At 31.7% G+C, this 115,343-nt stretch carries 95 protein-coding genes, 3 tRNA genes and 1 other RNA gene (2 of these 99 only partly in view); 75 read left to right on the forward strand and 24 right to left on the reverse strand.

The genetic code is table 11. The features are described from left to right. The 31 genes from hutH to NAB20_RS06910 all read left to right on the forward strand — a co-directional run. On the forward strand, positions 1–1,314 hold the 3' portion of the coding sequence (gene hutH, locus NAB20_RS06760; RefSeq protein WP_375605740.1) for a histidine ammonia-lyase. Its footprint begins 204 nt before the window's first position; 1,314 of the gene's 1,518 nt are visible here — the last part of the coding sequence; the start codon falls outside the window, past its left edge; the stop codon is at positions 1,312–1,314. Between the two features lie 113 nt (positions 1,315–1,427). Beyond that, positions 1,428–2,159, forward strand: a complete 732-nt coding sequence (gene fabG / locus NAB20_RS06765; RefSeq protein ID WP_375605741.1) for a 3-oxoacyl-ACP reductase FabG — start codon at positions 1,428–1,430, stop codon at positions 2,157–2,159. A 17-nt stretch (positions 2,160–2,176) separates the two neighbouring features. Continuing rightward, complete coding sequence (locus NAB20_RS06770; protein ID WP_375605742.1) at positions 2,177–3,400, forward strand: beta-ketoacyl-[acyl-carrier-protein] synthase family protein; 1,224 nt, start codon at positions 2,177–2,179, stop codon at positions 3,398–3,400. 1 nt (position 3,401) lies between these two features. After that, on the forward strand, positions 3,402–3,650 hold the full coding sequence (locus NAB20_RS06775) for an acyl carrier protein (RefSeq protein WP_088390026.1): 249 nt from the start codon (positions 3,402–3,404) through the stop codon (positions 3,648–3,650). 6 nt (positions 3,651–3,656) lie between these two features. Then, positions 3,657–4,535 (forward strand): lipid A biosynthesis acyltransferase, encoded by an 879-nt coding sequence (locus tag NAB20_RS06780; RefSeq protein ID WP_127823612.1) that lies wholly within the window; start codon positions 3,657–3,659, stop codon positions 4,533–4,535. 13 nt (positions 4,536–4,548) lie between these two features. Further along, positions 4,549–5,448 (forward strand): dialkylrecorsinol condensing enzyme DarA, encoded by a 900-nt coding sequence (locus NAB20_RS06785; protein ID WP_375605743.1) that lies wholly within the window; start codon positions 4,549–4,551, stop codon positions 5,446–5,448. A gap of 4 nt (positions 5,449–5,452) precedes the next feature. Next, positions 5,453–6,586 carry a beta-ketoacyl-ACP synthase III gene (locus NAB20_RS06790; protein WP_375605744.1) on the forward strand — a complete coding sequence of 378 codons (1,134 nt, stop codon included), beginning with the start codon at positions 5,453–5,455 and terminating at the stop codon, positions 6,584–6,586. Further along, positions 6,586–7,032, forward strand: coding sequence for a hypothetical protein (locus tag NAB20_RS06795; protein ID WP_375605745.1), 447 nt, complete (start codon positions 6,586–6,588; stop codon positions 7,030–7,032). Before NAB20_RS06790 ends, NAB20_RS06795 begins: the two co-directional genes overlap by 1 nt. Further along, positions 7,025–7,486 (forward strand): ABC transporter permease, encoded by a 462-nt coding sequence (locus NAB20_RS06800; RefSeq protein WP_375605746.1) that lies wholly within the window; start codon positions 7,025–7,027, stop codon positions 7,484–7,486. Before NAB20_RS06795 ends, NAB20_RS06800 begins: the two co-directional genes overlap by 8 nt. A 3-nt stretch (positions 7,487–7,489) precedes the next feature. Beyond that, positions 7,490–7,894 (forward strand): hypothetical protein, encoded by a 405-nt coding sequence (locus NAB20_RS06805; RefSeq protein ID WP_105195259.1) that lies wholly within the window; start codon positions 7,490–7,492, stop codon positions 7,892–7,894. Continuing rightward, positions 7,894–8,889 carry a BtrH N-terminal domain-containing protein gene (locus NAB20_RS06810; protein ID WP_375605747.1) on the forward strand — a complete coding sequence of 332 codons (996 nt, stop codon included), beginning with the start codon at positions 7,894–7,896 and terminating at the stop codon, positions 8,887–8,889. The genes NAB20_RS06805 and NAB20_RS06810 overlap by 1 nt, the downstream gene beginning before the upstream one ends. Before the next feature lie 3 nt (positions 8,890–8,892). Then, positions 8,893–9,648, forward strand: coding sequence for an ABC transporter ATP-binding protein (locus tag NAB20_RS06815; protein WP_105195257.1), 756 nt, complete (start codon positions 8,893–8,895; stop codon positions 9,646–9,648). A 7-nt stretch (positions 9,649–9,655) separates the two neighbouring features. After that, complete coding sequence (locus tag NAB20_RS06820) at positions 9,656–10,921, forward strand: ABC transporter permease (RefSeq protein ID WP_375605748.1); 1,266 nt, start codon at positions 9,656–9,658, stop codon at positions 10,919–10,921. Continuing rightward, complete coding sequence (locus NAB20_RS06825) at positions 10,896–11,345, forward strand: thioesterase family protein (protein WP_105195255.1); 450 nt, start codon at positions 10,896–10,898, stop codon at positions 11,343–11,345. The genes NAB20_RS06820 and NAB20_RS06825 overlap by 26 nt, the downstream gene beginning before the upstream one ends. A 1-nt stretch (position 11,346) precedes the next feature. Continuing rightward, positions 11,347–12,462 (forward strand): beta-ketoacyl synthase N-terminal-like domain-containing protein, encoded by a 1,116-nt coding sequence (locus NAB20_RS06830; RefSeq protein WP_375605749.1) that lies wholly within the window; start codon positions 11,347–11,349, stop codon positions 12,460–12,462. A gap of 2 nt (positions 12,463–12,464) precedes the next feature. Beyond that, entirely contained in the window at positions 12,465–13,079 is a 615-nt protein-coding gene (locus tag NAB20_RS06835; protein ID WP_105195253.1) for a 3-oxoacyl-ACP synthase, read from the forward strand. A 3-nt stretch (positions 13,080–13,082) separates the two neighbouring features. Beyond that, complete coding sequence (locus NAB20_RS06840) at positions 13,083–13,340, forward strand: phosphopantetheine-binding protein (RefSeq protein WP_088390013.1); 258 nt, start codon at positions 13,083–13,085, stop codon at positions 13,338–13,340. Positions 13,341–13,452: 112 nt separating this feature from the next. Continuing rightward, on the forward strand, positions 13,453–14,646 hold the full coding sequence (locus NAB20_RS06845) for a beta-ketoacyl-[acyl-carrier-protein] synthase family protein (RefSeq protein ID WP_375605750.1): 1,194 nt from the start codon (positions 13,453–13,455) through the stop codon (positions 14,644–14,646). A gap of 8 nt (positions 14,647–14,654) precedes the next feature. Continuing rightward, the gene (locus tag NAB20_RS06850; RefSeq protein ID WP_375605751.1) at positions 14,655–15,716 is read left to right on the forward strand and encodes a beta-ketoacyl synthase N-terminal-like domain-containing protein; all 1,062 of its coding nucleotides are present in this window, start codon (positions 14,655–14,657) and stop codon (positions 15,714–15,716) included. 41 nt (positions 15,717–15,757) lie between these two features. After that, entirely contained in the window at positions 15,758–16,453 is a 696-nt protein-coding gene (locus tag NAB20_RS06855; protein ID WP_375605752.1) for a polysaccharide deacetylase family protein, read from the forward strand. Positions 16,454–16,467: 14 nt separating this feature from the next. Next, positions 16,468–17,091: an outer membrane lipoprotein carrier protein LolA gene (locus NAB20_RS06860; RefSeq protein WP_105195250.1), complete on the forward strand. Its 624-nt coding sequence runs from the start codon at positions 16,468–16,470 to the stop codon at positions 17,089–17,091. Continuing rightward, positions 17,081–17,689 (forward strand): hypothetical protein, encoded by a 609-nt coding sequence (locus tag NAB20_RS06865; protein WP_146105886.1) that lies wholly within the window; start codon positions 17,081–17,083, stop codon positions 17,687–17,689. Before NAB20_RS06860 ends, NAB20_RS06865 begins: the two co-directional genes overlap by 11 nt. Positions 17,690–17,694: 5 nt before the next feature. Further along, positions 17,695–18,363 (forward strand): outer membrane beta-barrel protein, encoded by a 669-nt coding sequence (locus NAB20_RS06870; RefSeq protein ID WP_088390056.1) that lies wholly within the window; start codon positions 17,695–17,697, stop codon positions 18,361–18,363. 3 nt (positions 18,364–18,366) lie between these two features. After that, positions 18,367–18,738 (forward strand): 3-hydroxyacyl-ACP dehydratase, encoded by a 372-nt coding sequence (locus NAB20_RS06875; protein WP_088390008.1) that lies wholly within the window; start codon positions 18,367–18,369, stop codon positions 18,736–18,738. 76 nt (positions 18,739–18,814) lie between these two features. Further along, the gene (locus NAB20_RS06880) at positions 18,815–19,297 is read left to right on the forward strand and encodes a hypothetical protein (RefSeq protein WP_088390007.1); all 483 of its coding nucleotides are present in this window, start codon (positions 18,815–18,817) and stop codon (positions 19,295–19,297) included. Position 19,298: 1 nt separating this feature from the next. Then, complete coding sequence (locus tag NAB20_RS06885; RefSeq protein ID WP_088390006.1) at positions 19,299–20,480, forward strand: DUF2062 domain-containing protein; 1,182 nt, start codon at positions 19,299–19,301, stop codon at positions 20,478–20,480. A 4-nt stretch (positions 20,481–20,484) separates the two neighbouring features. After that, the gene (locus NAB20_RS06890; protein ID WP_088390005.1) at positions 20,485–24,153 is read left to right on the forward strand and encodes a 1-acyl-sn-glycerol-3-phosphate acyltransferase; all 3,669 of its coding nucleotides are present in this window, start codon (positions 20,485–20,487) and stop codon (positions 24,151–24,153) included. Then, positions 24,154–25,677 (forward strand): NAD(P)/FAD-dependent oxidoreductase, encoded by a 1,524-nt coding sequence (locus NAB20_RS06895; protein WP_088390004.1) that lies wholly within the window; start codon positions 24,154–24,156, stop codon positions 25,675–25,677. After that, positions 25,670–27,319, forward strand: a complete 1,650-nt coding sequence (locus NAB20_RS06900) for a C45 family autoproteolytic acyltransferase/hydolase (RefSeq protein WP_088390003.1) — start codon at positions 25,670–25,672, stop codon at positions 27,317–27,319. Before NAB20_RS06895 ends, NAB20_RS06900 begins: the two co-directional genes overlap by 8 nt. Continuing rightward, positions 27,316–28,605 carry a phenylacetate--CoA ligase family protein gene (locus tag NAB20_RS06905; protein ID WP_088390002.1) on the forward strand — a complete coding sequence of 430 codons (1,290 nt, stop codon included), beginning with the start codon at positions 27,316–27,318 and terminating at the stop codon, positions 28,603–28,605. Before NAB20_RS06900 ends, NAB20_RS06905 begins: the two co-directional genes overlap by 4 nt. Positions 28,606–28,607: 2 nt before the next feature. Beyond that, positions 28,608–29,420 carry an SDR family NAD(P)-dependent oxidoreductase gene (locus tag NAB20_RS06910; RefSeq protein ID WP_088390001.1) on the forward strand — a complete coding sequence of 271 codons (813 nt, stop codon included), beginning with the start codon at positions 28,608–28,610 and terminating at the stop codon, positions 29,418–29,420. A gap of 330 nt (positions 29,421–29,750) precedes the next feature. On the opposite strand, the gene NAB20_RS06915 is transcribed toward NAB20_RS06910, so the two are convergent. The 4 genes from NAB20_RS06915 to NAB20_RS06930 form a co-directional block, all read right to left on the reverse strand. Further along, a complete protein-coding gene (locus NAB20_RS06915) occupies positions 29,751–30,416 on the reverse strand; it encodes a tetratricopeptide repeat protein (RefSeq protein WP_088390000.1) in 666 nt (221 codons plus the stop codon). 46 nt (positions 30,417–30,462) lie between these two features. After that, positions 30,463–31,281 (reverse strand): YecA family protein, encoded by an 819-nt coding sequence (locus NAB20_RS06920; RefSeq protein WP_088389999.1) that lies wholly within the window; start codon positions 31,279–31,281, stop codon positions 30,463–30,465. Next, positions 31,268–31,897 carry a hypothetical protein gene (locus tag NAB20_RS06925; RefSeq protein WP_088389998.1) on the reverse strand — a complete coding sequence of 210 codons (630 nt, stop codon included), beginning with the start codon at positions 31,895–31,897 and terminating at the stop codon, positions 31,268–31,270. Before NAB20_RS06925 ends, NAB20_RS06920 begins: the two co-directional genes overlap by 14 nt. 148 nt (positions 31,898–32,045) lie before the next feature. Further along, the gene (locus NAB20_RS06930; RefSeq protein WP_088389997.1) at positions 32,046–33,026 is read right to left on the reverse strand and encodes a hypothetical protein; all 981 of its coding nucleotides are present in this window, start codon (positions 33,024–33,026) and stop codon (positions 32,046–32,048) included. A 386-nt stretch (positions 33,027–33,412) separates the two neighbouring features. Here NAB20_RS06930 and NAB20_RS06935 point away from each other — a divergent pair, with 386 nt between their 5' ends. Beyond that, entirely contained in the window at positions 33,413–34,147 is a 735-nt protein-coding gene (locus NAB20_RS06935) for a hypothetical protein (RefSeq protein ID WP_375605753.1), read from the forward strand. A 1,948-nt stretch (positions 34,148–36,095) separates the two neighbouring features. On the opposite strand, the gene NAB20_RS06940 is transcribed toward NAB20_RS06935, so the two are convergent. Genes NAB20_RS06940 through NAB20_RS06955 form a run of 4 tightly spaced genes read right to left on the reverse strand, consistent with a single transcriptional unit; the run spans position 36,096 to position 39,579 of the window. Next, the gene (locus tag NAB20_RS06940; protein ID WP_375605754.1) at positions 36,096–36,584 is read right to left on the reverse strand and encodes a DUF7000 family protein; all 489 of its coding nucleotides are present in this window, start codon (positions 36,582–36,584) and stop codon (positions 36,096–36,098) included. Between the two features lie 23 nt (positions 36,585–36,607). Beyond that, complete coding sequence (locus tag NAB20_RS06945; RefSeq protein WP_375605755.1) at positions 36,608–37,504, reverse strand: hypothetical protein; 897 nt, start codon at positions 37,502–37,504, stop codon at positions 36,608–36,610. A 34-nt stretch (positions 37,505–37,538) separates the two neighbouring features. Next, positions 37,539–38,225 carry a response regulator transcription factor gene (locus NAB20_RS06950; RefSeq protein ID WP_375605756.1) on the reverse strand — a complete coding sequence of 229 codons (687 nt, stop codon included), beginning with the start codon at positions 38,223–38,225 and terminating at the stop codon, positions 37,539–37,541. A 1-nt stretch (position 38,226) separates the two neighbouring features. Then, positions 38,227–39,579, reverse strand: a complete 1,353-nt coding sequence (locus NAB20_RS06955; RefSeq protein WP_375605757.1) for a sensor histidine kinase — start codon at positions 39,577–39,579, stop codon at positions 38,227–38,229. Between the two features lie 122 nt (positions 39,580–39,701). On the opposite strand from NAB20_RS06955, the gene NAB20_RS06960 reads away from it, so the two are divergent. Next, positions 39,702–41,786, forward strand: coding sequence for a TonB-dependent receptor domain-containing protein (locus NAB20_RS06960; RefSeq protein WP_375605758.1), 2,085 nt, complete (start codon positions 39,702–39,704; stop codon positions 41,784–41,786). Positions 41,787–41,849: 63 nt separating this feature from the next. On the opposite strand, the gene groL is transcribed toward NAB20_RS06960, so the two are convergent. From groL to miaB, 9 genes are all read right to left on the reverse strand, one after another. Further along, positions 41,850–43,481 carry a chaperonin GroEL gene (gene groL / locus NAB20_RS06965; RefSeq protein WP_127823630.1) on the reverse strand — a complete coding sequence of 544 codons (1,632 nt, stop codon included), beginning with the start codon at positions 43,479–43,481 and terminating at the stop codon, positions 41,850–41,852. 175 nt (positions 43,482–43,656) lie between these two features. Continuing rightward, positions 43,657–43,983, reverse strand: coding sequence for a four helix bundle protein (locus NAB20_RS06970; protein ID WP_240668987.1), 327 nt, complete (start codon positions 43,981–43,983; stop codon positions 43,657–43,659). A 60-nt stretch (positions 43,984–44,043) separates the two neighbouring features. Then, positions 44,044–44,319: a co-chaperone GroES gene (groES, locus tag NAB20_RS06975; protein ID WP_088392486.1), complete on the reverse strand. Its 276-nt coding sequence runs from the start codon at positions 44,317–44,319 to the stop codon at positions 44,044–44,046. A 140-nt stretch (positions 44,320–44,459) separates the two neighbouring features. Further along, positions 44,460–44,822 carry a preprotein translocase subunit SecG gene (secG, locus tag NAB20_RS06980; RefSeq protein ID WP_105196146.1) on the reverse strand — a complete coding sequence of 121 codons (363 nt, stop codon included), beginning with the start codon at positions 44,820–44,822 and terminating at the stop codon, positions 44,460–44,462. Positions 44,823–44,825: 3 nt separating this feature from the next. Beyond that, the gene (locus tag NAB20_RS06985; protein ID WP_088392490.1) at positions 44,826–46,061 is read right to left on the reverse strand and encodes a tetratricopeptide repeat protein; all 1,236 of its coding nucleotides are present in this window, start codon (positions 46,059–46,061) and stop codon (positions 44,826–44,828) included. Positions 46,062–46,064: 3 nt separating this feature from the next. Then, a complete protein-coding gene (lptE, locus tag NAB20_RS06990) occupies positions 46,065–46,568 on the reverse strand; it encodes an LPS assembly lipoprotein LptE (RefSeq protein WP_105196147.1) in 504 nt (167 codons plus the stop codon). Between the two features lie 239 nt (positions 46,569–46,807). Then, complete coding sequence (locus NAB20_RS06995; RefSeq protein ID WP_105196148.1) at positions 46,808–48,067, reverse strand: sigma-54-dependent Fis family transcriptional regulator; 1,260 nt, start codon at positions 48,065–48,067, stop codon at positions 46,808–46,810. A gap of 28 nt (positions 48,068–48,095) precedes the next feature. Then, the gene (locus NAB20_RS07000) at positions 48,096–48,467 is read right to left on the reverse strand and encodes a GxxExxY protein (RefSeq protein WP_375605759.1); all 372 of its coding nucleotides are present in this window, start codon (positions 48,465–48,467) and stop codon (positions 48,096–48,098) included. A 42-nt stretch (positions 48,468–48,509) separates the two neighbouring features. Then, positions 48,510–49,958, reverse strand: coding sequence for a tRNA (N6-isopentenyl adenosine(37)-C2)-methylthiotransferase MiaB (miaB, locus tag NAB20_RS07005; protein ID WP_105196150.1), 1,449 nt, complete (start codon positions 49,956–49,958; stop codon positions 48,510–48,512). A 249-nt stretch (positions 49,959–50,207) separates the two neighbouring features. Here miaB and topA point away from each other — a divergent pair, with 249 nt between their 5' ends. The 12 genes from topA to NAB20_RS07065 all read left to right on the forward strand — a co-directional run bounded on the left by topA (position 50,208) and on the right by NAB20_RS07065 (position 69,803). Next, positions 50,208–52,712, forward strand: a complete 2,505-nt coding sequence (gene topA, locus NAB20_RS07010) for a type I DNA topoisomerase (protein ID WP_375605760.1) — start codon at positions 50,208–50,210, stop codon at positions 52,710–52,712. Beyond that, on the forward strand, positions 52,712–53,857 hold the full coding sequence (locus NAB20_RS07015) for a formimidoylglutamase (RefSeq protein WP_105196152.1): 1,146 nt from the start codon (positions 52,712–52,714) through the stop codon (positions 53,855–53,857). The genes topA and NAB20_RS07015 overlap by 1 nt, the downstream gene beginning before the upstream one ends. A 105-nt stretch (positions 53,858–53,962) precedes the next feature. Continuing rightward, positions 53,963–55,339 carry a gliding motility lipoprotein GldK gene (gldK, locus tag NAB20_RS07020; RefSeq protein WP_105196153.1) on the forward strand — a complete coding sequence of 459 codons (1,377 nt, stop codon included), beginning with the start codon at positions 53,963–53,965 and terminating at the stop codon, positions 55,337–55,339. 76 nt (positions 55,340–55,415) lie between these two features. Further along, positions 55,416–56,051 carry a gliding motility protein GldL gene (gene gldL, locus NAB20_RS07025; RefSeq protein WP_088392506.1) on the forward strand — a complete coding sequence of 212 codons (636 nt, stop codon included), beginning with the start codon at positions 55,416–55,418 and terminating at the stop codon, positions 56,049–56,051. Positions 56,052–56,101: 50 nt separating this feature from the next. Then, the gene (gene gldM / locus NAB20_RS07030; protein WP_105196154.1) at positions 56,102–57,631 is read left to right on the forward strand and encodes a gliding motility protein GldM; all 1,530 of its coding nucleotides are present in this window, start codon (positions 56,102–56,104) and stop codon (positions 57,629–57,631) included. A gap of 48 nt (positions 57,632–57,679) precedes the next feature. Continuing rightward, complete coding sequence (gene gldN / locus NAB20_RS07035; RefSeq protein ID WP_105196155.1) at positions 57,680–58,675, forward strand: gliding motility protein GldN; 996 nt, start codon at positions 57,680–57,682, stop codon at positions 58,673–58,675. 500 nt (positions 58,676–59,175) lie between these two features. After that, positions 59,176–60,231, forward strand: coding sequence for an NAD(P)/FAD-dependent oxidoreductase (locus tag NAB20_RS07040; protein WP_375605761.1), 1,056 nt, complete (start codon positions 59,176–59,178; stop codon positions 60,229–60,231). Positions 60,232–60,255: 24 nt separating this feature from the next. Beyond that, entirely contained in the window at positions 60,256–61,740 is a 1,485-nt protein-coding gene (gene pelF, locus NAB20_RS07045; RefSeq protein ID WP_240668969.1) for a GT4 family glycosyltransferase PelF, read from the forward strand. Further along, positions 61,737–63,329, forward strand: a complete 1,593-nt coding sequence (locus NAB20_RS07050; protein WP_127823632.1) for a hypothetical protein — start codon at positions 61,737–61,739, stop codon at positions 63,327–63,329. Before pelF ends, NAB20_RS07050 begins: the two co-directional genes overlap by 4 nt. Continuing rightward, positions 63,316–64,098 (forward strand): endo alpha-1,4 polygalactosaminidase, encoded by a 783-nt coding sequence (locus tag NAB20_RS07055; protein WP_181142862.1) that lies wholly within the window; start codon positions 63,316–63,318, stop codon positions 64,096–64,098. Before NAB20_RS07050 ends, NAB20_RS07055 begins: the two co-directional genes overlap by 14 nt. Before the next feature lies 1 nt (position 64,099). Continuing rightward, a complete protein-coding gene (locus NAB20_RS07060; protein ID WP_375605762.1) occupies positions 64,100–66,043 on the forward strand; it encodes a hypothetical protein in 1,944 nt (647 codons plus the stop codon). Next, on the forward strand, positions 65,991–69,803 hold the full coding sequence (locus NAB20_RS07065) for a DUF2194 domain-containing protein (protein ID WP_375605763.1): 3,813 nt from the start codon (positions 65,991–65,993) through the stop codon (positions 69,801–69,803). The genes NAB20_RS07060 and NAB20_RS07065 overlap by 53 nt, the downstream gene beginning before the upstream one ends. A gap of 89 nt (positions 69,804–69,892) precedes the next feature. On the opposite strand, the gene NAB20_RS07070 is transcribed toward NAB20_RS07065, so the two are convergent. Further along, on the reverse strand, positions 69,893–70,285 hold the full coding sequence (locus NAB20_RS07070; RefSeq protein WP_088393377.1) for a DUF983 domain-containing protein: 393 nt from the start codon (positions 70,283–70,285) through the stop codon (positions 69,893–69,895). 66 nt (positions 70,286–70,351) lie between these two features. Here NAB20_RS07070 and NAB20_RS07075 point away from each other — a divergent pair, with 66 nt between their 5' ends. After that, positions 70,352–72,262, forward strand: coding sequence for an ABC-F family ATP-binding cassette domain-containing protein (locus NAB20_RS07075; RefSeq protein ID WP_105196161.1), 1,911 nt, complete (start codon positions 70,352–70,354; stop codon positions 72,260–72,262). A gap of 63 nt (positions 72,263–72,325) precedes the next feature. Here NAB20_RS07075 and NAB20_RS07080 read toward each other — a convergent pair whose 3' ends face one another. From NAB20_RS07080 to NAB20_RS07090, 3 genes are all read right to left on the reverse strand, one after another. Then, positions 72,326–73,471 (reverse strand): 8-amino-7-oxononanoate synthase, encoded by a 1,146-nt coding sequence (locus tag NAB20_RS07080; protein ID WP_235819768.1) that lies wholly within the window; start codon positions 73,469–73,471, stop codon positions 72,326–72,328. Positions 73,472–73,888: 417 nt separating this feature from the next. After that, the gene (locus NAB20_RS07085) at positions 73,889–75,262 is read right to left on the reverse strand and encodes a right-handed parallel beta-helix repeat-containing protein (protein WP_127823637.1); all 1,374 of its coding nucleotides are present in this window, start codon (positions 75,260–75,262) and stop codon (positions 73,889–73,891) included. 1,315 nt (positions 75,263–76,577) lie between these two features. Next, entirely contained in the window at positions 76,578–77,048 is a 471-nt protein-coding gene (locus NAB20_RS07090) for an Lrp/AsnC family transcriptional regulator (protein WP_088393187.1), read from the reverse strand. Positions 77,049–77,221: 173 nt separating this feature from the next. Between NAB20_RS07090 and NAB20_RS07095 the strand changes: the two genes are divergently transcribed. From NAB20_RS07095 to NAB20_RS07130, 8 genes are all read left to right on the forward strand, one after another. Continuing rightward, positions 77,222–78,070, forward strand: a complete 849-nt coding sequence (locus NAB20_RS07095; protein WP_235819761.1) for a DUF1338 domain-containing protein — start codon at positions 77,222–77,224, stop codon at positions 78,068–78,070. A gap of 89 nt (positions 78,071–78,159) precedes the next feature. Continuing rightward, a complete protein-coding gene (locus tag NAB20_RS07100; RefSeq protein ID WP_375605764.1) occupies positions 78,160–79,524 on the forward strand; it encodes a hypothetical protein in 1,365 nt (454 codons plus the stop codon). A 46-nt stretch (positions 79,525–79,570) separates the two neighbouring features. Beyond that, positions 79,571–81,463, forward strand: coding sequence for a phosphoglycerate dehydrogenase (gene serA / locus NAB20_RS07105; RefSeq protein ID WP_127823639.1), 1,893 nt, complete (start codon positions 79,571–79,573; stop codon positions 81,461–81,463). A gap of 98 nt (positions 81,464–81,561) precedes the next feature. Continuing rightward, positions 81,562–84,480 (forward strand): FAD-binding and (Fe-S)-binding domain-containing protein, encoded by a 2,919-nt coding sequence (locus NAB20_RS07110; RefSeq protein ID WP_105196166.1) that lies wholly within the window; start codon positions 81,562–81,564, stop codon positions 84,478–84,480. 245 nt (positions 84,481–84,725) lie between these two features. Beyond that, the gene (locus NAB20_RS07115; protein ID WP_088393177.1) at positions 84,726–85,844 is read left to right on the forward strand and encodes a histidine decarboxylase; all 1,119 of its coding nucleotides are present in this window, start codon (positions 84,726–84,728) and stop codon (positions 85,842–85,844) included. Between the two features lie 88 nt (positions 85,845–85,932). Beyond that, positions 85,933–86,005 (forward strand) — tRNA-Met (locus NAB20_RS07120). A 38-nt stretch (positions 86,006–86,043) separates the two neighbouring features. Then, positions 86,044–86,116 (forward strand) — tRNA-Met (locus NAB20_RS07125). 39 nt (positions 86,117–86,155) lie between these two features. Beyond that, positions 86,156–86,228: transfer RNA gene (locus NAB20_RS07130), tRNA-Met, on the forward strand. A gap of 354 nt (positions 86,229–86,582) precedes the next feature. Here NAB20_RS07130 and NAB20_RS07135 read toward each other — a convergent pair. Continuing rightward, positions 86,583–86,981: a hypothetical protein gene (locus tag NAB20_RS07135; RefSeq protein WP_105196167.1), complete on the reverse strand. Its 399-nt coding sequence runs from the start codon at positions 86,979–86,981 to the stop codon at positions 86,583–86,585. Between the two features lie 834 nt (positions 86,982–87,815). Here NAB20_RS07135 and NAB20_RS07140 point away from each other — a divergent pair. Next, positions 87,816–88,262, forward strand: a complete 447-nt coding sequence (locus NAB20_RS07140; protein ID WP_375605765.1) for a KTSC domain-containing protein — start codon at positions 87,816–87,818, stop codon at positions 88,260–88,262. Between the two features lie 192 nt (positions 88,263–88,454). Here the strand turns inward: NAB20_RS07140 and NAB20_RS07145 are convergent, their stop codons facing one another. Beyond that, positions 88,455–89,660 (reverse strand): NAD(P)-dependent oxidoreductase, encoded by a 1,206-nt coding sequence (locus NAB20_RS07145; RefSeq protein WP_127823655.1) that lies wholly within the window; start codon positions 89,658–89,660, stop codon positions 88,455–88,457. 337 nt (positions 89,661–89,997) lie between these two features. Here NAB20_RS07145 and NAB20_RS07150 point away from each other — a divergent pair, with 337 nt between their 5' ends. Beyond that, entirely contained in the window at positions 89,998–91,083 is a 1,086-nt protein-coding gene (locus NAB20_RS07150) for a beta-lactamase family protein (protein ID WP_240668970.1), read from the forward strand. 57 nt (positions 91,084–91,140) lie between these two features. After that, positions 91,141–91,538: a transfer-messenger RNA gene (gene ssrA / locus NAB20_RS07155) on the forward strand. A gap of 198 nt (positions 91,539–91,736) precedes the next feature. Here ssrA and NAB20_RS07160 read toward each other — a convergent pair. Continuing rightward, a complete protein-coding gene (locus NAB20_RS07160; RefSeq protein ID WP_240668973.1) occupies positions 91,737–92,009 on the reverse strand; it encodes a hypothetical protein in 273 nt (90 codons plus the stop codon). 265 nt (positions 92,010–92,274) lie between these two features. Between NAB20_RS07160 and NAB20_RS07165 the strand changes: the two genes are divergently transcribed. The 18 genes from NAB20_RS07165 to NAB20_RS07250 all read left to right on the forward strand — a co-directional run. Then, the gene (locus tag NAB20_RS07165) at positions 92,275–94,296 is read left to right on the forward strand and encodes a fibronectin type III domain-containing protein (RefSeq protein WP_375605766.1); all 2,022 of its coding nucleotides are present in this window, start codon (positions 92,275–92,277) and stop codon (positions 94,294–94,296) included. 25 nt (positions 94,297–94,321) lie between these two features. Continuing rightward, positions 94,322–94,756, forward strand: a complete 435-nt coding sequence (locus NAB20_RS07170) for a lipocalin family protein (RefSeq protein ID WP_181142863.1) — start codon at positions 94,322–94,324, stop codon at positions 94,754–94,756. Positions 94,757–95,073: 317 nt separating this feature from the next. Then, positions 95,074–98,406 (forward strand): T9SS type A sorting domain-containing protein, encoded by a 3,333-nt coding sequence (locus NAB20_RS07175; protein WP_375605767.1) that lies wholly within the window; start codon positions 95,074–95,076, stop codon positions 98,404–98,406. An 18-nt stretch (positions 98,407–98,424) separates the two neighbouring features. Further along, a complete protein-coding gene (locus tag NAB20_RS07180; RefSeq protein WP_127823677.1) occupies positions 98,425–98,892 on the forward strand; it encodes a hypothetical protein in 468 nt (155 codons plus the stop codon). Between the two features lie 315 nt (positions 98,893–99,207). Beyond that, positions 99,208–100,281, forward strand: coding sequence for a hypothetical protein (locus NAB20_RS07185; protein ID WP_127823678.1), 1,074 nt, complete (start codon positions 99,208–99,210; stop codon positions 100,279–100,281). 29 nt (positions 100,282–100,310) lie between these two features. Continuing rightward, a complete protein-coding gene (locus NAB20_RS07190) occupies positions 100,311–101,660 on the forward strand; it encodes a PKD domain-containing protein (RefSeq protein ID WP_375605768.1) in 1,350 nt (449 codons plus the stop codon). Positions 101,661–101,783: 123 nt separating this feature from the next. After that, positions 101,784–103,352 (forward strand): hypothetical protein, encoded by a 1,569-nt coding sequence (locus NAB20_RS07195; protein ID WP_375604851.1) that lies wholly within the window; start codon positions 101,784–101,786, stop codon positions 103,350–103,352. A 78-nt stretch (positions 103,353–103,430) separates the two neighbouring features. Further along, positions 103,431–106,415 carry a fibronectin type III domain-containing protein gene (locus NAB20_RS07200; RefSeq protein ID WP_375604852.1) on the forward strand — a complete coding sequence of 995 codons (2,985 nt, stop codon included), beginning with the start codon at positions 103,431–103,433 and terminating at the stop codon, positions 106,413–106,415. Next, positions 106,393–106,884, forward strand: a complete 492-nt coding sequence (locus NAB20_RS07205; RefSeq protein WP_375604853.1) for a hypothetical protein — start codon at positions 106,393–106,395, stop codon at positions 106,882–106,884. The genes NAB20_RS07200 and NAB20_RS07205 overlap by 23 nt, the downstream gene beginning before the upstream one ends. 49 nt (positions 106,885–106,933) lie before the next feature. Next, positions 106,934–107,632: a hypothetical protein gene (locus tag NAB20_RS07210; RefSeq protein WP_375604854.1), complete on the forward strand. Its 699-nt coding sequence runs from the start codon at positions 106,934–106,936 to the stop codon at positions 107,630–107,632. A gap of 1 nt (position 107,633) precedes the next feature. Next, positions 107,634–108,209, forward strand: a complete 576-nt coding sequence (locus NAB20_RS07215; protein WP_375604855.1) for a hypothetical protein — start codon at positions 107,634–107,636, stop codon at positions 108,207–108,209. After that, a complete protein-coding gene (locus NAB20_RS07220; RefSeq protein ID WP_375604856.1) occupies positions 108,202–112,134 on the forward strand; it encodes a DNA/RNA non-specific endonuclease in 3,933 nt (1,310 codons plus the stop codon). Before NAB20_RS07215 ends, NAB20_RS07220 begins: the two co-directional genes overlap by 8 nt. Position 112,135: 1 nt before the next feature. Continuing rightward, positions 112,136–112,861 (forward strand): hypothetical protein, encoded by a 726-nt coding sequence (locus NAB20_RS07225; RefSeq protein ID WP_375604857.1) that lies wholly within the window; start codon positions 112,136–112,138, stop codon positions 112,859–112,861. Between the two features lie 57 nt (positions 112,862–112,918). Beyond that, positions 112,919–113,044, forward strand: a complete 126-nt coding sequence (locus NAB20_RS07230) for a hypothetical protein (protein WP_375604858.1) — start codon at positions 112,919–112,921, stop codon at positions 113,042–113,044. Positions 113,045–113,136: 92 nt separating this feature from the next. Next, positions 113,137–114,360, forward strand: a complete 1,224-nt coding sequence (locus NAB20_RS07235) for a hypothetical protein (RefSeq protein ID WP_375604859.1) — start codon at positions 113,137–113,139, stop codon at positions 114,358–114,360. Between the two features lie 4 nt (positions 114,361–114,364). After that, the gene (locus tag NAB20_RS07240; protein WP_375604860.1) at positions 114,365–114,751 is read left to right on the forward strand and encodes a hypothetical protein; all 387 of its coding nucleotides are present in this window, start codon (positions 114,365–114,367) and stop codon (positions 114,749–114,751) included. Between the two features lie 66 nt (positions 114,752–114,817). Then, positions 114,818–114,982: a hypothetical protein gene (locus NAB20_RS07245; protein ID WP_181142866.1), complete on the forward strand. Its 165-nt coding sequence runs from the start codon at positions 114,818–114,820 to the stop codon at positions 114,980–114,982. A 198-nt stretch (positions 114,983–115,180) separates the two neighbouring features. Further along, a protein-coding gene (locus tag NAB20_RS07250) for a hypothetical protein (protein WP_375604861.1) crosses the window boundary here: on the forward strand, positions 115,181–115,343 show its 5' end (the start). The gene runs 4,433 nt beyond the window's last position; 163 of the gene's 4,596 nt are visible here — the first part of the coding sequence; its start codon is at positions 115,181–115,183; its stop codon lies off the right edge, out of view.

Consider the following 115,343-nt stretch of genomic DNA (forward strand, 5'->3'; position numbering starts at 1 on the left):
CGTTTACAATTACAATATAACTTAATTAGAAGTCACGCTTCAGGTACGGGTAAGCCTTTAAGTCCTGTAAATGTAAAGTCTGCTATTTTGGCTAGATTGAATACGCTTTCTCTAGGGAATTCAGGGGTGCATCCCTCTGTAATTGCCTTGATGAAAGAATTTATTAATAAGGATATTACACCTCTAATTTTTGAACACGGTGGAGTAGGAGCAAGCGGTGATTTAGTACAATTAGCTCATTTAGCACTTACATTGATTGGTGAAGGTGAAGTTTTTTATAAAGGAGAAAGAAGAGCGACTAAAGAGGTTTTAGAAATAGAAGGCTTGCAGCCTATTAAAGTTGAGTTACGTGAAGGCTTGGCATTGATGAACGGAACTTCTGTGATGACAGGAATCGGTATCGTTAATGTGTATAATGCACAAAAAGCGTTGGATTGGTCGGTAAGAATATCAAGTGCGATTAATGAAATCGTTCAAGCGTATGACGACCATCTATCAGCCGAATTGAATAATACAAAGCACCACTTCGGACAACAAGAAATCGCTAAAATGATGCGCGAGCATTTAAGTGATAGTACCTTAGTACGTAAACGTGATGAGCATTTGTATAGCGGTGAAAATACTGAGGAAGTTTTCAAAGAAAAAGTTCAAGAGTATTATTCATTGCGTTGCGTGCCTCAAATTTTAGGTCCCGTTTTAGATACCATCAACAACACAGCGAAAGTGTTAGAAGATGAAATAAATTCAGCAAACGATAATCCGATTATCGATGTGAAAAACAAACATGTATATCACGGAGGTAATTTCCATGGCGATTATATTTCATTGGAAATGGATAAGTTGAAAATTGTGGTTGCTAAAATGACTATGTTGGCAGAAAGACAATTGAATTATTTGTTGAATTCAAAAATTAACGAATTGTTGCCACCATTTGTTAATCTTGGTACTTTGGGTTTCAACTTTGGAATGCAAGGGGTTCAGTTTACAGCGGTTTCAACTACTGCTGAATCTCAAACGTTATCAAACCCTATGTATGTACATAGTATTCCCAATAATAACGATAACCAAGACATCGTTTCTATGGGAACAAATGCAGCTGTTATGACTGGAAAAGTGATTGAAAATGCTTTTGAGGTTTTAGCAATCGAAATGATTACTATTGTTCAAGCAATAGATGCTTTAGGATATGCAGGGCAGATTTCTACTGAAACACGTAAGTTTTATGATGAGGTACGTGCTATAGTGCCTACTTTTAAAGATGATATGGTAATGTATCCTTATGTGCAGCAAGTGAAAGATTATTTAATGCAATAAAAGGAAGACTCGCATAAAATTAACGATTGGATAAAGTCATTTTTCTAAAATAATAAAAAGTTAATATATTTAACTAAAACCATATAATAAGGATATTTTTTAAATAAAAAGGCATGAAGTGTGCATTAATTACGGGAGGATCAAGAGGCATTGGAAGTGCGATTTGTAAAAAATTAGCATCAGAAAAGAACTATCATATTTTAATTAATTATCAAGGCAACCAAGAAGCAGCTTTAGCAACTTTACAAGAAGTAGAAGCCTTAGGAGCTACAGGCGAAATTATAAAATTCAATGTAGGGAACCACGCTGAAGTTACTTCGGTGTTAACACAATGGCAAGAGGCTAATCCGAATGCAATTGTTGAAGTAATCGTAAATAATGCGGGTATTACTCGTGATGGATTGTTTATGTGGATGACTCCAGAGGATTGGAGCAATGTGATTAATACCAGTTTAAATGGTTTTTATAATGTAACTAATTTCTTTATTCAAAAAATGTTGCGAAACAAATATGGACGTATCGTTAATATGGTTTCTGTATCTGGGGTAAAAGGAACACCTGGGCAAACAAATTATTCAGCAGCTAAAGGAGCTGTAGTTGCTGCTACTAAAGCATTAGCACAAGAAGTAGCGAAACGAAATATTACGGTAAATGCCGTAGCGCCTGGTTTTATTCGTACCGATATGACAGGTGATTTAGATGAAAAAGAATTGGTAAAAATGATTCCTGCGAATCGTTTTGGTGAGGCTGAGGAAGTCGCAGCATTGGTAAGCTTTTTAACTTCTAAAAATGCTGGGTATATCACGGGTGAAGTGGTAAATATAAATGGTGGAATTTATTCATAAAAAGTACTTGTAAAAAGATGGAAAGAAGAGTAGTGATTACTGGTATGGGGATTTATTCTTGTTTAGGAACTTCTTTGGAAGAGGTTAAGGAATCTTTATATCAAGGTAAATCGGGAATTGTTTTTGATGAGGAAAGAAAAGAATTTGGTTTCCAATCTGCATTAACAGGTATGGTGCCTAATCCAGAATTGAAAGCACTTCTAAACAGACGTCAGCGCATTAGTATTGGGCAAGAAACGGAGTACGCGTATATGGCTACTATCGAAGCTTTGAAACAAGCTAAAATTGATGATGCTTTTTTTGATGACAATGAAGTAGGTATTCTTTATGGTAACGATAGTGTTTCTAAAGCCGTAATTGAAGCCACTGATATTGTTCGTGATAAAAAAGATACAGCCTTGATTGGTTCAGGAGCTATTTTTAAGTCGATGAATTCAACAGTAACCATGAATCTTTCTACCATTTTCAGGTTAAGAGGGGTGAATATGACAATTAGTGCTGCTTGCGCTAGCGGTTCGCACTCAGTGGGTCTAGGTTTTCATTTGATAAAAAGTGGGTTACAAGACATTATTATATGTGGTGGGGCTCAAGAAATAAATAAATACGGGATGGCTAGCTTTGACGGATTAGGTGTTTTCTCGCCTAGAGAAAATGACCCAACTAAAGCGTCTCGACCTTTTGATAAAAATCGCGATGGACTTGTGCCTAGCGGAGGTGGAGCAACCTTAATTTTGGAAAGTTATGAGTCAGCTGTAAAACGTGGCGCTCCTATTATTGCAGAAGTAATAGGTTACGGCTTTTCATCTAATGGAGGACATATTTCAACGCCTAATGTAGATGGACCTTCAACAGCCATGCGCAGAGCATTAGAACAAGCTGGAGTTTCACCTGACGAAATTACTTACATTAATGCACATGCTACTTCTACACCTCTAGGTGATGCAAATGAAGCAAAAGCTATTTATGAAGTGTTTGGAAGTAAGCCTTATGTGAGTTCTACAAAATCGATGACAGGGCACGAATGCTGGATGGCAGGGGCAAGTGAATTAATATATTCAACCCTAATGATGCAAAATGATTTTATCGCACCGAATATTAATTTTGATGAACCAGATGAGGATTCCGCTAAGTTAAATATCGTCAAAGAAACAGTTAATCAAAAATTTGACCTATATTTGTCAAATTCTTTTGGGTTTGGTGGAACAAATTCTGCCGTAATAGTTAAGAAATTTAAAGAGTAAAATGGAAGCAGCAGTTATTTTAGAAAAAATTAATGAAATTCTTGTAGATGAATTTGAAGTAGATGGGGATGCCATTACAGCCGATGCTAATCTAAAAGAAACTTTAGGATTAGATAGTTTAGATTATGTAGATTTAGTAGTTTCGATTGAATCAAGTTTTGGTGTGAAATTAGTGGAAGCTGATTTTGCAGGCATCGTAACTTTCCAAGATTTTTACAATTTAATTGAAACAAAAATAGCACAAAAATAAAGTACAATGAGTCAATGGGATGGTAAATCCAAAGGCACTCTATTAGGATACAAAATTTTTGTTTTTTGTATTAAAAAGCTAGGAATCAGAATGGCATACAGCGTTCTCGTTTTCGTAGCTTTTTATTATTTTCTAACACAGTTTAAGACTAATAGAGCCATATTTTATTATTTGCACCAGCGTCAAAAGCAAAACCGACTAAAAGCATTTTTTAATATCTATGTTAGTTATTTCGTTTTTGGGCAAACGCTCATTGATAAAACAGCCATTTCAGCTGGATTAAGAAATAAGTTTACCTACGAGTTTGACGGTATCGAAAATCTTAAAAAATTATTAGCAGAAAAAAAAGGTGGTGTATTAATTAGTGCCCACGTGGGTAATTTTGAAATCGCTGAGCATTTTTTTGGTGAAATTGATTTCGATTGTCAAATCAACTTGGTCACGACCGATTTGGAACATTCTGTAATCAAACAATATTTGGAAACAGTAACCAAAAAACCATCTATTAAGTTTATTATCGTTCGCGAAGATTTATCTCATATTTTTGAAATTAATCAAGCTTTGTTTAATAACGAATTGATTTGTTTTACAGGTGACCGCTATTTTGAAGGGAATAAATGTTTTGAAGAAGCATTATTAGGTGAAAAAGCACTTTTCCCTGCAGGTCCTTTTTTAATTGCCTCACGTTTACAAGCCCCCGTTGTTTTTGTATATGTGATGAAAGAAGCCAATTTACATTATCATTTGTATGCGCGCGTGGCGGATGTGAAACGTAGAGATGAAAAAGGGTTATTAAAAGCCTATACGCAAAGTGTAGAAAGTATTTTAGAAAAATACCCTTTGCAATGGTTTAATTATTTCGATTTCTGGAAAAAACTGCAGTAGTTAAAAAAAACAAATGAAAAAAGTTTTAGTAGTACAATTTAGTCAATCCGGTCAGTTAACTCAAATTACCCAAAATATAGCTGCACCACTTGTAGGTGAAAGTGATATTGAGGTAAGTTATTATACTATTTCTATTGACAAGAGTTTCCCTTTTCCATGGGATAAAGCTGCATTTTTTGATGCTTTTCCAGAGTCTTTTTTGCAAATTCCTTCCGAATTAAAAGACCCTCAAAACGAAGTGCTACATCAAAAATATGATTTGATAATTTTAGGTTATCAAGTTTGGTATTTGAGTCCTTCCATTCCAATGAATTCTTTTTTGAAGAGTGCCATAGCAAAACAACTTTTTAAAGATACCGAAGTGGTTACCGTAATCGGTGCTAGAAATATGTGGGCATTAGCACAAGAAAAAGTGAAAAAGCAATTACAGGAATTGGGAGCAAAACTTACAGGGAATATTGTACTCGTAGATCGAAATATCAACCACATTAGTGTAATTACAATTGTTCAGTGGATGTTCACAGGGAAGAAAGAAAAATATTTGGGTATTTTTCCAAAACCAGGTGTATCAGAATCAGAAATAAAGGAAGCTACAAAATTTGGAAAGGTGATTATAAATTATCTAAAAGATAAAAGTATACCGCTCCAGAAAGAATTGATAGCACATAATGCTGTAGGAGTACGTCCATTTTTAATCGAAATGGATACAAAAGCAAATAAAATGTTTAAGATTTGGGCTAATCTTATCATCAAGAAAACGAAATCAAGACCTTTTTGGTTAAAGGTGTTTAACTATTATCTGTTTGTTGCAATTTGGTGTATTTCACCTTTGGTGTATTTAATATATCTTTTAAAACGCCCATTTATCAATAATAAAATTAAAAAACTAAAAGCCTATTATCAAGGAGTATAAATATATGTTTGACGTTTACATTACTCGTTCTGGAAAATTTTTACCAAATAGTTCCATTGCCAATGAGGAGATGGAATCTTATTTGGGATTAATTGACAATAAAACCTCTAAAGCAAGACGCATTATTTTGCGTAATAACGGCATTACTTCACGTTATTATGCAATTGATAATAAAGGTGTGCCAACACATTCCAATGCGGACCTAACTAAAAAAGCGATCGAATCGTTGTTTGATGCGGATTTTGATGCGCAAAATATCGAATTGTTGTCTTGTGGTACTTCTACCCCTGACCATTTATTACCATCGCATGCAGCAATGGTACATGGATTGTTACAAAACAAACCTGTTGAATTGAATTCTTCATCAGGTGTATGTAATGCTGGCATGATTGCAATGAAGTTTGCCTATATGTCTGTAAAATCAGGAAATACAGCTAATGCAATTGCAACAGGCTCTGAACGTGTATCAACTTGGATGTTAGCTGACCGTTTTGAGAATGAAGTTGTAAACTTAAAATCTTTAGAAGAGCAACCTATCATTGCTTTCAAAAAAGATTTCTTACGTTGGATGTTGTCTGATGGAGCAGGTGCATTTCTTTTAGAAAATCAACCAAGAGGCGATCGTTCGTTGAAGGTAGAGTGGATGGAATCCTATTCGTATGCTCATGAATTGGAGGCTTGTATGTATGCTGGTGGCGATAAAAGAGAAGATGGCTCGATTAAGCCTTGGAGTGATTATCCTGCCAATGAATGGTTGAAACAGTCCGTTTTTTCAATCAAACAAGATGTGAAATTATTAGACGCGCAAATCTTGATTAAAGGTGCTGAGAGTATGAAAAATGCTCTTGATAAAAATAAAGTAAGTGCTACAGAAATTGATTATTTCTTGCCACATGTATCTTCTCACTATTTTGTGAAAGGTCTGGCTGCAGAATTAGAAAAAGTAGGTGTAGGGGTACCAATGGAAAATTGGTTTATGAATTTGAGTAAAGTTGGAAATGTAGGTTCAGCATCCATCTATTTAATGTTAGAAGAATTAATGAATTCAGACCGTTTGAAAAAAGGTGACAAAATATTATTGTCGGTGCCTGAAAGTGGTAGGTTTTCATATTCATATGCTTATTTAACAGTTTGCTAATGACACAACAAGTATTTCCAATAGTAGATAAAGCTTTCGTGGAACAATTAATTCCACAAAAGTTCCCTTTTGTCATGGTCGATACATTAGTGTCGTTTGAAGAAGGAAGCGTAGTAGCAGGATTAACTGTGGTTGCTGAAAATATTTTTACTTCAGAAGGTATATTTCAAGAATCAGGCTTGATTGAACACATGGCACAATCCGTTGCTATTTATACCGGATACCAATACTATTTGAAAAATGAACCAGCTCCTACAGGATACATAGGTTCTATTAATGGTATTCAAATCAATAGATTGCCTAAACTAGGTGAATTTATTACAACGCAAGTTGCTATTTTGCAGGAATTTATGGGCGTGACGCTGGTTGAAATGACCGCTACTATTGAAGGAGAAATTATTGCTACAGGAAAAATGAAAACGGTAATTGCTGGAGCAAATGAATAATACAGAAGAACTTATTGAAATTCAAAATTTTTTGCCTCATCGAGCACCTATGCTTATGGTGGACTATATTTTGAATTTATCCGAAACGACTGTTAAAACGATCTTTGAGATAAAAGTAGACAATATTTTTGTTGCGGATGGTTTTTTTGCAGAAGCAGGTATGGTTGAAAATGCAGCGCAAACCTGTTCATCTATTGTAGGGCAAACTTTTTTTGTAGACGAAAATCAGCAAATTAAAGAAGATGTTAAAGTAATCGGTTTCATTAGTGGAATTAAAAAAGTGTCACTTTTTGGATTGCCTAAAGTGGGTGAAACTATAATTACAGAATCCGTATTGAAATCACGTTTTGATAGCGATAATTATTGTATTTGTACTATGGAGTGCAAAACATTTATAGCGGATAAATTAGTGTTAGAAGCAGAATTGAATTTGTTTATTCAAGAAACGAATTAAAAAATGAAAAAAGAAGAAGTGCCTCAAGACCAAAGTAATCTTTCCAAAAATAATATGAAAGAGCTTTGTTATGCAGTTGATAAAGATGGTCAATATACTACCGCTTTAAGCAGTGGTTGGGAACCTAAAACGATTGCATTGGAGCATTCTATGCAAGATATAAAAGAGCGTGTGCAATGGGCTAATGAACAAGTTAAAAATGGTTTAGTAAGCCCTATTGTATATTTTATGGAAGTTCACAAAATGGATTGGGTAACCTTAGCAGGTTATGTTTCTATGTGGACTTGGCGTGTAAAGCGGCATGGAAAACCAAACGTTTTTAAAAAACTGACGGAAAAACAATTACAGCGTTATGCCGATGCATTTGAAATAACGATAGATGAATTGAAAAATTTTAGAGGGATATAATGGAGATTAATTTTACACACCATCAGTCTGCACATTGTGAAAACGGTGTAGCATCAAACTTATTAAAGTTTAACGGAATCAATTTAAGTGAACCTATGGTTTTCGGTATTGGTTCAGGTTTGTTTTTCTTCTATTTTCCTTTATTGAAGGTGAATCACGCGCCCGCTATCAGCTACCGCCCAATGCCTGGAAGTATTTTCAATAAAGCAGCAAAACGTTTAGGAATTACAGTAAAGAGACAACGTTTTGCATCTGCTGAAAAAGCACAACTAGCTTTAGATGCTAATTTAAAAAATAATATGCCTACAGGACTTCAGGTTGGTGTTTATAATCTTACTTATTTCCCTGATGAATACCGTTTTCATTTCAACGCCCATAATCTTGTGGTATATGGAAAAGAAAATGGAACTTATTTAATCAGTGACCCTGTAATGCAAACCGTAACAACTTTGACCGAAAAGGAATTAGAAAAAGTACGTTTTGCTAAAGGAGCTTTAGCTCCAAAAGGGCACATGTATTTTCCAGTGAATATTCCTAGTCAATTGCAATTAGAAAAAGCAATTGTAAAAGGCATAAAGAATACCTGTAAAGATATGTTAGCGCCGCTACCTTTAATTGGTGTTGCGGGAATGAGACGTTTAGCGAAACATATTCGCATTTGGCCATCAAAACGTGGCGTAAAAGTAGCGAACCATTATTTAGCTCAAATGGTGCGTATGCAAGAAGAGATAGGAACGGGTGGTGGTGGTTTCCGTTTTATATATGCGGCTTTCTTGCAAGAAGCTTCTGTGATATTAAAAAATGAGTCATTGTTAGAATTGTCTAAAGAAATGACTGAAATTGGAGACCGCTGGAGAGACTTTGCTGTTATGGCGGCTCGTGTGTACAAAAACAGAAGTAACCAAAATGATGTGTATAATACTTTGGCTACAGAGCTAGAACAGTTAGCACAATTGGAAGAGCATTTTTTCAAAAAACTAAAAAAAGCAGTGTAATTCATGGATAATCATATTATACATATTACCAAGCTTTATAAGCAATATAAAGGAGCTGATTTCTTTTCAGTAAACGATTTGAATTTAGCTATAGCCCAAAATGATATCTTCGGATTGTTAGGTCCTAATGGAGCTGGAAAAACTACTTTAATTTCTATGCTTTGTGGTTTAGTCAAACCTACCTCAGGGACTTTTAGTATCGATGGTTTAACCTATGCTACAGATGCTAATTTAATTAAGCAACGTATAGGAGTAGTACCTCAAGAGTATGCTTTATATCCTACCTTGACAGCTCGTGAAAATCTGTTGTATTTTGGTAGTATGTTAGGTTTGAAAGGGAAAGAATTACGCACCAAAGTAGATGAATTATTAGATTATTTAGGTTTGTTAAAGTTTGCTCATAAACCTGTTGAAACTTTTTCAGGAGGAATGAAACGTAGAGTGAACCTGATTGCAGGAATTTTGCATAATCCTAAAGTCTTGTTTTTAGATGAACCCACTGTAGGTGTTGATGTACAATCAAAAAATGTAATAATTGACTTTTTGAAAGAGTTAAATGCACAAGGGACTACTATAGTTTATACCTCGCATCATTTAACAGAAGCACAGGATTTTTGCAACAAAATAGCTATTATTGATAGAGGTACTATTTTTGCCGAAGGAACTCCTACAGAATTGATTCAAAACACGCCGAATGCACATAATTTGGAAGATGTTTTTATTGCTTTAACTGGAAAAGAATTAAGAGACAATGCATAAACTTTGGATGTCCATATATAAAGAAGTATTATTGCTTAAACGTGATTTTGGTGGTTTAGTCATTCTATTTGTAATGCCTTTGGTACTAATCATCACGATAACTTTAATTCAAGATGGCGCATTTAAATCCGTATCCGATGCAAAAATTCCTGTTTTATTAGTAGACCAAGACAATGGGGATATTTCTAAAACTATTATTGAAAATCTGAATAAAAGCGGTTCTTTAGAAGTAATTACGACTTCTAATGGTAAAAAATTAACTGAAAATGTTGCTAAAGATTTAGTTTTTTCGGGTAAATACCAATTAGCCATAGTAGTTCCAGAAAAATTAAGTACCGATTTACAAGCCAAAGTAAATCAGAATGTTGAAAAAATCATGAGTAGCTTTGGTGTAGCAGCAGAAGAAAGTACACCTTCAGCCCAAACTATTGCTTCAAAGGAAATCAAATTATATTTTGACCCAGCATCTCAATTAAGTTTTAAAAATGGTATCAAAAACGCTATCGATAAAATGGTAGCTACCATTGAAAATAAAACCATTTACACTTCTTTTCAAGAGCAAATGGGAGAAACAGATGGAGAACTTTTTGAACAAAAAAGTTTTATAAATTATAAAGAAATTGTTCCAAAAATTGATAATAAAGAATTAATACCAAATTCGGTACAGCATAATGTACCCGCGTGGACTTTGTTTGCCATCTTTTTTATCGTTGTGCCTTTGTCTATTAATATTGTGAAAGAAAAGAGCCAAGGAACATTTATCCGTTTAATAACAAATCCTGTTTCTTACAGTACCGTTATCTTAGGGAAAACCATTACTTACTTATTAATATGTATTATCCAGTTTTGGTTAATGATGTTAGTAGGATTGTATGTCTTTCCTTATTTAGGATTACCTCAATTAGATATAAGCGGACGATTCCTTTTAATGAATTTAGTGGCTATAGGAGCAGGACTAGCAGCTATTGGTTTTGGAATTCTTCTAGGAACAGTGGCTACAACACAAGAACAATCTGCCCCTTTTGGAGCAACTTCGGTGGTTATATTGGCTGCTGTGGGTGGTGTTTGGGTTCCTGTTTTTGCTATGCCCAAAATCATGCAGTATATAGCACATATTTCACCAATGAATTGGGGATTAAATGCCTTTTACGATGTTTTATTACGTAATGCGGGTATTGTCACAATTTTGCCCAACTTGATTTTATTGGTGCTATTTTTTGTTTTAACTATCACGATTGCAATTACCTATGATAAAAAGAAAAGAGCTGTGTAAAGAAATACCAGAATTAATGGTAGCGCACGATATTCGTGTTCGATTTAATGAAACGGACCCTTTGGGTATCGTATGGCATGGCTATTATATTACCTATTTTGAAGATGGTAGAGAAGCCTTTGGACGTCAACATGGGATTTCATATCTCGATGTTCAAGCTAATGGGTATACAACACCAATAGTAAAATCGTCTTGTGAGCATAAATTGTCTTTACGTTATGGCGATGTAGCTAGAATTGAAACTACTTTTGTAGATACTCCCGCTGCTAAAATGATTTTTAGATACAAAATATTTGATAATGATAATCAAGTAGTCTGTACGGGTGAAACTGTACAAGTTTTTTTAGATAGCAATGGGGATTTATCGTTAAGTCTTCCACCTTTTTTTGAGGCATGGAAACGTAAATGTGGATTAATTGAATAAGATGAAACGCTGTTATATTACAAAATCCAATTGTATTACACCACTTGGCAATTCAGTAAGTCAAAACTGGAATGCGATTCAAGAAGGTGCATCAGGTATTGCAAAACATAGTCGTATGGGAATGTTAGAAGATTTTTATGCTTCTATTATACCTAATGATATGATTTTATCTAATGCCGAGGGTTGGTCAAAAATGGAAAAATTATTGGTTCAAGTTTTAGAGCCAATTATTGATACCTCAAAAATTAATGAACGTACGGCATTTATTTTTTCAACTACCAAAGGCGATATTATTCAATTAGAAAATAAATCAGCAACTATAGAGCAAGCACAATTAGCAACGTTGGCAAAAAAAGTAGCGCATCATTTTGGATTTACTGCTGAGCCTATTGTGGTATCAAATGCTTGTGTTTCTGGAATTTTAGCAGTTTCGGTTGCAAAACGTTTAATTCAAGGTGATTTGTATGATAATGCTTATGTAATTGCTGGCGATGAAGTAACAGAATTCGTGCTTTCTGGATTTAATTCTTTTCAAGCTATGAGCGATGCACCTTGTAAACCTTATGATGCTAATCGAACAGGGGTTACTTTAGGTGAAGCCGTTGCAGCTGTTTATGTAACTTCTTTTGAAGAGGAAATTAAATCAAATGATTTTGAAATATTGGGTGAAGGTGCTGTAAATGATGCCAATCATATTTCAGGTCCTTCAAGAACAGGAGAAGGTTTGTACAGAAGTATTCAATCGGCTCTGAAAGAGGCAGGAGTAGAGGCAAATCATATCGATACCATTTCAGCACATGGAACGGCTACGCCTTATAATGATGAAATGGAAGCTATAGCTTTTAATCGTTTGGGATTGCAGGATAAACCAGTAAACAGTATGAAAGGATATTACGGTCATACATTAGGGGCTTCGGGTTTATTAGAAACGGTGATGGTTTTAGAAAGTGCCAGACAAAACCAATTGATAGTATCTAAAGGTTATGAAACATGTGGCGTTAGTCAACCCATTCGAGTGGTTACACATGCCGATAAAGTAGAAATTAATACACTATTAAAAACAGCTTCTGGTTTTGGTGGATGTAATACGGCAGTAGTTTTTAAAAAAATACAGTAATTTTGGAAGCAAAATACAACATACAAAAAGTTTGCACCCTCAGTAATGAAGGTTTGTATATGGATGGTCAAAAAGTAATGGCGTGCGAAGAGGAATCATTTGCTGATTTTTCAAAACGTATTTACAAACAGTTTGAAGTAAGTTATCCTAAATTTTTCAAAATGGATAATTTGAGTAAACTTGCTTTTTTAGCCTCTGAGATGGTGTTGAAAGATGCCGTAAAAAACGAGGAAGAAAATAATATAGCGGTTATATTTGCCAACCAATCAGCAAGTTTGGATACCGATGTAAAACATCAAGATTCAATTGCGGATAAAGAAAATTATTTTCCAAGCCCTGCCGTTTTTGTGTATACCTTGGCAAATATCTGTATTGGTGAAGTAAGTATTAAGCATAAATTAAACTCAGAAAACGCATTCTTTGTGTTCGATGCGTATAATGCACCTTTTATGCACACATATACAGAACAATTACTCAAAACCGATAAAGCTGATAAAGTTTTATGTGGCTGGGTCGAGTTGTTTCAAGATAACTACAAAGCAGTAGTGTATTTAGTAGATAAACAAAAAATAGGTGTAGCACACCATATTGAGAATATAAATCAAATTTTTAATTAAGTTATGGAAGCATTAAAACAAGAACTAAAAGCGAAGATTATCGAAGTATTAAATTTGGAAGATGTAACTGTAGAAGATATCCAAGATACTGATGCTCTTTTTGGAGATGGTTTAGGATTGGATTCAATCGACGCTTTAGAATTAATTGTTTTATTAGATAAAGAATACGGTATCAAATTAACAGATCCTAAAGAAGGTAAAACGATCTTCGCTTCAGTTGAAACAATGGCTGACTTTATTGCTAAAAATAGAACAAAATAAAAGGCAATTCTAAAAAAATGAACCAATAAAAAAAGGCTGTTTTTAAACTGGTTTTTGAAACAGCCTTTTTTAAGTGCTACCACAAGGAATACTAATATAAACTTTCATCTAGATGAAAATTGCTATAACAGGTATGGGGATTATTTCTGCGATAGGTAAAACTGTAGCAGAAAATTATGAGTCATTAATTAATAAACAAATGGGAGTTTCCGAAATTGAAAATTTTGAGACGACTCATAAAGATGTTATTAAAGTAGGGGAAATTAAAATGAGTAACCAAGAATTGGTTAACTTGTTAGGTTTACCTGAATCTAATAACTTTTCACGTACCGCTTTATTAGGTGCTTATGCAGCTCAAAAAGCTGTAGAAGATGCTCAAATTAAAGATATAAACGCGTATCGCACAGGTTTGATTTCGGCTACTAGTGTTGGAGGAATGGATATGACGGAACGTTATTATTATGAATATTTCGAAAATCCAGAAATTCAAAAATATATTAGGGCGCATGATGCAGGTGATTCATCACACAAGATTGCCGACTATATTGGATTAAAAGGGTTTGTGTCAACGGTGAGTACAGCCTGTTCTTCTGCTGCAAATGCTATAATGTTAGGTGCAAGAATGATTGCTTCTGGACAGTTGGACAGAGTGATTGTGGGCGGTACAGATGCGATGTCTAAGTTTACAATCAACGGTTTTAAAACCTTAATGATACTTTCAGACACATTTAATACGCCTTTTGATGACAATCGTAAAGGGTTGAATCTTGGGGAAGCAGCCGCTTTTATCGTGTTAGAGTCTGATAAGCTTGTAGCTCAAGAGGGAAAAAAAGTATTAGCTTATTTAAAAGGTTTTGGAAATGCGAATGATGCTTACCATCAAACGGCATCTTCTGAAAATGGAGAAGGCGCTTTCTTGGCGATGCAAAAAGCTTTTAAAATGGCGGATATAACGCCTGATGCGATTGATTATATCAATGCGCATGGAACAGCTACACCAAATAACGATTTATCGGAAGGAAGAGCGATTATTCGTGCTTTCGAAGGTTATGCGATTCCTGAGTTTAGTTCAACTAAGGGATTTACAGGACATACTTTAGCTGCAGCAGCTGCTATTGAAGCAGTCTACAGTGTTTTGGCTATGCAAAACGGAAAAGTGTTCCCGAATTTAAATTTCAAAACACCAATGCAAGAGTTTGATTTAATCCCACAGACAGAGGTTCAAGATAAAGAAATAGACTATGTATTGTCTAATTCATTTGGATTTGGAGGAAATTGTTCAACCTTGATTTTTTCAAAAAACTAAAAAACGACATGAAAGCTTGTTATATAAACGGTGTGGGTTCGGTTTCATCTCAAAAAACTTTTGAAGGTGATTTTCTTTCCGAAATAGCTATTGATGAAACTCAAAATGTGCGTTTTGCCCAACAACCTTCGTATAAAGAAATGATTCCTCCAGCCATGATTCGTCGTATGGCAAAAGGGGTTAAAATGGGAATTTTTGCTTCCAATAAAGCATTAGCGGAGGCGGAATTAACTTACCCAGAAGCTATTATTACGGGGACAGGAATGGGGTGTGTGGAAGATTCAGAAAAGTTCTTGAAAGCAATTATTGATAACCAAGAGCAATTTCTTACACCAACTTCTTTTATTCAATCGACTCACAATACAGTAGCCGGACAAATTGCATTGGGATTACAATGTAAGAGTTACAATTTTACCTATGTAAATGGAGCGGTTTCTTTTGAAACTGCCTTGTTGGACGGTAAAATGCAAGTGGAAACAGGTGAGGCATCATCGGTTTTAATTGGCGGGGTTGATGAAACTTCTGCACATACATTAGAATTGTTCAAATTAGTAGATGTAATCAAAAAAGAAAACGAGCAACCTTTTCAAGTGAAAAATGCTACTACATCGGGTGTTGTTTTTAGTGAAGGGGCCACTTTTTTTGCTTTAGATAATGTGGCTAAAGACACTACTTATGCTAAGTTGGAGGCTATAAGTATGAAAAATGTTTTGGATAAAACGGAAGTTCAAGATTTTGTAACTTCTTTTTTAGCAGAACAACAAATGGATAGTTCGGAAATTGATGCTATAATTTTAGGGTATAATGGTGATGTGAATTTTGATGGGTACTATGATGAAGTAACCTCATTATTCGCTAATACAGCACAATTGTATTACAAACATATTTCTGGTGAATATAACACAGCATCAGCATTTGGATTATGGGTGGCATCGCATGTAGTGAAAAATCAAAATGTTCCTGAAATTTTACAATGGAATGCTATCAAGCCTACTGCATTGAAAAAAGTGTTATTGTATAACCAATATCAAGGAAGAGACCATAGTTTGGTTGTATTGTCGCAATGTTAAGACATAAATACATAAGTTTAATTACGCTACTTCTTTTGCCTTTGTTTTTATATTGGCAAATGCCGTGGTGGGCTTATGTATTGCTGTTTTTGATACATACGGGTTTTACCGCTTGGGGTGCATTTGATATTAGATTGAATTATTTTTTACCTGCTTTTTCGAGTTTTAAAACCAATGAAAATGCAATTGCGTTAACTTTTGACGATGGACCAACCGAGTTTACACCTTTAGTATTGGACTTGTTAGCGAAATATGACGCTAAAGCGACTTTTTTCTGCATTGGAAAACAAATAGCTCTTTATCCAGAAATTGCTAAAAGGATTGTAGATGAAGGGCATCAAATTGCCAATCATACCTATTCACATTCTAATCAAATGGGATTTTTTAGTAAAAAACGGTTGTTGGATGAATTTGAACAGACAGATGCTTTACTTGAGAAAATAACGGGGAAAAGTAATCGTTATTTTCGTCCGCCTTTTGGAGTAACAAATCCGCATATTGCTAAAGCAGTAAAAGAAAAAAACTATAAAGTTATAGGTTGGAATATCCGATCGTTGGATACGGTTATAGAAGAAGAAAAAATATACAATAGAATTGTAGATAAAATTGATAAAGGTAGTATAGTGCTTTTGCACGACACTTCTCAAAAAACGGTAAATGTTTTGGCACGATTATTGTTATTATTGCGAAAAAATAAATACAAAACAATTACGGTAGAGGAATTTGAAAAAAAATAATTATAGAAAATATAATGATAAAAAAAAATACACTCACACTATTGGCTTGTTTGTTTTTTGTTTCCTTTTGGGCGCAAGAACAAAAAATGACAGATTCTGAAATTACAAAATTTAAGAACCTAGTAGAAAAAGAAAATAAAAATATTAAAACAATTAAAACGGACTTTGTACAATACAAACACTTGGATTTCTTATCAAAAGATATTGAAAGTTCAGGGAAAATGTATTTCAAATTGCCTAATTTGTTAAACTGGCAATACAACAAACCGTATCAATACAGTATCGTTTTTAAAAACAATAAAGTTTTTATTAACGACCAAGGGAAAAAAAGTACTGTAGATGGGAAACTTTTTGAGAAAATCAATAAGATGATTATTGGTAGCGTGAGCGGGAATATGTTTGATGATAAAGAATTTGCTATTACTTATTTTAAAACGAACGATAATTACATTGTTAAGTTGTTGTCCAAAGCCAATCAAGTGAAGAAATACATCAAACAAATTGAGTTAACGTTTCCAAAAGATGATCCAAGCGTTTCTCAAGTAAAATTAATAGAACCATCAGATGACTTTACAAAAATAGTATTTAAAAGTAAACAAATAAATGCAAAGTTTAACGACGAGGTTTTTGATAACTAGTATATTAGGCGTATTTTTGCAAGGTTGTAAAATATATGAACCTTTAGAAAATTCAGTATTAGAGCATAAAGAACAAATAATTCTAAATCCATACTTTGCAAATCCTGAATTAGATTATATATACAAAGCTCAGATAGAAGCGTATGGAAATACTTTAAGTGGTTTATTCATAATAAAGAAAATAAACCAAAATTCCCACAGAGTAGTGATGACTACTGATTTTGGAAATAAATTATTAGATTTTACTATCGGAGAACAAGAAGTAAAAACAAACTATGTAATAGAGGATTTAAACAAAAAAATCATATTAAAAATATTAGCAAACGATCTTAAATTATTAGTTCAAGAAAAGTATCTAGCAAAAACAGAAAGGGAAAAAGATGAAATACGAGTGTTAGAAACAAAACAAAATGCAATACATAACTATTTTTACTTTAAAAAGGACAGTAATCAACTAATAAAAATAGTTCAATCCACAAAAAGAAAAGCAAGATTGGCAATAATTTTTGATACAAAAAACGCTGATTTTTCGGATCAAATTTTTTTAGAACATTATAACTTTAATATAAAAATAAATTTAAAACAAATAATAAAATGAAGAATGTGAAAAGAGTATTTGTATCATTAGCTTTATTTATTGCAGGGGTAAGCGGAGTTCAAGCCCAAGTAACTTTTAATCCTATAGTTCGTGGAGGATTAAATGTTTCGCGTTTTACAAATGGCGATACAGGTTATCAATATTCGTATGGTTACGATGCAAATACAGGACGATTTATTAAAAGTGAAAGTGATAATCTTTTTTCAACAAAAGCTAATTTTTATTTAGGTTTTGGAGTGGCGTTAAAGTTTAATAAACTTTATACATTACAACCAGAGCTTAATTATTCAGCTCAAGGAGCTAGTGCGAAAATAGTTTATAATTCAAGAACTAACACAATGGAGTATGGAGACCTGAATGTTTCTTACTTTGGAGCACAAGTTATAAATAAGTTTAATTTTAGAAAATTTAACCTACATGTAGGATCAGGATTAGACTTTATTACTAGTAAAAATTTTAAAGTTGAAAATGATGTAGATTTAACCCTTTCTATGGGAGCGGGTTATGATATTACTAAAAACTTTGGTGTAGAAGCTAGATTCAAAGTAGGGGTGGTACCTGTTGTTCAAACAACACATTACTCATATACTACAACTTCAAGTTATTCAAGAACAGAAAATCACTCAAATGCACTTTTCTCTTTTGGGGCATATTATAAATTTGATATAAAATAATCAATGCTTTTAAACGATTTTTATAACGTTAACGAGCTAGATCAGTTAGCAGAAAATAAATATCTGGCAAAAGTAATTTTAAATCCAGCTCATCAAATCTTTAAGGGGCATTTTCCAGGAAATCCTGTGACCCCAGGAGTTTGTATGATCCAAATTATTAAGGAAATTACTCAGGAAATTTTAGGCGTATCTTTACAAATGACAGCGTCAAGTAATGTTAAGTTTATGGCAATAATTAATCCTGAAACTAATCCCGAATTAACGCTAGAGTTAGATTTGTCAGGTAATATAGCATCGGATGTTAAAGTTAAAAATACGACCAAATTTGGTGATACGGTTGCTTTAAAATTAACCAACACCTATCGTAAAGCTTAAAAAATAATTTCAAACGACTTAATTTTAGTTTGTATTTTTGCAAACTAAATTAATTCGTTTTTTTAAATTATACATTATGAAAACTTTTTTAGCACTTTGTTTATGTAGCGTATTGCTTTCTTTTCAGCATTTTTCAGATTTACGTAACCAATATGAATATGCCTCCAAATCAAAAAATAATACTGAAAAGTTTTATGAATTAACGCAAAAAACAACTGGAGATAGCCCTCTTTTAATCGCTTATAAAGGAGCCGCTACTTTATTAAAATCACGTTTTGCTACCAATAAAGAAGAAAGGAAAGAACAATTCATGTTAGGAGTAAAGGCAGTAGAACAAGCAATAACTAAAGAAGGAAACAATGTCGAAATCCGTTTAATTAGACTCAGTATTCAAGAACATACACCTAAATTTTTAAAATATAAAGAGAATATTGAAGAAGATAAGAAAATAATAGTACAGAATTTTAACAAACAAAATACAGCTTTAAAAGAGTATATACAGCGTTATATAACCCAATCTAAAGTATTTACAGACACTGAAAAGTCTAAACTAAATTAAAATGGTTACTAATTTATCTTGGTCTGAACGTATTAATAATGTAAAATGCTGTGTTGTTATTCCAACCTATAATAATCACAAAACCTTAAAACGTATATTAGATGGTGTTTTGGCTATTACTTCAAAAGTAATTGTAGTTAATGATGGTGCTACAGATACCACGCCTGAAATTTTAGCAACTTATGCTGATAAAACGATACAAGTACATTTGCCCGTAAATAAAGGGAAAGGAAATGCCTTACAAGTAGGTTTTAAGAAAGCTTTGGAATTAGGATTTGACCACGCTATCACTATTGATTCTGATGGGCAACATTTTCCAGAAGATATGAAAGTTTTTGTAAAGGCTTTAGAAGAATCGGATGAAGATGTTTTGTTAATTGGTAGCCGAAATATGGAGCATGATTCGGTGCCTAAAAAAAGTAGTTTTGGTAATCGTTTTTCTAGTTTTTGGTTTTGGTTTGAAACAGGTATTAAGTTGAATGATACACAATCCGGCTATCGTTTATATCCTTTGCATGCGATTCCTAAAAAGTTTTTTACCAATAAATTTGAATTCGAAATCGAAATCATTGTACGTACAGCATGGAATGGCGTAGCGGTCAAAAATATCCCTATTCAAGTGCTTTATGACCCAGCTGAAAGGGTGTCACATTTTAGACCATTTAAAGATTTTACCCGCATCAGTATTTTAAATACCGTTCTGGTAATATTACTTTTCTTATACATTAAGCCTCGAAATTTCTTTAGAAACTTTAAAAAAAAAAATTTTAAAACATTTCTAAGAGAAGATTTGTTTGCTACTCAGGATTCAGCTTTAACCAAATCGCAATCGATTGCATTAGGTGTTTTTTGTGGAATTGCCCCTTTTTGGGGTTTCCAAACCGCAATCGTTATTACCACAGCCGTTTTATTGCGATTGAATAAGCCACTTGCCTTTGCGTTTTCCAATGTGAGTATTCCGCCTATGATTCCTTTAGTAGTCTATGGTTCACTAAAAGTGGGCAGTTTATTTGTAGAAAAAGAAGCCCCTTTTACCTTAGCGGATACTTTCGATTTTTCTCAAATTAAAGAACATCTTTTTCAATATCTTGTGGGGAGTTTTATCCTTGCAATCAGTATGGCAATTATTTTCGGGGTTGGAAGTTATTTAGTACTTTCGCATCGGGAAAATAATAGGGTGTAAATAAATGTATTTTTTTTTTATTAAAATTCATGAATTCGTTCAGAGGAATCGGATTCTGGCTTTCTTGTTGCCAATAGTATTGTTGGTTATATTAACATTCTTTGCCTGTCAAATCAAATTTGAAGAAGATATTACACGGGTTTTACCAAAAAATGATAAAGCCGATGTTACTTCAAAAATTATCAAACAATTAAAATTTGCAGATAAAATTACGGTTATCATTGAACGTACCCCTAAAGGCACAGAAGATGATTTGACGGAAACAGCAAGCGTATTTATGGATAGCCTGCAAGCCGTGCAACCTTATGTGAAAGGAGTTCAGGGAGCTGTTGCCCAAGAAAATATAAAAGGGATTTTTGATTTTGTGTATCAAAATTTACCCTTGTTTCTAGATGAAAAAGACTATCAAGCTATTGGACAAAAAATCCAAACGGATAGTATCAAAAATAGAGTTGAAGGAAACTATAAATCGCTCATAAGTCCTTCGGGTATGATTACACGTGATTTTATTATCAACGACCCATTAGGAATCAGCTTTATTGGATTAAAAAAAATGCAACAACTCTCTATTGGTGATGAGTTTATCATGAAAGACGGTTATTTGTTAACGAGCGACCGTTCTAAGTTATTGTTGTTCATTAATCCGAAGTACGGCGGTAGTGAAACCGAAAAAAACACCCAATTTGTAGCGCAACTTAAAGCTATTCAATCAGCTATTAATACAGGTTTTAAAAATAAAACAACCTTGTCTTATTTTGGTTCGCCTGTTATTGCTGTAGCCAATGCCAATCAAATCAAATCGGATATTATTACGACGGTTTTATTATCTATGGGGACTTTAATGTTCATTCTAATATTCTTTTTTAGAAAAGTTACCATTCCCATCATTATTTTTATTCCTACCGTTTTTGGAGTCCTATTTGCAGTGGCAAGTTTGTACTTTATTCGCGAAACTATTTCGGCTATTTCATTGAGTGTTGGTGCCGTTTTACTGGGTGTAACCATAGATTATGCTTTGCATATCATGACACATTATCGACATAATGCCGATGTAAAGCAATTGTATAAAGATACAGCCAAGCCACTCATCATGAGTAGTTCAACTACGGCGGTTGCTTTTCTTTGTCTGTTGTTTGTAAAGTCTGATGCACTTAAAGATTTAGGGATATTTGCCTCCATCAGCGTGATGGTTTCTGCCTTGTTTTCATTGATAATTATTCCTCATTTATACAAACCTAAAAAGGATGGTTTAGCACATGCAGGTATTTTGGATAAACTTTCTAAAATCCCTTTTGAGCGTAATAAATTCTTGGTTATTGGCACTTTCGTAGTGTTGATTATAAGTTGTTTTACATTTAATAAAGTCACTTTTAATAACAACTTAGGCGATTTAAATTTCATTCCATCGGATGTTAAAGAGGCTGAGGCCAAGTTAGAAGCTTCAACCAGTTTAACTTCAAAAGCCATTTATGTTGTGGCGTATGGTAATTCTGAAAAAGAAGCTGTTGAAGCTAATGCTAAATTAAATGCTTTTTTAATCCAACAAAAGCAAGCTAAGAAAATCAATAATTATAGTTCTCTTGCCGGTTTATTACCTTCTGAGGCGGAACAAAATCAAAAAATAGCACAATGGAAATCATTTTGGACAGCAGGAAAATGTCAAAATGTGCAAAACCAGCTTGTTCAACAAGGAAAAGCTTTCGGATTTAAACCAGAAACACATCAAGCATTTTATGATTTGATTCGTTCAGATATACAACCTTTACAATTACAGAATTTAAAACAAGCCATTCCCGATTTGTCTGATGAGTACGTGTCAAATACGAAGAATTGGTATACAATCGCCAGTATTGTTAAGTTGGATGAAAATCGGAAAGTTGATTTTGTAAAAGCGATAGATAGTTTTGCAAATGTGGTGGCTATTGACCGTCAGCAGTTGAATGAAACATTTTTAGGTAAGCTAAGAGATGATTTTCAAAACCTAGTCAATTATTCGTTCATAGCTGTTATCCTAATCCTTTTTGTGTTTTTCAAACGTATCGAATTGGTATTGGCCAGTTTGTTACCTATCACAGCAACAGGTTTAGTTACGGCGGGATTAATGGCACTTTTCGGCATTCAATTGAATATTTTTAGTACCATAGTTTGTACGCTTATTTTTGGGCATGGTGTTGATTTTACCCTATTCATGACCAGTGCACTTCAAAAAGAATATACGACAGGGAAAGATGAAATGCCAGCTTATCGTATTTCTATCATACTGGCTGCATTAACTACTATTTTAGCCATTGGTGCTTTAATTTTTGCGAAGCATCCCGCATTGGTTTCCATTTCTTCAGTGTCTTTGTTAGGCGTTATTAGTGCTTTGCTAATTACCTTTGTTTTTTATCCTATAGTTTTCAAATGGTTGTTTTTTAAACGTCAACAAAAAGGCAATATTCCAGTTCGACTTTTTACCGTAATTATATCCATTATTGCATTAACCTATTATGCTTTAGGTGGGATTGTATTTTCTATGATAGGTAGGTTTTTAATAGGAATTACACCTGGAAATAAAGAAGCAAAAACACTTTTATTTAGAAAAGGAATGGCTTATTTTTTTAGATCCGTTCTAAAAATGAATCCAATTGTTAAGAAAAAAGTAATTAATTCACACAAAATAGATTTTAGCAAACAAGCCATTGTAATAGCAAACCATGTTTCTGTATTAGATACGCTAGTATTCGGAATGTTAACGCATAAAATTGTTTATTTAGTAAACGATTGGGTGTATAATTCGCTAATTTTCGGAAGAGCCGTGAGAGCCATGGGCTATTATCCCGTATCGCAAGGTATTGAAGGAGGCGTAGACCATTTGCGTAAAAAAATGGAAGAAGGGTATTCGTTAATGATTTTTCCCGAAGGAACACGTTCTGATGACAATGTGGTAAAACGTTTTCATAAAGGCGCTTTTTTCTTAGCGGAAGAATTCAAATTAGATATTCTACCCGTATATATACATGGTAGTGCCGAAACCTCTCCTAAAGGTGATTTTATGATTCACAATGAGAGTTTGACGGTAGTAGTGGGCGATTATATTTCGTATGAAGACCGTAGTTTTGGAGCGGATTATTCCGCAAGAACTAAAAAGATAAATAAATTTTTCAGAAATGAATTTTTCAAAGTACGTCAAGAATTGGAAGATGCGAATTTCTTTCAAAGAAAAGTGGTTGATGGTTACTTATATAAAGAAGAAGAGATTTATTCCGCTGTAAAATCGGATTTTGAAAAGTATAAAAATGATTATTTTGAGTTTTTTACCTTGATAAAAGACGATGCTAAAATCTTGCATTTGGCAGATGACTATGGTCAATTGAATGCTGTGTTGACTTTGCAACATCCCAAGCGAAAAGTTCAAGCGCTATATTCAAATGAAGAAAAACGTGCGATAGCATCAACGCATTATCTTACTGCCAAACGTCATATTAAATGTTTTGTTAATGAAGAAGAAATAAAGTCTTGTGAAGTGCTCTTAGTTGCTACAGAAATTTTTGAAAATGATAAAATAGTTGCTTTCGCTAGTCAAGTGAATGAAGTGGTTTTATTTCAAGCTTCAAAATATATTTCAGTGTTAGAAAATCAAGGTTTTGTTCGTGCATATCAAAAAGCGAATCTTATAGTTTTAAAACGATAAATGGAAAGGAAGTATGATGTAGTCATAGTAGGAAGTGGACTAGGTGGATTGGTTTCTGCCATCATTCTTGCTAAAGAAGGAAAAAAAGTATGCGTATTGGAAAAAAACAACCAATACGGAGGGAATTTACAAACTTTTGTGCGTGATAAAACTATTTTTGATACGGGGATTCATTATATAGGTGGTTTGGCAGAAGGTCAAAATTTGCATAGCTATTTTAAATATATTGAAATCATTGACCAACTCAAGCTGAAATTGATGAACCCTGATGGGTACGATTTAATTACTTTTGATGACGATTCCAATGAATATCCGCATGCACAAGGCTACGCTAATTTTACGAAGCAATTACTACCTTTTTTTCCTACTCAAAAAGAAGCTCTAGAAAAATATTGCAAGCAACTGCAATATACTTGCGACTCGTTTCCATTGTATAATTTGAAAATGGGCGAAGGATACCAACAAGAGATTTTAGCTATCAATGCGCAAAATTATTTTGATCAATTAACGCAAGATGAGAAACTAAAAGCAGTATTAGCGGGTTCCAATTTCTTATATGCAGGTGTACCAGATAAAACGCCTTTTTATGTGCATGCCTTATCCGTAAACTCCTATATGCAAAGTGCTTGGCGTTGTATTAACGGAGGAAGTCAGATAACCAAACAACTGATAAAAGTTATCCGTAAATATGGAGGCGATGTTTTCAAACATAGAGAAGTTAATGGATTTACCCTTTCAGAAGGAAAATTAGCTTCTGCTTTAACAAAAAATGGAGAAGAATATTTTGGAGCTGTTTTTATCTCCAACATTGAACCCAAGACGACTTTAAAATTAATAGGCGAACAACATTTTCGTAAATCCTATTTTAAGCGTATACAAAAATTAGAAGTACAAATTGCGCCTTTTAGTATTTATGTTGTGTTTAAACCTGAGACATTTTCCTACATCAATCATAATTATTATCATTTCAAAGAGGCAAGTCGTATTTGGCAAGCTGGGGAATATACGCAAGAATCATGGCCAGAAAGTTATATGTTGTCTATGAATGTGTCATCAGCTGACCAACTATGGGCCGAAAGCTTAACAGCCATTACTTATATGCGTTTTGAAGAAGTGGCTCAGTGGGCTGATACACACAATACCGTTTCGGAAGAAGAATCTAGAGGGGAAGCTTATGAAGCTTTCAAAAAGGAGAAAATAGAAGTTTTTCTGAAAGAAATAGAGAAAAAATTCCCCAATATCCGTTCATGTATTAGGTCCATTCATGCCTCTACACCTTTATCTTATCGTGATTATATTGGGGGACATAACGGTAATTTATACGGTTATGTAAAAGATTCTAATAACCCCATGTTGACCTTTATTTCTCCAAAAACTAAAATTGAAAACTTGTTTTTAACAGGGCAAAGCATCAATATGCACGGTGTTTTAGGAGTTACCATAGGTGCAGTGGCTACTTGTTCCGAAATTGTAGATGGAGAATATTTGATTAATAAAATTAATCAAGAAATAGCAAATGGATAAAATAGGGAAGTATATAGGTGTCTTATCAATGTTGATTTTGAATGCCTGTGGGATTTCAAAATCGATTCATCATCTGCCTTTGGAAATTCCAATGCAACAACCTGTAGTGTCTAAAATTTCAGATACTTTGGTTACACATGCCAATGGCTTTTTAGTTAAAAATGATAAAAAAATATGGGAACTCCATGTGTCGGGTTCAGCCTCAGAAAGAGGAATGTTAACAGGCGCTTTGGCAGAACCTTTAGTAAAAAAACAAGAACGAATCTTTTTTTCTAAAGTAACCGAAATGGTTCCTTCTAAAACCAAACAATGGTTGTTACGAAATATATTAAAGTGGTACAATCGTAAGTTACATCTTAATGTTACTGAGGAGTTCAAAACCGAAATCTACGGTTTGTCCCTGTATACCGACACAAAATACAATTACATTGCACCGCCCTTTTTAAGAAGTTTGTATTTACACGGTGCGCATGATATCGGGCATGTTATGCAAGATTTAGCCTTAGTGGGGTGTACTTCTTTAGCCGTTTGGGGTGATAAAAGTGCCGATGGCGAATTGCTGATTGGAAGAAATTTAGATTTTTATGCAGGTGATGATTTTGCTCAAGACAAATTAATCACTTTTGTTAAGCCTGATAAAGGAATTCCGTATGCTTCCGTGGCATGGGCTGGAATGATAGGCGTTTTATCAGGAATGAATAAAGAAGGTTTGACGGTTACCATCAATGCAAGTAAATCCAAAATGCCATTGCTAGCTAAAACACCTATTTCATTATTAACCAGAGAAATTTTGCAATACGCTTCTACCATTGAGGAAGCTATAGCTATCGCTAAAAAACGCCCTGTGTTTGTATCGGAATCCATTATGATAGGGAGTGCAAAAGATAAAAAAGGGGTTATTATTGAAGTATCACCCAAGAATTTTGGCGTTTATGAAGTACCGAATACCAACCAATTGTTGTGTACGAATCATTTTCAGAGTAAACCGTATTTTTCAGACAAACGCAATCAAGCACACATTCGTGAGAGTCATTCGCAATATCGCATGGAGCGTATGCAAGAATTGTTGCAACAACAAGATAAGTTGAATCCAGAAAAAATGGCTGGAATTCTTCGAAACAAAGAAGGATTGAAAGAAGCTAAAATTGGTTACGGTAATGAAAAAGCCATCAATCAGCTATTAGCACATCATGCGGTCATTTTTAAACCAGAAAGTCGCCTGATGTGGGTTTCCTCTAATCCGTATCAACTAGGGGCTTTTGTAGCGTATGATTTGAATACCGTTTTTGATGCAAAAGAACCCAAACTTTCAGAAGTTACGACATTAAAAATGGAAGCGGACGATTTTATACAATCAGAAGCCTTTAAAAATTATGAAATTTTTAGGAAATTAGACCGCGACATGGATAACGCCTTAGGAAAAAAAGAAAACCTTTCGGTCGATTTTATAACGCAGTACAGTCAAACCAATCCGAACTTATGGAGTGTACATTTCAAATTAGGGAAGTATTGGTATACTATAAAAAAATACAAAGAAGCAGCAGAAGCTTTTCAAAAGGCAATGCAGTTAGAAATTACTACCTTGCCCGATCGTAAGGAAGTAGAAAAATATTGGCATAAAACAAAAAAGAAATTACCATGATACCCGAAATAGAAAAGGCATCCGCACATGAAATCAAAGTGTTTCAAGAGCAAAAATTACGTGAGTTACTGGTATATCTCCAAGCCCATTCGCCGTATTATCAGCGCATGTTTTTGGAGCAAAACATAAATATTGACAGCATTCAAACTTTGGAAGATTTACAACAATTGCCTGTTACTTCCAAAACCGATTTGCAACAAAATAATGACGATTTCTTTTGTGTGCCCAAACATCAAATTATTGATTATGCAACCACTTCTGGGACTTTAGGAAGTCCGGTGACTTTTGGTTTGACCGATGCCGATTTGGAACGTTTGGCTTATAACGAAGCGATTTCTTTTGCTTGTGCTGGAGTGCAGGAAGGTGATGTAGTGCAATTAATGACTACTATGGACCGTCGTTTTATGGCTGGATTGGCTTATTTTCTAGGATTACGAAAATTGAAAGCGGGTATCATCCGAGTAGGTGCTGGTATTCCGGAATTGCAATGGGATTCTATTTTAAAATACCAGCCTAAGTTTCTAATTGCGGTACCTTCTTTTTTATTAAAAATGATTGAATATGCCGAAAAACACGGTATTGATTATAAAAATTCAAGTATAAAAGGGGTGATTTGTATTGGGGAATCCTTGCGGAATCAAGACTTTTCTCCCAGTTTACTAACTCAAAAAATACAAGAACAATGGCCTATTGCCTTGTATTCTACCTATGCGTCTACCGAAATGAGCACCGCATTTACCGAATGTAATCAGCAACAAGGAGGGCATCACCATCCAGAATTGATTATTACCGAAGTTTTAGATGCCAATAATCAGCCTGTAGCTTCTGGCGAAGCGGGCGAATTAGTGATTACTACTTTGGGAGTAGAAGGAATGCCGTTGTTGCGTTTTAAAACAGGCGATGTAGTACAGTTGCATACCTCTGCGTGTGCTTGCGGACGCCAAACCTATCGTGTTGGACCTGTTGTAGGTAGAAAGGAGCACATGATAAAATACAAAGGTACTACCTTGTATCCACCCGCAATGCATGATTTGATGACTTGTTTTGAGCCTATTCAAGCCCACGTATTTGAAATTTCTACCAACGAGCTAGGAACGGATGAAATTGTGATTAAAATTGCTTCAAAAGACACCAGCGACAGATTTCTAACCGAGGTGAAAGACCATTTTAGAGCCAAACTACGTGTAGCGCCTAAGTTGGAAGTATTACCTATGGAAGTAATACAAAAAATCATTTTTCCACCCATGAGTCGTAAACCCATAACTTTTATTGATAAACGAAACTAAAATTGAAAACTATATTAATTACAGGTGCTTCTAGCGGTATTGGCGCCAGTACGGCACGTTATTTTTCTGAAAATGGCTGGCATGTTATAGCAACTATGACTTGTTTTGACCATGGCAAAGAAACAGTGCAATTACCCAATGTAAGCAGTTATCTTTTAGATGTGACCTCATCCGAAAGTATCGCTACAGCTAAAGAAGCTATTTTAAAAGACCACGCGGTTATTGATGTCATACTGAATAATGCTGGGGTTGGCTACCGTTCTTTTGTTGAGTTCTCTAAAGATGAAGAAATTGACAAAATTGTGGATATCAATTGGCTGGGATGTGTAAAAGTATGCCGTGCATTCATTCCCGTGTTCAGACAACAAGGTTTTGGACATTTTATTAATGTGACTTCTATTGCTGGATTGGTTAATTTGCCATTAGGAAGTTTTTACCATTCCACTAAAAGTGCTGTAGAAAGTTTCTCCGAATGTATGTCGTATGAGTTGATGAATTTTGGAATAGGCGTGAGCACCGTACAATTTGGGAATGCCCCCACAGCATTTCAAAAAAACGTGGTGAAAAGTGAAAACACAAGCGTTGCAATTTATGACGCCATGATGGATAAAATTTCGGGCTTATTGCTAAAAAAACAATCCAAAAACACCAACTTAATAAACGACATCGTAGAAACCTTTTTTGCTATAGCCAATAAACCCCGCGTAAAATTCACACGTTATACCGTAGGCTTTGATGCCAATGCTATGAGTACCTTACGTTCGGTATTGGGGTATCGTATTTTTAATAAAATTATAAGAAAACAGGTGTTGTAAAACAGCTGTTTTTTTTAGAAATAGATACTGTCCTAAAAAAGTGTGTTAAGCAAAAAACTGTGATTGCAGTTGTTGAGTGGTGGCTACTCTAGAGTTTGGGAAGGATTTAATTTCCCGTATTGATAGCGCTTTCCGACCTAAATAAGGGCAAGTGAAAGTTTGAATCAAATAAAAACCCCGATCGTAAGGTCGGGGTTTTTATTTTTACTACGAAAAACTTACAAAGATTAGATAAATAAGTGAGTTTTTACAGAGTTTGAGAAGAATTCCAATGGATATTTTTATTGTTGATACTTTGAATCCAACGAAACCTTAGCTGTTAGCAGTAGTTCATTCTTTTGATAATTGTTTATATTTTAACGATGTTTCTATGTCATTAATTTTGTTTGCAAATTCTGATATTTTCAATGCTAATTCTTTATTCTGATTGTCATATTCATAAGCTAACTTTAAAACACCAATTGAAAATATTTTATAATTCTTTCCTTTTTCTAATTCATTTTGCTTTGTAAAACCTTCACCATATTCAAAGGCAAGGTTTCCAATATCAGTCAAATCTAACATTGTAAGATTTCTAATTTCTTTAGATTTGTCCATTTCAAAAGCTTTGTCAATACTTACTTTTCCTAATTCTATGTTTCCTAAATTTATTTTGCACAATCCCAATTCTCTATAGTTTTGAGCTTGTTTCCCATTTACTTTATTAGATTCTTCAAACCAATAAATTGCTTCTTTATACTTTTTATCAATATATAAACTATGAGCTAAAGCACTTCTAACTGTTGAATGTGTAGAATCAATCTTTAAAGTTTCTCTAAATTTTTCAATTGATAGTCTATTTAGCTCAACAGCTTTTTCATAATTTCCGCTATTCTGTTCCTCAATTGATTTCAGATTTAATTCAACTCCTTCATTAAATTTTTCAAAAGATTCACTTTGATTGTTTTTTCCACAAGAAATGAAAATTAAAAGGAATAAAACAGATGTTAATTTCATTGTCTTTTTTTTGAATTACTGCCAGTTAGCTGCTGGCATGGCTATTTTAAGTTAGATTTGTAATTAAATCTTTAGGAAATAGAAATACATAGTGAGGATAAGTATTTCCGATAGTTTTTAGACAGCATTTTTTAAATTTTAGCCCTGAACCACACTCACATTTGTCATTTCTACCGCATTTGAAGTCGCTTTCTTTGACATAACGTTCGGATATTTCAAGATCCCAATCTTCATAAGGATCATTAACAACACTAAAGAGATATTCTAACGGATAGTAATTATAATGATCAGTTTGATTACCAGTTTCATCTTTAATGAACATCACAGAAAATTTATTTCCAGGATCTTGTACTAATGCCATGCCTAAGACTTCTACATCGGTGACAATCCTATGACAAATTTCACCATTATAAATTTCACCAACGAGATGACCACATGGCCTTCTTATTGATATTTCTTTATCACAAACGCTACATTTTTTCTTTTTTTTAAGTAGTTCTACACTTCCAAATAACTTATATGGATAGAGAATTTGTAAATTTCTTAAACCTTTTTCTATTTTATACAATCCATAACTATTAGTTTTAGTGTCGAAATGTCGTTTTAAATCATGAAATTCAATTTCAACTCTTTCAAGTTCGCACCAAGCTTTATAGTATTCTTTTTTTCTTAAATAATCAAATGCTTCTCGATACTGAAAATGTATCTGAAGAATTGATTGCGCAATCCAACATTCTTTAGCTATGTGTTGGTCATTAACTAATAATGCTTCTTCTTTTATAACTTGTATTTGTTCTTGTAATAACTTTAAATCTGTTATATTTTCAAGTTCTATTAAAAGGTCCCAAATATTATTTTCCTTCATATTCTTTTAATGCATTAAGTGCAGTTCCAACTTCATTTGCAGGACCTTCATAATCGATTTCTTTCGATGTCCCAGTACTATCGACAACAGTAACGGTGAATTTTATATGTGTGGGTTGAAGAAACTTTTTTTGTGTAATTTCACTTGGAGATTTAGAGTCAATTACCTTTTTTATTGGTGGATTATTGATGACCGTTGTTTTATTTGTTATCGTTGTTGAATTATCTACTGTAATTATCGGAGGTTTACTTTCATCTTCTTTAATAAAATTATCATAAACATATGATGAAAATACAGTTATAAAAATTGGAATGGTTACTGATAAAATAACAAACTTACCTAACCTTTTGTAATTATTGTAAAATGCGAATTCGAGGTAATCATCTTCTCCAATACAGATATCTATAGAAATCTCCGATGGTAAATTTTTCTTAAAGTAGTCTATGAGACTTTCTGTTCCTATTGGAAAGACAGGTGGCGTATTGTCACGTAAATCTTCGAAAGGTGTGAGTAAGATAGATGCTTTTGCAAGTTCTTTTTGAAGTTCTTCATCGATATATTCTCTATTCAACCAAGTTGAAAAAGTTTCAGTACTGTCGATAATAGTTAATGTCATAGTTTAGGTTTTTAAATGCTTGCAGCTAACGTTCCGAGTATTTGCGAAGAAGCGGTATAAAATACCGAAACATCATTTAAGCACGGAAGTTAATAAAAATTACTGGACTTTGGTTAAGCATTACTCCCGCTTTTTTGCAAATACTATGTTATAGGACGTTTTTCCAGTTTATTATTTTTTTAATTTCATCAATATCACTAAATAAATCAGCGTTCATATCATAAGTACTAACATCTAAATTAACCCCAATTTTTCCAGGCTGATTAACATTATAACCGTTTGAAGTTAAAGTACTATGGATTTTTTTAGCTGTCAAGTTTGGTAATGGAATTATAGAGCTCACAATGGTTTCTGAATATTCAGTCTTTAAGGAAAAGACATTGAAAATTGATTTTGCATTTTTATTAAGAACATAATATGTTCCAACATTTTCTGATTGCAATTGATTTGACAGGAATAGTTCACCACTAGGTTTGGCATCCATATCTTTTATCTGATTTCTAATGTTTTGGTAAAAATCGTCTAATAAAAAAATGTAGCCAAATTTGGAAAATGTGATTATATAACTGGTCTTTAGTAGCGCTAAATCCACTCTTTCAGGAATAATTTTATAATCTTTTGGTTTTAAATTCAATAATGGCCCAACATTTTTTGTTTTGATGCCATAAATAAATTTTTCTAAGAGGTTTGGATTGTTTTTCTTGTTTCGATGTAATACACGTAAAGTTCCATCACCATTTGAAGTGATTTCTGCGGTAATATTTTCTCCTTCAAAATCAAAATTTCTGAATTGAGTAGAACCCTTATAATAATTGTTGTCATCAATTTCTCTTATTCTATTAATAAGGTGATTGTCAATTTGATGCCCTGCAGAGGAATTGCATTTTTTGCACGTTAATGCTATTCTTTTTCCATAAAGTTTTTCAGGAGGAGCATCTTCTTCAGTAAGAAAATTTTTTGTATTAGAAGAAATTATATCTGATTCTTCGAATTGACCAAGGCAAATTGGACAAATGTATGTTCTGTCATATTTTAATTCAATATCAATTAAACCATAACTTTTTAACAAATGGAGTTGATTTGAGAATTTGTCAAATAACTTTTTCCTATTGTCTACTTTTTTACTCATAGTTATTCCAAAATGTCCTATAACTCATAAATAGGCGAACCCTATTATAAGTTTGTTTATTGTTTTCATCGAAACAATACAAAAGCGCATTTCGCTAACTAAAATTGTTTCGTATTCCAAAAATAGAAAATCTAAACGGATAATGTATCTAACCAACTGATGATTTTTTGCAAACTTTTGTCAGTTTTATATCTGGGCTACCAACGATTTATAAAGTAGTGTTTAAAGTTAAACACCTAGGTGCTAACTTAATTTACTTGCCTCGCTAAAACGAATACATCGCACACAACACTAGCTTACTTTCACCCATCATCCATCACCCAAAACTATTTTTTCCTCTTTCAAAAAAAATCACTAATTATGTAGTAATTCTTAAACAAATTATCATGACAACAACAAACAAAAACTCAACTTCCGAAACGGGACACGCTAAGAACATCGCAAATTTTGGCGCTGCCATTCAAATTCTTCAAGAAATGGGTGCACTCTATAATCCTTCTAATCCGCAATTGGGGATTGCGAACCTATTAGAAATTAAACAAGAGGTAGAAGCGACTATACTAGGACTAAATACCAAAATTCCAGCCTACAAAAACGCAGTAGCAGCACGTGAAATAGCCATGGAACCTGTAAGTAAATTAACCACTCGAATTAATAATTTTGTCAAATCTATTGCCATTTCGCAGCCCGATAAAGAAAATATCCAAACTCTAGTAAAGAAAATTCGTGGTGATGTAAAAGCTAAAAAAGTAAATCCTGAAACCGCAGAAACCAAAACCATTTCAACCCTGCAACAAAGTTTTGACAGTCGTATTGCGAACCTTTCCGTTTTAATAGAGCAGTTAAATATACATCCAGAATTTGCACCCAACGAAGAAGAACTGAAAACACAAAACCTAAAAACATTACAACAACAATTAGATGCTTTAAGTAAAAACGTAAACACTACAGCCAATGCGTTAATCACAGCACGTATGGATAGAAACAAAATCTTATATACCAATCCTGATAACGCCCTAAAAACGATAAAGGAAGTAAAAGCTTATGTCAAATCCCTAGGTGAAGCCGCACAACCTTATTATAAAGCCCTTGTGAAATTACAATTTAGAGAACAAGATTAACAATTAAGTAGACAGACATTTATCGATGACTTATGAAAAACTCTAGCAATCAAATGCTAGAGTTTTGTTTTTTTACCTAACAGGTCTAAAAGTACCTGTTAGGTTTTTTAAACACCACCCATCGTATTCCTACCCTGAGTCTACCCTTTTTTTTCGAAACCTGACAGGTCTAAAAGTACCTGTTAGGTTTTTTTAATACCACTCATTGTATTCCTATCCTGAGTCTACCCGTTCCTTTCGAAACCTGACAGGTCTAAAAGTACCTGTTAGGTTTTTTAAACACCACCCATCGTATTCCTACCCTGAGTCTACCCGTTCCTTTCGAAACCTGACAGGTCTAAAAGTACCTGTTAGGTTTTTTAAACACCACCCATCGTATTCCTACCCTGAGTCTACCCGTTCCTTTCGAAACCTGACAGGTCTAAAAGTACCTGTTAGGTTTTTTAAACACCACTCATTGTATTCCTACCCTGAGTCTACCCGTTCCTTTCGAAACCTGATAGGTCTAAAAGTACCTGTTAGTTTTTTTAAACACCACCCATCGTATTCCTATCCTGAGTCTGCCCTTTTTTTTCGAAACCTGACAGGTCTAAAAGTACCTGTTAGTTTTTTTAAACACCACCCATCGTATTCCTATCCTGAGTCTGCCCTTTTTTTTCGAAACCTGACAGGTCTAAAAGTACCTGTTAGGTTTTTATAACACCATGCATTGTATTCCCACCCTGAGTCTACCCGTTCCTTTCGAAACCTGACAGGTCTAAAAGTACCTGTTAGTTTTTTTAAACACCACTCATTGTATTCCTATCCTGAGTCTACCCGTTCCTTTCGAAACCTAACAGGTCTAAAAGTACCTGCTAGGTTTTTTATAACACCATCCATAGAATTCTTTTCCTGAGTCTACCCGTTCCTTTCGAAACCTGACAGGTCTAAAAGTACCTGCTAGGTTTTTAAAATCCTCTCCCGTGTGCTCTATATCAGATGAATATCTTACGAAATACGTATAGTACTGCCTAAGGTATACACCTAGGATTGTCCCCTTGAGGGGACTATAGGGGTGTTTAATTTAAAAATGAATTGTTTAAGTGATTGAAATTCGTGTAAACTGGTGGAATTCGTGTTGTTTTAAGTTTTTAAATAAATAATACAATTATATCTTACGAAATACGTATAGTACTGTCTGAGGTATACACCTAGGATTGTCCCCTTGAGGGGACTATAGGGGTGTTTAATTTAAAAATGAATTGTTTAAGTGATTGAAATTCGTGTAAATTGGTGGAATTCGTGTTGTTTTAAGTTTTTAAATAAATAATACAATTATATTTTAAGAAATGTTACTAATACTGCCTAAGGTATACACCTAGGATTGTCCCCTTGAGGGGACTATAGGGGTGTTGAGAGTAAATGATAATTTATTATATGAAGTTTAAAGGTATTACTAATCGGAAAACTTTATATACGCACTGTAATTTCCTATATACACACCGTAAATCTTTATATACGTACCGTAATTTCCTATATACACACCGTAAATCTTTATATACGTACAGTAATTTCATATATACACACCGTAAATCTTTATATACGTACCATAATTTTCTATATATGCACCGTAAATCTTTATATGCGTACCGTAATTTTCTATATACGCACCGTAAATCTTTATATGCGCATCGTAAATCATTATATGCACACCGTAATTTTCTATATACGCACCGTAAAAGTTTATATGTACACCGTAAATCTTTATATGCGTACCGTAATTTTCTATATACGCATCGTAAATCTTTATATGTGCACCGTAATTTCCTATATACGCATCGTAAATCTTTGTATGAAAATTGAAATTTCTTATATACTTGTTGTAAAACTCAAATCTACATAAAAAATCAGAAGTTTAGAAGTTGGAGTTTGTTATCAATCTCAATGTCAATGTTTTTTGAATCTATATCTATGTATTTGAATTTATATCCTCAATTATTTCATCAGTAATAGAGATTAATTTTTCTTCTATTTGTTTAGTTAGTTTTTCTAGGTCGTTAAAGTTTGGTTTGTCAATTAAAATCGCTTCAAGAATGGAATACTGTGGTTTTGTTATTCTGTTTTTATTCCATTTAGTTAATTTGAAGTATTCCCAATGTTTTTCTTGAATTGGAATCGTTTGTCCTAATAACCAAATTTCAAATTGCATTTTAGGATGATTCAATACAAGTCCCATTTTTAGTTTTCGTTCCTTTAAAAAGGCGTTTGTGTAATAAAAATAGGTATAGTCCATATAACCTTGAAAAATACTACCGAAAGAATAGGTGTCTCCGATGTTGTTTGATAAATAGTTTCTAAGTCCAGTGATATATTTAACAAGTCCTACATAGGCTTCTTGGATATCGCCTTTGTTTAATTGCTCTTTGTATATGTCAATGAAATAATTTAAGTCTTTCATTTTTGGTTTATATGTTTAGTTGTTTATTTTCTATCCAATATCCAGTTTATCAAATCTTGTCGCTCGACTAAATTCCAGGTATGCGGGTTTCTTGTGCCATCAGCACGATAGCCTCGGTTTTTAGTACTAATGCATTCTGAATTTTTTGAACCTAAATTTTCTAAGGCTTTGTGTGTTTGCGCTAATTGATAAGCATTTAATTCTTCATACTCTCTGCCCGAATCTTTTTTATGGTAGGCTAGTGCAGGTTCGTAATAAAAGCGTGTTTTGATATCTTTTAAATGAAAAATGTTGTTGGTCGCATGCGTGGATATAGTGTACGGTGAGGAATTCTCGTATTTAGCTATATTTTGCTCTGGTTTACCTAATTCTTCTTCAAGCAGTTGTATTATAAACTTACCTTCTTCGATTGCTTCGTTATTTATATTTCTTTTGAGGTCGATTTTAGCATTTTGATACAATCGTTCTACATCAAGAGGCGAATCGACAGCGAAAACGCCTTCTGGCTTTAAGGCATTTTTTGTAGCTATAAGATAATTGGAAAGGATAAAAGAAATATTACCGCCACTTGAAAAACCACCCATATAAATATGATTTTTATCCAATTGATTTTTGTTAAAAATTTGATTTAACATTTGCGAGTACGTTTTTTTCTCAGCTTCTGATAAATAGAGTTTTTGGTTGAAATCCATTAAAAGCGTTGAGATGCCTTCTTTATCTAAATCTTTTAAAAATTTCGCTTCGCTTTTGGTGTGTTCGATATCGCAAGGGAAGCAAGGGAACAAAATCAATGTTGCTTTTGAGTGCGGAGCTATGGTTAGTTCGTAATGCTTGGTTTTTACTACCTTCTTTTTTTTAAAGTCTGATTTGCAAGAAATAAAAGTAAAGCTTATTAATAGTAAGATTAGTTTGTAATGCATAAATTAGTGTTTTTTATTAAAGTAGTTTTTCTATTTACAAAACTTTAAATTCTAACCCGATATTCCGAATACTTTCAATTTTTATTGATGAATCGTCTTTAAAATATTTTCTAAGTCGGCTAATAAAAACATCCATACTTCTGCCTGAAAAGAAATCATCGTTTCCCCAAACAGCATTTAAAATTTGTTCTCTTTTCAGTAATTGGTTTCTATTTTCAAAAAGATATAGCAATAATGAAGCTTCCTTCTCAGTAAGTTGTTGCGTTTTATTATCTAGTTTTAATTCAAATCGATTGACTAAAAATGAATAATTTCCTATTTTGAGTATGTCTCTTTTTACTTCAGATGTTTCTTTTTTACTAGTTCTTTTGAGAATGTTTGTTAGTCTTAAAACCAATTCTTCCACTTCAAATGGTTTTACAATATAATCATCGGCACCTAATTTTAATCCTTTGATTTTGTCTTCATTTTGATTTCGAGCAGTTAAAAAAACAAAAGGTATTTCTGGATTGATAGTAATGATTTTATCGGCCAAAGTGAATCCGTCCATTTTGGGCATCATTACATCTAAGATGCAAATGTCAAAGGTTTCTTTTTTTAGTAAATCTAGTGCTTCTTGTCCATCATTGGCACAATTAACGTCAAAGGAATAGAGTTCTAAATATTGTTTTAGAACATTAGCAAAATCAAAATCGTCTTCGGCTAAAAGGATTCTCTTCATATTATGTACAAGGAATAGCGATTGTAAATGAAGCTCCTCTCCCTAATTCGCTTACAACGTTTATTGTGCCTTTATGAGCCTTTATAATTTGATCAACATAATATAAGCCTAAACCAAGACCTTTTGTGTTATGCAGGTTACCTTGTTCTACTCTGTAGAACTTTTCAAACAGCAATAATTGCTTCTCTTTTGCAATTCCAATTCCGTCATCTGTAATACTTATGTTGAAAATTCCATTTTTAAGAGAGGTTTTTAACGCTATGTTTTTGCAACCATATTTTACTGCATTTTCTAATACATTATTCAGCGCTGTAGTTAGATGAAATTTATCTAAAAACAATGTGGTTTCTTTTGTATTTATATTTGAATTAATAATGATATTCGGATAGGCAAGATGAAAATCAGAAATAATAGTTTGTACAAAAGAATTTATTTTTAAGTTCTCTTTCTGAAGCTCAATTTCTTCAAATCCTAACGAATTGGATAACACTTGATCAATGAGGTTTTGTAAACGAACATTTTGACGATTGATTGTTTGCAAAAGAGAATTCAAAATTTCTTTGTTTTCCTGTATCTCTTTTCGTTCTAACATTTTCGTGGAAACAGATAATGTAGTTAAGGGCGTTTTTAATTCGTGTGTGATATTGTTGATAAAGTCGGTTTTAACATCACTTATTTTTTTTTGTTTGATTAGAGCTTTTAGAGTAATGACAAACAATGAAATTATAATGATGATGGATACTGTTGAAATTGCCAAAATAATTGCCATTCTTTGTAAAATGATAAATTCCCAGTTTTTTACAGAAACAAATAAAGTATCTTCCGAAAGGAGTTTGTAATTAGTATTTCCATTTGTTGTAGCAACATAATTTCGAACTGGAAAAGCTTCGTCCAGTGTGTTTAAATTTCCATAAGAGATATTCTGAATAACAGGTTTTTCAGAGAAAATAGTATCTGTTTTTTGGTTAGATTTAAGAACAATAAGTTTATTTGTTATGACAGCAAATTCGACTTTGTTTTTGGGAAATTCAAGGTTGATTTTTTTCTCTAATAAAGCGGTTAATAAACTACGTTGTGGATTAGCTAAGAATTTTTCTTTAAAGTGATATTTGAAGTTTTTGTTACTGATGTAGTTTTTTAAAAGAGTTGAGTTGTGTGACTCACTGTTTTGTACTACACTTGAATCTATGTCAGTAAAGTCGTTTGTAATTTTAGAAATTTTCTCTTTGACTTCCATATGAAATTGTTCCACTTTGTATTCATAGGAAGTTTTAACCAAATAGTATTGCATTGCAATTAAGACAATTAATATTATGGATGAAAAAACAATTAAAAGGTTAATTTTTTGCTTCATAGGTCTCAAAACAGTTTCAAAAATAAACTAAATAATCTGATTTTTCGATTTTAACCTTGCATTAACGCTCCATTAACTCTCATAGAAAAATATTGAATCAATTTTGTGACAAATTTAAAACTATGAGTAAGAATTTGTTTTTTGTTATAGCATTGTTCCTATCATTTCAACCTCTTTTTAGTCAAGAAGAGACGAAAAAATTGGAAGAAATTAAAATAGTGAAAGAAAAAATAGCCATTGAAAATAAAAATGGCAATATCAAAATTGATGTTGCTAATTCTATTTTTAATGCCGTGCCTAATTCTATCGATTTATTAGCAAAGCTTCCTAAAATTCAAGTAAGTTCAAATAAAGAGTCAATTACAGTTGTTGGAAAAGGAAGTCCACTTATCTATATCGATAATCAAAGGGCAGAAATAAATGATTTGAACTCATTATCTGTAGAAGATATAAAAACAGTCGAAATTATAGAAAATCCTTCTTCAAAATATGAAGCAAATGGTAGGGTTGTAATTTTGATCGCTAGAAGAATTAGTAAAAGAGACGGTTTTAAAATTAATGTGACTGAAAATGCTTCGTTTCAAAGGAGATTTAATAATTATTTCGGAATAAATTCAGGAATTAAGAAGGGTAGGTTTGAATGCAAAATCAATTTTAATTACAATCAATTAAAAGTTTGGGAAAAAAATGGAAATGATTTTACTATTCCAGATTATGATATAAAATCAAAGTATTGGGTCACCGCAATTACAAATAGACCTCAATTTATTTATGGTGGAGGTTTTTTTTATAAGATTAATGAAGATGATTACTTTTCAATGAATGTGAGCAGAAGAAGCCAAAAAGATAATTTTGATATCGTTACAGATACGTATAATCAGCAGGGTTTGGATGTAAATTCAATTAATACTATAAATGTTAATAATGAAGATAGAAATTTTGCAAATGGGTTTTTAAACTACAATCATAAAATCAAGAGTATTAATGGTAAATTGTTTTTTGGTTGTCAGTATTCAAATTTTGCTCAAGAAATTAAAAGTTTGATTTCAAACAACTATAATCAAACTCAATTTGAGTTAACACAAAATAGAAATCAAAATGTAGCTATAGAAGTATATTCTACTCGTTTTGATTTTGAAAAAGAGTTTAAAAATAAAATGAAATTAGAATTAGGAGGATTATATCTAAAAGCAAATCCTAGAACCCTATCTAGAATAGAAAATTTGAACACTAGTTCGGTTTCAGGAACAGACTATAATTATAAAGAAGCTAATATGGCTTTTTATTCTAATTTGTCAGGGGAATATAAAAAGATCAATTATTCTTTTGGCATAAGAATGGAAAATACTAATGCTAAAGGAAAAAATGCATCAGAAAAAGATTTGTTAATTGATAAAAACTACACTAATTTTTTTCCAAAACTTGATGTTCAATTCGCTATTGATAGTACAAACACTGTTAGTTTTAATTATGCTAAAAGTATTACAAGACCTAATTTCTCTTTAGCAAGTCAATTATCAACTTATATAAATCCATATCTTGTTTGGAATAATAATATAAATATAGATCCAACAATTACGGATGCGTTAACTCTTGGTTATCAGTTCAAGGATAAAACTCTGAAAATGAGTTATAATTTTATAAAAAATCCTGTCTATTTTGCTGTTGATTATAATAAAAATCAAAATTTGCTTAGATTTCAGACCGAAAATTTTCAAAAAGAATCAGGTTTTAATCTTGAATTCACGCTCCCTTTTCAATATAGAAAATGGTCTTCAACTACAATTCTAAGTGGAATTCTCAACAAGGTTGAAGATAAACTTTCGGTGGTAAACCAATCTAAACCTTATTTGTATTTTTATACGGATCATATTTTCAAACTTCCAAGGGAAATTGAATTTTCATTGACAACTTGGGGATTGACCTCAAGAAAGGAAGGTGTTTTCGATAGAAATGGGTTGGTTACTTTCGATTTGGCTATTTCTAAAACTTTTTTCAAGCAATTTGATTGTACCTTAAGTTATAATGATATTTTCAGAAAAGTTGCTTATAATGAAAACTTTACTATTAATACTATTACCTCAAAAGGGGTTTATTATACAGATTCTAATTTACTTTCTATAGCAGTAAAATATTCTTTTGGAAAAATTAAAATAGAAGAGTTTAAAGGGAAGGAGATTGACGAAAACGTGAGAAGAATTAAATAATATGATTTTTAAACAAACAAAGCCACTCGAAAGAGCGGCTTTGTGTTTTGTCTATAAAAATGATTACATCATTCCCGGCATACCGCCACCCATTGGCATACCACCAGCAGGAGCTTCTTCTTTAATATCGATTAAAGCACACTCAGTAGTTAAAATCATTCCAGAAACCGATGCTGCGTTTTCTAACGCTACACGAGTTACTTTTTTAGGGTCAATGATACCCGCTTCTAACATATCTACATACTCGTCTGTTTTAGCGTTGTAACCAAAGTTTTCTTTACCTTCCGCAACTTTAGCTACAATTACAGAACCTTCTAAACCAGCATTCTCAACGATAGTACGTAAAGGTGCTTCGATAGCACGAGATACAATTTGGATACCTGTAGCTTCGTCAGCATTTTCAGCTTTAATAGCAGCTAAAGCAGCTTTTGCTCTTAATAAAGCAACACCACCACCAGCAACGATACCTTCTTCTACGGCAGCACGAGTGGCATGTAAAGCATCATCTACACGGTCTTTTTTCTCTTTCATTTCCACTTCAGAAGCAGCACCCACGTAAAGTACGGCAACACCACCTGCTAATTTAGCCAAACGCTCTTGTAATTTCTCACGGTCGTAGTCAGAAGTAGTCGATTCCATTTGTGCTTTAATTTGGTTCACACGATTTTTAATCATTTCGTTGTCACCAGCACCGTTTACAATCGTTGTATTGTCTTTATCGATAGACACTTTTTCAGCTGTACCTAACATTTCTAAAGTGGCGTTTTCTAACGTGTAACCACTTTCTTCAGAAATTACAGTACCTCCTGTTAAGATAGCAATATCTTCTAACATCGCTTTTCTACGGTCACCAAAACCTGGCGCTTTTACCGCAGCAATTTTTAAAGCACCACGTAATTTGTTTACTACCAATGTTGATAACGCTTCACCATCTACATCTTCAGCAATGATTAATAATGGTTTTGAAGATTGCGCTACTGGCTCAAGAATTGGTAATAATTCTTTTAAAGAAGATACTTTTTTGTCGTATAATAAAATGTAAGGTCTTTCTAATTCTACCTCCATTTTTTCAGTATTGGTAACGAAGTAAGGAGATAAATACCCTCTGTCAAATTGCATACCTTCTACTACATCCACGTAAGTATCTGTTCCTTTAGCTTCTTCAACTGTGATAACCCCTTCTTTACCTACTTTACCAAAAGCAGTAGCAATTAAATCACCAATTACTTCATCGTTATTAGCTGAAATAGAAGCTACTTGTTTGATTTTATCTGTTGAAGAACCTACTTCTTTAGCTTGTTTTCCTAAATCTGTAACGATAGCCTCAACCGCTTTGTCAATACCGCGTTTTAAATCCATTGGATTCGCACCCGCAGCTACGTTTTTCAAACCTTCTTTAACGATAGCTTGTGCTAAAACAGTAGCCGTTGTAGTTCCGTCACCTGCTAAATCATTGGTTTTAGAAGCTACTTCTTTTACCATTTGCGCTCCCATGTTTTCTAAAGTGTCTTTTAATTCCACTTCTTTAGCCACAGAAACACCATCTTTCGTCACGTGAGGTGCCCCAAATGATTTAGAAATAATTACATTACGACCTTTAGGGCCTAAAGTTACTTTTACTGCATTTGCTAATGCGTCCACACCACGCTTTAAACCGTCGCGTGCTTCAATATCGAATTTTATATCTTTTGCCATTTTTTATTTGTTTTAGTTATAAGTCATAAGCTTTATGCTATAAGCTTTATGCTTATTTTACTGTGATTGTGATTAATTTTATTTGTTTTAGTTATAAGCTATAAGCTATAAGCCATAAGCTTTATGCTTATTTTACTGTGATTGTGATTAATTTTATTTGCTTAGAGCCTAGAGCCTAAAGTGTATCACTTAAAGCTCTTTTTAAATTGTAAATTTTACTTTTAATATGATTGATTTGTTTGTCTAATTCATTAAAGTTATCTAATGAGATATAACCCAAATCTTTCGATAGTATAAGCTGATATTCTGTTTCGCAAGCAGAACCTAAAGCAATATTAAGGAATTGATTGAATTCCTTATCTGAGTTTCTTCCACTACCTTCTGCAATATTGGTTGGTATTGAAGAACTAGATCTTCTTATTTGACTTGACAAGCCGTATAATTCTTCTTTTGGAAAAGTCGAAGTTACCTTATAAATTTTTAGAGTAAAACTATGACTCAGTTACCAAACATCGTATTTTTTGAAATCTCTCATTTGCTTAAGGCTTAAGGCTTAAAGCTGTTAGATAATTGCAAGTATATCTTCCTCGCGCATGATTAAATAATCTTTGCTTTCAAATTTTAGATCAGTTCCAGCATATTTGCCGTAAAGAACCGTATCGCCAACTTGTACCGTCATAGGTTGGTCTTTTTTTCCGTTTCCTACAGCTACCACAATTCCTTTTTGAGGTTTTTCTTTAGCTGTATCAGGGATGATGATGCCAGAAGCTGTTTGTGTTTCTGCGGCAGCTGGCTCCACAATAACGCGGTCTGAAAGTGGTTTAATGTTTAATGCCATAATTATTTTTGGGTTTTTAATTGTTATTAAATTCTGGAGCTATTTTTGCAGAAATTATGCCAAGCTGTAAAAGCTGTCAAAATTGGTTAAAATAAAAATGCCAGCGCTGACAGGCTGGCATTTTAAAAAAGTATTGAAAATTATTTTTTTTCTTCTGTAGCAGGTTTAGTAGGAGTAGCTGGAGTTGCAGCTTTACTATCAGTACTTGATGCTGCTGGGATTGCAACTGGAGTAGCTGATTCATCAATTAGCTTAGAACCAGTGTCACTATTAGTACCATTAAAACTTAAGTTAGATAATAAGATAAGTACTAATAAGGCTCCAGCTAAATACCAAGTTGATTTGTCTAAAAAATCTGTTGTTTTTTGAACACCACCCATCATTTGCGAACTTCCAAAAGTTGAAGATAATCCTCCTCCCTTAGGATTTTGTACCATAATTACCACCACTAATAAAAAACAAACTATAGTGATTAATACTAAGAAAATTGTAAATGTACTCATTGTTTATCTATTGTTATTTTGTTGTAAATCTTTTATATCTAAAATTCTGTCTGCAAATAAACTACTTTTTTCTGGATATTTCAAAATTAAAATTTCATAAGCTTGTATAGCTTTTGTGTATTTTTTTTGTTCTAAATAGATTTTTGCTAAAGTTTCAGTCATTAAATAAGGACTATCGCTTTTTTTAGCTATATAACTTGGAACAGCAATATTGTCTTTTGGAGGTGAGATTTTAGGGTTATTATGAATGAATTTATCAATTAAATCCATTTTAGAATTAGAATTGTCCTCTTTTTTTTCTGTTGCATTAGAATTGTCATTTGTTACGAAAGAGTTGTTAGATATTGTAATTTGATTATCTTGATCTTTTTCTTTTGAAACCAATTCTTGATTTTCTATAAAGGGAATGTTTTCAGGTCTTTCAATTGGGTTGGTTTTAGATAAAAGCAGCCATTCTTGAAATGAAAGCGTCTTATTATCATCTAATATGATAATAGGTTCAATTAGATTGTTTTCTTCTATTATTTCTTGTTTTTGATCTGAATCTATAGTATCCTCTAACCAAGATACTCTTTCTCTAATGGAAGGAGTAATAGAAGAAGGCGTTTCAATCTTGTTAGAATTGTATTGATCCAACTCCAATTTAGTTTCATTGTGCTGATTGGATTCTGAGATAGAAGATAAAATAGATTTTTCCAATGGGTTTTCTAATGAAATAGATTCTTCTGTAGTCTTGTTATCGTTTGTTTCCTCTATTATTTCATTAGCAATCATAATTGAATTTAATACAGATTGTTCTAATTTCTCTTCATCGGAAACAGTATTTTGTGTTTCAAGTTCTAGATTTGTATAATCATCTGCTGTTGAAAAATCAGGCGCTAATTGAATGTCTTCTTTTATAGAGGACTCCTCTGTTTCAAGAGCTGGTTTTGCTATCTTTTCAGGTATTGTAGTTTCTTCCTCGTATGACAAGGCGTTTTCTGTAAGATGTAGTTCTTGTGCAAAATTTTTATTAGTTATAAAATCAAATAGTACGGTTCTGTCAGTAGTATGAGCAGCTGTAAGTTTTAAAGCCGTATTGTATTTAAAATTATTTTGGATGTGTAACCCTTTTAAATATAAGCTTCTTGCACTTTGAAAATAGGGGTATTCTTTAAGTACAGATTCTAACTCACTACATTGTGTATGAGTGATTGTGTTAGGATTGTTTAATAAAGAGGTAAGTTCTATTGTGTTCATAAACTACCATTTAGCTAAGGTTTCGTTAAACATATCTTGTGTGATTCTTTCAAATATTTCGTCTAAGGCTGTTTGTAATTTGCCTCCTGTTAATTGTTCTGCTGCCGGATAATCATAAAAAAAAGAAAATCGTTTTTCAAAATTTTCTTCTGATTTGTTTTTGTTTGAAAAGCGGAGATTAATAGTAATCAAAAGTCTATTTTGTGCCGCTGTTAGATTAGCGGTAGCGGTCATTGGGCTAATACGATAATCAACTATTTCTCCTTCATATATTAAGTCACCATTTGTATTGGTTAGATTTAAATTGGTTTGGTTTTGAATTAAATCCTGTAGTCGTAGAGTAAATTTTCTTTCTATTCCTGGTTCAATAAGTTCTGAAACATTTTGAAAAGTGTTTACTTGAAACGTTTTAGCATCTATTTTACCTGTGCCTGTAAAATTATAGAGGCCACAAGAAGAGAGTATTAGTAAGGAAAAAAGTGAAAGTATATGTTTAAATGGTTTCATATATTTAGAATTGATTCTTATAACATTAACAGATGGTTTGCTTTGCTTGTTTGACTTGGTTTATATATGTTGATTAATCATTCATATTTATTAGACTTAATGTTAATTTGTTTAGATGTTAAATGAATAGATTTATATTACACAAAGAGTCCGTTTATAGCCATTTTACCATTTTGATAATGAATATCTATTTTCAAAAATAGAGTTTTTGTTTTAACGATTTAGCTAAAATTCGAAATTTATAAATCAAATTGTTTGATTTTTCGATACAGTGTTCTTTCTGATATACCCAATTCGTCAGCTGCTGCTTTTCTTTTTCCTTTATTTCGTTCTAGTGCTTTTTTAATTAATTCTATTTCTTTTTGATCTAAGCGTAATGAGTCTTCTTCCTCTTCAATAGTGTCTGCAAAAATATAGTTAGAATCGTCGTCATCGTCAAATTCTTCTTGTATATGCGGTGTGTTAGGAATCTTTTGAAGTCTTGTTTCTTCTTCAAAGTATGAATTGGTTTCTTCTTTTTGACCATATATACGTTGAATCAGATTTTTATTGGCTTCTTGTACTTTCGAACTTCCATTTTGCATCAGTTCTAAAGTTAATTTTTTAAGATCATTTAAGTCCGCTTTCATGTCAAAAAGAATTTTGTACAAAATTTCTCTTTCAGATGAAAAATCACTGTCAGATTTTTGACCTACAACTTGAGGTAAGTTATTTCCTTCACTAGGAATGTAAGATATTAGGGTGCTAGCTGAAATATCTCGATTGGCTTCTAGAACGGATATTTGTTCTGCCACGTTTCGTAATTGACGAATATTACCGCCCCATCTGTATTTTAGTAAATATTGTACAGCATTCTCCTCTAACTTGATAGGAGGCATTTTGTATTTTTGAGCAAAATCAGAAGCAAATTTCCTAAACAATAAATGAATATCTTCTTTTCGTTCGCGTAAAGCAGGTAAGCTTATTTCAACGGTGCTTAATCTATAATAGAGATCTTCTCTGAATTTACTTTTAGAAATAGCTTCTTGCATATTAACATTGGTGGCCGCTACAATTCTTACATTGGTTTTTTGAACTTGAGAGGATCCTACTTTAATAAATTCGCCATTTTCTAAAACACGTAACAATCGAACCTGAGTTGTAAGAGGAAGTTCTCCTACTTCATCGAGGAAAATAGTTCCGCCATCAGCTACCTCAAAATAGCCTTCACGTGTATTGGTAGCACCGGTAAATGCTCCTTTTTCATGGCCAAATAATTCAGAATCTATGGTGCCTTCGGGAATAGCACCGCAGTTTACAGCAATATATTTTCCATGTTTTCGGTGAGATAGAGCATGTATGATTTTAGGAATACTTTCTTTACCCACACCGCTTTCCCCTGTAACCAATACCGAAATATCCGTGGGTGCCACTTGAATGGCTTTTTCAAGTGCACGGTTAAGTTTCGGGTCGTTACCGATGATTTCGAATCGTTGTTTTATATTTTGAACGTTTTCCATAATTTAATAGCCACAAATTACACAAATTTTAAAGTATTAATCTCTTGTGAACAAGTGATTTGTTTTGAAAATTTGCGATAATACCAAGTTGTGTCTCGGCAAGTTTCATATAATTGAGAGTCTGTGCAATATGTTCGTTATTAATTTCTTTTGCGGATTTAATTTCTAAAATTATTTCATCAAAAACTATGAAATCTGCATAAAATTTATGAGGCAAAATGATTCCTTTGTAATCAATTGTGAATTCTTTTTCTCTTTCAAAGGGAATATTATTTTCTCTAAATTCAATTTCTAAAGCATCTTTATATACAATTTCTAAAAGGCCTGGTTCTAAAATTCTATGAACTTCCATGCAAATGCCAATTATCTTGTAATTTTCTTCTTGCTTGTAGAACTCCATAATTTGTGTGAATTTGTGAAATTTGTGGCTTTTAGCTATTAGCTACTGCATAATTTCTGAATATCCCACGGCTTCACCTATAAGTGTAGCTGCGGTACAATCGGTTACTTTTACTAAAACGAAATCACCAGGTTTGTAAATTTCTTTAGGAAATACAACCACGGTGTTTTGTGAGTTTCTTCCGCTCCAATGTTGGTTAGAGCGCTTAGAGTCTTTTTCAACTAAAACTTCTACCGTTTGTCCAATGAATCGTTGTGTGCGTTGTAGCCCTAATTTTTGTTGTAAATCGATGATTTCATTCAAACGACGTTTTTTAACCTCTTCAGGAACATCATCCTCCATTTTACGAGCCGCTAAAGTTCCAGGTCTTTCAGAATAAGCAAACATGAATCCGAAGTCATATTTACAATGCTCCATCAAACTTAATGTGTCTTGGTGGTCTTCCTCCGTTTCAGTAGGGAAACCTGAAATCATATCCTGCGATAATGAAATTTCTGGAATGATTTCGTAAATTTTATCAACTAAAGTTAAATATTCTTCACGTGTATGTTGTCGATTCATTTCTTGTAATATACGTGTGCTGCCCGATTGAACTGGTAAGTGAATGTATTTACAAATGTTATGGTGTTTTGCCATGGTTTCAATCACTTCAATATGCATGTCTTGCGGGTTTGAAGTCGAGAAACGGAAACGCATTTTTGGATATTGCGTTGCACACATATCTAATAACTGTGCAAAGTCAACTGCTGTTGCTTTTTGTATTTCGCTGGCTTTAACGAAGTCTTTTTTCAATCCGCCTCCGTACCATAAATAACTATCAACATTCTGGCCTAATAAAGTAACTTCTTTGTATCCTTTATTCCATAAATCTTGAATTTCTTCAATAATACTTTGTGGTTCACGACTGCGCTCACGACCACGAGTAAAAGGAACCACACAAAAAGTACACATATTATCACATCCTCTTGTAATAGATACAAAAGCGTTTACTCCATTACTGTTTAAACGAACAGGTTGAATATCGCCGTAAGTTTCTTCTTTTGATAATATAACATTAATTGCATCGCGACCTTCTTCTACTTCACTTAATAAGTTAGGAATGTCTTTATAAGCATCAGGTCCTACAACAAGATCTACGATTTTTTCTTCTTCTAAGAATTTTTCCTTTAAACGTTCCGCCATACAACCCAAAACACCTACTTTCATAGTAGGATTGATTTTTTTTATAGCATTATATTGTTCCAAACGTTTACGAACGGTTTGTTCTGCCTTGTCTCGTATAGAGCAAGTATTTACTAATACTAAATCAGCTTCTTCTAGATTTTGTGTAGTGTTATAACCTTGTTCTGTTAGAATGGAGGCTACAATTTCACTATCTGAAAAGTTCATTTGACATCCATAACTTTCTATGAACATCTTTTTTTTGTTTTTCTGATTTTGTTCTAAAATCAGGCTTGTTCCTTGTTTGTTTTCGTCAATTACCTTTTCCATAAAAATGCCATTCGTATTTTTGAGTCAGCAAAGATAATACTAAATTTTGTATTCTGACAAGATGTCATATTTGTTTAACTAAAAGTTTCTTCGATAATTTTTGATAAAATGTATTTTTTACAGATTCGGATGGCTCTGATAATTAGTTGCCTTATAGATGTTGTAAAAAATGTTTGTACAATATATAATTACATAAAAATTGGATTTCAAAAAAAACTTCTACTTTTGCCGAAGAAATAAACGTTACAAATGGCAAAGAATTTAGTAATCGTAGAGTCGCCCGCAAAGGCGAAAACTATAGAGAAGTTTTTAGGAAAAGATTTTCAGGTAGAATCAAGTTTTGGACATATTGCTGATTTACCATCTAAAGAAATGGGAGTAGATGTAGAGAATAGGTTCAAGCCTAAATATGAAGTTTCTTCTGATAAAAAAACTTTAGTAAAAAAACTAAAAGATTTGTCTAAAACCGCTGAAATGGTCTGGTTAGCATCCGATGAAGACCGCGAGGGAGAGGCTATAGCGTGGCACTTGGCGGAAGAATTAAAATTAGATAAAACAAAGACTAAACGAATTGTTTTTCATGAAATTACTAAAACAGCAATTCAGAAAGCAATTGAAAATCCGCGTGGGATTAATTATAATCTAGTAAATGCACAGCAAGCTCGTCGTGTGTTAGATCGTTTAGTAGGATATGAATTATCTCCAGTGCTTTGGAAAAAAGTAAAAAGTGGACTTTCTGCTGGTCGTGTACAGTCGGTTTCTGTGCGTTTGATAGTAGAACGGGAACGAGAAATACAAAATTTTAAGACAGAGGCTTCTTATAGTATTACAGCAGAGTTCGTTAATGAAGCTGGAAAAACTTTTAAAGCAAAAGTGTCTAAGAATTTTAGTTCTAAAGATGAAGCGCAAAAATTTTTACAACAAAATATTGGTTCGCATTACAAAGTTGCTGATTTAGAAACTAAACCAACAAAAAAATCACCAGCCGCTCCTTTTACAACATCTACTTTGCAACAAGAAGCAGCCCGTAAATTATATATGCCAGTAGGTATAACGATGCAGGTAGCACAACGTTTGTATGAAGCGGGGTTGATTACTTATATGAGAACCGATAGTGTAAATCTTTCTCAAGAAGCAATGGGTGCCGCACAAGCAGAAATTTCTAATTACTACGGAAAAGAATTTAGTCAGCCACGTCATTATGCAACTAAATCCAAAGGAGCGCAAGAAGCCCACGAAGCAATTCGACCTACTGATATGTCACGCCATACAGTACAGTTAGATAGAGACCAATCTCGTTTGTACGATTTAATATGGAAACGTACTATTGCCTCTCAAATGAGCGATGCGCAATTAGAACGTACTAATGTGAAAATTGAAGCCAGTAATCATAAAGAAATTTTTGGAGCAACAGGAGAAGTTATTAAGTTTGAAGGGTTTCTAAAAGTATACTTAGAAGGAAATGATGACGAAGATGAAAAGGAAGAAGGGATGTTGCCAGCTCTTAAAATAAATGAAAATTTAAAAAATAATTATATAACAGCTACAGAACGTTTTTCAAGACCAGCTGCTCGTTATACAGAAGCTTCCTTAGTGAAAAAATTAGAAGAACTAGGGATCGGACGTCCCTCTACGTATGCGCCGACTATTTCAACAATTATAAATAGGAATTATGTTGAAAAAGGTAATTTTGAAGGAGCTGAAAGAAAATATAGTCAACTCATTTTAAGAAATAATGAAGTAAAATCAGAAATCTTAATTGAAAATGTGGGTTCTGATAAAGGAAAATTAGTACCAACGGATATTGGAACAATCGTAAATGATTTTTTAGTAAAAAATTTTGAAACCATTCTAGATTACAATTTTACAGCAAAAGTAGAACAAGATTTTGATGAAATAGCAGTAGGGAATAAAGAATGGGAAAATATGATGGATGATTTTTATAAACATTTTCATCCGAATGTTCAAAATGTAGAAAAAAATGCTGAACGCGAAAGCGGAGAAAGAATCCTAGGAATAGATCCTAAAACAGGTAAACAAGTTTCAGTTCGTTTAGGGAAATTTGGTCCCATGGTGCAAATAGGAAACGCAGATGATGAAGAAAAACAATTTGCTAGTTTACGAGCAGAACAAAACATAGGAACTGTTACTTTAGAAGAAGCATTAAATCTTTTTTTACTGCCAAAGATATTAGGAGAGTATAATGAAGAAGAAGTGGAAGTGAATAATGGAAGGTTTGGGCCTTATGTAAGATTTGGAAAAACTTTTATATCATTACCAAAAGGAGAAGATCCTTTGGATGTGACCTTAGAAAGAGCCAAACAATTAATAGATGAAAAAAACAAAGCAGATGCACCTATAGGACAATACCAAGGAATGGATGTCCAAAAAGGAGTAGGACGTTTTGGACCATTTATTAAATGGAATGGCATATTTATTAATGTTAATAAAAAATATAATTTTGATCAATTATCTAATTCTGATATCATAGAATTAATAGAAGATAAATTAAAAAAAGAAAGTGAAAAATTAATCCACAATTGGGAGTCCGAAGGAATTCGAGTTGAAAAAGCCAGATGGGGACGTTCTGTTATTCTGAAGGGGAAGATTAAAATTGAGTTAAGTAAAGATATTGATGCTTCACAATTAACATTAGAAAAAGTACAGGAAATGATTCAAGAAAAAGCACCTGTAAAAAAGACACCCGCTAAAAAAGCAACACCTAAAAAAACAACTGTCAAAAAAAGTAAATAATGGTGTTTGATTTTTTAAAACCTTTAGATGTAGATTTGTTAATTGATCTTTACGGCTTTTCTGAAGCTACTTTAGGCAGGAAAATACAGTTTAATACAGCTGAAGAATTTCCAGACCTAAGAGAAGTGTCAATAGCTATTGTTGGAGTATTAGAAGAAAGAGGGAATGAAAAGGAAAACAGAAATCTTGATTTGTCCTCAATAAGAAAATCTTTGTATGCATTATATCCTGGCAATTGGAATGTTAATATCGTTGATTTAGGCGATATCGTAGGAGGGGAAACACTAGAGGATACTTATTTTGTTCTGAGAGAAGTAGTAGAACAACTAGTAAAGAATAATATTATTCCAATAGTTATAGGAGGATCACAAGACTTAACGTATGCTATGTATCGTGGTTATGATCGTTTAGAACAAATGGTTAATGTTGTTACAATTGATAGTCAATTTGATTTTGCTAGAGATAACGGATTCCTAGCGGGTTCTTATTTAACTAAAATGATAGTTGATGAACCTAATAATTTATTTAATTATAGTAATATTGGGTATCAAACATATTTTAACTCACAAGAAGAAATCGATTTAATACAAAAATTATATTTTGATGCTTACAGGTTAGGAGAAGTAGCGCATGATCCCACCATTACAGAGCCTGTTTTGAGAGATGCCGATTTAGTTTCCATAGATATGAACTCTGTTATGTCTTCCAATTCAGGAAATTTTAAAGATTTTATGCCTAATGGCTTTTCAGGAAAAGAAATTTGTGCTTTTTCAAGATATGCAGGAATTAGTGATAAGGTAAGCTCTTTTGGCGTCTTTAATCATGGATATACAAATTCTGAATCCGTTTTGATAGCGCAAGTGATATGGTACTTTATAGAAGGCTATCATTACCGTTCTAATGAATATCCTTTTGGAACAAAAAGTAATTTTATCAAATACATAGTGCCTTTAGAAGAAGAACTTGTTTTTTATAAGAGTGATAAAACAGGTCGTTGGTGGATAGAAATACCTTTTTTGTCAAATTCTTACAATAAACTTAAAAAAAATACGTTACTACCTTGTACCTATGATGATTATTTAGATGCTTGTGAAGGAGTCGTTCCAGAAAGATGGTGGAAAGCACAACGTAAAAATTTATTGTAGAATTTTTTTTTGTAAGTTTTTTAACGTTTTTTTGGTAATTAGGAAATAAATAAATAGGTTTACATTCTTAAAGTAGAAGTGAATACATACATAACCCAAATTTATATGAAGAAGTTCATTTTATCAGCAGTACTTGTTATGTTTTTATACAGCTGCGGTTCAAAAGACAATGGCCAGCTTGTTGGTGTCAAGGGGAAAGCTTGGCATCCTGAAAAACCTTATGGGATGACATTGGTTCCAGGGGGTTCTTTTATCATGGGTAAATCAGATGATGATTTAGCTAACATTCAAGACGCGCCAACAAAAACAGTAACGGTACGTTCATTTTATATGGATGAAACGGAGATATCAAATAGTGAGTATCGCCAATTCGTGCATTGGGTGAGAGATTCTATTGTTAGAACTAAGTTGGCAATAGCGGCTGATGAGTTAGGTCAAAAAAATGATGGAAAGAAATCATCAAAAGGTGGTAGCATAGCAGATTATGCGTTCCTAGATGCCGATACAACTAAAATGTCAGTTTACGACAAGTATATGTATGATAATTACAATAGTATTGGTACAGGAGATGATCCATATTCAGGAAGAAAATTAAATAAAAAAATTCCAATCAAGTGGAAAACAAGCGAGTATCCTGATGCGTATTATACAGAAGTAATGGATTCTATGTACATTCCTGCAGCAGAAGCTTACAATGGTTTAAGAACATTGCGTTCTGAAAATTTAAAATTTAAATACACTTGGATGGATATCCAAGCAGCTGCCAAAGCGAAAGTGGGTAAGCGTAAAGAGTTTATTAAGCAAGAAGAAGTAACTATTTATCCAGATACAACAGTATGGATTAAAGATTTTGCTTACTCTTATAATGAACCTATGCATAATGATTATTTTTGGCATCAAGCTTATGGGGATTATCCAGTAGTAGGTGTTTCATGGAAACAAGCAAAGGCATTTTGTGCATGGAGAACTTTATATCATAATGGGGCAAGAAAAAGATCGCATAAGGACAATGTAAGTTCTTATCGTTTGCCAACAGAAGCAGAGTGGGAATATGCAGCACGTGGAGGTCTAGAATCAGGTACTTACCCTTGGGGAGGTCCTTATGCTAAAAATGATAGAGGTTGTTATTTAGCTAATTTTAAACCTTCTAGAGGAGACTATGCAGCTGATCAGGCACTATATACCGTTGAGGTAGATGCTTATGAACCTAATGATTATGGATTGTATAATATGGCAGGTAACGTAGCAGAGTGGACAGATTCATCTTACGATCCTACAGCCTATGAATTCTTATCAACAATGAATCCAAATGTTTCTGAACAAAAAAATATGCGTAAAGTAACACGTGGAGGTTCTTGGAAAGATGTAGCATACTTTTTACAAGTTAGTACTCGTGATTTTGAATACGCAGATTCAGCTAGAAGTTATATAGGTTTCCGTACTATCCAAGATTATATGGGAACAGAATCAACAGGAAAATAATCAAAATTAAAGATTTTTAAATTCTATTTTTTTATATACCAAACATAAATTATTAACTTAACTAAAATTTATTATTATGGCAATTTTATCACCTAAAGTAATGAACTTCGCATACGGGTTTGGTGCGGCAGTAGTAATCGTTGGAGCTTTATTTAAATTAATGCACTGGCCAGGAGCAAGTGCTATGCTTATTGCTGGTTTAGGAACAGAAGCTTTAATTTTCGGTTTATCTGCATTTGAAACACCTGCTCAAGAGTTGGATTGGACTTTAGTTTATCCTGAATTAGCAGGAGGGCAGCCAACTGCTAAAAAAGCAAGAAAAGAAGAGCCAGTTGAAGCACAAGGAGTACTGTCTCAAAAATTAGACGCTATGTTGAAGGAAGCCAAAATTGATGGTGAATTAATGGCTAGTTTAGGAAATAGTATCAAAAATTTTGAAGGAGCAGCTAAAAATATGGCACCGACTGTAGATGCTATTGCAGGACAAAAGAAATATGCAGACGAAATGTTAGCAGCAGCCAATAATATGGCATCTTTAAATAACTTGTACAAATCTCAATTAGAAAGTGCTTCACGTAATGCAGAAGCAAATCAAGAAATTGCAGAAAACGCAGCCAAATTAAAAGAACAAATGCAATCTATGACAACAAATATCGCTACACTAAACAGCGTATATGGTGGTATGTTGTCTGCTATGAGTAATAGAGGATAATCTTCTTGTCTTTTTATATAATTATTTAATAACTAAAAAATTTTAAAAGAATGGCAGGAGGTAATTTAAGTCCTAGACAGAAGATGGTGAACCTTATGTATTTGGTTTTCGTCGCTATGTTGGCAATGAATATGTCAAAAGAGGTTCTTTCAGCATTTGGTTTAATGAACGAAAGGTTTGAAGGGTCTAATCAATCAGCAAAATCTACTAATCAGCAAATGTTAGCTTCTTTAGATCAAAAAGCAGCTGAAGCTAAAGGAGAATTTGCAATGGCAGCAGCAACAGCACATAAAGTAGAAGCTGCTTCAAATAAGTTTTATTCATTCATAGATGGTATAAAGGCAGATCTTACAAAAGATGTTGAACTAGAAAATGGTAAATTACCTTATGAGTCTATGGATAAAGGTGATAAACTAGATGAATCATGGTTTCAAGGAGAAAACTACACCGCTAAAGGTAAATCAGTTATTGATGCTATTGAAACATATAGATCAGATTTAAAAAGTGCATTAGGTTCTGAGAAAAAATATGCACATATATTAAACGAAGTTTTAAGTAAATTTGATACTAAGGATGTAGTAAAAACAGACGGGTCAAAAGATAAGTTTTTAAATTATCATTTTAAAGGCTTTCCATCAATCGCATCTTTAGCTAAGTTGTCAGCTTGGCAAAACGATGCTAAAAAAGCGGAATCAGATGTAATTAGTGCGGCTTTAGGTAAAGCTGCTGTACAAGCGGCTTCTTATAGCAACTACCAAGCAATTGTAGTATTAGAAAAGAACGCGTATTTCCAAGGAGAGCAAGTAAAAGGAAAGGTTGTATTAGGTCGTTATGATGAAAATACAAAGCCAACCTCTTTTCAAGGACCAGGGCGTTTAGAAAATGGACAAGCTGTTATTTCAACCACTGCAGGTGGAGTAGGAGAGCAAAATATCAATGGACAATTTACATTCTTAGAAGATGGTAAGACAATTCCGTTGAAATTTGCTGGAACTTATGTAGTAGTACCTCGTCCAAATTCAGCTACTATTTCTGCAGATAAGATGAATGTGGTATATCGTGGTGTACCCAATCCAATTTCAATTTCTTTTGCAGGTGTAGCTGACAACAATGTAAACGCATCGGCTCCAGGTATGACCAAAACAGGAAATGGTAAATATATTTTAAAACCAGGTCCTGGTACATCATTAATGATTAATGTAAACGCTAAATTACCAGATGGTAAAGTTGTTTCCGATAAGAAAGAATTCCGTATAAAAGGATTACCAGCCCCTACAGGAAAGGTTCGTGGGGAAATTTCAGCAAAAGGTTCTAAATCTAACCTAGAAGTGTGTACTGTAACTGCAGAAATGGAAGATTTTGATTTTCCAGTAGATGTACGCGTTACACAATTTAATGTTAAAGTTCCTGGTCAACCAACAATAGTAGTTACAGGTAACAAAATGGATGCTAGAGCAAAAGGTGCTATTCAAAAAGCACAAAGAGGTGATGTAGTTGTGATTTCTGAAATAAAAGCATCTTTTTCAGGAATAGAACAAGTTGCTAAACGTGTATCATCTTGTACTTATGAAGTACAATAATAATTCCATAAATTTCGTTTAATTTTTAAACGCCTCAAATATAAAAGTATGAATTGGAGAAATTTAGTATTAACACTTTTTGTTAGTGGAAGTATATCAACTTTCGCTCAATCAAATTTGTTGAATGCAAAAAAACCTCAAGAAATTGGTTTGAAATCTGCAGCTCAACAAACTAAGGATAATGACAAACCTTTAGACTATGGTTATGTAGACGACAGAGATATCTTGATGTCCAAAAAAGTATGGGAAATAATTGACTTAGATGAGCGTATTAACTTTTCTTTGTATTATCCGATTGATACAATAAGTATAGGTTCTGATCGTCGATCACTTTATGATGTTTTAGTAAAAGGAATAAAATCAGGTAAAATTACCGAAGTGTATGGTGATAGCTATTTTAGAGAGAAGAAGACATTAAAGGATATTGCGGCTTCACTTACTAAAATTGACACTACTGATGCAGGTCGTGAAGAGATGAACTCAGATATCAATGCTTATAGAAGTAGAACAGTAGAAGTTCCAGTGTATGAAGGTACAGGGAAGAAACGTAAAAAAGTAGGTGTTGAAACGAAAGTGATTCCTGCTTCAAAATTCATTTCTCCTGAGTATATCAATAAAACAGATCTAGCTTCTATTGATGTTTCTGATTATAAAATAGTAGGATTATGGTATTTTGATAAAAGACAATCGGATCTGCGTTACCGAATCTTAGGAATTTGTCCAGTTATACCAGATGTTTATACCATGGGTAAATCAGAAGAAGAAAAGGATTATATCGATTTATTTTGGATTTTTTATCCAAATGCAAGAGAAATACTGCATGAAGCTAAAGCTTTTAATGAAAAAAATACTTCTATGCCTATATCTTTTGATCGTATATTAAATTCTAGAAGATTTAACTCAGTTATTTATAAAGAAGAAAATATTTATAATGACCGTGACATATCTAAATACATGAAAGATAACTCTTTAATGCAACTAATAGAAGCGCAAAGAGTAAGAGATAAGATCCGTGATTTTGAACAAGATATGTGGACTTATTAATATAAATCTCTCCAATTACATAAGAAAGACTCCTGCTTTTATAGTAGGAGTCTTTCTTATTTATTTTGACAAATCTTGATAGTAAATGTGAATTTTCTAAATTTATTTTATTACATGAAGTTTAGGATATATTAAACCTTGATTAGCATTAGACTTTGTTGTGAAACGTAAATTTTTAATAAAATTAAGTGCTCACGGAAAAATTTTAGAAGAAGAAATAAGAAACTATTTTGAGATTGAAACGGGATTACATGCTTGAATTGGAAGAAAAATAAAGTAAATAGTTTGGTTTTATCAATTCACTTCGTTTGAGTCTAATACAGAATTTAAGTTAAACAACAATAGAATGATGTGTTGAAAATCGAATTAAAATAATAATTAGGGTATTAAATTTAATTTATATACAATTTGTTATACTATAAATAATTTGTTATATCACTATAGAATATATAAATAAAGAAAACGTATTCTTAGAGTAAGAGTTTTTCTATCTTTGTGTTATGATTGATTATTTAATTATTGGTTCAGGTATAGCTGGTATTAGTTTTGCGGAAATAGCAAAAAGTGAAGGGAAATCAGTAATGATTTTAGAAGATTATTCTACCAATTCTTCTAGGATTGCAGGAGGACTTTATAATCCTGTTATCCTAAAAAGATTTAGTGAAGTTTGGAAAGCAAAAGAACAAATAGATTTTAGTTTACCTTTTTTAAATACACTTCAAAATAAATTAAAATCAAATTTTGTATTTCCTATTCCTGTTTTTAGAAAATTTGCTTCAATTGAAGAACAAAATAACTGGTTTCAAGCTTGCGATAAACCAAATTTAACCCCCTTTCTTTCTTCAAAAATTATTCATAAAAAATACGAGTCAATCGTTTCTGATTTTGGTTTTGGAGAAGTTTTATGTACAGGATATGTTGAAATTTCTATATTAATAGATGCCTATATTGCTTATTTAAAAACTGAAAATAGTTTTATTAACGAACGGTTTGATTATAATTCTATAGAATTCTCTAAAGAATTTATAGAATATAAAGAAAAAAAATATAAGAATATTGTTTTTGCAGAAGGATATGGTCTTGTAAATAATCCCTATTTTAATCACCTTCCTCTAGATGGGACAAAGGGAGAGTTGTTAATAATTAAAGCACCCGATTTAAAGCTAGATGTAATTTTAAAATCAAGTATATTCATCTTACCAATAGGTAATGATTTATTTAAAGTAGGAGCTACATATAATTGGAACGATAAAACAGATATTCCCACAGAAGAAGGTAAAATAGAATTAGTTAATGATTTGAAAGAATTGATTGATTGTGATTTTGAAATTGTTAAACATTTTGCAGGAATTAGACCAACAGTAAAAGATAGAAGGCCTTTGGTAGGCACTCATCCAGATCATAAAAGATTACATATTTTAAATGGGTTAGGTACTAGAGGAGTTATGTTAGGTCCTTGGTTAGCACATAATTTATTCAATTTTATAGAAAAAGGAATAGAATTAGATAGAAATATTTCTACAGAAAGATTTCGTAAAAAAAAATTATTTTCATAGCCTGAAAACAAACTAAACTTTTTTATGTCCAAATCAAGTATCCTTATGGCTTTAGAGGGAACTTATCCTTTTCATGGAGGAGGAGTGTCAACTTGGGCGCATATACTATGTAATAAAATCAATAAATTTAATTTTAAGATTTATTCAGTAAATGCTTTCTATGAAACGAAGCCTAAATATTCATTAAATGACTCTATCTTAGAAGTCGTTCAGGTACCTATTTGGTACGCATTAGAGCCTAAAGAAGTTATTCGATTTGATGATACATATTATGACTTTATTTTAAAAAAAGAATTTCTTTTTTTAGATGATCTTGAAAAAAAATTTATACCCATTTTTAAACGCCTTTTAGGTTGTATTTATTCCGAACATATTGATGCAGATGAATTGATAGAAGTTTTTGTTGGAATGTGGTATTTTTTTCAAGAGAATGATTACAAGCTTGTATTTAAAAATGAAAAAATTTGGAATGTCTTTAAAGAAGAGCTAATGTTATATACGGAACATTATGGTATAAAGGATATTTCTCTTTTAGATTTAACCTATGCAATGCGTTGGATCTATCATTTTTTATTACCTATTTCTATTGATTTTCCTAAAACTGAAATTATACACTTAACAATTTCTAGTTTTATTGTTTTACCAGCTATAATACAAAAATATCTGTACGGTACTCCTATCCTATTAACCGAGCATGGTGTTTATATACGCGAAAGAATTTTAGCTATTAGTCAATCTAATAGCTCCTACTTTCTAAAAGATTTTTTAATTCGTTTGTCCGAATGTTCTGCCAGAGCCTCATACCATCAGTCCGATATAATTATGTCTGTTAATAAATTTAATTTTAAATGGGAATTAATGTATGGAGCAGAACAAAGTAAATTAAGGGTAGTTTATAATGGTATTGATCATTTACGTTTTAAACCTCTTGAAAAACCTAAAGAATTTGAAGGGATTCCAACTGTAGTTGCAATGGCTCGAATTTTTGAGTTAAAAGATATTTTAACAATGATTAGATCTTGTAGAGTAGTGGCCGATGTATTACCTAATGTGCAGTATAGAATACATGGAGAAAATGATGCTGTTCCCGAATATACTTCAAAATGTTTGAAGTTGATAGATGAATTAGGGCTTCAAAAGAATTTTTTCTTTTTAGGACCTAATCCTAAACCTGAAGTCGTATTTTGTGAAGGAGATATTTCTATTTTAACTTCTATTTCTGAAGGATTTCCCTATACAATTATTGAATCAATGAGCTGTGGTATACCTGTCGTATCTACTGATGTAGGAGGAGTAGCAGAAGCTTTAAATGAAGATTGTGGAATATTATGTAAACCCAAAGATCCAGATGATATAGGAAAAGCTGTTTTAAAACTTTTACAAGATCATGTTTTAAGAGAAAAAATGAAGATTGCTTGTAGAAAAAGAGTAGAAGAATTATTTACAATTGATAAGTTTATTGATCAATACGAAGAAATATACGAAGAACTATTACAAATGAGAAGATGATGGAAGAAGAGGTTAAAAATGATAAAGTAGAACAACTCGTTTTTTTAGTTCAAAAACGAGTAGGTAAGCCTATGAGTGTAAATGTTACACAAGCAATAATTGAATCTTTTGGAATACGAGAAATAGATGTGCAGAATGATTATGGTTTTTCCTCTATATCCAATCTTTCACAAATAGTATATAAAAAGATTTTAGAAAGATATAGCAATAAAATACCTCTTGAAAAAAGTAATATCATGTCAATAAAATTGACAAAAGAAGATATTAAAGATTTTTTTAAAGATTATTTGATAGGAATATTTTATGTCTTCCCTATATTTTTTCAGGTTTTTTGCGTAGTCGTTTTTGGTTATTCTTTATGGGTATATTCAGATTTTAATATCTTACAGTCTACTTCTGTCGTTATTGGAGTTATAACCAGTTTAGTCCTTACAGGAGGAGTTGTGACAGTTATTAGTAAACAAATATCTTTTTATTGGAATCATAAAAACAATAAAATGGTTTTTCAAACGACTGTTTATCTAATTAAATTTGGTCTTAAACTTTTATTTTTTGTAAATGCTGTATTTGTTTTGTTATCATTTTTGTTAGAATTTTTCGCGTTTCAAATGGCTATTTTAAGTGGGATATATTCCCTCTTCATAGGTTCTATGTTACTCATGATAGCACCCTTATACGTTTTTAAAGAAAGAATCATAATTCCAGTTGTCATAATAGTAGGTTCCGCTTTTTCATTAGGATTAAAAGTTTTTACTCCATTGTACATTTATTTTACCCATTGGATAGGATTAGGCTTTGTAGTTTTGATTTTATGGTTATATTTGGTGCGATTTTTCAAGAAACATAACGCGTATGACCCAAGTTATACAGTAAAAGATGTAAAAAGAGAATTTGTTGTGTATAATAACTATGTGTATTTTTTTTACGGGATGTTGTTCTTTTTATATGTTTTTTTAGATAGGATTATAGCTTGGTCAGTACACGAAAAAGAACGATTCTTGTATTTCATATTTTTTGAAAAAGATTATGAAATAGGAATGGATATAGCCTTACTTACTTACCTTTTAGTAGCAGGTGTGTTTGAATTTGGAATCGTTCGGTTTGCAAAATTATTAGATAGATTACAGTCAGAAGTTACCCTCAGTAGCATACAAAATTATGGGAAAGGATTTATAGATAATTATTTAGGGAATTTTTTATTATTACTCATTACAAGCGGTGTTGCTTTTATAATAGAATTATTTATATTATATTCTCCTCATGGATATGATGCTTTTTTTGAAATAAAATTGAATAGTATTAATAGACAGGTTTGCATTATAGGTTCTTTGGGGTATTTTTTCTTTTCATGTTCCGTCCTAAATGTTTTGCATTTTTTTACATTAGGACAACCACAAATTCCTCTTAAAAGTATTTTGTATTCCTTTGTAATTAATTTAGTTTTCGGACTGTTTTTTAGTAGATTTTTTTCTTACGATCTTAGTGTTGTAGGATTTTTAGTAGGAAATGTATTCTTTATGTTATTTACATCATATCATTTATATAAATTTTTTAAAAAAATGGATTATTATTATTATGCGTCATTTTAAGCTTATCATGTTGTTTCTTTGTTTTTCTTTGAATTCTCATTCGAAGATTAAGTTTTTGGTCTGTTATGGGAAATTTGATGTAACAAAAGTTTCAGGTTATGATTTATTAATCGTAGAGTCCGCTCATTTTACATACAATGAAGTTTCTTATTTAAAAAGAAATAATAAAAAAGTAGTTGCTTATATAAGTCTTGGAGAAATTAATGAAGATGCTAGGGATTATAAGTTACTAAGAAGCGTTGTAAGCGAAAAAAACACAGATTGGAATAGCTATTATCTAGATATTGGATCATCAAAAATTCAAAAAGTTCTTAAAAGCCGTATACAAAATATTTTTTACATGGGATATGACGGGCTTTTTTTAGATAACATAGATAACTTTACAGAACATGGAGTACAGTATAATCTTCAAGATGATTTAGTTGCATTTGTAAGAGCCATTAAAAAAGAATATCCTAATAAAGTCTTAGTGCAAAATGCGGGATTAGATTTAGTGAAATTATTGCATGGTCAAGTAGATTATGTCTTAATAGAATCAATATATACAGATTATGATTTTAAAGAAAAAAGATATTTAATAAGAAATAATGAAAGTTTTTCAGAACGTTTAGGAAACCTAAAAAAAGCAATGAATAAATATAAAATAAAACCTTTATTATTGGAATATGCAGTTGATGAAACCCAAATTAAACAAATAAGAAAAAGAATTAAAACGGAAAATATAACTTATAGTATATCAGAAATATCCTTGCAAAAAATAAAAGATTAGTATGAACGTTTACACAGCCATAGGGGTAGGAATACTAAAAATTTTAATCATTGTTTTAATTATTTTATTTGCAACACGTAAATACGTATTGTTACGCCGTGATTTTAATTATTTATTAGACTGCATCATTAGAAAATATTTTGAGTATTTCAGTTTACTCATAGTCATCCTATTTATAACAATTAATTTAGGAATATACGATGGTCTAGTTGTAACAGGCTTACTTTTGGTTGTTGGATTATTTGATTATTTGCGTATAGGAAATCCAGTAATACTTCCTACTATAATCGTTAATAAGTTTAAAAGACGTTTACTTTTAGTATTAAAAAAAGTAGAAAATAAAGAATTTAATTGGAAGGTTGTTCTATCAAATGCCCATTTAAAATTAGAAAGAAGAAATGTTTATATTATCTCTTCTTTACTTTTTCTATTATTTTCTATTTGCATTATATCTTTTTATTTTATAAAGTTTGATCATTATCTTTTTTCGAGTAATTGGTTTGATACACTTGAAAAAGTAAAAGCAAAAGATATGAATAAGTGGTTTACAGAAGAAATAAACCCAGAAGGAGTTTATGCCTTTGTTAGCTTTCTTTCTCATATAACGAATTCCTCCATAGAAATAAGCATTTATGTATATTCTATTTTTCAACTATTGTCAATGACTATTGTTGTTTTTTGGTTCATCCAGAAAATAACAAAATCTATGATTATTATACCAATATTCGTAACAATTTATTACATCTTAGGATTTACATTCTTACCTTCTGATATTACAAATTTTTATCAGAGTTGTTCCCTTTTGCTTTCTTTTACATTGATATTGCCATTAGTTATTTATATGACTAAACTAAAGACATTACCTTATACAAAAGCAGAACAATATTTTAAATTCTTATTAGCCTTTATAGCGATAGGCTTATTAGATTTATACGCCTTCCTTTTATTATTACCTTTTTTAGTACTTTTTCTGGTAATCGTTTATTTCAAAAAAAATAGATCCTTAGTAGTGCTTCAGATGTATATTCTTTCACTCGTTATTATTATTTTTATTTATAAAACGTTTTTAATTACGCACCATGAAAGCTTCTCTAATATTTTAAGAAGAACCTTAATTGATGTAGAATTATCTTTTTCAAATCCTTTTATAAAAATAGAAATAGATAGATTAATATTTTATTATCAAATTATATTTGTAGTTGGTTTTATTCTTAACCTATTGTCTGCTATTTTCTTAAAAAAAGGATGGCGAAAAAAAGTACTCGTCTTTTTGTTTGTAACGGCTATTTATTTATTAACACAAATAGATAACAAATGGATAGATAATGATTTATTACTTAAAGTTTTATCTGTTTTTATTCCAATATTGATGGGAATAAATATTGCAATTGTATTAGACTTTATTAAAATTTTTTCAAAAAATAGATATCCTATATACCAAGGAGGATCTGTCATTCTTTTTTCTGTTTTTATTCTGGCTTATTTGCAAAAGAGTGTGTTGTTTTTGCCAATGAATGAGACCAACAAATTACACCAAAATATATTAAGCGTTAATGAAATGATTCTAAGAAATTATTTAGACAGGACTTATGCAGTAGTAAATAAAGATGAATATTTTAATTTAAGTAGCGGAAGACGTTATTTTATACCTTATAAAGATTTTCTTGCCGCGCATTATATGAAAGTTGATTATATTTATGCGAAAAATATAAAAAGAAATAAATTCCTTTTTAAACATCCAGAATTTATCTTACCCTCAAGTATCTTTGTTTTTAAGTACAATAATCCCGAATATAAAGAATTAAATGTTCAAATACTAGACAGATTCAGACGTTTAAAATTGAGAGAGAGAAAAATTAAAAAAATATTTGATAGTAATCAATTAGAGGTATATGAAATTATTAACAAACCGTTTTCAAGTCAAATTTCCAATATGGTTTTTTAAAATTTTGGTGTTTTGCTTATTCTCTTCATTATTCTTTAGTTGTAATAGTCTTGATTCCCTTTATAGATTAAAAAATGATTATCTAAGAGATAAGCAACAGCAAGATTTGTTATCACCGTATGAATTGTCAAATCTGAGCAAAAAACCTATCGTAGAATATATATTAGATTCTAAGGACGATTTGGCCATGACCTATTATGAGCATTTTAGAAAGTTATGTGATTATACCAAAATACCTTTTAATTTTAAAATAGTAGATAGATTTAATGAACAACTAAAAATTGAAAACTCTGCCAGAGTACTTATTATTAATGATACAAAAAGATTAAATAATCAAACGATACCTGTTTTATTGAAGTTTGTCAGTACGGGAGGAACTTTAATTTTTCCTAATATAGGAGATGACCAACGTTTTATATTCTTTTGGGGAATGCGTTATGATTCAGATTTGAGTTATGATATCGTTTCAAAAGGTATCTGTTTGAACACCATTCCTTTAGGTGGTAAGAGACAAATAAACTTATATAGTGATACCAAACATTTTGCTTTTGCTAAATCTAATTTTAGAAAAGATCTAAATATAGGGATATGGTCAGATAACCAAATGACGATGCCTATATTAATAGAAAATAATATAGGTATGGGTAAGGTAATTTGTTGTAACTCATCTAAAACATTTGAAAAAAGAGATAGAGGATTACTATTTGCTTTTCTTTTACGAGGATTGTCAGGTATACCCTATCCTTTAGCTAATACTAGTACCATCTTTTTAGATGACTTTCCTTCCCCATTATACGATTCCAAACAGGAGCCAATCAAGTCTGAATACAATATGACAATGAATGAATTCGTATATAAAAGATGGTGGCCTGATATGAAAAAAATAGCCCAAAAATTTAATATTAAATATACCGCACTACTTGCTTTTGATTATGACGATATAAGACATGCCCCCTTTTCTTTTAAACAATGGGATTTTGCCAAGATGAAAGAAAAAGGAAATACTAAAAAAGGAACCTCCAATTATTTAACACATGATCTACTAAATGATAATCATGAGTTAGGATTTCATGGTTACAATCACTTTTCACTATTAAAAGAAGAATGGAAAGACCCTGAAGATATATTCTTTTCATTAAAAGCAACTAAGAAAAAATGGCTAGTTAATGATTTTGGAGATTTTCCGGTAACTTATGTACCTCCTTCCAATTATATAGATTCTTATGGTATAGCCGAATTAAAAAGAGGAATGCCTTCTCTAAAATATTTTTCGAGTTTGTATTTAGGAGATAAAAAAGAGGGAGGAGATAGAGAGTTTGATTTTGAACCATATCACAAAGATTTATTTGATTACCCAAGGGTGTCCAGTGGATTTTATTTTAATGATGAAAAATATTATAATATTTTCTCAACTTATTTATATACAGGAATTTGGACTCATTTTGTCCATCCAGATGATGTTTTTCAAATAGGTAATACAAAAGAAAAGAAAAAGAAAAAATATAACTATGAACTAAGGAATGATCTCGGATTAAATTGGAAGAAAGGAAAAAAAACATTATATAGTTGTTTTGATGATTTCTTAACAGAATTTAAAGAAATAAAACCGCAAAGTGAGTTTTATACAGTAAAAGATGCAGCTCCTATTGTAATGAAATGGAGAGAATCTAAATACCAACACTTAATAATAGGTGAAAAATACACAGTTCGAGAAGAAACGGATTTGTTTACAGAAAAAGGAAATACTTGGGGCGTATATTTTGATGAATTAAGTCAAAAGAATAAAGAAGAATTAGCCAGTCAGTCCAAAAATTATACCATCACAGATTTTATGGGAGGTAAATTAGTATCCCTTAATTCAGGTAATAAATTATCATTTACCTTAGAGAAAAAAATAATGGATGAGGAACAAATTTATAATAAAGTACTAGAAGAATACAACCTATTTGAAAAAAATAGAGGACTTTTTTTATCAGGTAAATTAGGTGCAGAAGATTATTTTAAAAAACTCGAAGAAGAAAAACGAAAATTATTAGCCTTAATGCTGAGTCAACCTAAAATTAATTATGCCGTATGGAATAAATATGCGACGTATATGTCTTGGGATGGTAAAGGTGATGAAGTTTGGGTATTACTAGAAAAACATTGCGACAAATATCCTTCTAAACATAATATTAATTATTCATTTGAATTATCCAACATATTAGGATATTCATCTGAAGAACTACATACAAAATGGATATGTAATCAATACCAATGGAATAATGAAAAATTAGCAGTACTAAAAGAATATTTGTCGATTATTACCCCTTCAGAAGATTATGATGAGATAAAAAGAGTATTGTTTAAAATATTTCAATTAGAACCTAATTGCGAAAATCAAGAAGCATACGTTTATCACGCCCTCGTATATGCAAAAGAGGAAGCTTTTCAATATTTAAATACATTAGACCCTGCTACCTCTTATTTTAATGAAAACTTAGTTTCAGATATCAGTTGGAGTTATGTTAACGAAAATGAAGATTATCAAAATGCCATCAATTGGTCTGAGTTTACATCGTTAATAAGTGCAGATACTCGTTTGTCATGGATGTTTGAATTAAGACAATATGTAGAACTTGAACAGTACTATCGTAAATATATAAGCCAAAATCCAAACGATGAATCGATGAAACAAAAAATGTTTCAGATTTATGAAGTTTTAGGAAAATATGATGATGCCTGTGGCGTATTACTACAAATAAAAGATCAAAAAATATTTGAAGAAATAAAAGAACATTTAAATGAACAAATAATTTACTTTGATATAGAAACACAGGAAGAATTAATACGTAAATATCCTACCATTTTCACACCTATAAATAAAGAAAAAATTCAAATGAAACTAAAAGATTTGTATGGTGATTATCTAGATGCGCATTCAACTTTGAGCTATTTTGTAGGTAAGAAAACCAATTTTCAGAATTATCTAAAATACAGCCACTATGATAAAAAACGAAATTCTCATGACTTTTTTGTTAAACATAAAGAATTATATAGTGTAGATCAAACATCTAATAATGTGTCTACCATATTAGAATTTGCTTATGAGTTCAAAAAGAAACAATCAGATCAGATTAATAAGTTTTTTTATACTTATGGATTAGGTCTTGAAAAAGATTGGAGTGGAAAATTTTATTATAACGCAAAAGGGGGTATTAATATGGTAACTAATAAATACAATCTAAGTACCAACTTAGAATATATTCCCGCCAACTTTTTGGAAGCCTATAAAGAAAATGTATATCAACTACAATGGAATGGAGCTTATAATAAGTATTTTAAATTTTTAGAAGTAGATTCTTATGTTATAACAGATTATTACCCTAAACTTTCAAATGTTAATATTACATTAAGTTCGAAAATAAAAACAGCATCAAACAGAGAAAAAAACTTTAAAGTAATTCCCTATTTGGAAGCCTTTTGTCAGTTTTCTAATATCAGTGAAAGAGTAAAAGTTAGCCCCGTTTATCTAATTAAAAATAGATATTTCGGAGGAGCAGGTATAGAAGCTAATTTTGGAGATGATTATAGTAAATTTAAATTACATACTTCAGGAGCCTATTATTTTGATTCTTTTGAAAGTAGTTTCATAAATTTCAGAATGAATTCCCATTACAAAATGCTCAAAAAGAGTTACCTAAAAGTATCCGCAGATATCAATTTTCAATCTCAATATAATTTTAATACCTTTGGGTTGGGATATAAGTATATATTTTAAAAAAAGAAGCTGTCCTAAAAATAACAACTTAGTATTTAGTTTGTACTTCAATCCTAAGTTTAGATCTTTTAGGACAGCTTTATAAATGATTACTTTTTGGAATCTAATTGCCAATTTTTATCATAAGAAACAAAAAAGCTAATCCAGATATTTCTAGAAAGTCTCATAATAACAGGCATAAAAAGAATAAGTGTTAAACTTATACCAATAAAGGCTGTTTTTAAGCTAGTTTTTAAGAATACATAACAAATGATAAATGCAGCTACACCAAATGCAACACCTAAGGCGTAACTGACATACATGGAACCATAAAAAAATGAAGGTTCCATTGAATACTGTAATCCACAGTGAGAGCAATGTTCATTCATTTTGATTGTATACTTCGGGTTAAACAGGTTGCTTGACTTATACATGCTTTCTTGTTGACATTTAGGACAACTTCCTGTTAAAATGCTATTGATTTTCAATCCTTTTTTTAACATTTGCAAAAATTTTTTATCAAAGGTAGTTTTTTTACGCTTTTGAATATATATTTTAATTAACATTTTATGCTAAATATTCACAATTTATCAATTTCTTTCGGAGGAACCTTTCTATTCGAAGAAGTAACCTTTCGATTAGGCGCAGGTGATCGCGTTGGATTAGTAGGAAAAAATGGAGCAGGAAAGTCTACTCTGTTAAAAATTCTTTCAGGAGATTTTAAACCTGATTCTGGAGATATTGCAACTGAGAAAGATGTGCAAATTGGCTTTTTACGTCAAGATATTGATTTTGTGAAAGGAAGAACAGTATTAGAAGAAGCCTATATGGCTTTTGAAGATATTAAACGAGTAGAATTTGAAATAGACAGAATTAATCAAGAATTAACTACCCGTACCGATTATGAAACAGAATCTTATGCAGAATTAATTGAAAAATTAAGTGATCTACAACATCGTTATGAAATACTAGGCGGATATAGTTATGTGGGGCAGGCAGAAAGAGTCCTGTTAGGACTTGGTTTTAAAAGAGAAGATTTTAACAGTCAAACAGATACCTTTTCTGGAGGTTGGCGCATGCGTATCGAATTAGCTAAATTATTATTACAAACCAATGATATCTTATTACTAGATGAGCCTACCAACCATTTAGATATAGAAAGTATCATTTGGTTAGAAAATTTCCTAAAAACTTTTCCAGGAGTAGTCGTTATCGTATCGCATGATAAAATGTTTTTAGATAATGTTACCAATAGAACAATTGAAATTTCATTAGGAAAAATATATGACTACAATAAACCCTATACACAATATTTAGAACTAAGAGAAGAAATTCGTGAAAAACAACTGCAAACACAAAAAAACCAACTCAAAAAAGTAGAAGAAACAGAAAAATTAATCGAAAAATTTCGAGCTAAAGCAACTAAAGCCTCCATGGCGCAATCACTTATTAAAAAATTAGATAAAATGGAGGTTATTGAAGTAGATGAAGACGATAACTCCGTTATGAGTATTTCATTTCCTGTTTCAGTAGTGCCGGGTCGTGTGGTAGTAGAAGCCGAAAAGGTTACAAAATCCTATGGCGAAAAAACAATTCTAAAAGATATTTCTTTAAACATAGAAAGAGGAAGTAAAATTGCCTTTGTAGGACAAAATGGACAAGGGAAATCTACTTTTATAAAAGCAATTGTTAAGGAGTTTCCTTTTGAAGGAATGATTAAATTAGGTCATAATGTACAATTAGGATATTTTGCTCAAAACCAAGCGGAGTATTTAGATGGAGAAAAAACACTTTTAGATACCATGATAGATGCGGCTACAGATTCTAATCGTTCTAAAGTACGTGATATGTTAGGTGCTTTTTTATTTCGCGGAGATGACGTGGAAAAAAAAGTAAAGGTACTTTCAGGAGGAGAAAGAAATCGTTTAGCACTATGTAAATTGTTGTTACAGCCCTTTAATGTGTTAGTAATGGATGAACCTACCAATCATTTAGATATTAAGTCTAAAAACGTATTAAAAGCCGCGCTTCAAAAGTTTGAAGGGACTTTATTATTAGTTTCTCATGATCGTGACTTTTTGCAAGGAATGGCCAATACAGTATATGAATTCAAAGATCAAAAAATTAAAGAATATTTAGGCGATATTAATTTTTTCTTAGAACAACGCAATGTAGATAATTTTCGCGAAGTAGAGAAAAGAGATGAAGTTAAACCTGAATCAAATCTTAATCTTCCAACTAAAAATTTGAGTTATGAAGAACAAAAAGCTAAAAAAGCATTACAAAATAAATTATCAAAGATAGAAAGTCAAATTCAAGAATTAGAAAAAAAAATTCAAAAAGATGATCTTGCATTAGCTGAAAACTATGAAAAATTATCACAAGATACGTCCTTTTTTACCGTTTATGAAAACAAGAAAAAAGAACTAGAAAAACTAATGGAAGATTGGGAAAATGTACAAATAGAATTAGAATCTTAGTTTTTAGTACTTCGTAAGCAATATTCTTTTATAACTCAGAATATTGCTTACTTGTAACCAAAATTATTTAAAAGGATGACGCGGCTGCCATGAGATTTCAGGCTCTAAACGAGTAAAAATTTTAGGAATAAAACGATTGATGATTTTATTTCTATGATAAATAAAACCAGACATTATAACAGGTTTTGCGCCTATAGAACTTTTGATCTCCAAAGCGGTTCTACCAAAGATAATTTTTGTAAACCTATTTTCAATGCCAAATTCCGTCATGTTGTACAGCATATTTAAATACAACATATTTTCTTTTTGGACATATTCATCATATCCTAAAAAATAAGTTTCCAGTAAATCGCCATTTAAAAGCAATGTGTGAAAACCAATTAAATTAGCATTTAAAAAATACCCTATCAGTTTAAAACGATCACCACATTGTTTCTTAAAAGTATAAAAATGATGTTTAGATAAGAAAAAAGTATTAAAAGGAGCATTCTTTGCTACATGAAGATAGAGATCGTATATACGTTCTTCATGTTTTTTAATCTCATCTAAAGCTAATTCTTGAGTAATAATACCGTTAAATTTTTTATGAGATCGTTTGTATTGGTCTCGGTATTTCTTAGAAAGAGCAGCCATATAATCCTCTTTCGTTTTCCATTCTGGATTTAATTCAAAAATCATATTCGGTTGAATATTAAATTCAAACATATTGTTGGAAAAATGATTTTTTAACTCATGGCTAAAATCTTCATAATAATCCTTAAAAGTAACAATATGTATCGTAATTCCCTGCTCTTTTAAATGAGTTATTAAATTCTCAGCACATTCTTGAAGAATTTTACTAATGAAAAAAAAATCCATTTCCTTGCTAAACGCATACCCATTTTGTCCAGTAATCATATTATTACCAATAAATAATACATTAGAAGCAAAATGACGCAGTAAAAAATTTCGAGTATAAACTCTAAGGCATTTATCCCGATCACCAAAAGAAGATAATTGCTGTGATTGGATGTATTGAGCTAAAATAACACCAATATGCTCCTTGTTTTTATAAATAGCAATGTAAAAACACTGCATATTAATAGGAGAAGATTCCTCTAAAACAGATAGATAAGGTGTTTGTAAAAAAGCATTCTCTTTAGCAATGATATCCCATGTGTTAGGAAGATCCAAAATGGTTTGGTGTATAGTAAAGGTAATTGATTCCAAAATAAAAAAATAATCGTCTAAATATAAGATGATTTTTTATAAATAAATGTTAATCTTTTATTACTGTTCACAAATTTTTGCCACGTGATAGTTTATACAATTTAATATCTAATAAAAAGCAATTTTTGAAACCCAAATTCCGCATTAGATTTCGTTGTGAAACAAAATTTTTCAATAAATTCAAGTGTTCACGGAGAATTTTAGAAGATGAAATACTCAACTATTTCGAGGCATAAAATTCGAGCACTTGCTTGAATTTGAAGAAAAATAAAGTGAAATAGATTTATTTCGTCTATTCGCTACGCTCGGGTCTAATGCGGAATTTGGTTTTTTATATTGAACAAATTTCGAATACAAAATGGAAGGTTAGTATATAGTTTATCCATTCATTTATTATAGTGATAAAAACAATCCTTATTAATTGTTTAGAGAACTTGATAATAAATTAAAACATGGAGGAGAAATGTCTGTTTTAGTAAAATTAGGATTAGTAAATCTAGAATTTAAATTAGATGACGTTCCTGTTACAAATGTTAAATATCCCGTATAACTTGATCCGTTCCAATTAGCATACAAATGATTAATCCCATCAGGACAATAAAAAATATTATAATTAAAATTTAAATCAGGTTGATTTGATTCAGCATAAACTAAATTATTATTTGAATTAGTATAAAAAATATTATTTTCTATAGTAGAGTTTTCACTATAAGATAAGTACAACTCTCCATTATCAGAGCTAGCCAAACCGTTTGAAAAACAAGTATTATTTGTAATAGTAGAATTAGTAACCTTACCAGACCCATTTGGGTAATCAAAACCTCCTAATGCAATGGCATAAATTTGGTTATTGTAGAATATGTTATTACGAATTATAACAGAGTCAGTCGTTTTGCCAATATGCTCACAACCAATTTCAATACCATATCCATTATGATGAGATTCATTGTTTTCAATGATAATGTTTTTACCTCCATCTATATAAATTCCACCAGACGTAGCAGAAGGCGAAATACAATTATAAATAATGTTATTTTTGATTAAACCATTTCTTGCTTGATCGTTTTTAGGTAAAGGACATGTGCCTTCATATCCGATTAAGTCAATACCAATATTCGTTAAATCATGAATGTTATTATCTATGACTTTGAAATTTTTAACATTACCATTAATAGCAATCCCTTCGCTATATCCAAGTCTACAATTAAACAACTTATTATTTTCTATTACCAAATCACGTATTGCCCTAGTAGGGTTGGTACCGTAAACAATAATTCCTTGTGCATTGGTTGACGCGTTTACTGGAGTCTTTGGATTGGAAGAAAAATGAATATCGTGAATTATACAATTTTTAATAGTTATAGCATTACATAAACCCTCTATTAAAATACCTTGTGCATCATTTTGAATATTATTTCTTAACTCCAAACCATCTATCGTAATAGAATTCTTATTTAAAATAGCAATTATAGAATTTTGCTTAGTAATCCCCGTTGCATCAATTATAGGAATCTTAGACTTTTGGTTTTTAATCGTAATATGATTAATTGGAATTTGAATTTTTTCATTATAAATACCACTGTCAACATACAATGTACTATTAGCAGACATGTTATTTAAACTATGTTGAATTGTTTTCCAAGGCGAACTCATCGTTCCAGGATTCGCATCATTACCATTTGGCGATACATAATAATTTTTTGATGGGATAGAGCAATCCGTTTTATAAAAACGATTAAAAATAAAAACGACTAGTACTAAGACAATTAATGTTATGAATATTTTTTTCATTTTTTTGTTGTTTAAGATCGAAAAATTATTATCAAATTCAGCTAATGTTTCACTATCTCAAAAAATAATAGTGGAACAAGATAAGTTTTTGTTTTTATTAAAAAAATAATAGTGGAACAAGATAAGTTTTTGTTTTTATTAAAAAAATAATAGATAAGATAAGAACTACTCTATATTATGTTAAAAATGTAACCTTGTCAAATTTTTATTAAATTAAACTTTCGGTAGTTTTAGTAAGCGTTACCTTCGTAAAAATATAAAAATGATCATTATGATGATAAAAAAATATTGAAGAATTTAAGAAAAAGAGATCAGAACATCAAATAAAAAACAGAAAAAGTAGGATTTTAATAATTTATGTGTCGTTTTGAATAAGATTTTATTACTAGATACGTTGAAAGAAATTACCAAAATAGATTTTTTAAAAGAAATGATTTAAACTTTTTGGTTAAAGTGAAAATAGAATTTTTTGTTCCATATTTTAGCTCTTTTGAGCTATATAGCAGAAGTAATAAAACAGAAATTTTTACACAAGTGAAGAGTAAAGAGGTAATAGTGAAGAGGTAATAGTGAAGAGGCAATAGTGAAGAGGCAATAGTGGAGAGTTAATAGTGGAGAGTTAATAGTGGAGAGGCAATAGTGGAGAGGCAATAGTGGAGAGGCAATAGTGAAGAGGCAATAGTAAAGAGGCAATAGTAAAGAGGCAATAGTGGAGAGGTAATAGTGGAGAGTTAATAGTAAAGAGGCAATAGTGGAGAGGCAATAGTGACAAACAGAACAGTGATTTATTTACTATAAAAAATTACTCGTACTCTTATCGTCATTTATAAAACAGGAGCGAAATCATATACACTAAATAATGTAATTTTTCCCTTGGGTCGAAGTGACAAACTACGACTAGATGATGGCTTTTGCTCCCTATCTACAAGAAATTTTTTTTGTTCCTTTTTTTGTCTTTTCATCTCGCGCATGAAGTCTAATGCGGAATTTGGGATTGAAATTAGAGCACATACTTGAATTGGAAAAACAATAAAATGGAATAGATTTTAGGCTCCGTCAATTCACTTTGTTCAACTCTAATGCGAAATTTGAATTAAATTCAAAATCGGTAAAAGGATCGGCCTGTTTACTTTTATGAAGTAATGAGTCAAAATGTATAAAAATAGTTGACAAGAACTCTTTTATTTCCTAGATAGAGAGCTGATAGTAGTTCGTTCTAAATCTTTTTATTACATGTCTTTTTTAATCGTTATAAAAATGAATGAAAATTGAAAAGCAAAAGAGTCCTCAAAAAAGAAATTCAAATGATTAATCATTAGAGTATAGGGACTTCTTTTTCAAATGCAGAACCAAAAGAAATGAACGAATCAGTGCTTCCTACACCTTCAATGATATGAATTTTTTCATACAGAATTTTTCTGAACTCCTCATTGTTAGTCGCTACAATTTTTAAAAATAAAGCATATTTTCCTGACACAAAATGACACTCGACTACTTCTGGAATTTCCTTTAGTTTTTCAGCAATCGAATAGGAATAACGTGCTTCCTTTGTAGCAATCCCTGTATAAGTAATCGTTTCATAGCCCATGGCTTTTGCATCCAGTTTTATAGAAAAACCCTTTATGATACCTGCTTCCTGCATTTTCTTAATTCGTTGATGAACTAAAGAGTTTGAAATATTTAATTCTTTGGCTAATTCAGAATAAGCAAAACGACCATCTAAACTTAGTTTTTGAATAATTTTTTTGTTAATATAATCTATTATTTTGTTTAAACCTTGTGACACTTTAATCTTTTTTGAAATGAATATATTAAGAAAATAAGAAAAATAGAATATTGATTTTTTGCTTGTTTTTTATTCTTTTTAAAATATTAATTTGACACAAATATAACTGTATTTATGTCAAATTTTAATAAATTTACTTGGATGTTGTAAATATACTTATAAAAACACTAATTTTGTGTCACATTAAAAAAGAAAACAACACCATGGATAAAGATCAATTATTATCAAAATTATGGGCGCAATACATAGCTATTACCCCATCCGCTGAAAAAATTCACGCATTATTAGCTGCTGAAGGAGAAGTAATAGGAAATGATCATATTGCTATTCGTACATACGATGATAAACGTGTCGATATTTCGGTTTTAGAAAAACCATTTTTAAAAGCAGGTTATGAACCAAAAGGTGAATATATTTTTGAATCTAAAAAATTATTTGCTAAACACTATGAACATGCTACAGATAAAAATGCACCACGTGTATTTATATCACAATTAGAGTTAGCTAAATGTTCGGACACTTTACAAAAAACGGTGAAGGAAATTTTAGATACTTGTGACCAATCGGTATTTGAAAAAGAAGACTTAATTTTGAGCGGAGCTGTATGGGCTAATTCTTCCTATGCAACTTACTCTGCTTTGTTAGAAGAGTCTGAATATGCTGCTTGGATGTATATTTATGGTTTCTGCGCTAATCACTTTACAATTAACGTAAATGCTTTAACTAAATTCCCAACTTTAGAATCTTTAAACCAATTTTTGAAAGATAAAGGTTGGAAATTAAATACTTCTGGTGGCGAAATTAAAGGTACACCAGCTGAATTACTAGAGCAATCAAGTACATTAGCTGATTTATATACTGTAAATTTTGACGAAGGAACTAGAGAAATTCCTTCTTGCTACTATGAGTTCGCACTGCGTTATCCAATGGCTAATGGTGAATTGTATTCAGGTTTTATAGCTGCTTCAGCAGATAAAATTTTTGAAAGTACAGATGTGAAACTTCAGAATGGAACCAAATAAGTTTTTAAATAAAAATTAATACAGAGTTCTCTTATGTAAATAAGAGGACTTTTTTTGTTTTAAAATAAATCTTAATAAAATGATTCTGTATGGTTAATAAAATTCTCCTATTATTTATTTCTTTAACAACATTTGCTCAAACTATTCAAATTGAAAATGATAGAGTAGCTATAGACGGTGTTCCTGTCCTCCAATTAAAAGTGATATCTAATCGCTTCAAATACGATTTATATGACCTGAACAACAATCTGATGCTTCATGCTAAAATGATACCTTGTAGAAATTGTAAAGAATCCAATGAAATTCAATTTGAGTTAACTAATCCCAATTATTCAAACGCAAAGAAATGTTCTGTTTTAGAAGAATCCTTTAGCCGATCCAAAGAATTTATTAAAATGCTATGTCAGTACCATGTATTGAGTCAAAAAGGACTCGATTTAGAACGCCTTTTTACAATAGATGAAGAGCGATTGAAACTAGAATCATTCGAAATGAAACCAGTAGAAGAAAATACAAATAACAAAAAAATTCAAATTATAGAAAATAACTTATTTGTTAATGGAGAAAAAGTAGGCTTTTTTGAAGAAAAAATAGGAAGTTTAGACTTTAAAAACGGTTTGCTAAATTATACTAAATACATTCTATTTGATTTAGATGCTAACTTTATAACTTCTTATTGTACAACAAAAAACGATAATTTCTTTGATCATCCTGATTATTTTAGACTTGTAGAAGCTCTACAGTTTAATCGTTTAATAGTAAGAGATGGAACCGTTTATATATATGATACACTTCAAAAAGAAGATGCTTTAAATCTTTTAGTTACAAAAGCTTTTCAACATAATTACGCGTTAGGACATTTTATTTATGAACAAAATATGGTTGATCCATCCAAATCAGAACAAAAAAAAGAAATGCGATATGTGAACAAAAGCGCTGAGTACTTTTTATGTAAACATAAAGAAATGGTAGGAATAGGAACCTTTGATAAAATACCAGGGTTTAACGATCAATCCGATTTTAAAATAGGAAAACAACACCTTTATTTTAAACCATTAGATATAAATGTAAAACCTTACATCATTCATGGAAAAAATGGAGAAAAAGTATTCATAGAAACTCATAATGAACACAACTCCTATCTTGCCTTTGATCTAGTTAATGCGGATTTTTTTGATGTTTATCAAGCTGTAGAAGACGCAAAAGATTGGTTGACAGTATGGTATGATTTTAGAAAAATAGTATATGAAAATCAAAATTTTTATATTGCATCAGAATATAATCAATTACTGATAAAAGATAAAAGAAAAAATAAAGGAATTCGATTATCTGATAAAAAAGATAAAGCAACGGAACAAATTTTAAATTATTTAAATATTAATTCCGAAGTCCTTAAAAAAGCGAACCCCTTGATTTTATCTGAATTAATACAGATAGTTTCTGTAGCAAAATAAAGCTTTTATTGTTTTATTTTAAATTATTAAAACATACGAATCTGTTATGACACAACACAAAACCTTTATTTTTGATTTCGATAGTACTTTTATACAAGTAGAAGCACTCGATGAGTTATGTACAATTGTTCATGGAAAAACAGCAATAGCCGAAACCGTTTTAAAAACCATTCAAGAAATAACCAATCAAGGAATGGAAGGGAAGCTTACTTTAAAAGAATCATTGTCTAAACGAATCCAATTATTACAAGCACATCGTGATGATTTAGAAGAATTAATCAAAAGGTTAAAAGATAAAATTTCTATTTCAGTTATTCGCAATAAAAAGTTTTTTAAACTTCATAGTGAAAATATATATATTATTTCCAACGGATTTAAAGAAATTATAGTACCTATTGTTCAAGAGTTTGGGATAAAATCCGAAAATGTACTAGCCAATAGTTTTGCTTTTGATCATCAAGGAAATATAGTAGGATTTGATGAAAAAGATGAATTATGTGAAAATAAAGGGAAAGCCCTGAAGATACAATCTCTCAATCTTGAAGGCGAAGTCATTATGATTGGTGATGGTTATACAGATTATGAAGCATTACAATATGGAGTTGTTTCAAAATTTTACGCATTTACAGAAAATGTGCGTCGTCAAGTTGTATTAGATCTAGCAGAAAAAATAGCACCTTCTTTAGATGAAATATTATACGATTTATCCTATAAAGCATCCGTTTCGTACCCTAAAAACAGAATACAAGTTTTATTGTTAGAAAATATTCACCCTGATGCAGTAGCTCAATTTGAAAGAGAAGGTTATCAAGTAACAACTTTAAAAGAGTCCCTTTCTGAAGAGGAGTTATGTAATCAAATCAAAGAAGTTTCAATATTAGGAATTCGTTCCAAAACAACCGTTTCAGCTCGTGTTTTAGAAAAAGCACATAAATTACATGCAATAGGTACTTTTTGTATAGGAACAAATCAAGTAGATCTGCCAGTTTGTAATCAAAAAGGAATAGCTGTTTTTAATGCACCTTACAGTAATACGCGTTCAGTAGTAGAGTTAGCTATTGGAGAGATGATTATGTTAATGCGTGCTACTTTTGAAAAAAGTCAAAAAATGCACCAAGGTATTTGGGATAAGTCAGCTAATGGAAGTGTTGAAATCAGAGGAAAAAAATTAGGTATCGTAGGGTATGGTAGTATTGGTTCTCAACTTTCTATTTTAGCAGAAGCTTTAGGAATGCAAGTGTATTTCTATGATGTAGTAGATAAATTAGCTTTAGGAAATGCTAAAAAATGTACATCACTACAAGAATTGTTAGCACTTGCAGATGTAGTAACGTTGCATGTTGATGGAAGAGAAGAAAATAAAGAACTAATTGGAGCAAAAGCATTTGAAATCATGAAAAAAGGCGTAGTCTTTCTAAACTTGTCACGAGGACATATAGTAGATATGGATGCGCTAATTGCTAATTTAGACAACAATAAAATAAGAGGAGCCGCTATAGATGTGTTTCCTTATGAGCCTAAAAGTAATGATGAAAAATTTTTTTCCTCTTTGCGCGGAAGAGAAAATGTTATATTAACACCACACATTGGAGGAAGTACAGAAGAAGCACAACACGATATAGGAAATTATGTGTCGCAAAAAATAATACAATACATCAATACAGGTACCACCTTTGGAAGTGTTAATCTGCCTGAAATTCAATTGCCTGAATTTGATAATGCACATAGAATAATGCACATACATGAAAATGTAAAAGGTATTTTAGCTCAAATTAATACCATACTGTCTAATGCAAATTGTAATATCTTAGGGCAATATTTAAAAACAAATGAACAAATAGGATACGTAATTACAGATGTAGATAGCTTTTACGATCCAAATTTAGAAAAACAATTAAAAAACATTCCCAATACAATACGATATAGGATTTTGTATTAGATAAAGTGGCTTAAAAAGTTTAAACACCCCAGTATCTGAAAATATAAATAAATATAAAGAAAATAAAAGTCTCTCTTTAAAAAAATGTAAAAGTAAGCATGAAATTAGATGTTTTAGCACAATCGTTAAAAGGAAAGTTATATCATGATAAAACTATGCGTACACTATACGCCACAGATGCTAGTGCGTACCGTGAAATGCCCATGGCTGTAGCAGTCCCAGAATCAAAAGAAGATATAAAAAAAATAATTGATTTTGCTCGTGCCAACCAATTAAGTGTTATACCTCGTGCAGCAGGAACCTCATTAGCAGGACAAGTAGTAGGACAAGGTATTGTAGTAGATATATCTCAAAAATTCACATCTATTTTAAGTGTAAATAAAGAAGAAAAATCCGCTTGGGTAGAACCTGGAGTAATCCGAGATGAGCTGAATTTACATCTGAAAAATTATGGTTTATTCTTTGGTCCAGAAACCTCCACCAGCAATCGCTGTATGATTGGTGGAATGGTAGGTAATAACGCTTGTGGCGCTCGATCCGTTATATATGGCTCTACTCGAGAGCATTTGTTAGAAATTAAAGGCTTTTTAGCAGACGGAAATGAAGTTACTTTTGGCGAATTAACAAATGAAGAATTTGATGCAAAATGCCAAGGTATAAATGTAGTAAGTGAATTAGAACAAAACATTTATTTACAAGCAAAAGAAATATTATCCAATCCAGTCAATCAAGAGCTATTTAATACTAATTATCCTAAAAAAACAATTCCAAGACGTAATACGGGATATGCTTTAGATCTATTGGCAGATACAGCACCCTTTGGAAATTTTCAAGAAAAATTTAATTTCTGTAAGCTTATAGCAGGTTCAGAAGGAACTTTGTTTTTTTCAACAGAAATAAAATTGAATTTAGTAGATGCACTAAAGCCCAAAGCTGGTTTAGTATGTGTGCATTGTAATAGTATTAATGAATCCTTAAAAGCTAATTTAATAGCTTTAGAATACAATCCCGACAGTATAGAATTAATAGATCATTATATTTTAGATTGTACAAAAGAAAATATCGAACAAAGTAAAAACCGTTTCTTTGTTCAAGGAGATCCGAAAGCTATTCTAGTAGTAGAATTTCTTCGTGATACAATAGAAGAAATTCAAGAAGCAGCTCAAAAAATGGAAAAACAAATGAAAGCCGCTGGCTTAGGTTACCATTTTCCAATCGTTTATGGAGAAGATACAAATAAAGTCTGGAATCTTCGTAAAGCAGGTTTAGGATTATTGTCCAATATTCCAGGAGATGCAAAAGCAGTAGCTGTAATTGAAGACACAGCAGTAGCTGTAGAAGACTTACCTGATTTTATTGAAGAATTTAATCAAATTTTAGAAAGTAGAAATTTATACTGCGTACATTATGCACACGCCGCTACAGGAGAATTACATTTACGTCCCATTATAGATCTAAAAACAAAAGAAGGAACCGCTATGTTTCGCACTATAGCAACCGATATAGCACATTTGGTAAAAAAATACAAAGGTTCATTAAGTGGAGAACATGGAGATGGACGTTTACGAGGTGAATTTATTCCACTCATGTTAGGACATGAAATTTATCAAATGTTTATTCAAGTAAAAAATACTTGGGATCCTTGGAATGTATTTAATCCGAATAAAATTGTTAATACACCTCCTATGGATACTTCATTACGTTATCAAGCAGGACAATTAACCCCAATGCCTCAAACTTATTTTGACTTTTCAGATTTAAATGGCTTTGTACGTTCAGCGGAAATGTGTAATGGCTCTGGAGATTGTCGTAAAACAGAAAAAAGTGGAGGAACCATGTGTCCTAGTTATATGGCAACTCGTAACGAAAAACATACCACAAGAGCAAGAGCTAATATTTTACGTGAAACCATCACACATTCTAAAAAAACGAATCCATTTGATCATGAAGAAATAATAGATGTTCTAGACCTTTGTTTGAGTTGTAAAGGTTGTAAGTCAGAATGTCCTTCTAATGTCGATATGGCAAAACTAAAAGCAGAAGCTTTACAGCAATATCATGATAAAAACGGAATAAAATTTCGTTCCAAACTAATTGGCCATACACCACGAGTAAATAAGTTATTTGAAAACACTCCTTTCTTATACAATTTATCGACCAAAGGTTTTTTAGGAACATTAATAAAAAAAACAACAGGGTTTGCAACAAAACGATCACTACCTGAAATGCACAAAATAACCTTTGAAAAATGGATTACTCAATTTAATCAAGAAGGGACTTTTGTAAATGGAAATGTTTATTTGTATAATGATGAATTCCTGAATTACTTTGATGTAACGATTGGACAAACAGCTGTTAAGTTATTAAATAAATTAGGATATAAAGTTATAGTTCTAGAAATAGGAATGAGCGGAAGAACTTATTTGTCAAAAGGAATGATCAAAATTGCCCGCGAAATAGCAGAGAAAAATATAAAAAAAATAGATGATTTACTGCCTCAAAATGCCGTTTTAGTAGGGATAGAGCCATCTGCTATTTTAACTTTTAGAGATGAGTATCCTGATTTATGTCGAGGTGAGTTAAAAGATAAAGCAAAGCAAATGGCTAAACGCACTTTTTTAATTGAAGAATTTTTAGCACAAGAAATAGAAAAAGGAAAAATTACTTCTGAAAGTTTTACAGATAAAGAAGAGCGTGTTCGTATGCACGGACACTGTTTCCAAAAAGCTCTTTCCTCTTTAGTTCCATTAAAACAAATATTGTCATTACCAAAGAATTACACGGTTTTAAATATCCCGAGCGGTTGTTGTGGTATGGCAGGTTCATTTGGATATGAAAAAGAACATTACCAAATTTCGATGAATATAGGAGAACTCGTGCTGTTTCCAACAATTCGACAAGAAGCAAAAGAAACTATTATTTCAGCCTCAGGGACAAGTTGCCGTCATCAGATTGCAGATGGAACAGGAAGAATGGCGGAACATCCTGTAGAAATTTTATATAAAGCACTAAAATAAAAGAGTACCAGTGCGATTAATTCAATAAGAAATATACTCAAATTTAAAAACCCAAATTAATCCAAGCAATAAGATTAATTTGGGTTTCTTTTTTGTTAGAAAATTATGAAGTGTTGTTTTAATTTTAATTTTGTTTTTAGTTTTAAAATTTGAAAAATAAATTAAAAATAGATTTAAAAACTAAATATTTGTATTTTTACAAAATAATATTCTAATAATGTTATTTTTGTTCAAAAAAAGTAAAGATGAGTAGTCCCGATTTAGCAGTTTCAGAACAGTTACAACAATTATTGTCCCAAGTAGAAGACCGTACAAAGTATTTTTTAGGATATCCCGTTTCGAAAGATTTTGATTATTCCGAACTACTTCCTTTTTTGCAATTCCCAATGAACAATTTAGGAGATCCATTTGTAAAATCAACTTATCAAGTAGATTCACGTGAAATGGAGCGCGAAGTGGTTCGCTTTTTTGCAGAGTTATTCAGGGCTAATCCAGAAAACGTTTGGGGGTATGTAACAAATGGTGGATCAGAAGGGAATTTGTATGGATTATATGTTGCAAGGGAACTATATCCTAATGCTATGGTTTATTTTTCTGAAGATACGCATTATAGCATTCAAAAAAATGTAACACTCCTCAATATGGAATATGTTATTGTGCGTTCACAAGAAAATGGAGAGATAGATTATAGCGATTTAAAAGAAGCTATTCGTTATAATAGACATCGTCCTGTTGTGATCGTAGCCAATATAGGTACAACGATGACAGAAGCAAAAGATCATATTCCAACAATTAAAGAAATAATAGGAGATATGGCCATTGAAAAACACTATATACATGCTGATGCAGCTTTGGCAGGAGGATTTGCTCCGTTTGTAGAGCCACGTCCTGCTTTTGATTTTGTAGATGGATGTGATAGTATTTCGGTAAGTGGACATAAATTTATTGGTTCGCCAATGCCTTCGGGAGTAGTTGTGGTTAAAAAAGAAAACAGAGACAGGATAGCGAAGAAAATAGCTTATATAGGATCATCAGATGCTACGATTACAGGTTCTAGAAACGGACATAGTCCATTGTTTTTATGGTATGCAATTAAAAAATTAGGTATCCAAGGTTTTGCTTCTCGTACGCAACATAGTTTAAAAGTAGCAGCTTATACAGAGCAACGATTAAATGAAATGGGAGTAAAAGCTTGGCGTAACCCAAATGCAATTACAGTAGTATTTCCGTCGCCTTCTATTGAAGTTCGTGCAAAATGGCAATTAGCAACAGAGAAAGGATATTCGCATATTATTTGTATGCCCAATGTTACTTTTGAACAAATAGATGAGTTTATTTCCGATATTTTAAAATTAAATCATTGATTTGGAGTTGTTTAAAAATAAAATGAATTAAAAATGATAAAAGTGCTTGTAGATCTCAATAAACGTTGTATATTTGCACTCGAAATAGCGCGGGATAGAGCAGTAGGCAGCTCGTCGGGCTCATAACCCGAAGGTCACAGGTTCGAGTCCTGTTCCCGCTACTAAGTTTTGAAAAAAACTATAAAATACAATCGCACAGCGCGGGATAGAGCAGTAGGCAGCTCGTCGGGCTCATAACCCGAAGGTCACAGGTTCGAGTCCTGTTCCCGCTACTAAGTTTTTAAAAAAACTATAAAATACAAATCGCACAGCGCGGGATAGAGCAGTAGGCAGCTCGTCGGGCTCATAACCCGAAGGTCACAGGTTCGAGTCCTGTTCCCGCTACTAAATAACCCCTTCATTCATGAAGGGGTTATTTTTTAATACCTTTTAAAAGAAATTCAGTTTATCCTGTAAAATCTCAGATTTTAGATTAGACTTAGTTTTGAAACAAAAAAATCAATAAATTCAACTGCTTACGAAAATTATAGAAAAAGATATAAGGCGCTTTTTTGATGATTAAAATTAGAGTATGTGCTTGAATTTGAAGAAAAATAAAGAGGAATAGATATTTTGCTTATTTACTTCGAGTCTAATGCGAAATTTGAGTTGATTTATGGGTTTTGAATTGGGGTTTTGGATGAAAATCTGAAAAAGGGATATTGGAAATATTGTATTGTGAGAAAAGAACCAATGAATTTAGTTGCTTTGTTTCTTTTTAGGGTAAATGAAAATGTAAAAAATAAGTAGCAATAAAATACCTAATCCAAAAGGAAATGCAGCAAGAGAACGCCCTTTTAAATCTAATATCAATATTTTTTCATCAAATTTGAAAAACTCAGATGACATCCACCAAGTATTGGCTATAATCCAAAGAAACACAGCAATATTGTGATATAGTTCTGAAAGGTCAGCTTTGTTTTTAAAAATAAAATAAAGACTAATGCTAACGGTTGGAATAGCCATTATTATACCTAAATTTTTAAATTCTAAACACCAACACATATCTTTAATTAGCCAAAAAACAATGTGTAAATTTTCTATAAAACGAAGTTTTTTTGAAATATGGAATTCGTTAGAGTCTTTGGAGCTTTTCATTAGCTTTAGATTTGAGTTGATGGGGTAAAAATAATTCAAATAGATTTAATATAGTAAAACTCTATGGAAAAACGCTATAAGAGTTTGTGTTTTAGCCTGTGATTTTTTTAATCTAGATTACGAATTAGACTTCGTTTTGAAATAAAAAATTGAGGTTAGGGTGAAGGAAAGGGGATATGAATGTGTGTTTTTTTAGATGTGAGTGTTTAAAAAAATAGTAATAATATGTAGTTTGTTGCTTCTGTGGTAGGAGGAGTTGTTTTTTTATCTATTCGCTACATTCGAGTCTTCTTTGTTTGAAATAATATTTTCGGTCTTTTAAAAATAATCTAATAGAGGATGAAAAATGACGTACTCTTTTAGATTTAAAGTAATTTTTATTTGGGGTAAGTTTTTAATATAATCAGGGTGAGTCTTTATGAGGTTGATAATATTGTTTCTAATTGAAGCTGAAAACGTTTGATAGTTGAATTTTTATATTAAATAAAGTTTTTCAGTATCTTTGCTGCTGATTTGTAAGAAAATATAAAATACGCACTATTACTAAGCTGTATTTTATCTAAGGATAAGTGTTAAGAAAGAGAAGAGAGCTTTTGATGTACTATATTGATCGAAAGTTTTGTCTTCTAAAATAGATTTAGCCTTTTATTATGTCTTTTAGGTTAAAAAGGGTTTCGTAAGGTAAAGACAAGAAAGAAAAGAGCGTTTGTAAAAAGTTATCTTTAAAGACGAATTCGAGGTTCATATCCTTTAAAAAAAGGTACAGGTTCGAGTCCTGTTCTTGTTTCTAGTTAAGTCATTCGGAAAAGAGTGGCTTTTTTATTGTAAAAAAATATGAAAAGAGTAGTAGAGTATCGCAAATTATTGGAAGTAGATAAGAATGTTAGTCTAAAGGAATTAAAGACTATTTATCGAAATGCGATGAAAGAAATACATCCCGATAAATTTGCTAATGATGAAGAAGGACGTGTTTTAGCAGAAGAAAAAAGTAAGGAAATTATTAATGCATATCATTTTTTGGTTAGCATAGCGAATGAGACACGGGATAAAAATTTTCCTGAGTATCAAGAAATGGTTGCTAATTTTCCTATAGTTGATTTTTATTTGGAAAAACAAGTTTTGTTTGTAACCTATCTTAATGGTATGACTTATGAATACCTTGGAATTCCAAAAAACGTTTATATCAAAATGATTAATGCTGAATCTCCTAACCGATTTGCTAAAAGACATATTTATGGACAATATATCTATCGTAAATCAGGTGAAGCCATTTTAGATTAAAAGTAATTTTGAAAAATAACTAGAAAATTTGTTGAAAAAGATATCTGAAAGATTGTAATCTTTTACTTCGATTGGAGAGAGACTTGAAATAAGCAAGCGAAATTAAATTATAGAATATAATTTAATTTCGCTTGTCTTTGAATGGAGATGCTAGGTGTTTATTTTACTTAAATGCTCTTTCTTGCTGCGTTTTTATTCTTTTCCTTCTATATAATCTTGTAGATATTCAAATTTAGGCGTTAGCTTGCCATTTTTGCAAATAGTAGCTCTTTCTAATATTTGATCAGCATCATTGTTGTAAAATGATGGAATGACATACTCTAAAAAGGTTTTTCCAAATCCTTCACTTGCATCTTTAGGGAGTTCGCACGGAAGATTGTCAACAGCCATTACGGCTATAGCGCGCGGATCTTCAAAATGAATCTCACGATGTTCGTTCGGTAAATAACCATAAATAGGTTCGGCAATTGTTGATGCTCTAAGCGTACAAGCTACAGGGCCATTTACATCACAGGATATGTCGGCAACTACCTTTATTTTATTGTCAGTAGCTTTTAGCATTTCTTTTGTGAGTATATAAGGGGCGTTATTGCCATAAAAATGACCCGCCATGAAGATGTCAGCGACTTTAGTAAAACGTTCAAAATTAGAAATATACTCTTCAGGATGTGTATAAAAATCCTTTTTGTTAAAAGGGCTTCCGTCTTTTCGACGATTGTAGTCCTCTAAGTCTATATGGGTGTATACAGGACGATCGTAAGATTTAGTTAAAAAGTCGTCAATGCTAACTTGTTTCATCTTCATTGCGTCTAGCATTTCTTTAGCACCTAGGCCTACTTTGCCATGACCTGTTAAGACTATTTTAATTGGAGGAAGTGTAATCCTTTTTAATCGGTCTATTAAATCTTGTTGATCTTTTAAGGTTTCTGCTTTTGCAATGTTGTATAAATCGTATTTTAAGCCAAATGCTCTAATGCCATTATAAGCGCCTACTATACCCGCATAGCGTCCAAAACCAATTAAACGTTTGTTGTTTGTGTCTACTATCGTTTCGTGATCTATTAGTCGGATATTTTTTTCTAAACAAGCAACTAGTAGTTTTCGATTATAAGGTTGCTTTTTTATAGTGTGAGAAAAAAAGAAGTAAGTTTTATTAGGGATTAACGCTTCAACAGGTACTTCTTTTACACCTATTAATATGTCGCAATCTGTTAAATCGGTATCTATAGAAATGCCTAATTTGCTATATTCTTCATCTTTAAAGATACGAATATCAGAAGTTTCAACTTCAAAATTGGCTTCTGGAAAGACTTCTTTTACTCTTAGTAATTCTTGTGGTGAAAAAACAACACGTCTATCGGGTGGGTTTTTTCTCTCTTTGATAATGCCAAATTTCATCTGTTTAGTAGTTTTAAAGGATGGTTTTATAACTTAAGAGTTTAATTTTGTTGCAAATATAACGTTTAAAAGATATTGTGCAATTTTAAAGATGAGTTGTTTTTATGAAAAGTATAGAGGTTTGGTTATATTTGCCGCCCATTTTGTATGAAATTAATGAAAGAAGGTTTTGGGAATTGATAATTTTAAAATGGAAATTTCTTTATAAAAAATAGTTATGAGGTTATTTAATATTTGTGCGTCCACTATAATAGTTGTGTTTTTTTTATTTGCTTGTACAAATAAAAAAACGAAAGTAAAAAATAAGGAAGAGTATAAAATAGGTAAAATTTATACGATGAAACCTTTTGAAATGGCTACGTCTGGTATAGATTCAAAAGAATTACAAAAGATTCAAGATAGTATGGATTATCTGTATGATAAAGAATTTTTTAGTAATGATTTTTCGGGAGGTGTTTTAGTTGCTAAAAATGGGAAAATCTTATATGAACGATATAGCGGAATGAGTAATTTTGAAGAAAAAAGACCTATAACAGCAGAAACACCTCTTCATATAGCATCTGTAAGTAAAGTTTTAACAGCTACAGCTGTATTGTTATTGATAGATTCTAATATGTTAAAGTTAGATGAAAAAGTAAGTGCTATTTTAGAAGGATTTCCGTATAAAGACATAACCGTCCGTATGTTATTAAATCATAGAAGTGGTTTGAGGAATTATAGTTATTTTATAGAAGATAAAGGAGTTTGGCAAAGGGGTAAAATTTTGCATAACAATGATTTAGTTACAATTATGCAAAATGGAAAAATAGGGTTAGAGTTTAAACCTGATACTCGATTTAGTTATTGTAATACTAATTATGCTTTGTTAGCATTAATTATTGAAAAAGTATCAAAAATGGATTATCGTACAGCGATGAGTAAAATGATATTTCAACCATTAGGGATGAAAAATACTTACGTTTTTGATTTAAGTAAGCATGCTGATACAGCAAGTTGCTCCTATAAAGGGCATTATATAAAATATCCTTTAAACCATTTAGATGATATTTATGGAGATAAGAATATATACGCTACACCTCGCGATTTGTTAAAGTTTGATAAAGCAACGTATGATCCTGATTTTTTAAATAAAAAACTTTTGACAGAAGTTTATAAAGGATATAGTTATGAGGCCAGAGGAATTCGAAATTATGGGTTAGGAATTCGAATGCTAGAGTGGAAAGATGGCAAACAAATGTTTTATCATAATGGATGGTGGCATGGTAATACATCTGCTTATATTACATTAAAAAAAGAAAAAGTTACCTTGATTGCTTTATCTAATAAGTATACTCGTAAGGCCTATTATATGAAGTTAGCAACAGGTCTTTTTGGAGATTATCCTTTTCATATACATAAAAAAGGAGATGAAATAGTAGAATAATTTGTTTTAGAATTATTTTGTAGTTTATGAAAAGTTCTTAATTTTGTGGGACTAATTGGGGTCGACTGGTTTTGACAGCGAGTGGAATTAATTAGTAAGCATGCCGAGCCAAGTATGGTAGGCTCGTAAATATCTGCTATACGAACATTACACGGCGAAAATAATTACGCTTTAGCTGCTTAATCCGAATTATAGTACGATTTGCCTAGTTCCTACAAGGTAGGAAAGCTAGATTTTCCTCAAAAGCCTTGGTTTACGGCGGTTGGTTAAGGAGAACCGTAAAAGTAACCCTAGAAAAGGTAAAGCTTTAAATCCTTTTTGACACGGATAAAGCTAAGCTGAGAGTGGTCGTTTTCAACCTTGCTTTCAGTCGAAAAATTAAGTGAAAACTAAGCATGTAGAAAGCTCTTTGATTGCTTGTTTGGACGAGAGTTCGATTCTCTCCGACTCCACGAAAAGCCTTGTTTTTCAAGGCTTTTTAAATTTTACGACCGACAATTGCCCGATAAAGTATTTTTTTATAAAAACGGACATAAAAATTCTCTTTAAAATTCATCTGTAGAATCCTCCAAAATGAAGTAATGGATCAAGAACAAAAGGTGGGGATTAAGCAAAAAGATTGGATAATCTGAATAAGAAAAAATCGATATTTCTTACCTCTCTAAACTGACTCCTAAAGGCTTTTTTTGCATTAAAAGATTCGCAGCTGCATTAGTACTTCTATTATCAAAGTAGTTTAGTATTGATTGATAATTGACTGTTAACCCTTTAGAGACTAACTCTGTGTGATCAAACTCTATTGGCGGTTTTGCTTTTTCTTCAAAATAGAGATGCAGGCTTTCTTGTGAATTATAAACTGAAATTATTTCAAAATAATCAACTAGAAAATCAGGAAGTATCAATTTTAAAAGATCTGTAGGGTTCATAAGTAGTGTTCAATTTTGACAAAGCTCTCTTTTTTTAATTGTCCTCCTCAACTTTTGTTTTTAATCTTTTATTGCCTTGGCAAAAATAAAAAATTGCCTTTTTTGACGGAATTTTTAAATTATTTAAAAACAATAACCGAATTATTTGAATTATTTAAAAAAAATTTTAATAAATAATTTAAAAATGTACTTTTGCAAAAAAATAAAAAACTAAATGTCAATTACTCTTAATAGATTTCTCTTTATTCTTTTAATTTTTGTGAAAATGAGTTTTATAGCTCAAAATAAAGAAGTAAGTCCTTTAAAAATCATTGCACGCGGACAGAAAGACAAAATTTTATTGCGATGGGGAGTTACCTCTGCGTCTGAGTGGAAAAAAGCTCTTAAAACGGGATTTATACTAACCCGTTATACTGTTAAAAAAGGGAATCAATTAATAGCTGAACCTGAGAAAAAAATATTGACTGTTAATCCTTTATTACCACAACCTTTGGAGCAGTGGGCTGAACTAATCCAGAAAGACAATTATGCTGCTATTGTTGCACAGTCTATATATGGTGAGGAATTCCAAATTAGTGGACAAAATAATAATTCTATTTCCAAAATTATTGAGACAGCCGATGAAATGGAGCAACGTCATACTTTCGGTTTATTTGCTGCCGATATGAGTTTTGAAGGCGCATTAAAAGCGGGTTGGGGATTTGTTGATAATTCTATCGTTAGAAATGAGGTTTATGTCTATCAAATTAGTATTCCTAATAGTAAGTTCAAATCGGCATCTGTATTAGTGGGTATGAAAGATTATAAAAAACTACCTGCAATAGATGATTTAATTGCTGTTTCTGATGATAAAAAAGTATTGATTTCCTGGGATTACGAATCGTATAAAGATGTATTTACATCTTATAAAATTGAACGTTCCGAAGATGGAGTAGCATTTTCACCAATAACTAATGCACCTATAGTAAATATGAATGAGCAAAAAGGTGTACAATCTAAACGATTATATTATGTAGATACTTTAGCTCAAAATGATAAAACTTATCATTACAAATTATATGGCATTAGTGCTTTTGGTGAAAAAGGACAGTTGAGCAAAGTTATTACAGCAAAAGGTGTCCATGATGTTTTTTTACCCACACGTATAGATGATTATAAAATTACTAAAGACAATAGTGTTATATTAGATTGGTCTTATCCAAATGATTTAGAAAATCATATTGCTGGTTTTGAAGTCAACCATTCAGAAGATGAAAAGGGACCTTATCAAAAAGTAACTGAATTGCTTTCTCCACAAACGCGCAAATTTGAATATAAAAATTTAGGGCCATCCAATTACTTTAAAATCTTTGTGGTTGGAAAAAATAACAAAAGACTTAATTCGCAAAGTACTTTGGTACAACCCATTGATTCCATTCCTCCTATGAAACCTCTAGGTTTAGAAGGTACTATTGACAGTTTAGGCGTGGTTAAATTAAAATGGAACGCGAATATAGAGAAAGATTTATTAGGGTACAGAATTTTGAAAGCTAATAATGTCAATGAAGAGTTTGTTGATATTCACACCAAACCATTTCAGGGAACAAGTTATACGGATAAAGTAAGTTTAAAAATGTCGAATCCTAAAGTATATTATCGTTTGGCGGCAGAAGACAAGCGCTATAATATTTCTGAGATGTCAGCTATTTTGGTACTCGAAAAGCCGGATCGTATCCCACCCACAGCTCCAATTTTTAAAGATTATAGCGTAAGTAAAGGAAAAATTCATTTAGAGTGGGTACGAAGTTATAGTGAAGATGTGGTTTCGCATCATCTGCGCCGTAAAAAGCAAGGAGAAAAAGAATGGACAGAAATTCTGAAAGTACACGATACGCTACAAAGTTATACCGATGAAAATTTAGAAAATAAGAACACCTATCAGTATGCCATAGTAGCCAAAGATAAAGTGGGTTTAACTTCCTCACTAGAGCATTCAGTAGTTACCGTTGAATTTATTGATATGAATCCTATTGCTATTATTGAAAATTTAATAGGAACAGTAGATAGAGAACAGCGAAAAATACTACTGACATGGCGTTTTAAAAAATCTAAAGAAAAGATAAAGGGGGTGAGTATATATAGGAATAAATTAGGAGAAGCCCCTTCATTATGGAAAGAAATAAACAAGCCTATTCAAGAAATTACTGACACGCAATTAAGTATGAATACAGAGTATGAATATCATCTTTTGGTAAACTTGGAATCTGGTAATCCTTGTAAATCGGAAAGTGTAGTTTTAAATTATTAAATTCTAACATCAAATGAAACATCAAATGAAAAAAGCAATTATTTTATTAATGAGCATAGCTTCATTATCTAGCATCTATTCTTGCACGAAAGAAAATGACCAAACAACTTCAATAGTTGCTACTCCTAAAATTGAAGGAAAATGGTTTATCATAAAACAAGGCGAAATTAAAAATGGAGAGGAAATTTTACAAGATTTTACAGATAATCAACCTGGGTGTTCAAAAAACTATTATACATTTGATACTGATGGAAATATGTCTTCTACTTCATTTAGTAGTAATTGTCAGATAAATAGTGTAGAAAAAGCCACGTGGAAACGTGAGGGAAATATAATCAAATTATATGAAAAAGATACTATACTAAAAACATTTGAAATAATTAAACATACAGACACAGAATTAAAAATGAAATTTATACAAAATAATGTTGTTTTAATTATTGTTTTTTCACGAAATTAAAAATATTATGAATGTCCGTTTTCTAACATAAATTAATTTTGAAGAGAACTTATCATTCCTTCGAAGGAAGAATCTGTTTGTTAATCAGTAGATCCTTCACTTTACTTCGTTTTGTTCAGAATGACAAATCACATATTATTACACAAAGCGGACATTCATAAAAAAAATAATTTAAATAATTTATAAAATTTTTTTAAAATATAACAAATTATTAATAATTGATTTGTGAAATAGATTTTAATTAAAATTGAGTTTTAATTAATCTGACAGTTAACTACTTAAAAATCATAAAGTTTAAATTTCTAATTAAATTAACAATGTACAAGTACATAATATTTTTAGCACTCATGTTTAATTTTTGTGTAGCACAAAATAATAACATGTATAAACTTGATTATGGCTTAAGATATCGAGCATATAATGACGATGGGCATGATATGTGTGAAACCCAATGCACTGTTAATGTTATTTATTCAGATGGAAACCAACAGCAAATAGCAGTTATTAATGATAATTATAATTTTTACCATGCTCAAATTTTTGAAAGTCCAAAAAAAATATCAGGTATTCGAATTATAGCTCATGCAAGAAGACAAAACTATGCCTGTTGGAGATGTAGCTGTGAAGGAGCACATGGATATTTTGATCAAAGCTTCTATTCAGCCGAATGTATATCTAATGATCAAACATATCACAATGGTTCTAATGCAACAGAAATAGGTGGTAATATTAGTTTTAAAATTACTCCTATACATACATTAGAAGCTCCTGTAATTAAAACAGATCCAATTTTAAGAGAAACTTATTTACCTACTGATGACAAAATTATTTTGTCAGGTAAAACCGGATTTGATGCTACACTTTACAATTATCAATATAAATTTTCAACAGAGTCAGAAGCAGAATATAAAAACATAGATTCAAATTTATATAAATTAGATAAATTGACAGTTTCTGCTATAGATTTATTTGGTGTAAATGAATATCTAAATCACGAAGGAAAATATATTGATTTTAGGCTAGTTTCTTGTTTTTCAGGTAGCTACCCCACTGCAAAATCAAATACTGTCCAACTTAAAATTTTCAGATCGAGTCCACATATAGTTAATTCATATATTACGCATTCAACATGCCATTATTCTACTGATGGTATAATAAAAGTAAATCTTGATAGACCATTAATAGAGAATGAAAAATTAGGATGTGAGGTAATCGATCAAAATGGGAATCAAGACAAAAATATTCCAATTGGTAATTTAAAACTAGACTCTACTAATTCATTTGAGATTAAAAATTTGCCCGAAGGAACCTATAATGTGAGAATTATTGGTTCTATTAATGGTATAGCTACATACTCTAATGGCGCCAATCATTTGAAGAGTTTTGTAATCAAAAAACCTGACCCCGTAACCTTCAAACTCACTAAAACCGATATTTGGTGTCATGGCGGTAAAGATGGTGTTATTAAAATAGAAGCTAATGGGGGGAATAAATTAGAAAAAGAGACTGAAGATACCAAAGATAGTTGCAAAGGTATTAATGGTTTATCAAGATATTGTTTTTCATTAGATAACGGTTTGACATGGAAAGGTTTTGACACAGAGTTTTCACATACTCTTATGGGACTTACCAAAGATACTTATACGATACAAGTCCGTGACTGGAAAGGTTGTAATGCCTTGCAACCTAATGGCGCTATTTTAAAATTGAGTGAAACCATACAGCAACCTCAAGAAGCCGTTTCATTATCGTATACTTCGATCAAACAACCTACTTTTTATGGCGGCACAAATGGTCAATTAGTAGTAGCAATTAAAGGCGGAACACCTTTTGACGATCATAGTTATGCTTATGAATGGAAAAATAGTAAGGGGGTTTTGCAAACCAATATTACACCTTATTATGATGCAACAGCTAAAGTTTATTATCTTACTTTAACAGGCATACCTTCGGATACTTATACCCTAACGGTAAGGGATAAAAATTATACGAGTGCAACGGATAAAGATGGTTGTACAGTGGCTAATTCTACTCAGTTTTTAAATCAGCCCGACCCTATCGTTGTAAAATTAAATGTTTTACGCAGTATTTCTTGTAATGTAACCAATGTGTTTGGTAATGAAGCTGATTTAAATCCAGTTGATGGACAACGAGATGAATCGCAAGATGGAATTTTACAAGCCACGGTTACTGGTGGAGTTCCATTTACAGGTTCTGACAACAATGGTTTACCTTATAAATATATATGGAGTAAACAAAAGTTGGATGGCAGTTGGGAAATTTGGAATGATCAGGATGCGACTGCACAGTATTTAAACCATGGGAATTATTCGCTTAATGTGGAAGATAAAAATGGAATTCGTTTGGGTATATATGTCAACAATGTAATTAGCCAAGAAACCCCTGTCATTCAGTTTATGCCACAGCCTTCAAAATTAGAATTACAATTCCAAAAGAGTGATATTAGTTGTAGTGCAGGAAATAACGGTTGGATTACAGCAATACCTAAAGGCGGAACACCACCTTATACTTACGAATGGACAACGGGAGCCACTACAGCACAAATTACTAATTTGATCGCTAATAATTATTTTGTAAAAGTAGTTGATGCCAAAGGGTGTTTTGTGCAAGGGAGTATGTTGATTGATCAGCCCAATGGTGTTGTAATTAATGGAATCGTTACTTCACCTACGTGTCATGATGGTGTTGATGGTAGTATAATTACTACTGTGACGGGTGGTACTCCTCCCTATACTTATAGTTGGAGTACCGGAGGGAATACAAAAGATATAGTAAGTTTGACTTCTGGTGATTATCAATTAACAGTAGTAGATTCTAAAGGGTGTACCTATTATAAGAATTTCAAATTAGACAATCCGGATCCTATTGTGGTTAATTTAGGAGGGAATAGGACTTTGTGTAATGGTCAGCAACTAGATTTAGATATAAGTATCCCAGATCCTCAAGCGCAGTATAGTTGGACCTCAACTCAAGGTTTTAGTTCTAATAGTGCCAAAGTTAGTTTGACACAAGCAGGCACCTATACAGCTAAGGTTATAAGTTCTAAAGGATGTTTAGGTGAAGATAGTTTCGTTTTAAAAACCAGTAACGTAGCTATATCTTCTGAATTTTTCTTGACTTCACAAGCCTATTTAAACGATGAGGTAATATTAATAAACGCAAGTAATCCACTAGGTGAAAATACGAGTTGGGAAATACCTAATACAGTAACGATAGTAAATCAGAATGAAAAGTATATTGTTTTAAAATTTAGGAGTTTAGGTAGTTATACTATTTCATTGAAACAAACTCAAGGAGATTGTTATGCTTTATATTCCAAAACAATAAATGTAGAACCTAAATTGATAAATCCTACAATCGGAAATGAAGCGCAACCATTTATCACGGAATTTCTAGTAACCCCAAATCCTAGTAATGGTGATTTTCAAACCATAGTAAAATTAGCGGAATCAAGTCCTATTAAATTACGACTTTACCCCATTAATGGTCAACAGCCTATATTGGAGAAAAGTGAGAACGGACAAAAGAGTTATGTTTTAGATTTTAATAGTTCACTAGCTACTGGAACTTATGCTTTAATATTGGAAACAGCTAAAGAAACTTTAGTCAAAAAAATTATTATTTATTAATTCTATAAAAATTTTAAAATGAAAAAAAGTATTTTTATGTTGGCAGGAATTGCCTTAGTAGCTTGTAGTAAAAAAGAAGATTCAACTCCAACAACTCCAGAAGTGTCGGTAGTAGGAAAATGGCAAAAACAAAATGTAACTGTTACTTCTGGTAAAGATGGTTCTAAAATATCAGAAAAAATTACCACTGCATGTGAAAGAAATGGGTTTATTGAATTCACTATGGAAAAAAAAGTGACTACTGAATCTTATTACACTCAAATTGTAAATCAAGTAGAAAGTTGTGTAAAAGAATCATCTTCAACAATTAGTTCATATGAATATGATAATGGAACAAAGAAGCTAACTGTTATTAGACCAAATAAAACTGTAACTGTAACTGTTGAAAAGATTTCTTCTACGGAATTAGAACTTAGCTATACAGATTCGGATAAAAACAATGACGGTGTTTTAGACAAAACAGTAGAATACTACATCAAAAAATAATTACTTTAGGCTGTCTGAAAAGGGTGTGACTTTTTTATTTCTGACATTGTAGAAGTGATTTAATAAAGTTTTTTTTCAATTTTTCAGACAGTTTTTATTAACTAAAGTGATTTTTTTTAAAATTCAATTTTTCGTTTGCAATAAATACAGCGAAAAAAATATAAAAGGCAATTGACTTATTTTTTTATTAAGAGTTCGACAGTTTTTATCTATTGGTGAATTTTCGTTATTCTAATAATCATGCTTTCTTTTCCAATATAGATTTTGAAAAAGAATAAAGGTCAAATATCCATTTTTAATAAATAAACTTTTACAATGAAAACATTATATACCTTACTAATTGGATTAGTACTTTTAAGTTGTAGCAAAAAATCAGAAGACGAAACAGTAAAAATTTTTAGATTCCTTGAATTCGAGAATGATGTGTTGTTACCAAATATTAATGAAAGTGAGCTTACTTTTTTAGCTATTGATTTTGATAAAAAAATTGAAGATTGGGAAATTAAATTATCAAATGGGAAGGAAGATTTTCCGACTGGAATTAATAGAATAGAAACCACGATGTATGGTTGGACAAATGGTGATAAAATTGCTCAAAGGATCTATTTGAGAATTCCAAAACTAGAATATGGAGATTATACTGTTTCTATAAAAAACAAAAAGACAAATCAAATTTACACCGATGTTTTTTTGGTTAGAAATAAAGTTTTTAGAGGTTTGAAATCTGTTGACAGTACTACGTATTCAATAATCCATGACACCCCTGATTATTTATATTTTCAGAATACGACCAATTCAATCACAAATGATCCATATTCAAACACTGTTAAACAAGTTTTTTTAGAGAATAAGACAACAATGGTCAGCTATTCAATAAATTTTCAGGTTATAAACAATACAATAGCATTCACAATCCCTAAAACGATTCCTCAGGGGATATATTATTTTTCTATCAAATACACCAACGGAATAGCTAATTACCATGAAAAGGATATTGTGATATTAGAGCAACAATTGCCACAAATAAATTCAATTAACAAAAGTGTATTTAATAGTGGAGAGGAATTAAAATTGGAAGGAATAAATTTTAGATATAAAATTGCTACAGGGATATTACCCTTTGATGGATTGTCAAATGTTCAAACAGGAACTTATTTAGTCTTTAAAGACATTAAAAATGAATATAATTTAAGTTGTGGTATTTATGAAAATAATAATCAGGATTATAATGATATAAGTTCGAGTGAGACAAAACTATTATACAAAATACCACCTTTGTCTAAAGCTTCAATTTTTACAGATGCAAACAAGACTTATTTTGATGGAGAAGTGTATGTAAAGAGTGGTCCTTATAAAAGCAATCCAATCAAAGTGAAAGTTGTTTATTAATTTTTGAAATTCAATTTTAATTTTAAAAGATGAAATTTAAACAAGTTGTATTATTTATCATTTTAATTCTTACAATCTCCTGCTACCAAGAATCTTTTATTCCAATAGAAGGTGATTTTACCACTCAATTTGTCAATGCCGATGAATCAGTACCTGTTTTGATTCGTATAGATAATAAGCTACAAGGTGCAGAAACATTTCAATGGGAATTTGAAGGAGGAAATCCAGCCACATCAACGGTTGCTAAGCCAGGGGAAATTTTATATAACCAGCCTGGGACTTACAAAATTAAGTTGACAGCTACCAATAGTGATGGTGAATCTAAGATAATTGAAAAAACAATAGTGATCAAAGACGCCTTAAATGCTAAATTTACCTATGGTGTTATACAAGATAATTTTTCGCCTGTTGAAGTTCAAATTTCAAATTTAACTACAGGACAAGGTATAACTTACAATTGGCAATTTGAAGATGGAAATCCTGCCACGTTCTCGGGTCAACACCCACCGCATGTCATTTTCACTACACCGGGTAAGCATAAAATTAGCTTAACAATAACTAACGGATTTGAGAATCAGACTATAGATGGTCAAGTTGAGGTTGCTCCTTTATTGGTTAGTGATTTTTCATGGGATGTAGCAGTGGCAGATACAGATTATCAGGCACCTGTTACTTTGAAAATGAATAATAGCAGTATTAGTGCAACGCATTATATATGGCAGGCAAATGGCGGACAAATTAATAATCAGAATCTAAATAATCCTACTATTACATTTAATATACCTGGCACTTATTCCATTAGCTTAAATGCAAGTAATGGTAAAACAAATCAAAGTACAACTAAAAACATTACCATATACCCTAATACTAATTTATATATTTTCAATGACGTCAAATTAGGTATTAATTCAGCTCATCAAAACAATAGTTATGGTGCTTTTTTCTCTACTATCACACAGCAGACCTATAGTTCAAATGAGGTTAATGTACAGAATAGTGGCTTAATAGATATCGCTTTTCAAGGATTAAATAGTACTTTCAATTCAAATGCTTTTATTTCCCCTCATCAGGTTCAAAACTATGGTTTTTTAGCGTTAAGCAATGCACAACAAACCATTTTTATCAATTCTCAAGAATTATGTAATTGTGGATTAAATTTTAGTGAATCACAGTTTAATGCCATGCAAAACGATAGTCCATTACAACCCTTATTAATAACAAGCAACCTAGCAGGTGCTCAAGGGTTTGGAAAGCAGTTGCCTATAATTGTATTATTTAAAACAAAAGACGGTAGAAAAGGAGCAATTAAAATAAAAAATATGATTACTAACGGTACAAACTCTTATATAGTTTGTGATATCAAAGTACAGAAACAATAAAATACATGAAAAATTACTGTTTTTTTCTTGTTATTTTTTTGTTAGGTATCACTACTGGAAAAGGACAGGAAGTTGATATAGAAAATTTTAAGAAAATAAATTTCAAAGTGACTGGAGGAATAAATGCCAACAGTGTTTTTTTTTGCAACAAATGGGAGCAATAACCGTTTGCCATTCACCTATTTGTTATCTGGAAACATGAGTGTTTCTGCATTTTCATTTAGTATGCCCCTATCTTATACCCTGACTAATCAAGGTAATAATTTGGGCTATACAGTACCATTTAATTTTAACAGATTGAGTTTAATGCCTAAGTATAAGTGGGTAAAAGCCTATATTGGTGACGTGAGTATGAATTTTTCCCCATATACTTTAAGTGGGCATCCTTTTCGAGGAGGCGGGTTAGAATTGAGTCCCAAAGGACGCTTTAAGTTTGCGATGATGGGTGGACAATTAGTCAAAGCTATTGAAAGTAATGAAAGTGCAACTAAAGTACCCGTTTTCCAACGTATGGGATATGGAATGAAAATAGGCTATACCCAATCCAAATACCGTCTAGAATGGATAGGTTTTTATGCAAAAGACAATCTTAACTCAATCCATGAAAATTTTGATAGTAAACAGGTTAGCCCAAAAGAGAATTTAGTAAGCAGTTTAAATTTTTCCTCGTCTTTGGTTCAAAATTTAGATTTTACAATTGAATATGCAGTATCCTTACTAAGTGAAGACTTGCGTTCCAAAATTTTAAATGAATCCGATTTTATTTCAACTAAGCTATCGATACGTGAAAACACCTCTGTATTAAAAGCAGTAAAAGCAAACATAAATTATACTATCCAGAAGACAAAATTAGGGATAGCATACGAGCGCGTAGATCCAAATTATAAAACTTTAGGTGCTTTATTTTTTAGTAATGATTTAGAAAATATAAGTATGAATTTATCGCGCGCATTTTTAAGCGAAAAATTGCAAATGAACAGTTCTATAGGTTTTCAAAGAGATGACTTAGCTGGGCAGAAAAAACAAAACACCAGACGATTAGTTGGTTCTTTAAATGCAAGTTTTCAAGCTAACAGTAAACTTAACTTTACAGGGAGTTATTCTAATTTCACAACGTATACGAATAGAAATTTGAGTCAATTTGATTATATCAATAATCCTAACTTAACTCCCGCTGACACTTTAAATTTTAGACAACTTTCTCAAAATGCTACTTTAGGTATGAATTATACTTTTGGTAAGAAAAAGAACCATAATATAAATTTCAATTACAACATTTCAGGACAAGCTAATGAACAAGGGGGGATTATTAGAAAAGGGCAAACCAGTCAAGTACAAAATTACAATTTGACTCATACCTTACAATTTGTACCGATTAAAATGGCATTGAATACCTCTTTAAATTACACCTCAAATACTGTTAGTTCCATGAGTAGTCATGCACAAGGAGGTGCTATAAGTCTTTCTAAAAAATTAATGAAAGATAAAATGAATAGTAATTTAGGACTGCTATATAACTCCAATATAACAGGTTCACAACATAATTCTGTGTTAGGATTGAAACTTATGACTAACTATACTGCTTTTAAAAAGCATATATTTTCATTGGGGGCTATTCAAATGTTTAAAAATAGCTCACAACAAAATTTGAATGAATTGACGGTTAATTTTAATTACGGTTATAATTTTTAAACGATGATACGCAAGCTATTTAACTTTTTTTTCATCTTACTTACCTTCCAAATATTAGCGCAGGTGTATCCGGTACAGATGACACCGGTGTTTCATGTGCCTTATAGCAGTCGATTGTCGGACTATGCTACCAGTATGGATGTTAGAATGCGCTTATTGGTTAATACCACTGATATTGGGATAAACAATCGTCAGGTGCGACTTAAAATGTATGTGCAAGGCAACGGGATTCAGGCGCAGAGTTCGGAGGTGGTGGTAGGCATGAACCCGATATACATAAACGGTGGGGAATTGCTAACGTTGACTAACCTAGAGTTGGCACCCTTATTCCGATTGGAAAACCTAGAAGGCATGAGTCCTTCGCAATATGCTAATGCGTTGCCCGAGGGCTTGTATACTGTTTGTTTTGAGTTATATGATTTTTTAACTAATCAGAAAATTTCGCAAAAAAGTTGTGCGCAATTGTATTTGATGCTCAACGATCCTCCGTTACTCAATACGCCCTCTCGAAATGAAAGTATTGCGGTAAGCGATTTTCCGAATATTTTATTTACTTGGACCCCTCGACAAATAAATGCTACCAATGTCTCGTATCAGTTTGAACTGAAAGAAATATTGGATCCTACTATAGATCCACAAATAGGTTTTTTAACCAGTCCCTTATTGTATGAAGAGGAACTGCGTAGTACAGCCTTGTTGTATGATGTGAGTAAACCCAACTTATTGCCAGGCAAACGCTATGCATGGCGGGTGCGTGCTATGTCAACCTCGGGATTGTCGCTTAATAATGTGTTTAAAAACGAGGGATATAGTGAGATTTACCATTTTACGTATGCCAGTCATTGCCCTGCACCTACCTTTATATTAAGTGAGGCTGTAAGTGCCCGTAGTGTTCGCGTGAGTTGGTTAGGCGATAAGAATCACACCAAGTATCATCTCCAGTATAAGAAAGCTCCCCCTTTGGGGGCTGGGGGGCTTTGGTTTGAGGTGTACACCATGAACCCCCAGACCACTCTTTCGGATTTAGAAGCCGGTGTGAGCTATGAGTTTCGTGTAGGAGGCAGTTGCGAGCCAGCTGTTTTGGGTAATACCGGCACGTTTACCTACTCGGGGATTAACCAGTTTAGCATGCCTGCAGCGGGGACTAGTAACACGAGTTTTACTTGTGGGCTAAATCCTACTATTGCTATAGCCAATCAAACCCCTATAACCAACCTTATCGTTTCAGAAACGTTTACTGCTGGAGATTTTCCTGTAAAAATATTGGAATTGACAGGTAATAATCCATACTCTGGCAAAGGCTATATTATAGTACCTTATTTGGCCGATACTAAAATTGCGGTTGCGTTTAATAACATTACGGTTAATACCAATTACCAATTGATAAAAGGAGTGGTAGAAACCACGTATAATCCAGAAGCGCCGAATGTGGTGGAGGAGGATCCTTTGATTGTAGAGGTGTTTGGACCGCAAGAAGGAGGTCAAGATGTAGGAGTAGTTAGTGTAAACGAATCAGAAACAAGTGGAACTACAACAGAAGTAAACTCTGGAAACAATACTAGTAGTTCCTCAAATGTAGGTAACATAAGCACGACTGGGGAGAACCAGTCAAGCAACAGTAATACAAATTCAGAAGGTACTACAAATGAAACTTCAAATCCTACCAATGAGACAGCTTCAGGAAATACAAATCAAAATAGTACAGGAACAAATGTAACGGGGAAAGATTATTACATAGAATACGAAGACAAAAAATATTATACAGGAGGGAAAATAAAAATTCCTTACAAGAGGAGTATGTATGAAACTTTCGAGATGAAAAATTTAGAAAAAGGGACAAAAGTAAATTTTACTATTCATGAACCTGGAAAAGAGACGTTATGGAGAGGATATGATGCTACAACAGCCAAACAAAGTTTACCAATTGAGGATAACACCCCGAATTTAATTAATTTGTTGAAATTTGATCTTGTAGCAAATGCTTTTGAATTAGAAAAAAAACCAAGTGTAAGAATAGAGATTGAGAAAACATTAAAACCATTTGTTTTTACAAAACTAGAAGCTATTGATTTATCAAATACAAAAAGAATAGCAGGTGAAGGTGAAACTTTATATTATGTAAATAATGGATCAAATGATTCTAGAAATACAAAGTTTAAAATTTCAATTAATCCTAACTTACTAATTGATGAAATACCAATAGATAATATTAAATGGAAACTTAATAATATTGATTACAACAGTGGTAAGGGAATTTTAAGTTTTTCAAAATATGTAAACCCTAATAAAACTGTCAAAGTTACGGGTGTTACTGGGTTTCCTAATATAGAGAGTAAAAGTGTAGAAATAATTTCTGTTAATAAAAATGCTACTGCATGGGCATTCGTTCCCCCTGCCGTTAGTCAATTACTTACAAAGTCATTTGAAGAAATTGATGGAACATTAAAAAAAGTTGATAAATTTATAAAAATAAGTGATTATCTAAAATTTAAGGTAGATCCCCTTAAGATAAATGGATCAAAATATAATGAAGAAGATCCAAAAACAAGATTATATAAGAAAATGGAGGTTGGATCAATATCTGGTGGTATTTCTATTGAATCACCTGAAAAAATAATAACCATACCCGCTTTACAAGCTCTATCAAGAGCAGGAATTGTTGATGTTGGTTTGTTTTTTAAAGCTTCTTTTGGAATAGAAGTTGAAGGAGGTGTAGAAAGATATTTATTGATTGAACAGGCAAATTATAAAAACAACAATCCATTTTTAAAGATTACTCCAAAAGGAGGATTTGTTGCTGGGATAAAAGCCGAACTGCTAATTTCTAAGGATCAAGTTCAATTTGATGTAAGAGGAGCAGTAGAAACTGGATTAAAAGGAGAAGTAAATTATCTTTTTTCCAGTAAAAAACTTGTAGGTGAAATTTATATTCCTCCTACAGTTCTACTTGCAAATGTACATATCGAAACTAAAGGTTTTGTTGAATTTGAATTAGTTGATTTTCAAAAATCTATTGAGATAACAGATAAAATTTCAATATATGAATACAATAAACAATTTTAGAAATATTATAATATTTGTCGCTTTCTTTTTTTTCTCATTTTTATTTTTTTTTCTTGTTTTGGAATATTATGATAATTATATGATTATTTCTAATAAAGATGAATTCATTAAGTATAAAGTTAAAGTAGATTCTGTTAATCATGAATATATTAGAACTGCAAAATCATCAGTAAATAATGTTTTTTTAAGATATTATTATGACAATGGAAAGAATTTTGATGTACAAAACCAAAAAGGTATTTTATTAAAAGAAGACAACATAAATGGTATAATTCTAAATTACATGAATAAGCACAATGATTCTATAATTTTATGGGTAAGGAATGGTAAAGCTCAAAAAATCGGAAATGAAAAAGAAAAAAAGATTGACACTTCTACAGAAATCGAGAATAACAATCGAATTAGGATTTATTTTATAGTTTATCTATGCTTTTTAATCTTTATTAAATTTAGATTTATAACAAAATAATTACCTTTTACAGATAAAATATATAATAAGTAATAAAAAAAATAAATTTATGATGAAGAAAAAGGCAATATATCTCTTAATTTTATGTTTTAACTACATACATTCACAAACTGATATTTCAAATATTTTACTTGGAATTGAAGAAAAAACAGACATGTCAGTTACTGTTTTTGATAGCTTAGTCATTAAGAAAGATTACGAAAATTTAGAATCAGTAAAAAACGATACGCCAGAAAATCTTATGAAATCAATATTGTCAGCAAATAGCCAAGAATGGTTTGATTACAATATTTTAGGAGGTAGTCTTAAATCGTCAAAAAAAAAAGAAGAATATTTTAACAAAGTTAAAAACATGGATAAAGATAAGAATTTCATAAAGTTAATCCATAGTATTGATTATTCTATTAATAACATACCAACAAGAATTTTGAAATTTTATTTTAAACAAGATAAAATGAAAGATGTGTCAGGATGTTATGTTTTACAAAAAATTAATGGTCGGTGGTATAAAACATCTAATCCGACTACTTCTAATCTTTCAATTATTATTATGAGAATAAAAACAAATGTATTAATAGAATTATTAACTGGAGAAACATCAAATAACAAAATTAAAGAAATTCATAAGAATATTAATTCAAATGGTTTTATTGATATAAATTTATTTGAAAAAATCTTTTTCTCTTGGTACTCTCCCACAAAAAATACTGAAATGCTTAATTTATTTATTGACTCTAAAGCTTGGTAAAATGAAAAAAATATTATTTATTTTAATTTTATTTTTTTTAGATAAAGCATCCTGTCAAAATAAAATTAGCTCTAAAGTTAGATTCATAAATATTCTTGAAACGTCAAATATTTATGATTACAATAAGAAAGATAATGACTCCTTATCTAGAATTACTTCAAATTTTAATCCTATAGAAACACAAATTTTTTCAATTAATAAAGATGATTATGATGTAATTAAACTTTTAACCAAATTGAAAATCAAGTATAATAATAAAATGTATGTTTTCATTAAATATTTTTTGAAAAAGAAAGAAAAGGAAGTGTTAAATATAGATGTATATGAACTTATTGATAATAATTATGTTAAAAACACATCTAAAGACAATTTTTTAATTACTGTTGAAAATTTACTAAGATTAAGTAACTCAAAGATTTTGTTTGAATTTTACAATCAAAATGATAGTCAAAAATACATTGAAATAAACAAACTAAAACCGTCAGTTAAGGAAGTAAATGGTACTTTAAATCTTTATAAGCTGTCAAAAATTATTGAAGAAAACAAATCTACTCTTTCCAAATATTTAGATGAATAAACACCTCATTATACTTTTCATTTTCCTGAGTCATTTATTAATAGCTCAGGAAAATTTGAATAAAAAAGAGGTTACCTTTTTAATTACCACAATCACCATAAACCCCAATGGCGATATTATTGTAGGCGGAGCCAATGGAGAACAAATAACCATACCAGGTGGGAGTAATACGGTGATTATAGGCGGAAACGGACAAATATATAACGTAGATAGCCAAGGTAACGCAACAGGTCCATTTGTGCCAGCTCCGGGGGGTGCTACAACTGCGCAAAATACTGATGGAGTCGCTTCAAATGGACAAGCTTCGCAGTTTACTGCTCAAGGGGTTAGTGTGCGTTTTGAACCTATCAGTAGCACAAAATATGCTTGGGATAACGTACCAACAACTGCACCAAGTTATATTAAAGAGAAATATGCTAAAGTGGGTAGTGACTATTTGTCTTACAAGGCTGTTGTAAACGGTCAGCGTGATGTATTAAAAGCTAAAATTGTCATTTCAGATCATAAAATAGTACAGGATAGTATTATTTTTAAAACACAGCATGGGGTACTGATTGATAAAGAAAAAACAGCTGATGGTTACCTACTTACTTTAAAAGGGACTAAAACCTATGCCGAAGAAGAAGTTCAAGCGGTCATTAAACAAGGGGGGAAATATAAAATAATTAATGCTTTTCGCTTGACACATATTAGCGAAAAACCGATTAATGTTACCCTTATCCCCTTAAATTCGAGTAGTAGTATTCCAAGCTCGGCTATCACACAATTGCAGGAAATGTACACCAAGGCAGGAGTAACGCTTAACATTAAAACGGCACCAGTTTTGACTTATGATGGTGGAGGTGATAACAAAATAACCACCAGCGAAAGTGGCGTTTTTGATTATTATACCGATGAGGAAAAATCGATTAATGCGCAAATAAAAGCACTACCTGATTATGATCCTAAAACGTATTACCTGATTTATTCTAACCTGCCAAGTGATAAAGGAATAGGCGGTTTTATGGCGTTAGGTGGACAATTTGGTTACATTTTTACTCCCCCTTCGGGGGTTGGGGGGCTCAAAACAGCCTCTCACGAATTGGCGCACGGGGTTTTTGCTTTGCAACATCCTTTTACCACAGCAGCTGACATGGGTAAAACGCCTTTCTTATTGGATTATGGCTCTGGTACGGAGTTAGGACATCTTGATTGGGCACAGATTAATAATCCTGCGCTGAAATATTATGGGTTTCAGGGGGATAGTCAGGGGGAGTTGGCAGGTGGCTATGCGATTGCTCCTGATTTAACTTTTGTTAAAAGTCAATTGAACACTGTTATTTCATCATCAAGATATACTGCACCACTAGCTACTCTTGGTGGATTTGAGGATAAGTTTAATAATAGAGAAGTCAATTATTTTTGGGATGAAGCCAAAGGTAAGTATATCGCAAAAGTTGATGGGAAAGAAATTGAATATTCTATAAAAATAAAGCCTACAAATGATAAAGATGTCATTTGGTTGTTTTATGATAACGAGCTGAATTGTAATGAGAGAAAGTATATCAAAACAACATATGAATTAATTAAAAATAAAATTAATAGTTTACAAGCATTACAAGCATATGTAGGCACTATAAAAGGCAAAGCTGAATTTAAGAAGAAAGAGGATGACGATAGAAATGTTTATTGGGGCGTTTTACCATGCAATAGTGATTCTAATTCAGGTTCTGAAACAGGTTCAGGTTATGCTAATTATATAAATAATCTTGGAAAAAATGCGAATCAAACTTATTCGCCAGACAATAAACCAGTAAATACTTCAGAAAATCATTTGTTTGATTATACTAAGGTGATTTCTGATGCTGAAAAGCAAAAAGTTTTTTCTGAATTGCAAACTATAAATACTTCTAGTAAGTTGGTTTGCAAAATTTATTTGACAGACACTAAAACACCAGAACAAAAAAAGACTGAAATAGCATCTTATGTTAATGATTTGCCTGGTAAACAAATTGCACTTTGGATTGATTTTGATGCACAAGGTAAAGCGTCTATAAAAACGTTTTTAGGAAAAGAAATTAAAGGAAGAGATGCAGAAGGAACAGGTATATATATAAAATATCTTTCAGATGTTTTAGCGACACTTGATTTACCAGAACTAAAATTCAATCCTTTAACAGGACTATTGGACGGAATTGCAGGATTAATTGAAGAAGCAAAAATACCTGAGCGTTTTTATAACCCTGATCATGCACAATACAACCCATTACCCTCAATGGTGTATTCTATAACTAGCTTGTCTATCATAAATGACGAAATGGATAAGTTCATGAATTCAGGTAATACAGACGTAGTAAAGTATTCTCAAAGTCGTCAGCAATTTGCTTTATTATGCGGTGTTTGGAATGGCTTTGTGGAGTTGGTAGCGGGTGTTCCTCAAGGTTTATCACTTGTAGTTAAAGCTGATGAAGGGCTCATGAATTTGATAACCAATAAAGATAATGCCCGTGCAAAATTAAAAGAGGCTTTTGATAAATTCAGTTGGTCTGCCTTAGGTAATATGATTGACCAAGAATGGAAAAAGGCAACTGCAAATCCATGTATGGTAAGTCATTTGAGCGGTAAAGTTGTTTTTGTTGTAGCTTCTTGTTTTATTGGAGCAGGTGAAGCCAATATAGCCTCTAAGTTTTTACAAACAGTCGAACGATTGGATGTCATAGGACAAGCAATGGGTAAGTTCGCTAAATTATCGAGTCCAATCGTAAAAGCAGCCTTTAATAAGGCGGGGAAACTAGTAATATTACCACTTGCAAAATTAGAACCACAAATTAGTATTCGTTTGCGAACATTATTTAAAGAAAATGTTCGTCAATTATTGAATCGTACCTCAGATCAAGTAGCATTAAGTTTACATGCTTTAGATGATGGAAATTTTTTATGGGATAATATTGAAGTAAGCCCAGAAGAATTAGCGGAATATTTAACTAAAAAACTGGATCCAAAAATAAAAGGAATTGTACTTTTGTCATGTAATGATTTAGCTAGCGCCAAAGCGCTTGCCCAAACTACTGGCAAAAAAGTTTATACCACTGATGGTGCTATAACGATCTTTGAAAATGGTATAAAACGTGCTGATAATACCAAATGGTATGAAGTATCACCAGAAGGTACAGCAACAGAACTATCTTCTCCGCCTGTTAAAGAATGTTCGACTTGTACAGGTGAAGGGGTTGAAATGGGGAGGTCTTTTTCTAATAATTTGAGTGATGATGTCTTACAGAATCTTGAAAATACTTTAGGTGGCAGTAAGCTTGCTGAATTACTTGAAATTACTAAACAATTACCAAGTACTTGGACAATTAAAAGAATAGAAGGAAAATTAGTTTTAGTTGATAAAGAAGGAAAACAATGGGCAGAGATTCTGAATAATGAAATACGCGCTACAGCGGGGGATGCTGGACAGGGATGGAATAAATTTCTTAACGTTGCACCGCCATTGATGAAGAACTTCCGATACGTAGTTGATAATGGTAGATACATTTTTGAAACTGATGAGTTAGGTAGAGTTAATAAAGCTATAATGGAGGATATCGATTTTTATACAAGAGCAAGAAATGAAACCTATCAGCAAGAAACTAAACTTGTAAAAGATGGTTATTCAAATGATGATGGTGGGCATATTTTTAGAAATGAGTGGGGAGGACCAAGTGAGCAAATTAACTATTTCTCTCAAAACGCAGCACAGAATAGAGCTGGTGGAGAGTGGTATAATATGGAAAAAGCTGTCTCAGATTTTAAAAAGCTAAATCCAAATACCAAAGTTAAAGCAGAAATTCATTTTAAATTTTCAGGAGACTCTAAACGACCTTATGAAGTTGGTGTGGATATCTATACAGGTGGAAATTATAGTGAGAGTTTAAGTGTAAAGAAAATTAAAAATCCATAATATGAGTATAAATATTGAAAAATTAGTTAATGCAATTTATAGCTATTACAATGAGCACGCATACAAAAGAATTAATGTAGAATATCTATTTACAGAATCGGGAAGCTATAAGTTTTTTGTCAAATATATTATGTATTCGGGAGATGTAGTATCAACTATGAAAAGTCCGAGACCAATTGATGATGAAATTGAAGTAATATCTGAATATTTTGATAAAAAAATTAATACAGTAGAGAGATTTAATAAATTTCTGATTGAAATAGATAATAATAAGAATTTTTCAGAAAAATACTTTTGGGATTCAGAACAAGAAAAACAAGATTTGCTTAGTGGTGCAGAAGTTTTTTTTCAATGGGCAAATGACAGAATGATGTCTATGATATTTGAGTATGAGAAAGATAATAATTTGTTACCAACACAATATGATAATGATGGAGATTTAGAATACTTGAGTTCTTGGGATTGTGGAGTGTTTACTTTTTACATTAATAAAAATAATGAATTGGAGTATAAAATAGTCCTTATTAAAGATGGAGTTGAAAGAGTCTTAGAAATGCCATTAAAGAATTATTTTATCGAAGGTGTTTTAGAGCATCATAAAATAACAAATACTGAACTTTCAGATGTTTGGAAGCCTTGGAATACATTAATAATTAAGTCTCCTCACACAGGTATACCGTATGATAAAGTGGATGAATATGTAGAGTATAAAACTGTTATGTCCTAAAAAAGTATCTTATACCCGCTGCGCAAAGTCTCCCGACTTTGAGCAACGATAAATAAAATGAAAGAAGGTTACATTATAAGAAATCAAGAAAAAGCACATTTCATTACAGCTACAATTGTAGATTGGATAGATGTATTTACACGACAAGTGTATAGAGATTGTGTGATAGATTTTTTAAAATAGAATAGTGAATGTACATAAAAAAGTTATCGTTTGTGAAGTATGTTAGTTAGTAGCTCAAAGTCGGGAGACTTTGCGCAGCGGGGTCGTTTACTATGGTAAATGGGGTCTTAGCATTAAATGGTAATGTTAAATGGCTACCTAGTACTACACAAGCAGTTGAAGTAGCTAAAATAAATGGGATTGCACATATAAAAAATAATTTAGCAAAACTAGACGACTTAGTACTAGTGAAAAATAACTTAGGAGAATATTTTTTAAAAATATTAAACTCGAATTTGACTAATACTTTTATAGCAAAAATAACTCCATATTCTAAAGTTTTGAGTAAATACAATGCCTTTAATTTAACAACTAAAACTAAATTTGAATCTGATTTTAGAAATGCTCCAGCTACAACTCTTGAAAAATTAAATGCTAATAATGGGGAGTTGGTTGAAGTTTGGAAGAATGTGAAATTTGGAAATAGTTCAGATGTAACTTTTCTAAGAGTTTGGAAAAATATTATTGAGACAGGAAAAATTAAGTATGTTTACTATGGTGATATTAAATTGATTATCAAATCAAATGGTGTTGAAGTATTGAATAAAGAATATAACGCTACTGAATTTATGAACGGAAGTAATGGATTACAGGCTGACTTAGCAACAATAAAAGTTTTGTTAACCAATAATAATAATTTGGTAAATAATATAAAACATAATTTGAATCAAAACCAATTAGCTAGAGAAACTGACGTTATTCATTTAGCGTTATCTGGTTTACATGGAGGTCATTATTTGTCACCATCGAATAATTCAATATTTGGTCAACCTGGAACTTCTGTTACTTTTCTTGAAAAACCTATCACAGGAGGAGTTCAATACAATCCAGATCCAAATGTTATGCCACCAGTTATAACAACGGCTACAGTTATTGAAACACCAAAAGGTGTTGCTTTAAATGATGGAACAAAGGCAGTAGATATAAGCCCTGCCACAGTTAGAGTGCCTAATAAAGACGGATGGATCCAAATTAAAGACCATGGAACATTGCCTTCTTTAAATGATAATTTGAAATTAATATATTTGAAAAAAGGAAACAATTCCACAGGAACAGCTTCAATTTTTCCTATGTTAACAGCTACAGAAACAGAAGAACTAGTTGCTATAGCTTTTGCTAATCCGAATAAAATATGGAAAATAGATGGGAATTCTCAAAAATGGGAGTCTTTAGTTAACTTTAAAGGAAAAATAATGACAATTCAAGGGTATGGTATTAGAGGTGTAAATCTCGAAAGTGATATTTTAAATACAGGTTGGGTGCAAGATATAAATTAATACTATGAAATTAGAAAAATATAAAATTGAGTTTGGTTTAAGATTTGGAATTAATCCTTTTTTACACAGCAATAATGAATTATATAAATTTATCGGAGGTTTAAGTGCTTTTAAAGATGTTAATATTTATGAAGATCTAAACATTACTGATTTTGGAAATACTGGCTACAAAGAATTAATGTCTAGGGGACAATCCTTCATTCGAATTTGGCGAGATAAAGTTGAGTTTGGACAATATGATGATAATTTTTTTCATGAGATCGAGCAATTTAAAGATTATGTTGATGAAGGCGAAATTATTTTTGGTTCAATCCCTACTCAGGATTTTTTGGAAATAGTAAAAGAATGGAGAGATTTTCTTATTAAATGTGAAAATGACAAAGAGAAATAAGTCTTAGCACTATCCACAAAAGGTAAATACAGAATTTCGGATATTAGAGATTATAGTAATGATAATATGCCATATACCGCTAAAATCGAAGTTGAAATACCTGAAAACTCAGGAAATTTTTTCCCGAAAAGTGGAGTTGATGGTAAAAATATAGATAATACTGGAAAATTAATTGGAGGTAGAAGTAAACTGCCCCAAAATTTAATTCACGGATATCTAAAAATAAGATAGATATTACATTGTTTTTTTATTTCACGGTCTTATACTTTTGCCCATTCTAGTTTAGAGCAATGATAAAATAAAACCATTAATAGATATAAAACCTTCGTTTGAAAAGTATGTTAGCTACTGGTTTAAAGTAAGGGTATTTTAAGATATGAAGTTGTTGAAAAATTAAAATAAATAGACTAAAAAAAATTACACATCCACATGAAAAACATTTTATTTTCACTACTTGTTTTCTTGAATTTACTTGTTTGTCAAACGAGTGTTTCCCAACAAAGTCCTAATACTAAGGGTATGGCGGAGGCCAGTTTTGCTAAGATTGAAAAAACAGACCGATGGGTAAATAGTTTTGCAAATCAAGAATTAG

It is taken from the genome of Flavobacterium davisii (genome assembly GCF_042182265.1).
Classification (GTDB): domain Bacteria; phylum Bacteroidota; class Bacteroidia; order Flavobacteriales; family Flavobacteriaceae; genus Flavobacterium; species Flavobacterium davisii.

What these genes read in the sequence shown, in the direction of transcription:
- fabG (WP_375605741.1), top strand. Translation starts at nt 1,428, where the DNA reads ATGAAGTGTGCATTAATTACGGGAGGATCAAGAGGCATTGGAAGTGCG.
- NAB20_RS06770 (WP_375605742.1), top strand. Translation starts at nt 2,177, where the DNA reads ATGGAAAGAAGAGTAGTGATTACTGGTATGGGGATTTATTCTTGTTTA.
- NAB20_RS06775 (WP_088390026.1), top strand. Translation starts at nt 3,402, where the DNA reads ATGGAAGCAGCAGTTATTTTAGAAAAAATTAATGAAATTCTTGTAGAT.
- NAB20_RS06780 (WP_127823612.1), top strand. Translation starts at nt 3,657, where the DNA reads ATGAGTCAATGGGATGGTAAATCCAAAGGCACTCTATTAGGATACAAA.
- NAB20_RS06785 (WP_375605743.1), top strand. Translation starts at nt 4,549, where the DNA reads ATGAAAAAAGTTTTAGTAGTACAATTTAGTCAATCCGGTCAGTTAACT.
- NAB20_RS06790 (WP_375605744.1), top strand. Translation starts at nt 5,453, where the DNA reads ATGTTTGACGTTTACATTACTCGTTCTGGAAAATTTTTACCAAATAGT.
- NAB20_RS06795 (WP_375605745.1), top strand. Translation starts at nt 6,586, where the DNA reads ATGACACAACAAGTATTTCCAATAGTAGATAAAGCTTTCGTGGAACAA.
- NAB20_RS06800 (WP_375605746.1), top strand. Translation starts at nt 7,025, where the DNA reads ATGAATAATACAGAAGAACTTATTGAAATTCAAAATTTTTTGCCTCAT.
- NAB20_RS06805 (WP_105195259.1), top strand. Translation starts at nt 7,490, where the DNA reads ATGAAAAAAGAAGAAGTGCCTCAAGACCAAAGTAATCTTTCCAAAAAT.
- NAB20_RS06810 (WP_375605747.1), top strand. Translation starts at nt 7,894, where the DNA reads ATGGAGATTAATTTTACACACCATCAGTCTGCACATTGTGAAAACGGT.
- NAB20_RS06815 (WP_105195257.1), top strand. Translation starts at nt 8,893, where the DNA reads ATGGATAATCATATTATACATATTACCAAGCTTTATAAGCAATATAAA.
- NAB20_RS06820 (WP_375605748.1), top strand. Translation starts at nt 9,656, where the DNA reads ATGTCCATATATAAAGAAGTATTATTGCTTAAACGTGATTTTGGTGGT.
- NAB20_RS06825 (WP_105195255.1), top strand. Translation starts at nt 10,896, where the DNA reads ATGATAAAAAGAAAAGAGCTGTGTAAAGAAATACCAGAATTAATGGTA.
- NAB20_RS06830 (WP_375605749.1), top strand. Translation starts at nt 11,347, where the DNA reads ATGAAACGCTGTTATATTACAAAATCCAATTGTATTACACCACTTGGC.
- NAB20_RS06840 (WP_088390013.1), top strand. Translation starts at nt 13,083, where the DNA reads ATGGAAGCATTAAAACAAGAACTAAAAGCGAAGATTATCGAAGTATTA.
- NAB20_RS06845 (WP_375605750.1), top strand. Translation starts at nt 13,453, where the DNA reads ATGAAAATTGCTATAACAGGTATGGGGATTATTTCTGCGATAGGTAAA.
- NAB20_RS06850 (WP_375605751.1), top strand. Translation starts at nt 14,655, where the DNA reads ATGAAAGCTTGTTATATAAACGGTGTGGGTTCGGTTTCATCTCAAAAA.
- NAB20_RS06860 (WP_105195250.1), top strand. Translation starts at nt 16,468, where the DNA reads ATGATAAAAAAAAATACACTCACACTATTGGCTTGTTTGTTTTTTGTT.
- NAB20_RS06875 (WP_088390008.1), top strand. Translation starts at nt 18,367, where the DNA reads ATGCTTTTAAACGATTTTTATAACGTTAACGAGCTAGATCAGTTAGCA.
- NAB20_RS06880 (WP_088390007.1), top strand. Translation starts at nt 18,815, where the DNA reads ATGAAAACTTTTTTAGCACTTTGTTTATGTAGCGTATTGCTTTCTTTT.
- NAB20_RS06885 (WP_088390006.1), top strand. Translation starts at nt 19,299, where the DNA reads ATGGTTACTAATTTATCTTGGTCTGAACGTATTAATAATGTAAAATGC.
- NAB20_RS06890 (WP_088390005.1), top strand. Translation starts at nt 20,485, where the DNA reads ATGTATTTTTTTTTTATTAAAATTCATGAATTCGTTCAGAGGAATCGG.
- NAB20_RS06895 (WP_088390004.1), top strand. Translation starts at nt 24,154, where the DNA reads ATGGAAAGGAAGTATGATGTAGTCATAGTAGGAAGTGGACTAGGTGGA.
- NAB20_RS06900 (WP_088390003.1), top strand. Translation starts at nt 25,670, where the DNA reads ATGGATAAAATAGGGAAGTATATAGGTGTCTTATCAATGTTGATTTTG.
- NAB20_RS06905 (WP_088390002.1), top strand. Translation starts at nt 27,316, where the DNA reads ATGATACCCGAAATAGAAAAGGCATCCGCACATGAAATCAAAGTGTTT.
- NAB20_RS06915 (WP_088390000.1), bottom strand. Translation starts at nt 30,416, where the DNA reads ATGAAATTAACATCTGTTTTATTCCTTTTAATTTTCATTTCTTGTGGA.
- NAB20_RS06920 (WP_088389999.1), bottom strand. Translation starts at nt 31,281, where the DNA reads ATGAAGGAAAATAATATTTGGGACCTTTTAATAGAACTTGAAAATATA.
- NAB20_RS06925 (WP_088389998.1), bottom strand. Translation starts at nt 31,897, where the DNA reads ATGACATTAACTATTATCGACAGTACTGAAACTTTTTCAACTTGGTTG.
- NAB20_RS06930 (WP_088389997.1), bottom strand. Translation starts at nt 33,026, where the DNA reads ATGAGTAAAAAAGTAGACAATAGGAAAAAGTTATTTGACAAATTCTCA.
- NAB20_RS06935 (WP_375605753.1), top strand. Translation starts at nt 33,413, where the DNA reads ATGACAACAACAAACAAAAACTCAACTTCCGAAACGGGACACGCTAAG.
- NAB20_RS06940 (WP_375605754.1), bottom strand. Translation starts at nt 36,584, where the DNA reads ATGAAAGACTTAAATTATTTCATTGACATATACAAAGAGCAATTAAAC.
- NAB20_RS06945 (WP_375605755.1), bottom strand. Translation starts at nt 37,504, where the DNA reads ATGCATTACAAACTAATCTTACTATTAATAAGCTTTACTTTTATTTCT.
- NAB20_RS06950 (WP_375605756.1), bottom strand. Translation starts at nt 38,225, where the DNA reads ATGAAGAGAATCCTTTTAGCCGAAGACGATTTTGATTTTGCTAATGTT.
- NAB20_RS06955 (WP_375605757.1), bottom strand. Translation starts at nt 39,579, where the DNA reads ATGAAGCAAAAAATTAACCTTTTAATTGTTTTTTCATCCATAATATTA.
- NAB20_RS06960 (WP_375605758.1), top strand. Translation starts at nt 39,702, where the DNA reads ATGAGTAAGAATTTGTTTTTTGTTATAGCATTGTTCCTATCATTTCAA.
- groL (WP_127823630.1), bottom strand. Translation starts at nt 43,481, where the DNA reads ATGGCAAAAGATATAAAATTCGATATTGAAGCACGCGACGGTTTAAAG.
- groES (WP_088392486.1), bottom strand. Translation starts at nt 44,319, where the DNA reads ATGGCATTAAACATTAAACCACTTTCAGACCGCGTTATTGTGGAGCCA.
- secG (WP_105196146.1), bottom strand. Translation starts at nt 44,822, where the DNA reads ATGAGTACATTTACAATTTTCTTAGTATTAATCACTATAGTTTGTTTT.
- NAB20_RS06985 (WP_088392490.1), bottom strand. Translation starts at nt 46,061, where the DNA reads ATGAACACAATAGAACTTACCTCTTTATTAAACAATCCTAACACAATC.
- lptE (WP_105196147.1), bottom strand. Translation starts at nt 46,568, where the DNA reads ATGAAACCATTTAAACATATACTTTCACTTTTTTCCTTACTAATACTC.
- NAB20_RS06995 (WP_105196148.1), bottom strand. Translation starts at nt 48,067, where the DNA reads ATGGAAAACGTTCAAAATATAAAACAACGATTCGAAATCATCGGTAAC.
- NAB20_RS07000 (WP_375605759.1), bottom strand. Translation starts at nt 48,467, where the DNA reads ATGGAGTTCTACAAGCAAGAAGAAAATTACAAGATAATTGGCATTTGC.
- miaB (WP_105196150.1), bottom strand. Translation starts at nt 49,958, where the DNA reads ATGGAAAAGGTAATTGACGAAAACAAACAAGGAACAAGCCTGATTTTA.
- topA (WP_375605760.1), top strand. Translation starts at nt 50,208, where the DNA reads ATGGCAAAGAATTTAGTAATCGTAGAGTCGCCCGCAAAGGCGAAAACT.
- NAB20_RS07015 (WP_105196152.1), top strand. Translation starts at nt 52,712, where the DNA reads ATGGTGTTTGATTTTTTAAAACCTTTAGATGTAGATTTGTTAATTGAT.
- gldK (WP_105196153.1), top strand. Translation starts at nt 53,963, where the DNA reads ATGAAGAAGTTCATTTTATCAGCAGTACTTGTTATGTTTTTATACAGC.
- gldL (WP_088392506.1), top strand. Translation starts at nt 55,416, where the DNA reads ATGGCAATTTTATCACCTAAAGTAATGAACTTCGCATACGGGTTTGGT.
- gldM (WP_105196154.1), top strand. Translation starts at nt 56,102, where the DNA reads ATGGCAGGAGGTAATTTAAGTCCTAGACAGAAGATGGTGAACCTTATG.
- gldN (WP_105196155.1), top strand. Translation starts at nt 57,680, where the DNA reads ATGAATTGGAGAAATTTAGTATTAACACTTTTTGTTAGTGGAAGTATA.
- NAB20_RS07040 (WP_375605761.1), top strand. Translation starts at nt 59,176, where the DNA reads ATGATTGATTATTTAATTATTGGTTCAGGTATAGCTGGTATTAGTTTT.
- pelF (WP_240668969.1), top strand. Translation starts at nt 60,256, where the DNA reads ATGTCCAAATCAAGTATCCTTATGGCTTTAGAGGGAACTTATCCTTTT.
- NAB20_RS07050 (WP_127823632.1), top strand. Translation starts at nt 61,737, where the DNA reads ATGATGGAAGAAGAGGTTAAAAATGATAAAGTAGAACAACTCGTTTTT.
- NAB20_RS07055 (WP_181142862.1), top strand. Translation starts at nt 63,316, where the DNA reads ATGCGTCATTTTAAGCTTATCATGTTGTTTCTTTGTTTTTCTTTGAAT.
- NAB20_RS07060 (WP_375605762.1), top strand. Translation starts at nt 64,100, where the DNA reads ATGAACGTTTACACAGCCATAGGGGTAGGAATACTAAAAATTTTAATC.
- NAB20_RS07065 (WP_375605763.1), top strand. Translation starts at nt 65,991, where the DNA reads ATGAAATTATTAACAAACCGTTTTCAAGTCAAATTTCCAATATGGTTT.
- NAB20_RS07070 (WP_088393377.1), bottom strand. Translation starts at nt 70,285, where the DNA reads ATGTTAAAAAAAGGATTGAAAATCAATAGCATTTTAACAGGAAGTTGT.
- NAB20_RS07075 (WP_105196161.1), top strand. Translation starts at nt 70,352, where the DNA reads ATGCTAAATATTCACAATTTATCAATTTCTTTCGGAGGAACCTTTCTA.
- NAB20_RS07085 (WP_127823637.1), bottom strand. Translation starts at nt 75,262, where the DNA reads ATGAAAAAAATATTCATAACATTAATTGTCTTAGTACTAGTCGTTTTT.
- NAB20_RS07100 (WP_375605764.1), top strand. Translation starts at nt 78,160, where the DNA reads ATGGTTAATAAAATTCTCCTATTATTTATTTCTTTAACAACATTTGCT.
- serA (WP_127823639.1), top strand. Translation starts at nt 79,571, where the DNA reads ATGACACAACACAAAACCTTTATTTTTGATTTCGATAGTACTTTTATA.
- NAB20_RS07110 (WP_105196166.1), top strand. Translation starts at nt 81,562, where the DNA reads ATGAAATTAGATGTTTTAGCACAATCGTTAAAAGGAAAGTTATATCAT.
- NAB20_RS07115 (WP_088393177.1), top strand. Translation starts at nt 84,726, where the DNA reads ATGAGTAGTCCCGATTTAGCAGTTTCAGAACAGTTACAACAATTATTG.
- NAB20_RS07135 (WP_105196167.1), bottom strand. Translation starts at nt 86,981, where the DNA reads ATGAAAAGCTCCAAAGACTCTAACGAATTCCATATTTCAAAAAAACTT.
- NAB20_RS07140 (WP_375605765.1), top strand. Translation starts at nt 87,816, where the DNA reads ATGAAAAGAGTAGTAGAGTATCGCAAATTATTGGAAGTAGATAAGAAT.
- NAB20_RS07145 (WP_127823655.1), bottom strand. Translation starts at nt 89,660, where the DNA reads ATGAAATTTGGCATTATCAAAGAGAGAAAAAACCCACCCGATAGACGT.
- NAB20_RS07150 (WP_240668970.1), top strand. Translation starts at nt 89,998, where the DNA reads ATGAAACCTTTTGAAATGGCTACGTCTGGTATAGATTCAAAAGAATTA.
- NAB20_RS07160 (WP_240668973.1), bottom strand. Translation starts at nt 92,009, where the DNA reads ATGAACCCTACAGATCTTTTAAAATTGATACTTCCTGATTTTCTAGTT.
- NAB20_RS07165 (WP_375605766.1), top strand. Translation starts at nt 92,275, where the DNA reads ATGAGTTTTATAGCTCAAAATAAAGAAGTAAGTCCTTTAAAAATCATT.
- NAB20_RS07170 (WP_181142863.1), top strand. Translation starts at nt 94,322, where the DNA reads ATGAAAAAAGCAATTATTTTATTAATGAGCATAGCTTCATTATCTAGC.
- NAB20_RS07175 (WP_375605767.1), top strand. Translation starts at nt 95,074, where the DNA reads ATGTACAAGTACATAATATTTTTAGCACTCATGTTTAATTTTTGTGTA.
- NAB20_RS07180 (WP_127823677.1), top strand. Translation starts at nt 98,425, where the DNA reads ATGAAAAAAAGTATTTTTATGTTGGCAGGAATTGCCTTAGTAGCTTGT.
- NAB20_RS07185 (WP_127823678.1), top strand. Translation starts at nt 99,208, where the DNA reads ATGAAAACATTATATACCTTACTAATTGGATTAGTACTTTTAAGTTGT.
- NAB20_RS07190 (WP_375605768.1), top strand. Translation starts at nt 100,311, where the DNA reads ATGAAATTTAAACAAGTTGTATTATTTATCATTTTAATTCTTACAATC.
- NAB20_RS07195 (WP_375604851.1), top strand. Translation starts at nt 101,784, where the DNA reads ATGCCAACAGTGTTTTTTTTTGCAACAAATGGGAGCAATAACCGTTTG.
- NAB20_RS07200 (WP_375604852.1), top strand. Translation starts at nt 103,431, where the DNA reads ATGACACCGGTGTTTCATGTGCCTTATAGCAGTCGATTGTCGGACTAT.
- NAB20_RS07205 (WP_375604853.1), top strand. Translation starts at nt 106,393, where the DNA reads ATGAATACAATAAACAATTTTAGAAATATTATAATATTTGTCGCTTTC.
- NAB20_RS07210 (WP_375604854.1), top strand. Translation starts at nt 106,934, where the DNA reads ATGATGAAGAAAAAGGCAATATATCTCTTAATTTTATGTTTTAACTAC.
- NAB20_RS07215 (WP_375604855.1), top strand. Translation starts at nt 107,634, where the DNA reads ATGAAAAAAATATTATTTATTTTAATTTTATTTTTTTTAGATAAAGCA.
- NAB20_RS07220 (WP_375604856.1), top strand. Translation starts at nt 108,202, where the DNA reads ATGAATAAACACCTCATTATACTTTTCATTTTCCTGAGTCATTTATTA.
- NAB20_RS07225 (WP_375604857.1), top strand. Translation starts at nt 112,136, where the DNA reads ATGAGTATAAATATTGAAAAATTAGTTAATGCAATTTATAGCTATTAC.
- NAB20_RS07230 (WP_375604858.1), top strand. Translation starts at nt 112,919, where the DNA reads ATGAAAGAAGGTTACATTATAAGAAATCAAGAAAAAGCACATTTCATT.
- NAB20_RS07235 (WP_375604859.1), top strand. Translation starts at nt 113,137, where the DNA reads ATGGTAAATGGGGTCTTAGCATTAAATGGTAATGTTAAATGGCTACCT.
- NAB20_RS07240 (WP_375604860.1), top strand. Translation starts at nt 114,365, where the DNA reads ATGAAATTAGAAAAATATAAAATTGAGTTTGGTTTAAGATTTGGAATT.
- NAB20_RS07245 (WP_181142866.1), top strand. Translation starts at nt 114,818, where the DNA reads ATGCCATATACCGCTAAAATCGAAGTTGAAATACCTGAAAACTCAGGA.